Annotated in this window: 100 protein-coding genes, 1 tRNA gene, 1 other RNA gene and 5 pseudogenes (2 of these 107 only partly in view); 40 read left to right on the forward strand and 67 right to left on the reverse strand. The window is 63.0% G+C overall.

Annotated elements, in window-relative coordinates:
- From A6B35_RS02125 to ssrS, 5 genes and pseudogenes are all read right to left on the reverse strand, one after another.
- Positions 1-356 carry the 5' end (the start) of a TIGR00282 family metallophosphoesterase gene (locus tag A6B35_RS02125; protein WP_006200156.1) on the reverse strand. Its footprint begins 469 nt before the window's first position, so only the first 356 of its 825 coding nucleotides appear in the window; the start codon lies at positions 354-356; its stop codon lies beyond the left edge, outside the window.
- 83 nt (positions 357-439) lie between these two features.
- Positions 440-535 (reverse strand): annotated as a pseudogene (locus A6B35_RS36535) (5-formyltetrahydrofolate cyclo-ligase); the annotation flags it as partial.
- A gap of 14 nt (positions 536-549) precedes the next feature.
- Positions 550-999 carry a DUF3592 domain-containing protein gene (locus A6B35_RS02130; RefSeq protein ID WP_081482055.1) on the reverse strand — a complete coding sequence of 150 codons (450 nt, stop codon included), beginning with the start codon at positions 997-999 and terminating at the stop codon, positions 550-552.
- 69 nt (positions 1000-1068) lie between these two features.
- Positions 1069-1653 (reverse strand): 5-formyltetrahydrofolate cyclo-ligase, encoded by a 585-nt coding sequence (locus tag A6B35_RS02135; protein WP_040582003.1) that lies wholly within the window; start codon positions 1651-1653, stop codon positions 1069-1071.
- A gap of 138 nt (positions 1654-1791) precedes the next feature.
- Positions 1792-1947, reverse strand: a non-coding RNA gene (gene ssrS / locus A6B35_RS02140) — 6S RNA.
- Between the two features lie 157 nt (positions 1948-2104).
- Between ssrS and A6B35_RS02145 the strand changes: the two genes are divergently transcribed.
- The 5 genes from A6B35_RS02145 (at position 2105) to msrB (ending at position 6106) form a co-directional block, all read left to right on the forward strand.
- Positions 2105-2947 (forward strand): AAA family ATPase, encoded by an 843-nt coding sequence (locus A6B35_RS02145; protein WP_006200159.1) that lies wholly within the window; start codon positions 2105-2107, stop codon positions 2945-2947.
- A 94-nt stretch (positions 2948-3041) separates the two neighbouring features.
- Positions 3042-3488 (forward strand): GNAT family N-acetyltransferase, encoded by a 447-nt coding sequence (locus A6B35_RS02150; RefSeq protein ID WP_006200160.1) that lies wholly within the window; start codon positions 3042-3044, stop codon positions 3486-3488.
- An 8-nt stretch (positions 3489-3496) separates the two neighbouring features.
- A complete protein-coding gene (locus A6B35_RS02155) occupies positions 3497-4687 on the forward strand; it encodes a vWA domain-containing protein (protein WP_006200161.1) in 1191 nt (396 codons plus the stop codon).
- Between the two features lie 19 nt (positions 4688-4706).
- The gene (locus tag A6B35_RS02160; RefSeq protein ID WP_006200162.1) at positions 4707-5504 is read left to right on the forward strand and encodes an MBL fold metallo-hydrolase; all 798 of its coding nucleotides are present in this window, start codon (positions 4707-4709) and stop codon (positions 5502-5504) included.
- Positions 5505-5701: 197 nt separating this feature from the next.
- On the forward strand, positions 5702-6106 hold the full coding sequence (msrB, locus tag A6B35_RS02165; protein ID WP_006200163.1) for a peptide-methionine (R)-S-oxide reductase MsrB: 405 nt from the start codon (positions 5702-5704) through the stop codon (positions 6104-6106).
- A 134-nt stretch (positions 6107-6240) separates the two neighbouring features.
- Here msrB and A6B35_RS02170 read toward each other — a convergent pair whose 3' ends face one another.
- The gene (locus A6B35_RS02170) at positions 6241-6567 is read right to left on the reverse strand and encodes a hypothetical protein (RefSeq protein ID WP_006200164.1); all 327 of its coding nucleotides are present in this window, start codon (positions 6565-6567) and stop codon (positions 6241-6243) included.
- A gap of 226 nt (positions 6568-6793) precedes the next feature.
- Between A6B35_RS02170 and A6B35_RS02175 the strand changes: the two genes are divergently transcribed.
- Positions 6794-7303 carry an arsenate reductase ArsC gene (locus A6B35_RS02175; RefSeq protein WP_006200165.1) on the forward strand — a complete coding sequence of 170 codons (510 nt, stop codon included), beginning with the start codon at positions 6794-6796 and terminating at the stop codon, positions 7301-7303.
- A gap of 56 nt (positions 7304-7359) precedes the next feature.
- Here the strand turns inward: A6B35_RS02175 and A6B35_RS02180 are convergent, their stop codons facing one another.
- Both A6B35_RS02180 and A6B35_RS02185 read right to left on the reverse strand, forming a co-directional pair.
- Positions 7360-7806 (reverse strand): hypothetical protein, encoded by a 447-nt coding sequence (locus tag A6B35_RS02180; protein WP_006200166.1) that lies wholly within the window; start codon positions 7804-7806, stop codon positions 7360-7362.
- 110 nt (positions 7807-7916) lie between these two features.
- Positions 7917-10088: a TonB-dependent siderophore receptor gene (locus A6B35_RS02185; protein WP_006200167.1), complete on the reverse strand. Its 2172-nt coding sequence runs from the start codon at positions 10086-10088 to the stop codon at positions 7917-7919.
- A gap of 426 nt (positions 10089-10514) precedes the next feature.
- Between A6B35_RS02185 and A6B35_RS02190 the strand changes: the two genes are divergently transcribed.
- Complete coding sequence (locus A6B35_RS02190; protein WP_139032249.1) at positions 10515-10895, forward strand: hypothetical protein; 381 nt, start codon at positions 10515-10517, stop codon at positions 10893-10895.
- A 250-nt stretch (positions 10896-11145) separates the two neighbouring features.
- Here the strand turns inward: A6B35_RS02190 and A6B35_RS02195 are convergent, their stop codons facing one another.
- The 10 genes and pseudogenes from A6B35_RS02195 to A6B35_RS02235 form a co-directional block, all read right to left on the reverse strand.
- Entirely contained in the window at positions 11146-11406 is a 261-nt protein-coding gene (locus tag A6B35_RS02195) for a DUF2312 domain-containing protein (protein WP_006204859.1), read from the reverse strand.
- 294 nt (positions 11407-11700) lie between these two features.
- A complete protein-coding gene (pyc, locus tag A6B35_RS02200; RefSeq protein WP_006204858.1) occupies positions 11701-15159 on the reverse strand; it encodes a pyruvate carboxylase in 3459 nt (1152 codons plus the stop codon).
- A 177-nt stretch (positions 15160-15336) separates the two neighbouring features.
- Positions 15337-16455, reverse strand: a complete 1119-nt coding sequence (locus tag A6B35_RS02205; protein ID WP_006204857.1) for a branched-chain amino acid ABC transporter substrate-binding protein — start codon at positions 16453-16455, stop codon at positions 15337-15339.
- A gap of 137 nt (positions 16456-16592) precedes the next feature.
- On the reverse strand, positions 16593-16940 hold the full coding sequence (locus A6B35_RS02210) for a DUF6867 family protein (protein ID WP_006204856.1): 348 nt from the start codon (positions 16938-16940) through the stop codon (positions 16593-16595).
- 113 nt (positions 16941-17053) lie between these two features.
- The gene (locus A6B35_RS02215) at positions 17054-17782 is read right to left on the reverse strand and encodes an ABC transporter ATP-binding protein (protein WP_006204854.1); all 729 of its coding nucleotides are present in this window, start codon (positions 17780-17782) and stop codon (positions 17054-17056) included.
- A 14-nt stretch (positions 17783-17796) separates the two neighbouring features.
- A pseudogene (locus A6B35_RS02220) lies at positions 17797-18876 on the reverse strand (ABC transporter ATP-binding protein); the annotation flags it as partial.
- Positions 18876-20264, reverse strand: coding sequence for a high-affinity branched-chain amino acid ABC transporter permease LivM (gene livM / locus A6B35_RS02225; protein WP_006204852.1), 1389 nt, complete (start codon positions 20262-20264; stop codon positions 18876-18878). The gene livM and the pseudogene A6B35_RS02220, both read right to left, overlap by 1 nt.
- Positions 20265-20268: 4 nt before the next feature.
- A complete protein-coding gene (locus A6B35_RS02230) occupies positions 20269-21171 on the reverse strand; it encodes a branched-chain amino acid ABC transporter permease (RefSeq protein ID WP_006204851.1) in 903 nt (300 codons plus the stop codon).
- 349 nt (positions 21172-21520) lie between these two features.
- Positions 21521-21613 (reverse strand): annotated as a pseudogene (locus tag A6B35_RS37330) (proline racemase family protein); the annotation flags it as partial.
- A gap of 7 nt (positions 21614-21620) precedes the next feature.
- The gene (locus tag A6B35_RS02235; RefSeq protein ID WP_006204849.1) at positions 21621-22007 is read right to left on the reverse strand and encodes an ectoine synthase; all 387 of its coding nucleotides are present in this window, start codon (positions 22005-22007) and stop codon (positions 21621-21623) included.
- 99 nt (positions 22008-22106) lie between these two features.
- Here A6B35_RS02235 and A6B35_RS02240 point away from each other — a divergent pair, with 99 nt between their 5' ends.
- Positions 22107-23015: a LysR substrate-binding domain-containing protein gene (locus A6B35_RS02240; protein WP_006204847.1), complete on the forward strand. Its 909-nt coding sequence runs from the start codon at positions 22107-22109 to the stop codon at positions 23013-23015.
- On the opposite strand, the gene A6B35_RS02245 is transcribed toward A6B35_RS02240, so the two are convergent.
- The 3 genes from A6B35_RS02245 to A6B35_RS02255 are packed head-to-tail and all read right to left on the reverse strand — an operon-like array spanning position 23008 to position 26277.
- Positions 23008-24009, reverse strand: coding sequence for a 4-hydroxyproline epimerase (locus A6B35_RS02245; protein ID WP_006204845.1), 1002 nt, complete (start codon positions 24007-24009; stop codon positions 23008-23010). The genes A6B35_RS02240 and A6B35_RS02245 overlap by 8 nt on opposite strands.
- Before the next feature lie 15 nt (positions 24010-24024).
- Positions 24025-25344: an NAD(P)/FAD-dependent oxidoreductase gene (locus A6B35_RS02250; RefSeq protein WP_006204844.1), complete on the reverse strand. Its 1320-nt coding sequence runs from the start codon at positions 25342-25344 to the stop codon at positions 24025-24027.
- 39 nt (positions 25345-25383) lie between these two features.
- Positions 25384-26277, reverse strand: a complete 894-nt coding sequence (locus tag A6B35_RS02255; protein WP_006204843.1) for a dihydrodipicolinate synthase family protein — start codon at positions 26275-26277, stop codon at positions 25384-25386.
- A gap of 100 nt (positions 26278-26377) precedes the next feature.
- Here A6B35_RS02255 and A6B35_RS02260 point away from each other — a divergent pair, with 100 nt between their 5' ends.
- Positions 26378-27037, forward strand: a complete 660-nt coding sequence (locus tag A6B35_RS02260) for a GntR family transcriptional regulator (protein WP_006204842.1) — start codon at positions 26378-26380, stop codon at positions 27035-27037.
- 12 nt (positions 27038-27049) lie between these two features.
- On the opposite strand, the gene A6B35_RS02265 is transcribed toward A6B35_RS02260, so the two are convergent.
- Complete coding sequence (locus A6B35_RS02265; protein ID WP_040583578.1) at positions 27050-27373, reverse strand: winged helix-turn-helix transcriptional regulator; 324 nt, start codon at positions 27371-27373, stop codon at positions 27050-27052.
- A 156-nt stretch (positions 27374-27529) separates the two neighbouring features.
- On the opposite strand from A6B35_RS02265, the gene A6B35_RS02270 reads away from it, so the two are divergent.
- Positions 27530-27859, forward strand: a complete 330-nt coding sequence (locus A6B35_RS02270) for a nuclear transport factor 2 family protein (protein ID WP_006204840.1) — start codon at positions 27530-27532, stop codon at positions 27857-27859.
- Positions 27860-27911: 52 nt separating this feature from the next.
- Here the strand turns inward: A6B35_RS02270 and A6B35_RS02275 are convergent, their stop codons facing one another.
- From A6B35_RS02275 to A6B35_RS02285, 3 genes are all read right to left on the reverse strand, one after another.
- Complete coding sequence (locus A6B35_RS02275) at positions 27912-28226, reverse strand: hypothetical protein (protein ID WP_006204839.1); 315 nt, start codon at positions 28224-28226, stop codon at positions 27912-27914.
- Positions 28227-28497: 271 nt separating this feature from the next.
- Positions 28498-28803, reverse strand: a complete 306-nt coding sequence (locus A6B35_RS02280) for a hypothetical protein (protein ID WP_006204838.1) — start codon at positions 28801-28803, stop codon at positions 28498-28500.
- A 343-nt stretch (positions 28804-29146) separates the two neighbouring features.
- Positions 29147-30643 (reverse strand): CoA-acylating methylmalonate-semialdehyde dehydrogenase, encoded by a 1497-nt coding sequence (locus tag A6B35_RS02285; RefSeq protein ID WP_006204837.1) that lies wholly within the window; start codon positions 30641-30643, stop codon positions 29147-29149.
- Between the two features lie 364 nt (positions 30644-31007).
- On the opposite strand from A6B35_RS02285, the gene A6B35_RS02290 reads away from it, so the two are divergent.
- The 3 genes from A6B35_RS02290 to A6B35_RS02300 all read left to right on the forward strand — a co-directional run bounded on the left by A6B35_RS02290 (position 31008) and on the right by A6B35_RS02300 (position 34582).
- The gene (locus tag A6B35_RS02290; RefSeq protein WP_006204836.1) at positions 31008-31889 is read left to right on the forward strand and encodes a LysR family transcriptional regulator; all 882 of its coding nucleotides are present in this window, start codon (positions 31008-31010) and stop codon (positions 31887-31889) included.
- Positions 31890-31982: 93 nt separating this feature from the next.
- Positions 31983-32423, forward strand: a complete 441-nt coding sequence (locus A6B35_RS02295; protein ID WP_006204835.1) for a phospholipase A2 family protein — start codon at positions 31983-31985, stop codon at positions 32421-32423.
- Entirely contained in the window at positions 32420-34582 is a 2163-nt protein-coding gene (locus A6B35_RS02300) for a phospholipase D-like domain-containing protein (RefSeq protein ID WP_040583575.1), read from the forward strand. Before A6B35_RS02295 ends, A6B35_RS02300 begins: the two co-directional genes overlap by 4 nt.
- Before the next feature lie 73 nt (positions 34583-34655).
- On the opposite strand, the gene A6B35_RS02305 is transcribed toward A6B35_RS02300, so the two are convergent.
- The 8 genes from A6B35_RS02305 to rsfS all read right to left on the reverse strand — a co-directional run bounded on the left by A6B35_RS02305 (position 34656) and on the right by rsfS (position 43014).
- The gene (locus A6B35_RS02305; RefSeq protein ID WP_006204833.1) at positions 34656-35912 is read right to left on the reverse strand and encodes a D-amino acid dehydrogenase; all 1257 of its coding nucleotides are present in this window, start codon (positions 35910-35912) and stop codon (positions 34656-34658) included.
- 88 nt (positions 35913-36000) lie between these two features.
- Entirely contained in the window at positions 36001-37149 is a 1149-nt protein-coding gene (alr, locus tag A6B35_RS02310; RefSeq protein ID WP_006204832.1) for an alanine racemase, read from the reverse strand.
- A 75-nt stretch (positions 37150-37224) separates the two neighbouring features.
- The gene (locus A6B35_RS02315; RefSeq protein WP_006204831.1) at positions 37225-37746 is read right to left on the reverse strand and encodes an RNA pyrophosphohydrolase; all 522 of its coding nucleotides are present in this window, start codon (positions 37744-37746) and stop codon (positions 37225-37227) included.
- 68 nt (positions 37747-37814) lie between these two features.
- Positions 37815-39002 (reverse strand): divergent polysaccharide deacetylase family protein, encoded by a 1188-nt coding sequence (locus A6B35_RS02320; RefSeq protein ID WP_006204830.1) that lies wholly within the window; start codon positions 39000-39002, stop codon positions 37815-37817.
- Between the two features lie 204 nt (positions 39003-39206).
- A complete protein-coding gene (locus A6B35_RS02325; RefSeq protein WP_006204829.1) occupies positions 39207-40532 on the reverse strand; it encodes a S41 family peptidase in 1326 nt (441 codons plus the stop codon).
- Position 40533: 1 nt separating this feature from the next.
- Positions 40534-41895 (reverse strand): murein hydrolase activator EnvC family protein, encoded by a 1362-nt coding sequence (locus A6B35_RS02330; RefSeq protein WP_065518140.1) that lies wholly within the window; start codon positions 41893-41895, stop codon positions 40534-40536.
- A 137-nt stretch (positions 41896-42032) separates the two neighbouring features.
- Positions 42033-42515: a 23S rRNA (pseudouridine(1915)-N(3))-methyltransferase RlmH gene (gene rlmH, locus A6B35_RS02335; RefSeq protein ID WP_006206389.1), complete on the reverse strand. Its 483-nt coding sequence runs from the start codon at positions 42513-42515 to the stop codon at positions 42033-42035.
- Positions 42516-42573: 58 nt separating this feature from the next.
- The gene (gene rsfS / locus A6B35_RS02340; RefSeq protein WP_425277683.1) at positions 42574-43014 is read right to left on the reverse strand and encodes a ribosome silencing factor; all 441 of its coding nucleotides are present in this window, start codon (positions 43012-43014) and stop codon (positions 42574-42576) included.
- A 179-nt stretch (positions 43015-43193) separates the two neighbouring features.
- Between rsfS and A6B35_RS37335 the strand changes: the two are divergent.
- Positions 43194-44052 (forward strand): annotated as a pseudogene (locus tag A6B35_RS37335) (mechanosensitive ion channel family protein).
- Positions 44053-44062: 10 nt separating this feature from the next.
- On the opposite strand, the gene A6B35_RS02350 reads toward A6B35_RS37335, so the two are convergent.
- The 3 genes from A6B35_RS02350 to A6B35_RS02360 form a co-directional block, all read right to left on the reverse strand.
- Positions 44063-45352, reverse strand: a complete 1290-nt coding sequence (locus A6B35_RS02350) for an MFS transporter (protein ID WP_006206385.1) — start codon at positions 45350-45352, stop codon at positions 44063-44065.
- A 68-nt stretch (positions 45353-45420) separates the two neighbouring features.
- Positions 45421-46008 (reverse strand): nicotinate-nucleotide adenylyltransferase, encoded by a 588-nt coding sequence (locus A6B35_RS02355; protein WP_040584209.1) that lies wholly within the window; start codon positions 46006-46008, stop codon positions 45421-45423.
- Positions 46009-46055: 47 nt separating this feature from the next.
- On the reverse strand, positions 46056-47336 hold the full coding sequence (locus A6B35_RS02360) for a glutamate-5-semialdehyde dehydrogenase (RefSeq protein WP_006206383.1): 1281 nt from the start codon (positions 47334-47336) through the stop codon (positions 46056-46058).
- A 78-nt stretch (positions 47337-47414) separates the two neighbouring features.
- On the opposite strand from A6B35_RS02360, the gene A6B35_RS02365 reads away from it, so the two are divergent.
- Positions 47415-47708, forward strand: a complete 294-nt coding sequence (locus tag A6B35_RS02365) for a hypothetical protein (protein ID WP_006206382.1) — start codon at positions 47415-47417, stop codon at positions 47706-47708.
- A gap of 213 nt (positions 47709-47921) precedes the next feature.
- Here A6B35_RS02365 and proB read toward each other — a convergent pair whose 3' ends face one another.
- Together proB and obgE are read right to left on the reverse strand one after the other, a co-directional pair.
- Positions 47922-49043, reverse strand: coding sequence for a glutamate 5-kinase (proB, locus tag A6B35_RS02370; RefSeq protein WP_081482317.1), 1122 nt, complete (start codon positions 49041-49043; stop codon positions 47922-47924).
- A gap of 2 nt (positions 49044-49045) precedes the next feature.
- Positions 49046-50074: a GTPase ObgE gene (gene obgE, locus A6B35_RS02375; protein WP_006206379.1), complete on the reverse strand. Its 1029-nt coding sequence runs from the start codon at positions 50072-50074 to the stop codon at positions 49046-49048.
- A gap of 188 nt (positions 50075-50262) precedes the next feature.
- Here obgE and A6B35_RS02380 point away from each other — a divergent pair, with 188 nt between their 5' ends.
- Entirely contained in the window at positions 50263-51126 is an 864-nt protein-coding gene (locus A6B35_RS02380; protein ID WP_006206378.1) for an endonuclease/exonuclease/phosphatase family protein, read from the forward strand.
- Positions 51127-51328: 202 nt separating this feature from the next.
- Here A6B35_RS02380 and A6B35_RS02385 read toward each other — a convergent pair whose 3' ends face one another.
- The 3 genes from A6B35_RS02385 to A6B35_RS02395 form a co-directional block, all read right to left on the reverse strand.
- A complete protein-coding gene (locus A6B35_RS02385) occupies positions 51329-51916 on the reverse strand; it encodes a GNAT family N-acetyltransferase (RefSeq protein ID WP_006206377.1) in 588 nt (195 codons plus the stop codon).
- Between the two features lie 121 nt (positions 51917-52037).
- A complete protein-coding gene (gene rpmA, locus A6B35_RS02390) occupies positions 52038-52307 on the reverse strand; it encodes a 50S ribosomal protein L27 (protein WP_006206376.1) in 270 nt (89 codons plus the stop codon).
- Positions 52308-52406: 99 nt separating this feature from the next.
- Positions 52407-53105 carry a 50S ribosomal protein L21 gene (locus A6B35_RS02395; protein ID WP_040584201.1) on the reverse strand — a complete coding sequence of 233 codons (699 nt, stop codon included), beginning with the start codon at positions 53103-53105 and terminating at the stop codon, positions 52407-52409.
- A gap of 384 nt (positions 53106-53489) precedes the next feature.
- On the opposite strand from A6B35_RS02395, the gene A6B35_RS02400 reads away from it, so the two are divergent.
- The 8 genes from A6B35_RS02400 to A6B35_RS35385 all read left to right on the forward strand — a co-directional run bounded on the left by A6B35_RS02400 (position 53490) and on the right by A6B35_RS35385 (position 65200).
- Positions 53490-53579 (forward strand) — tRNA-Ser (locus A6B35_RS02400).
- An 882-nt stretch (positions 53580-54461) separates the two neighbouring features.
- A complete protein-coding gene (gene hsdR / locus A6B35_RS02405) occupies positions 54462-57878 on the forward strand; it encodes a type I restriction-modification system endonuclease (RefSeq protein ID WP_244426128.1) in 3417 nt (1138 codons plus the stop codon).
- Complete coding sequence (locus tag A6B35_RS02410) at positions 57878-59347, forward strand: HsdM family class I SAM-dependent methyltransferase (RefSeq protein WP_006206371.1); 1470 nt, start codon at positions 57878-57880, stop codon at positions 59345-59347. The genes hsdR and A6B35_RS02410 overlap by 1 nt, the downstream gene beginning before the upstream one ends.
- Positions 59344-60132: a RipA family octameric membrane protein gene (locus A6B35_RS02415; protein ID WP_006206370.1), complete on the forward strand. Its 789-nt coding sequence runs from the start codon at positions 59344-59346 to the stop codon at positions 60130-60132. Before A6B35_RS02410 ends, A6B35_RS02415 begins: the two co-directional genes overlap by 4 nt.
- The gene (locus A6B35_RS02420; RefSeq protein WP_006206369.1) at positions 60129-61052 is read left to right on the forward strand and encodes a GIY-YIG nuclease family protein; all 924 of its coding nucleotides are present in this window, start codon (positions 60129-60131) and stop codon (positions 61050-61052) included. The genes A6B35_RS02415 and A6B35_RS02420 overlap by 4 nt, the downstream gene beginning before the upstream one ends.
- Entirely contained in the window at positions 61049-62728 is a 1680-nt protein-coding gene (locus A6B35_RS36110; protein WP_006206368.1) for a restriction endonuclease subunit S, read from the forward strand. Before A6B35_RS02420 ends, A6B35_RS36110 begins: the two co-directional genes overlap by 4 nt.
- A 4-nt stretch (positions 62729-62732) precedes the next feature.
- Entirely contained in the window at positions 62733-64409 is a 1677-nt protein-coding gene (locus tag A6B35_RS02430; protein WP_006206367.1) for an AAA family ATPase, read from the forward strand.
- On the forward strand, positions 64406-65200 hold the full coding sequence (locus A6B35_RS35385) for an HNH endonuclease family protein (RefSeq protein ID WP_139032270.1): 795 nt from the start codon (positions 64406-64408) through the stop codon (positions 65198-65200). Before A6B35_RS02430 ends, A6B35_RS35385 begins: the two co-directional genes overlap by 4 nt.
- A 175-nt stretch (positions 65201-65375) precedes the next feature.
- On the opposite strand, the pseudogene A6B35_RS36540 reads toward A6B35_RS35385, so the two are convergent.
- Positions 65376-65519, reverse strand: a pseudogene (locus A6B35_RS36540) (AsnC family transcriptional regulator); the annotation flags it as partial.
- Positions 65520-66504: 985 nt separating this feature from the next.
- On the opposite strand from A6B35_RS36540, the gene A6B35_RS34180 reads away from it, so the two are divergent.
- Positions 66505-67212, forward strand: a complete 708-nt coding sequence (locus A6B35_RS34180) for a competence protein CoiA family protein (RefSeq protein ID WP_244426130.1) — start codon at positions 66505-66507, stop codon at positions 67210-67212.
- Positions 67213-68025: 813 nt separating this feature from the next.
- Here the strand turns inward: A6B35_RS34180 and A6B35_RS02440 are convergent.
- The 4 genes from A6B35_RS02440 to A6B35_RS02455 all read right to left on the reverse strand — a co-directional run bounded on the left by A6B35_RS02440 (position 68026) and on the right by A6B35_RS02455 (position 71898).
- Positions 68026-69876 (reverse strand): AAA family ATPase, encoded by a 1851-nt coding sequence (locus A6B35_RS02440; RefSeq protein ID WP_006206364.1) that lies wholly within the window; start codon positions 69874-69876, stop codon positions 68026-68028.
- Positions 69876-70091 carry a helix-turn-helix transcriptional regulator gene (locus A6B35_RS02445; protein WP_006206363.1) on the reverse strand — a complete coding sequence of 72 codons (216 nt, stop codon included), beginning with the start codon at positions 70089-70091 and terminating at the stop codon, positions 69876-69878. The genes A6B35_RS02440 and A6B35_RS02445 overlap by 1 nt, the downstream gene beginning before the upstream one ends.
- 113 nt (positions 70092-70204) lie before the next feature.
- Positions 70205-70528 carry a hypothetical protein gene (locus tag A6B35_RS02450; protein WP_139032269.1) on the reverse strand — a complete coding sequence of 108 codons (324 nt, stop codon included), beginning with the start codon at positions 70526-70528 and terminating at the stop codon, positions 70205-70207.
- Between the two features lie 122 nt (positions 70529-70650).
- On the reverse strand, positions 70651-71898 hold the full coding sequence (locus A6B35_RS02455; RefSeq protein WP_006206361.1) for a tyrosine-type recombinase/integrase: 1248 nt from the start codon (positions 71896-71898) through the stop codon (positions 70651-70653).
- A gap of 593 nt (positions 71899-72491) precedes the next feature.
- Here A6B35_RS02455 and A6B35_RS35390 point away from each other — a divergent pair.
- The gene (locus tag A6B35_RS35390; RefSeq protein ID WP_006206360.1) at positions 72492-72710 is read left to right on the forward strand and encodes a hypothetical protein; all 219 of its coding nucleotides are present in this window, start codon (positions 72492-72494) and stop codon (positions 72708-72710) included.
- Between the two features lie 321 nt (positions 72711-73031).
- Here the strand turns inward: A6B35_RS35390 and A6B35_RS02465 are convergent, their stop codons facing one another.
- Positions 73032-73922 carry an adenylate/guanylate cyclase domain-containing protein gene (locus A6B35_RS02465; protein ID WP_006206359.1) on the reverse strand — a complete coding sequence of 297 codons (891 nt, stop codon included), beginning with the start codon at positions 73920-73922 and terminating at the stop codon, positions 73032-73034.
- 132 nt (positions 73923-74054) lie between these two features.
- Positions 74055-75920 (reverse strand): DNA helicase RecQ, encoded by a 1866-nt coding sequence (gene recQ, locus A6B35_RS02470; RefSeq protein WP_006206358.1) that lies wholly within the window; start codon positions 75918-75920, stop codon positions 74055-74057.
- A 178-nt stretch (positions 75921-76098) separates the two neighbouring features.
- Here recQ and A6B35_RS02475 point away from each other — a divergent pair, with 178 nt between their 5' ends.
- Positions 76099-76722 carry a LysE family translocator gene (locus A6B35_RS02475; RefSeq protein WP_006206357.1) on the forward strand — a complete coding sequence of 208 codons (624 nt, stop codon included), beginning with the start codon at positions 76099-76101 and terminating at the stop codon, positions 76720-76722.
- A gap of 180 nt (positions 76723-76902) precedes the next feature.
- Here the strand turns inward: A6B35_RS02475 and A6B35_RS02480 are convergent, their stop codons facing one another.
- Together A6B35_RS02480 and kduD are read right to left on the reverse strand one after the other, a co-directional pair.
- Positions 76903-77241: a cupin domain-containing protein gene (locus A6B35_RS02480; protein WP_040584203.1), complete on the reverse strand. Its 339-nt coding sequence runs from the start codon at positions 77239-77241 to the stop codon at positions 76903-76905.
- 10 nt (positions 77242-77251) lie between these two features.
- A complete protein-coding gene (gene kduD / locus A6B35_RS02485) occupies positions 77252-78025 on the reverse strand; it encodes a 2-dehydro-3-deoxy-D-gluconate 5-dehydrogenase KduD (RefSeq protein ID WP_006206355.1) in 774 nt (257 codons plus the stop codon).
- A gap of 327 nt (positions 78026-78352) precedes the next feature.
- Here kduD and A6B35_RS02490 point away from each other — a divergent pair, with 327 nt between their 5' ends.
- Positions 78353-79852 (forward strand): mannitol dehydrogenase family protein, encoded by a 1500-nt coding sequence (locus tag A6B35_RS02490; protein ID WP_065518143.1) that lies wholly within the window; start codon positions 78353-78355, stop codon positions 79850-79852.
- A 99-nt stretch (positions 79853-79951) separates the two neighbouring features.
- Here A6B35_RS02490 and A6B35_RS02495 read toward each other — a convergent pair whose 3' ends face one another.
- From A6B35_RS02495 to A6B35_RS02530, 8 genes are all read right to left on the reverse strand, one after another.
- Positions 79952-80359 carry a F0F1 ATP synthase subunit epsilon gene (locus A6B35_RS02495; protein ID WP_006206555.1) on the reverse strand — a complete coding sequence of 136 codons (408 nt, stop codon included), beginning with the start codon at positions 80357-80359 and terminating at the stop codon, positions 79952-79954.
- A 94-nt stretch (positions 80360-80453) separates the two neighbouring features.
- Positions 80454-82040, reverse strand: coding sequence for a F0F1 ATP synthase subunit beta (atpD, locus tag A6B35_RS02500; RefSeq protein ID WP_006206554.1), 1587 nt, complete (start codon positions 82038-82040; stop codon positions 80454-80456).
- A gap of 69 nt (positions 82041-82109) precedes the next feature.
- Complete coding sequence (locus A6B35_RS02505; protein ID WP_006206553.1) at positions 82110-82994, reverse strand: F0F1 ATP synthase subunit gamma; 885 nt, start codon at positions 82992-82994, stop codon at positions 82110-82112.
- Positions 82995-83027: 33 nt separating this feature from the next.
- Entirely contained in the window at positions 83028-84557 is a 1530-nt protein-coding gene (atpA, locus tag A6B35_RS02510) for a F0F1 ATP synthase subunit alpha (RefSeq protein ID WP_006206552.1), read from the reverse strand.
- Entirely contained in the window at positions 84557-85117 is a 561-nt protein-coding gene (locus A6B35_RS02515; protein WP_006206551.1) for a F0F1 ATP synthase subunit delta, read from the reverse strand. The genes atpA and A6B35_RS02515 overlap by 1 nt, the downstream gene beginning before the upstream one ends.
- A gap of 235 nt (positions 85118-85352) precedes the next feature.
- Positions 85353-85748, reverse strand: coding sequence for an AGROH133_08824 family phage infection protein (locus A6B35_RS02520; protein ID WP_006206550.1), 396 nt, complete (start codon positions 85746-85748; stop codon positions 85353-85355).
- A gap of 95 nt (positions 85749-85843) precedes the next feature.
- Positions 85844-86539: an aspartate/glutamate racemase family protein gene (locus tag A6B35_RS02525; RefSeq protein WP_006206549.1), complete on the reverse strand. Its 696-nt coding sequence runs from the start codon at positions 86537-86539 to the stop codon at positions 85844-85846.
- A 30-nt stretch (positions 86540-86569) separates the two neighbouring features.
- A complete protein-coding gene (locus tag A6B35_RS02530; protein WP_006206548.1) occupies positions 86570-88753 on the reverse strand; it encodes a primosomal protein N' in 2184 nt (727 codons plus the stop codon).
- A 91-nt stretch (positions 88754-88844) separates the two neighbouring features.
- On the opposite strand from A6B35_RS02530, the gene fsa reads away from it, so the two are divergent.
- On the forward strand, positions 88845-89501 hold the full coding sequence (gene fsa, locus A6B35_RS02535; RefSeq protein ID WP_006206547.1) for a fructose-6-phosphate aldolase: 657 nt from the start codon (positions 88845-88847) through the stop codon (positions 89499-89501).
- Positions 89502-89582: 81 nt separating this feature from the next.
- On the opposite strand, the gene lptE is transcribed toward fsa, so the two are convergent.
- Positions 89583-90158, reverse strand: a complete 576-nt coding sequence (gene lptE / locus A6B35_RS02540) for an LPS assembly lipoprotein LptE (protein WP_006206546.1) — start codon at positions 90156-90158, stop codon at positions 89583-89585.
- The gene (leuS, locus tag A6B35_RS02545; RefSeq protein ID WP_006206545.1) at positions 90145-92769 is read right to left on the reverse strand and encodes a leucine--tRNA ligase; all 2625 of its coding nucleotides are present in this window, start codon (positions 92767-92769) and stop codon (positions 90145-90147) included. Before leuS ends, lptE begins: the two co-directional genes overlap by 14 nt.
- A gap of 147 nt (positions 92770-92916) precedes the next feature.
- On the opposite strand from leuS, the gene A6B35_RS02550 reads away from it, so the two are divergent.
- Both A6B35_RS02550 and A6B35_RS02555 read left to right on the forward strand, forming a co-directional pair.
- A complete protein-coding gene (locus A6B35_RS02550; protein ID WP_006206544.1) occupies positions 92917-93579 on the forward strand; it encodes a YggS family pyridoxal phosphate-dependent enzyme in 663 nt (220 codons plus the stop codon).
- Positions 93580-93683: 104 nt separating this feature from the next.
- Positions 93684-94733: an aldo/keto reductase gene (locus A6B35_RS02555; protein WP_006206543.1), complete on the forward strand. Its 1050-nt coding sequence runs from the start codon at positions 93684-93686 to the stop codon at positions 94731-94733.
- Positions 94734-94786: 53 nt separating this feature from the next.
- Here A6B35_RS02555 and A6B35_RS02560 read toward each other — a convergent pair whose 3' ends face one another.
- Positions 94787-95692, reverse strand: coding sequence for a LysR family transcriptional regulator (locus A6B35_RS02560; protein ID WP_006206542.1), 906 nt, complete (start codon positions 95690-95692; stop codon positions 94787-94789).
- A gap of 122 nt (positions 95693-95814) precedes the next feature.
- On the opposite strand from A6B35_RS02560, the gene A6B35_RS02565 reads away from it, so the two are divergent.
- Both A6B35_RS02565 and A6B35_RS02570 read left to right on the forward strand, forming a co-directional pair.
- Entirely contained in the window at positions 95815-96996 is a 1182-nt protein-coding gene (locus A6B35_RS02565; RefSeq protein ID WP_006206541.1) for an MFS transporter, read from the forward strand.
- Between the two features lie 44 nt (positions 96997-97040).
- A complete protein-coding gene (locus tag A6B35_RS02570; protein WP_006206540.1) occupies positions 97041-98075 on the forward strand; it encodes an aldo/keto reductase in 1035 nt (344 codons plus the stop codon).
- A 295-nt stretch (positions 98076-98370) separates the two neighbouring features.
- On the opposite strand, the gene A6B35_RS02575 is transcribed toward A6B35_RS02570, so the two are convergent.
- Complete coding sequence (locus A6B35_RS02575) at positions 98371-98643, reverse strand: usg protein (RefSeq protein ID WP_006206539.1); 273 nt, start codon at positions 98641-98643, stop codon at positions 98371-98373.
- Between the two features lie 303 nt (positions 98644-98946).
- Between A6B35_RS02575 and acs the strand changes: the two genes are divergently transcribed.
- Together acs and A6B35_RS02585 are read left to right on the forward strand one after the other, a co-directional pair.
- Complete coding sequence (acs, locus tag A6B35_RS02580) at positions 98947-100902, forward strand: acetate--CoA ligase (RefSeq protein ID WP_065518144.1); 1956 nt, start codon at positions 98947-98949, stop codon at positions 100900-100902.
- Positions 100902-101651: an MOSC domain-containing protein gene (locus tag A6B35_RS02585; protein WP_006206643.1), complete on the forward strand. Its 750-nt coding sequence runs from the start codon at positions 100902-100904 to the stop codon at positions 101649-101651. Before acs ends, A6B35_RS02585 begins: the two co-directional genes overlap by 1 nt.
- 304 nt (positions 101652-101955) lie before the next feature.
- Here the strand turns inward: A6B35_RS02585 and A6B35_RS02590 are convergent, their stop codons facing one another.
- The gene (locus A6B35_RS02590; RefSeq protein ID WP_006206644.1) at positions 101956-103368 is read right to left on the reverse strand and encodes a pilus assembly protein; all 1413 of its coding nucleotides are present in this window, start codon (positions 103366-103368) and stop codon (positions 101956-101958) included.
- 324 nt (positions 103369-103692) lie between these two features.
- Positions 103693-104562 (reverse strand): transglutaminase-like domain-containing protein, encoded by an 870-nt coding sequence (locus A6B35_RS02595; RefSeq protein ID WP_006206645.1) that lies wholly within the window; start codon positions 104560-104562, stop codon positions 103693-103695.
- Positions 104563-104733: 171 nt separating this feature from the next.
- Between A6B35_RS02595 and A6B35_RS02600 the strand changes: the two genes are divergently transcribed.
- Positions 104734-105399 carry an HAD-IA family hydrolase gene (locus A6B35_RS02600; protein WP_006206646.1) on the forward strand — a complete coding sequence of 222 codons (666 nt, stop codon included), beginning with the start codon at positions 104734-104736 and terminating at the stop codon, positions 105397-105399.
- Between the two features lie 207 nt (positions 105400-105606).
- Here the strand turns inward: A6B35_RS02600 and A6B35_RS02605 are convergent, their stop codons facing one another.
- Entirely contained in the window at positions 105607-105828 is a 222-nt protein-coding gene (locus tag A6B35_RS02605; protein WP_006206647.1) for a DUF1674 domain-containing protein, read from the reverse strand.
- Positions 105829-105930: 102 nt separating this feature from the next.
- On the opposite strand from A6B35_RS02605, the gene htpX reads away from it, so the two are divergent.
- The 4 genes from htpX to purH all read left to right on the forward strand — a co-directional run bounded on the left by htpX (position 105931) and on the right by purH (position 112065).
- Entirely contained in the window at positions 105931-106950 is a 1020-nt protein-coding gene (htpX, locus tag A6B35_RS02610) for a zinc metalloprotease HtpX (protein ID WP_006206648.1), read from the forward strand.
- Positions 106941-108329, forward strand: a complete 1389-nt coding sequence (locus A6B35_RS02615) for an RsmB/NOP family class I SAM-dependent RNA methyltransferase (RefSeq protein ID WP_006206649.1) — start codon at positions 106941-106943, stop codon at positions 108327-108329. Before htpX ends, A6B35_RS02615 begins: the two co-directional genes overlap by 10 nt.
- A 193-nt stretch (positions 108330-108522) precedes the next feature.
- Positions 108523-110247: a heparinase II/III family protein gene (locus A6B35_RS02620; protein WP_006206650.1), complete on the forward strand. Its 1725-nt coding sequence runs from the start codon at positions 108523-108525 to the stop codon at positions 110245-110247.
- 201 nt (positions 110248-110448) lie between these two features.
- Positions 110449-112065 (forward strand): bifunctional phosphoribosylaminoimidazolecarboxamide formyltransferase/IMP cyclohydrolase, encoded by a 1617-nt coding sequence (purH, locus tag A6B35_RS02625; protein ID WP_006206651.1) that lies wholly within the window; start codon positions 110449-110451, stop codon positions 112063-112065.
- Positions 112066-112109: 44 nt separating this feature from the next.
- Here the strand turns inward: purH and A6B35_RS02630 are convergent, their stop codons facing one another.
- Both A6B35_RS02630 and A6B35_RS02635 read right to left on the reverse strand, forming a co-directional pair.
- Positions 112110-113486 carry an MFS transporter gene (locus A6B35_RS02630; RefSeq protein ID WP_065518145.1) on the reverse strand — a complete coding sequence of 459 codons (1377 nt, stop codon included), beginning with the start codon at positions 113484-113486 and terminating at the stop codon, positions 112110-112112.
- An 85-nt stretch (positions 113487-113571) separates the two neighbouring features.
- On the reverse strand, positions 113572-114911 hold the end of the coding sequence (locus A6B35_RS02635) for an NAD-glutamate dehydrogenase (protein WP_006201226.1). Its footprint extends 3460 nt past the window's final position; only the last 1340 of its 4800 coding nucleotides appear in the window; the start codon falls outside the window, past its right edge; the stop codon is at positions 113572-113574.

Genomic DNA, 114911 nt, shown 5'->3' on the forward strand with positions numbered 1-114911 from the left:
CGGCCCATGATGTTGGCGACCAGGACCCGCGCGCCGTTCCTGGCGATGTAGACGCCGGAGCCGCGCCCCGGCGTGCCCTTGGGAAAATTGGACGGGCGCAGGAAGCGCTCTTCGCGCGGCGCGAAGACAAGCGCGTCGCGCTGGTCCCAGACATGGTTGCCTGTGGTGACGACGTCGGCACCGGCCGCGATCGTCTCGCGAAAGATCTCTTCGGTGATGCCGAAGCCGCCGGCGGCGTTCTCGCCATTGACGATGACGAAGTCGAGCTTGAAGTCGGCGATCAGGCCGGGCAGTTGTTCCCACACCGCCGTCCGTCCAGTCTTGCCGACCATGTCGCCGAGGAAGAGAAGTCTCATCTATGCGTGATCCCTAACCGAAAGTCAGCGAAGCAAAAGCTGCATGACTTTGCGCAAAAGATCATGCGTCCATTGACGTGTATCTACAATTGCAGCGTGAACCGACGCAACCCGCTCTCGGTGAGTATTTCCGGAATGATCACGTCGTGGTTCTCATCCGGCGTGCCTGCAACGCAATCGGGGCATGCGGCGTCTACGGCGCGTTCCGTCGGCGTAGCCAGAAGAACCAGACGTAGAAGGCGCAGAAACCGCCGGTAGCGGCAAGGAGCAACAGCCCGCCGCGCCAGCCCTTCATTGCGGCGGTATCGAGGTTCGATGGATCGGCCGGGTCGTAGTACAAGTCTACCTTGTCGCCTATGGACGCCGCATAAAGACCGATGACCTTTCCCTTCCCGGACCAGGTCATCGGCGCGTCGTCAACCACATAGGTGACGGCGACATTGATGCCATCTGTGGTGAGGCCGTTTTTCTTCGTTTCAGTGTAGGGATCAACATCCGTCACGGTGGCGACCGTCTGATGCCAGGCGGCTTGGTGATACAGGGTGGTTCCGGTGATGTGCAATCCCATCGCAAACAGCGCTGCCGCGATCAAGGCGAACGGCATCAGGAGGAAACGCATTAAGACCATAGCTATTGCTGCCATCGAATCGGATTGTATTGCCGAAGTACTATCCGATATGTCTTAGAAACGCGTTAAGCAGATCATCATATCTCAAGAGATACCGAACCGGCGCAACCCGCTCTCGGTGAGTATTTCCGGAATAACCACGTCATGGTTCTCGTCCGGCACCTGCGCTACTTCCTGGCAGTCGAAGGCAATGCCGATCAGCCGCGGCGGCTGCCCCTTGTCGACGAGCTTGGCGATGGCGCGGTCGTAGTAGCCGGCGCCGTAGCCGATGCGGTGCCCGCGCGCGTCGAAAGCGGCGAGCGGCACCAGCATGACCGCAGGGTCGAGCACCGCCGCCTCCTCATGCGGGCCGATCGTGCCGAAACCCATCTCCACCAACGGCGTGCCACGCACCAGTTCGCGAAAGACGATGGTGGTCTTGTCGAGGATGGCCGGCAGGCAGAGCCGCGCGCCCTTTTCGCGCAAGGCGAACATCAGCGGCCGGACGTCGACTTCCGACCGCATCGGCCAGAAGCCGGAGACGATCTGGCCGGGTTCGACCGCGATCTGGTCGCGCGCCGTCTCGGCCATTTCGAGCGCGATTTCCACGCGCCAGAATTCGTCGAGGGCATCGCGCCGCCCGAGAGCTTCCTTGCGCAGCTGTTTTTTTAGTTCTTTGGGAGATGTCATGCGCGACACTAGAAAAGGTCAGATTTGGATGGAGTTTTAGGAGCGACGTTTTGGAGGAGCGGAGCGAACTTTTCGTTCGTGAGCACCGCACAAAGCGGCGCGACGACAAAATCCGCCAAATATGATCTTTTCAACGAGTGACGATCCACACAACCGGTGGAGAAGTCGATCCCGGGTGCCTACAAAGTAGGTGGGCGCCGTGTGAGAAAACCCACGGGTCTTCCCAGGGACAGCTCCCTAAGGATCGTTAAGGCCCCGGGGAAAAGTGTCTCCTGCCGGGAAGCGCAGACCGCCAACCCCAATATAGGCCGATGGGCGGCCAAGCGCCAGAGACGCGGCATGGTTGGCGGCTTTATCATTCAGAATTTCCGCCATATGCAGCTCCCGAGCTCGTGCTTGCGCAGGCGAGGCAGCGTCCTTACGGTCGGCTTGATCGAACCAAGGAGCAAAAATGCGTTTCGAAGGCACGGCGGCCTATGTCGCCGACAAGGATCTGATGGTCGCGATCAACGCGGCAATCGCGCTGGAGCGGCCATTGCTGGTCAAGGGCGAGCCCGGCACCGGCAAGACGGAACTTGCCCGCCAGGTGGCGGCAGCGCTCGGCCTCGAGTTGATCGAATGGCACGTCAAGTCGACCACACGGGCACAGCAGGGTCTTTACGAGTATGACGCCGTTTCGCGGCTGCGCGACAGCCAGCTCGGCGACGACCGCTTCAACGACATCAGGAACTACATCAAGCGCGGCAAGCTGTGGGAGGCTTTCGCTGCTGGCAGGAAAGTCGTGCTGTTGATCGACGAGATCGACAAAGCCGACATCGAGTTCCCCAACGACCTGCTGCAGGAACTCGATCGGATGGAGTTCTTCGTCTACGAGACCGGCGAGACGATCCGTGCCGCAGTCAGGCCAATCGTTATCATCACCTCCAACAACGAGAAGGAACTGCCGGACGCCTTCCTGCGCCGCTGCTTCTTCCACTACATCCGCTTCCCCGATGTCGAGACGCTGCACAGGATTGTCGACGTGCACTATCCCGGCATCAAGCAGAGCCTGGTGCGCGCCGCCCTTACGCAGTTCTATGAGATCCGCGAGGTGCCGGGGCTGAAGAAGAAGCCGTCGACCTCCGAGGCGCTCGACTGGATCCGGCTGCTGGTTTCCGACGACATCGCGCCAGAGGACCTGCGCGCCGATCCGAAGAACGCCCTGCCCAAGCTGCACGGCGCGCTGCTGAAGAACGAGCAGGACGTGCATCTGTTCGAGCGCCTGGCCTTCATGGCGCGGCGGCAGCAGGGGTAGCAAAAGACCGGCCAGCGGTTATCCCCTCGCTGGACCGTTGCCGCCAACCGGGCGCCGAGGCAGCTTCAAGCCACAAGCTTCGGAGGAGAACGAAATGACCGAGATCACCATCCGCCCCTTGTCGCAGTCCGACCGTGCCGATTGGCAGCGCCTGTGGACCGCCTACCTGACCTTCTACGAAACCAAGTTGCCGGAAGAAGTCTATGCCGTCACCTGGAAGCGGCTGTTCACGGCAGGTGAGTTCGAGCCGAAAGGTTTCATCGCCACCCTCGACGGCAGGGCGGTTGGCCTCACCCACTATCTCTACCACCGCTCCTGCTGGTCGGAAAAAAACAATTGCTATCTGCAGGACCTGTTCGCCGACCTGGAGGTGCGCGGCAAGGGCGTCGGCGCTGCGCTCATCGAAGCGGTGAAGCAGGAGGCCGGCAAGATCGGCGTCAAGAACGTCTACTGGATGACCCACGAAACCAACGCCACCGCGCGCAAGCTCTATGACCATGTCGCGCGGCGGACGGGATTCATCGAGTATGATCTGCTGTAGATAGCGCCATGTTTATCCCCTTCTTCCTCGAACTGAAGGCTGCACGGGTTCCCGTCTCGCTGCGGGAATATCTGTCGCTGCTGGAGGGGCTGGAAGCCGGGCTGGTCGACTACGACGTCGAGGGTTTTTACTACCTCGCCCGCGCCGCTTTGGTGAAGGACGAACGCCACATCGACCGCTTCGACCAGGTGTTTGCGCATGTCTTCAAGGGCGTCGAGGCGCTAGACGGAAACGCCGCTGTCGATGTCGCAAACATCCCCGAGGAATGGCTGCGCCGGCTGGCCGAAAAGCATCTGACCGACGAGGAGAAAAAACTGGTCGAGGCGCTCGGCGGTTTCGACAAGCTCATGGAAACGCTGAAACAGCGGCTTGAGGAGCAGAAGGACCGGCACCAGGGCGGCTCGAAGTGGATCGGCACCGGCGGCACCTCGCCCTTCGGCGCCTACGGCTACAATCCGGAAGGCATGCGCATCGGCCAGCATGAAAGCCGCCACCGCCGCGCCGTCAAAGTCTGGGACAAGCGCGAGTTCAGGAATTTCGACGACGCCGTCGAGCTCGGCACCCGCAACATCAAGATCGCGCTGAAGCGGCTGCGCCGCTGGGTACGCGAGGGTGCGGAGGAGGAGTTCGACCTGCCCGGCACCATCCATGCCACCGCCGAGCATGGCTATCTCGACGTCAAGACGCGGCCCGAGCGGCGCAACGCGGTGAAGCTCCTGATGTTCTTCGATGTCGGCGGCTCGATGGACGACCATGTTAGAAGCGTCGAGGAGCTGTTTTCGGCCGCCCGCGCCGAATTCCGCCAGCTCGAATATTTCTATTTCCACAACTGCCTCTACGAAAGCGTTTGGCGGGACAATCGGCGCCGTCTCGCCGAGACGATCCCGACCTTCGACCTGCTCCACAAATACGGGCCGGACTACAAGGTGATTATAGTCGGCGACGCCTCGATGAGCCCCTACGAGATCGCACACCCCGGCGGCTCGGTCGAGCACTGGAACCCGGAGGCAGGCGCGGTCTGGCTGGCTCGCCTGCTGCAGCAATGGCCGAATACCGTCTGGCTCAACCCGGAAAGCCAGAAGAACTGGGGCTATACCCATTCGATCACCATGATCCGTGACATCTTCGGCGGCCGCATGTTCCCGCTGACGCTGGCCGGGCTCGAGGCCGCGACGAAGCAGCTTTCGCGTAAGCACTGAGCAATCTCCCGGAGCCACCATGACCTGCTTTCTCTGCCTGCAATGCGGTGTCCAGTTCGCGGCGAGCGATGCGCCGCCGCAACACTGTCCGATCTGCGAGGACGAACGGCAGTTCGTGCGCTGGGAGGGCCAGGCCTGGATCACGCCGGAAGAGCTCGCCGCCACGCATCGGCTTGTGATGAAGGACGACGCCGGCGTTCTCGCCTTCGGCATCGAGCCGCGTTTCGCCATCGGCCAGCGGGCTCTGCTGGCGCAAACGCCGCACGGCAATGTGCTATGGGATTGCATCTCGATGGTGAGCGACGAGGCGATGGCCGAGATCAAGCGGCGTGGCGGCCTTGCTGCCATCGCCATCTCGCACTGCCACTATTATTCGGTGATGGTCGATTGGAGCGAAGCGTTTGGCGGCGTGCCGATCTATCTCCACGCCGACGACCGTCAATGGATCATGCGGCCGCATCCTGCCATTGTCAGTTGGGAAGGCGAGAGGCTTGCCATCAATCGATCGCTGACACTCATCCGCTGCGGCGGCCACTTTGCTGGTGGCCAGGTGATGCATTGGAAGCGCGACGGCGGCAACGCCCTGCTGTCCGGCGACATCCTGCAAGTCACGCCGACCCGCCGTCATGTCAGTTTCATGTACAGCTACCCGAACCAGATTCCGCTGAACGCGACGGCTGTGCGCCGCATCGCCGCGGCGCTGGAGCGTTTCGAGTTCGACCATATCCATGGTGCCTGGTGGGGCCAGAACATCATCGGCGGCGCGAAAGCGGCATTCGCCGCTTCGGTCGCGCGCTATCTCGCGGCTATCGCCTGAGAGCGCAATCGAAAATCCGGGCAAACGCCGTAACAAATGCCTATCTTGGTGCGAATATGAGGTTGCAACTCGCGCATGACCCCGAACCTCCGCTTCGGAAAGGATCATGCGCAAACCAAAGTGCTACAGCGTCCTTTGTGCGTCCGACGGACGCGCGGCACAGTAGTTACAAGTCGCCAAGGCCGAGGAGATTCTTCATGGACACCCGCACCTACCCCGTTACCCGCACCGACGCCGAATGGCGCGCCCGGCTGACGCCGGAGCAATATGCCGTCATGCGCAACCATGGCACCGAACGTCCCGGAAGCTGCGCCCTGCTCTACGAGAAGCGCGCCGGTACCTTTTCCTGCGTCGGCTGCGACCAGCCCCTGTTCGAATCCAAGCTGAAGTTCGAGAGCGGCACCGGCTGGCCGAGCTTCAACGACCCGGTGCCGGGCTCCGTCGAGAACACGATCGACCGCAGCTATGGCATGGTCCGCACCGAATGCCATTGCGCCCGCTGCGGCAGCCATCTCGGCCATGTCTTCGAAGACGGCCCGCCACCGACCGGCCTGCGCTATTGCATCAACGGCGTGGCGCTGAAATTCGAACCGGCCGCCTGAGCAATTCCAGGAAAAGTGCGAACGGTTTCCCGTCCGGAATTGCGTCCAAGCAAGAGATAGGGCGGCAAGTCGATCAAAATGGAAAGGCGGCTTCGGCCGCCTTTTCTTTGCCGGTAAGCAGGCATTCGAGCCTGTCAGACCACGACCACCAGGATCAGCCAAAGCGCGGAGCCCAGCAGCATCAGCGAAGCCTTGGCCCCACCGGATCTTTCCGCGGTGCGCCAGACGGCAAAGGTCAGGAAGATATTGTAGGGCACTGGCAGGAAATGCACCGCCAGGACCACGGCCAGCGACAGCTTCATCCCGAGCAGGATCAGCGCCACCACCGACAAAGCGATGTTGATCGCCGTGCCGACAAGCACCAGGTCGCGCCAGAACAGTCGATCGATCGGCACCAGGCCTTGCCAGCGCGAGCGGAAGAAGCCCGGCGTGCGGACTGCCTCGCCGCCTTCGCCTGCCATGGGCTCCGGAGGACTCATTGCCGCGGCCTTCTTATTAACGGCGGCCGACATGCCGAATGCAGCGAGCCCTTCGACGCGAAGCGATCATCGGGCATGCGCGAGCCTGTTATTTGAACGATTGTCATCAAACCGTCGTGAAACCTTTCTACGTCGCCCCTGTCGGCATCATCGGCACCTGCCGGAACTGCCGGCCAATCATCCAGTCGCCTGCCAGGGAGGTCTTGAGATGAGCGACAATTTCTACAACGTCCTGTTTCTTTGCAACGCCAATTCGGCGCGATCCATCATGGGCGAGGCCATCCTCAACCGGATCGGCGCCGGCAAGTTCAAGGCCTTCTCCGCCGGTTCGCAGCCGAAGGGCACGGTCAACCCCTATGCACTGCAACTGCTGGAAAGCCTCAACTACGATACGAGTTTTGCCCGCTCGAAAGGCTGGGACGAGTTTGCCGCGCCTGACGCACCGGAAATGAACTTTGTCTTCACGGTCTGCGACAACACCGCGAACGAGACGTGCCCTATCTGGCCCGGTCATCCGATGACGGCGCTCTGGGCGATACCGGATCCGGCCAAGGCGGCGGGGACCGACGCCGAGATGCACCTTGCCTTCGCCGATGCCTATCGCATGCTGAACAACCGCATCTCGCTGTTCACCAACCTGCCTGTGGACGCGCTCGACCATCTGACGCTGCAAAACCATCTGGACGAAATCGGCCGCGATACGTCGAAGCCGAACTGACCGGGCCAGATCCCGTTTGTGGCCATCGCGATCCCGTCGGGATGGCGGCACTTGATTCACGAGCCGTCGCTGCCAAGCACCTCGGTCACGGCGCGCTCGAAGCGTGAGCATTCCGTCACTAGCCAGTCGGCCATCGCCGGCCAATTGTCCTCGGCAAAGCAGTTCACGCGCCACAGCGAATTGATGCCGAGCCCCTGACAACTCTGTTCCGGCCTGAGCTTCAGCCTGCCTTCGATCGCCGGCTGGAACGGTCGCAAACGTGCCCAGACGTCGGTGGCGCCAAACTTCTCGTTGCGGCCGAAGAAGACGCCGGCATGGTTCTGCGCCGGCGCGACATACATGGAAAGGACCAGTGCGAAGTCCGGCAGCCCGCGCTGCCAGAACCAGGGTCCGCGCCGAGCCAGCCTGGCCCTTTCTTCCGGATGCCGTTCCGCGAACAGCGCCCAGAAGCCGCGATGCCGGAATTCCGAACCGCGGCGGGCGCCGAAATCGAATTCGCTCATGGTTGGTTCGATGCTCGTTGCAACCTCATGGATAGTCGAGGCTGCCTTACATCACACCATCATGCTGACATGCAACGGTCACGCCCGGCCATCGCCTGGGAGCACGGAACCTACCAGCGGTATTTAAGGGACGCGGTCATGTTGCGGCCCTGGCCGAGATAGCAATAGCCTTCGTTGCACACCGTCGCGCGATCGTCGGCAATGTTGCGGACGGCAAAGGCCGCGGTGACGCCGTCATACTTCTTGTCGATGGCGCCGAAATCGTAGGACGCAGAGGCGTCGAGATAGATGGCCGCGTCATTCTTGCTGGTGTTGGCGGTGTCCGTATAGGTCTCGCTGAGGAACCGCACCCCGGCCCCCACCGACAGGCCCGAAACGGTCGAACTTTGGTCGAATGTGTAGTTCGCCCAGAGGGTCGCCACGTGTTCGGGCGTGACGGCCGGCGCATTGCCGACACTGTTGCCTGCGGTGATTTCGGCATGGTTGTAGGTGTAGGCGGCGACTACGTCCAACCCGTTCATGATGGCGGCGCGCGCCTCCAGCTCCAGACCTTTGCTGGTCACCTCGCCCAGCGAACGGTAAGTCCCCAGATTGGCGTTGACGACGACCGGCTTGTTCTTCTCAACAAGATGATAGGCGACCGCCGAGAGCAGCATATCGGTCCCCGGCGGCTGGTACTTGACGCCCAGTTCGAACTGCTCGCCCTCCTGGGGCTTGAGGATGCCGCCCGACACCGACTGGTTGTTGATCGGCTCGAACGAGGTCGCATAGCTGGCGAAAGGCGCGACGCCGTTGTCGAACAGATAGAGGGCGCCGGCCTGGACGCTAAAAGCATCCTTCTTCACATCCTCGGAGCCGTCGCTCAGAAGCTGAACGCGGGTCTGCTCGACCCAGGTCTGGCGGCCGCCAAGCGTGAAGCGCCATTTGTCCATTTCGATCTGGTCCAGCGCATAGAGGCCGGTCTGGCGCAGATCAGCGTCGGACTGCATGAAAGTGTAATCCGGCGTCGGGCCGGAGACACCATAGGTGGGATTTGCGATGTCGAAGTCGTAGGCCGGGTTGGTGACGAAGTCCAAGCCGTAACCGAAGGACGACGTTACGTTCGTATAGTCGAGGCCGAAGAGCACTGTGTGCGCCAGCGGCCCGGTGTCGAACTTGGCTTCGAGCTGGTTGTCGGCCTGGAAGACGTTCATCTCGTCGCGGATCGAGCTTGCGCCGCGATGGGCGACGGTGCCCGTCCAGTCATAGATGCCGAGATAGCGCGATCTCAGGTCCAGATGCGAATAGCGAAGGTTCTGTCGAAAGGTGATGCCGCCGTCGAACTCATGCTCGAACTTGTAGCCGATCTGTTGCTGCCGCACCTTCTGGTAGTCGTAGTCCGGATCGCTGGAGCGCAGCTGGAGAATCTTTCCCGACGGGTCCTTCACGGCGCCGACGTCGGTGTCGGTCTCGTCGGCCTGCACGAGTCCATAGATCGTAAACGACGTGGCGGCATCCGGAGACCAGGTAAGCGAAGGCTGAAGGAAATAGCGGTCGTCGGCGATATCGAAATTGGTTTCGCCGTTCCGTGCCAGGCCGACGACCCTGTACAGGAAATCGTTGCTGCCCTCCTGAACCGGGCCGCTGAAATCGAATGCCGCCTGCGCCCTGTCCTGCGTTCCGTAGAGCAGTTCAACCTCGCGGATCTTCTCTTCGGTGGGCAGTTTCGACACCTTGTTGATGATGCCGGCCGGCGTGCCGGCACCGTAGAGGACGGACACCGGCCCCTTGATCACCTCGACGCGCTCGAGCGAATAGGGGTCGGTGCGGAAGGTGCCGTAGTTCATGTATGGCTGGCGCAGGCCGTCCTTGTAATCGCCGATCGTCGTCGTGCTGTAGCCGCGGATGTAGATCTGGTCGAAACGCGGATCGAAGCCATAGGCACCGGTCGTCACGCCCGCCGAGTAGCGGACCGCCTCGATGATGTCCTGCGCGCCGCGCTGTTCCATCTCCTTGCGCGTCACCACCGAGACGGAGCGCGGCGTCTCGATCAGCGGCGTGTCGGTCTTGGTTGCGCCGGAGCTGCGCTTGGCCACGACCGTCTTGCTGTCATCCTCGGACGCGCTTTGAGCGGCCTTGTCGCTCACCGTGATCTGCTCCAGCACCGTCGTGCTGTCCGATGCGCCGCTTTCCTGCGCCGCCGCATGACCTGCGCAAAGCAGAGTCGACAGGCAGGCAATGAGCCTTCTCCGGTAAAGGACTTCGCCACGTCCAGCCACGTCGCCACCACGATGAAATGCCATTTCGATATGCCCCACTGCTTTGGCCGCCGCGGACGGCGGTCACCGGCGCACCAATTGTTGACTACTTGAGTCAAGTTCAATGTTGACTAAGATAGTCATGTTTCTTAGTCAACCGGTCATAGGGCATGTGGGAAGGGAAATTGCACCTGATGCGAGGCGACGAAAGATGCCGGAAAGGGCACTGACGAGCCATGTTGCGAACCGACGACGTCGGCCGCCAGCCGAGGTGGGCGCCGAGATCCAACGGCATCGGCTGCCCGCGCGCGATTCCCTCGCACGACGGTTCAGCTTAGCGAGCTAACGCTAAGACAATAGAAATCGCCACTCAGGCCCCGCTGGCCATCTCCCAAGCGTTGCCATCACGACAAGCGGGCTCTGGAGCGTTGAGGCGGGTTCGATCAGTTCGAGTTCGAATTGGAATTCGAGTTGCTGGACGAGCTCGTCGAGGTGCTGGTGCTGGTCGACGTGCTGCCGGTTGTACTTCTGTCGCGGTCGCGATCCCTGTCACTGCTGCAGGAGCCGCCGGAGCAGGTCTTCGACGTCGATTTCGACGAGCTGGACGATTTCGAAATCGATACGGATTTCGTGCCGACAAGGATGATATCGCCCTCGCCTGCGAAGAGATTTGCCGGCGCTTGCGGCAAAACCGGCGCTGCCTGCGCCGTCAATGCCATGAGCGCCAATGCAGCAAGCGCCGCCGATGCGAATTGCCAGAGACCTGCCATCGCGCTGCTCCTTCCAAAGTCCGGGCACCAGCCGTGGCGGCTGGTGAACATGGAATTTGAACACGTGCAGCGGCTGCTTTGAAGTAGGGCATTGGAGCTAAGTCCAGAGATGCTCCCGGCAGAATTCGCCGAGATCTCGGCCTGGCTCGACGCTGTCGCCGGGACAGCGCTTTCCTCCAGGCTCCGGCGCGAGCGCGTCTCGAAGGCTTTGCAAACCTTTTCGCGCGGGCCATGCGCGAAGGCAATCGCCTCGAGCCTGAATGCCGGCAAAAGCGGGACGAAGCCAAAGGCCTCGGCTCTCTACAGAAAGGAGCCGAGGAAGCGGACCGGTCTCAGACCATGCCGAGAGCGGCCTTGTAGAGGTCGAGGATGCTTTCCTCTTCCTGCCGCTCGGCCTGATCCTTTTTCCGAAGCCGGATGATCGACCGCATCGCCTTGGTGTCGAAGCCGGTGCCCTTGGCTTCGGCGAACACTTCCTTGATGTCGTCGGAAATCGTCTTCTTCTCTTCCTCGAGCCGCTCGATGCGCTCGATGAACGCGCGCAACTGGCCGGCGGCAACAGTCTGGCTGGTCTCGGTGATGTCGTCGGCCATTTTTTCTCTCCGCGTCTTTTCGGCGCCGCGATTCTCGCCGCGGCAAATTCGAGCGGGTTCGATGCCCGAGCGGGCGGCGCGGGTCAAGCCGTTATCGATGCGACATGAAGGGTTGGACACACCCTAAGGTGTGTTGAGATTCAGGTCAGGCCGAGTCGGAGTCGAAGACGGACGCGAAGCGCCCAAACAAGATGGTTTCCGCGAACCGGAGCGGAGCGTACTTAAAGTACGCGCGCTCCGGAAGCGCAGGAAGCCGGCGTTTGCAGGCCGGCATCACCTGAATATCGACACGCCTTAGCCGAAGGCGATCAGCAGATCCTTGGCATCGATCTGGTCGCCGGCCTTGACCAGCACCTCGACAACGGTGCCGTCGCGTTCGGCATGCAGCGCCGTTTCCATCTTCATCGCCTCGATGGAGAGCAGCACGTCGCCGGCCTTGACCGCCTGACCGGCGGCAACGGCAAGCGCGGAGACCACGCCCGGCATCGGCGCGCCGACATGCGCCTCGTTGCCCGGCTCGGCCTTGCGCCGTGCCTTGGCCGCCGATGCGCCATGTGCGCGATCCGGAACCTTCACGCGGCGCGGCTGGCCGTTGAGCTCGAAGAACACGGTGACCATGCCCTTCTCGTCGACGTCGCCGATCGCCAGGCAGCGCACCACCAGCGTCTTGCCCTTTTCGATGTCGACGAAGATCTCGTCTTCCGATTTCATCCCGTAGAAATAGGTCGGCGTCGGCAGCACGCTGACCGGGCCGTAGATCTCCTGCGTGGCGGCGAAGTCGGAGAACACTTTCGGATACATCAGCCACGAAGCGAATTCGTATTCGCTGAGCTTGCGTTCGAGCTTCTGCTCGATCTCCTTGCGGCTGGCCTTGAGATCGGCCGGCTTGAGCAACGAACCCGGCCGCGCCGTGATCGGCTTGTCGCCCTTCAGCGCCTTCTTCTGCAGCTTCTCGGGCCAGCCGCCAGGCGACTGGCCGAGATCGCCGCGCAGCATCGACACGACGGAGTCCGGGAAGGCGATGTCCTTGCTGGGGTTCTCGACATCGGCGACGGTCAGATCCTGGCTCACCATCATCAGCGCCATGTCGCCGACGACCTTGGACGACGGCGTTACCTTGACGATGTCGCCGAACATCAGATTGACGTCGTGATAGGTCTGCGCCACCTCGTGCCAGCGCGTTTCGAGCCCCAGCGAGCGCGCCTGCTCCTTGAGGTTGGTAAACTGTCCGCCCGGCATCTCGTGCAGGTAGACTTCCGAAGCCGGTCCCTTGAGGTCGCTCTCGAACGCGGCATACTGGTTGCGCACCGCTTCCCAGTAGAACGAGATGTTGCGGATCCATTGCGGGTCGAGACCGGGGTCGCGCTCGGTGCCCTTCAGCGCCTCGACGATCGAACCGAGGCAAGGCTGCGAGGTGTTGCCCGAGAAAGAATCCATCGCTGCGTCGATGGCGTCGACACCGCTTTCCACCGCCGCCAGCACCGTCGCCGCCGACAGGCCCGAAGTGTCGTGCGTGTGGAAATGGATCGGCAGGTCGGTTTCCTCGCGCAGCGCCTTGAACAGCACGCGCGCCGCACTCGGCTTCAGCAGCCCGGCCATGTCCTTGACCGCGATGATATGCGCGCCGAAGGCCTGCAATTCCTTCGCCAGCCCGACATAGTATTTGAGGTCGTATTTGGCCCGCGCCGGATCGAGTATGTCGCCGGTGTAGCACATCGCGGCTTCGATCAGCTTGCCCTCGGCGCCGACCGCGTCCATGGCGACGCGCATGTTCTCCACCCAGTTCAGGCAGTCGAAGACGCGGAACAGGTCGACGCCGCCGCTAGCCGCTTGGCGGACGAAATGCTGCACGACATTGTCGGGGTAGTTGGTGTAGCCGACGCCGTTGGCACCGCGCAGCAGCATCTGCAGCAAAAGGTTGGGCGCCGCCTCGCGCACCAGCGACAGCCGCTCCCATGGATCCTCGGTGAGGAAGCGCATGGCGACGTCGAAGGTCGCACCGCCCCAGCATTCGAGCGACAGCAATTGCGGCAGCGCCCGCGCATAGGTGCCGGCAATACCGGCGATGTCATGCGTGCGCATGCGGGTGGCGAGCAGAGACTGGTGCCCATCGCGCATCGTCGTGTCGGTGACCAGAACCTCTTTCTGCGCGCGCATCCAGGCCGCAAATTTCTCCGGGCCGAGCGCATCGAGTTTTTGCTTGCTGCCGCCAGGCACCTTGCCGTTGAGATAGGGCACCACCGGTGCCGCCGCATCGGCCTTGGGCATGGGGCGGCCGCGTGTCTCGGGATGTCCGTTGACGCTGACATCGGCCAGATAATTGAGCAGCTTGGTCGCGCGGTCCTGCCGCTTGACCTGCTGGAACAGTTCAGGCGTCGTGTCGATGAATTTGGTCGTGTAGGAATTGTCGGCGAAGCTCGGGTGATTGATGATCGCTTCGAGGAAGGTGAGATTGGTCGCCACGCCGCGAATGCGGAATTCGCGCAGCGCACGGTTCATGCGGGCGATCGTCTCGGCCGGCGTTGGCGCCCACGCCGTCACCTTTTCCAGCAGCGGATCGTAGAAGCGGGTGATGACCGCGCCCGAATAGGCGGTGCCGCCATCGAGGCGGATGCCGAACCCGGTGGCGCCGCGATAGGCGGTGATGCGGCCATAGTCCGGGATGAAATTGTGCTCGGGGTCTTCCGTGGTGATGCGGCACTGCAGCGCATGGCCGTTCAGCCTGATGTCCTTCTGCGCCGGAACGCCCGATTCCGCCGTGCCGATGGCAAAGCCGTCGAGGATGTGTATCTGCGCCTTGACGATGTCGATGCCGGTCACCTGCTCGGTGACCGTATGCTCGACCTGGATGCGTGGATTGACCTCGATGAAGTAGAACTTGCCGGTGTCGGCGTCCTGCAGGAACTCGACCGTTCCGGCGCCGATATAGCTGGTCTCGCGCGCGATCTTCAGCGCATAGCCGCACAGCTCCTGGCGCAGCGCCTCGCTCAGATAGGGCGCCGGCGCGCGCTCGACGACCTTCTGGTTGCGGCGCTGGATCGAACAGTCGCGCTCGAACAGATGCACGGCGTTGCGATGCGTGTCGCCCAGCACCTGCACCTCGACATGGCGGGCGCGCTCGACCAGCTTTTCGAGATAGACCTCGTCCTTGCCGAAGGCGGCCTTGGCCTCGCGCTTGCCTTCCATGACCTCGCGGGCCAGATCGGCCTCGGAGCGGATGGCCCGCATGCCGCGGCCGCCGCCACCCCACGATGCCTTCAGCATCACCGGATAGCCGATGGTCTTGGCGAGCGCCTTGACTGCCTCCATGTCGTCGGGCAGCGGCTCGGTGGCGGGCACGACCGGCACGCCGACCTCTATCGCCAGATTGCGCGCCGCGACCTTGTTGCCGAGCCGGCGCATGGTCTCCGGCTTGGGTCCGATGAAGGTTATGCCGGCCTCGCCGCACGCCTCGGCGAACTCAGGGCTTTCCGACAACAGCCCGTAACCCGGGTGGATGGCGTCGGCGCCCGACAGCCTGGCGACGCGGAGCACCTCTTCGATCGACAGATAGCTTTCGATCGGCCCCATGTCCTTGCTGAGATGCGGCCCGCGCCCGACCTGGTAGCTTTCGTCGGCCTTGAAGCGGTGCAGCGAATATTTGTCCTCCTCGGCCCAGATCGCCACGGTTTTGAGGCCAAGCTCATTGGCCGCGCGGAACACGCGGATGGCGATTTCGGACCGGTTGGCGACAAGGATCTTCGTGATGGCCAAGGACTGCGCTCCAAAGGCGGAGAGGATGGGGGCTGCCGCAATGATTAACGTGAAAATGCTGCAGTGCAAACGGATTCGCGCGACATCTAAACCGATTTAAATGGTTTGTTCGCGCCAGCAACGAAAAATGCCCGGCGCGATGCGCCGGGCATTTTCCAATTTCAGACGTTTGCCGGCTTATTGCTCGAAGTAGGAGTACTTGCCGTCGTCACCCTTCTTCCAGGTGTACATGACGTAGTCCGGGCGGGTGATGTCGCCCTTGGCGTCATAGCCGATGTCGCCGATGGCCGTCGTCCAAGGGCCGCTCGACTTGATCGTCTCGGCGACTTTCTGGGCATCGTCGGCCGAGCCGGTCTTGGTGATGGCCGCCGCGATGATCTGAATCGTGGCGTAGGAGTAGAGCGTGTAAGCCTCCGGCTCGAAACCGGCGGCGCGGAACTTCTCGACAAGCTCCTTGGCGTTCGGGTTCTTGCGCGGATCGGGAGCGAACGTCATCAGCGTGCCTTCGACGGCGTCGCCGGCGATGGAGGCCAGTTCGTTCGAGACGATGCCGTCGCCGGACATGAACTGGGCCTTGAGGCCCTGGTCGGCGAGCTGGCGGATGATCAGGCCGGCCTCGGTGTGCAGGCCGCCGTAATAGACGACGGTGACGCCGGCTTCCTTCATCTTGGCGATGAGCGCCGAGAAGTCCTTGTCGCCGACATTGATGCCTTCATACATGGCTTCGGTGACGCCATTGCCGTTGAGCGCCTTCTTGGTTTCGTCGGCAAGGCCCTGGCCATAAGGCGTCTTGTCATGGATGAGCGCGATCTTGGCGTCCTTGAAGTTCTTGGCGACATAGTCGCCGGCAACCTTGCCCTGCTGGTCGTCGCGTCCGCAGGTGCGGAACGTGTTCCACATGCCGCGTTCGGTGAACTTCGGATTGGTCGCGGCAGGCGTGATCTCGAGGATGCCATTTTCGGCATAGACTTCCGACGCAGGAATTGAGACGCCCGAATTGAAGTGGCCATCGACATACTTGATGCCGTCGGCGACAAACTTGTTGGCGACCGAGATGCCCTGCTTCGGATCCGACACGTCGTCACCGACGCTCAGCTTGAGTTGCTGGCCGAGGACTCCGCCGGCCGCGTTGATGTCAGCGACGGCCTGCTCTGCGCCCTTCTGCAGCTGCGCGCCGAAGGCGGCGTTCGGGCCGGTGATCGGACCGGCGACGCCGATCAGGATGTCAGCCCACGCGCTGCCGCTGAACGCGATGAACGCGGTCAGAGCCACGGCGGACAAGAGTGACTTTTTCATATAAACGCTCCCATTTACGGAGTGGGCGTGGATGACACTTTCATGCGATGCCCACCCTTATCGCAGAAAGCTCAGTTTGCCGATTTTCAGGCACTTGTCACGCCGATTCATCCCCGAAGCGGCGTTAATCGTGAACGTCAACCCTTCGGTTTCCAGCTCAAAAGCGATGCTCTTTCGTAAAGCCAATTATACTGCGTCACCATCTGGTTGGTGCGCGTGTACTGGTAGCCGATGAAGCCCAGTATCATCAGCACGATTGTATCGACGATGTAGTAATGCAGCGAGAACATCGTGCCGTCGAACAGCGCGTGATGGATGAACCTGATGCCGATGCCGAGGCCCAGCATGTAGAGGAACAGCTGGAAGAAGCTGCGCCAGGTCTGGGCGCTCGCCCTCCCCGTCATCCATGCGGCCCAGCCGCCGAGCAGGCAGGTGACGAAGAAGAACTGCCAGATCGAGGGTTCCTCATAGAGAATGCCCTGCATGATTGATGTCTCCCTAGCATGATCCCGAAAAGTTGCAGACTTTTCGGACAAAGATCATGCGACAAACAAACAACTTGGAGCGGAATACCGGATGCACACATTCCGCTCCAAACTCAGTGGTGTCCGCCTTCGAGATAGGCAGCGCGCACTTCCGGATTGGCAAGCAGCTCCTTGCCGGTGCCGCTCATCGTCACATTGCCGTTGACCATGACGTAGCCCCTTGTGGCGAGCTTCAGCGCGCCGAAGGCGTTCTGCTCGACCAGGAATACGGTCAGCCCCTGGGTGCGGTTCAATTCGCGGATGGCGTCGAAGATCTGCTTGACGATCAGCGGCGCCAACCCCAGCGACGGCTCGTCGAGCAGGAGCAGCTTCGGCCGCGCCATCAGCGCGCGTCCGATCGACAGCATCTGCTGCTCGCCGCCCGATAGCGTGCCGCCGCGCTGGGCGATGCGCTCCTTCAGGCGCGGGAACAGTGTAAACACCTTCTCGACGTCCTCGTCATAGTATTTGAGGTTGTCGAGGCTGGCGCCCATCTGCAGGTTTTCCATCACCGTCATGCGTGGGAAGATGCGGCGGCCCTCCGGCGACTGGGCGATGCGCATGCGCGCGATCTCGTGCGTCGGCATCTGCGTGATGTCGGTGCCGGAAAAGGTAATCTTGCCGGCGCGCGCCCGTGGCGCGCCGAAGATGGTCATCATCAGCGTCGATTTGCCGGCGCCATTGGCGCCGATCAGCGCCACGATCTCACCCTCGTTGACGTTGACGTCGACACCGTTCAGCGCCCGGATATTGCCGTAGTAGGTCTCGACGCCTTTGATATCGAGCAGCGTTGTACCGGCCATTACTTACGCCCTCCGCGCGGCTTGGGTGTCGACCCGGTCGGTTTGGCCGTGGCCCGCTCGGCAGGCTTTCTTGGCGCGGCATTGGCCTTTGCATCGACCTGCTCTGCCTTCGAGGCGCCCTTCGACACCGTGACGCGCTCGCCCTCGCTATGGCCGATCGTGTCGGTCACCGGTCCGGCGAGAAACGAGGACGACGTGCCCGGGCCGTGGGCGGCGTCGGGGCCGGTGTCCAGCTGCTCGATGACGTCCTCGTCGCCGACCTCGATCAGCACCGTCTCGACCTCCTCATCGTCGACGCCGAGATAGGCGGCGATGACGCGCGGGTCGGTGCGCACCGATTGCGGACTGCCGTCCGAAATCTTGCGCCCGTATTCGAGCACCACGACATGGTCGGAAATCTGCATGACCACCGACATGTCGTGCTCGATCAAAAGGATCGAGGTGCTGTTCTTGATGTCCATCAGCAGCTCATTGAGCGCCGCCGATTCCTTCGGATTGAGGCCGGCGGCCGGCTCATCGAGGCACAGAAGCTCCGGCCCCGTGCACATGGCACGCGCGATCTCCAGACGCCGTTGCGCGCCGTAGGGCAAATCGCCGGCCGGATCGTCGGCGCGATCGACGAGATTGGCTTTCTCCAGCCAGTGCTTGGCCAGATCGATCGATTCGGCTGATGCCTTGCGGTAGCTCGAGAATCCGAACAGGCCGAGCATCGTATAGCCCGACGCCTTCATCAGCTTGTTGTGCTGGGCGACCAGAAGGTTCTCCAGCAGCGTCATGCCCGAGAACAGGCGGATGTTCTGGAAGGTACGGGCCACCTTGGCGCGTGCCGGGATCTCGTGGTTCGGCAAGCGCTCGAGCAGGTAGCTCGAGCCGTCAATCCGGTTGAGCGTGATCATGCCTTCCGACGGCTTGTAGAAGCCGGTGATGCAGTTGAACACGGTGGTCTTGCCGGCGCCGTTCGGGCCTATCAGCGCGGTGATCTCGCCGCGCCTGGCCTGGAAGGACAGGTCGCCGATGGCGATCAAGCCGCCGAACTTCATCGACAAATGTTCGACCTGCAGGATGAAGTCGTTCGTGGAAGGGCTCGCACTCATCAGCCGTGACCTTCCTTGGTGAAGGAGCCCGATACCGCTCTTCGCTCCTTGAGGAAGGCGGTCGGCTCACGGCTGCCGACAAAGCCGCGCGGCTTCCACAGCATGACGATGACCATGGCCATGCCGAACAACAGCATGCGGTAGAGTTCCGGCGTGAAGTCGGGACCGAACACCACCTTGAGGAAGTCCAGCTCGCGCAGGATTTCGGTGCCGCCAATCATCACCAGCGCCGCAACCGCGATGCCGCCCAGCGACCCCATGCCGCCGAGCACGACGATGGCAAGGATGATCGCCGATTCCAGGAAGACAAAGGATTCCGGGCTGACGAAGCCTTGCCGCGCGGCGAAGAAGGAGCCGGCGAAACCGCCGAACATGGCGCCGGTGGCAAAGGCGGTGAGCTTGGTGGTGGTGGTGTTGATGCCGAGCGAACGGCAGGCGATCTCATCCTCGCGCAGCGCTTCCCAGGCGCGGCCGACCGGAAGACGGCGCAGCCTGATGGTGACGAACGCAGTCAGAAGGCAGAGCAACAGGATGAGATAGTAGAGGAAGATCTTGTAGTAGGCGCCGGACTGGGCAATGCCCAGTACCTTCGAGATGTAGTTCGGGTCCGAGACGTTGAACGACATCAGGCCAAAGAAAGAGACCTTCGGAATGCCGGAAATGCCGGCCGAGCCATTGGTCACTTCGCGCCAATTGATCAGCACCAGCCGGATGATCTCACCGAAGGCCAGAGTCACAATGGCCAGATAGTCGCCGCGCAGCCTGAGCACCGGAAAGCCGAGCATCACGCCCCAGAACGCAGCCATCAGGCCGGCGGCCGGCAGCAGGATCCAGAACGACAGGCCGAAATGCGTGCCGAGCAGCGCGTAGGCATAGGCACCGACGGCGTAGAAAGCGACATAGCCGAGGTCGAGCAGGCCGGCGAGACCGATGACGATGTTCAGGCCCCAGGCCAGCATCACATAGATCAGAATCTGGATACCGAAATTATCGACCCACTTCAGTGAGCCCTGGAAACCGACCAGCATGACGATCACGATCGGATACAGGAACAGCACGGCAATGCCGATCGTGTTGAAGTTGCGGCGCACGAAGCCGGGCGCCGCCGCAGCAGGCGCCTCGGCCTTTTGCGCCTTGGCGCGCTCCAGCGCCGGCTGTCCGAAGGCGACATAAAGGAAGCGCCCCACCGCGGTGAGGATCACCACGATGGCAAGCAGGCCCCAGCGCTGCACCAGGATCAGTTCGTTGGAGATGTTCTGATCGGTTCTCAGGCCGATGAACAGCACGAACAGGCCGAGTGCTATGGCGCCGGCATAGAACGCCTCGCGAAAAGCGCGCTGCACGGGAGTGGCGACGACGTCGCGCTCCGGGGAAACGGTGACTGCCATGAGCTCAGACCTTTTCGACTTCTGGCCGGCCCAGAATGCCGGAAGGCAGGAAGATCAGCACGATCGCCAGGATCGAGAACGCGGCGACGTCCTTGTAGTCGATGGAGAAATAGGCCGACCACATGCTCTCGATGAAGCCGATCAGCAGGCCCCCGAGCACGGCACCGGGCAGCGAGCCGATACCGCCGAGCACGGCCGCGGTGAAGGCCTTCACGCCCGGCACGAAGCCATCGGAGAACACCACAACGCCGTAGTACATCAGGAACAGCGTGCCGGCGACCGCGGCAAGGGCTGCGCCCATGATGAAGGTGATCGAGATGGTACGGTCGACATCGACGCCGAGCAATGCCGCCATCTTGCGATCCTGCTCGCAGGCGCGCTGCGCCCGGCCAAGCGAGGTCTTGTTGACCAGGTACCAGAACAATGCAAGCAGGACCACCGTGACCAGAACGATGATGATCTGCTTCAGCGACACGCTGACGCCCTCGACCGTGTAGACCTTAGACACCAGCGGCGGGATCGGCTTGTTGCGCGGCCCTTGCGTCACCTGGACGAAGTTGGACAGCGCGATCGACATGCCGATCGCGGTGATCAGCGGCGCCAGCCGGAACGAACCGCGCAGCGGCCGGTAAGCCACCTTTTCGATGGTCCAGTTGTAGAGGCTGGTCAGAAGCATCGCCACGATCATCATGATCAGCAGGGCGATGACGACCGGCACTGAATAGAACAGCGCGCCGAGGATGAGGAAGACGATGAGGGCGGTGAATGCGCCGACCATGAAAATGTCGCCATGGGCGAAATTGATCATGCCGATGATGCCGTAGACCATCGTATAGCCGATTGCGATCAGCCCATAGATCGATCCCAGCGTCAGCCCGTTGATAAGCTGCTGGACGAAGTACTGCATACTGCCGTGGCTCCCCTGGAATGTCGCCTTTGTGGACGCATTCCTTTTCGTATTTCCCCTAGTCGTAAAGTTTCGAGCCCGGATTGCAACGTGATTTTTCAATCGTCGAACGTGTTTTGCCGGCACGCCATCCGATTGCCCGTTTTTTCGCTACCCGACCCCTGGACTATCGCGGACCCTATCATTGGCATAACGCAATGTCTTTGACGATTCAGCCGTATCATGCACCCCATTTCGAAGAAATCGCCGTCAAAATTAGGTGATGGGCAGGATCGTTGCGCCGGCAAAGGCCGTCCCGTTTGCGCTCCTGCTGTTCCGCCTGGTCAGGATTCTCCCTGTTCGACGACGAACCATGCGCCAACGGGTCGCGGTCGTCGATGAAAATGGTGTTCAATCCGGTCATGCGCGCCGCCCAGCCGCCGACAGAGGGGATGATCGTGCGGCAAGGGTCAGTAAGCCGAGCCGCCGTCCCGACCGAGAACGTGCCGCTCGGTGCCGTTCAACGGGGGGTTGAACACACTGACTAGGACCATGTCGCTGGCCGCGTCCGCACGCAGATAATGCTCGTCATGCTCGTCGAGCACATAGATCGTGCCCGGCTCGATTCGATGCACGTGGCCGGACATGTCTTCGACCTCACCCGCACCGGCGATGCAGTAGCAGGCCTCGAAATGCCGCCGGTAATGCAGGCGTGATTCGCTGCCTGCACGCACGACGGTATGGCAGACGGTGAAGCCCATGCCGTCCCGCTGCGTCAACAGGCGATGGCTCGTGCCATTGCCCCAATCGACGAAGAAGTCAGATTTTTCTACATCAGTCAGTTGTCTTGTAAACATGATCGTTCTCTCAGAAGCCACACCTACCGCACGAATGCCGCAGCGAAGGCAGGCTTTCAAATGATTGCTTCTCACGCGATATGTTCGTAAATTTTACAGATGGACTACATCCCACTGAATGCCGTTCGCGCTTTCGAGGCGGCTGCCCGCCATCTGAGCTTTTCGGCTGCCGGCGAAGAGCTTCACGTCACCCATCCCGCCATCAGCCACCAGATCAGGCGGCTGGAGGAATGGCTGGGCGTCTCGCTCTTTCACCGGGATGCCCGCAAGGTCCGCCTGACGGAAGCGGGGGTGATCCTGCAGGCCTCGGCGAGCGGCGCGCTTGCCGAACTCGGCGCCACGTGCCGCCGGATTCGGCGCAATGCCGGGCTTGAGACGTTGTCCGTGGGCTGTATTCCATCCATCGCCAGCCGCTGGCTGGTGCCGCGTCTGTCGGACTTCACCGCGCGTCATCCCGGTATCGGCATGAGGGTCGCCTACGCCAAGGCCGACGAGAGGCTCGGCGACGGCCAGAACGACGTGCTGATCACGCTCGGTGCCGATCCATCTCCCGACGTCACCAGCCTAAAGCTGTTTTCACGCTTCAATCGACCGGTATGCAGCCCACACTATCTCGCCGGCAGCAAGCATCTGCGCACGCCGGCCGGCATCGCCGTCGCCGACCTTCTGCACGACGAGACTCGCCAGGGCTGGCGTGAATGGTTTCTGGAGGCCGGACTGCCCGGGGTCGATGTGGGCAACGGACCGGTTTTTGCCGACTTCAACATTCTTGCCACGGCGGTCATCGCCGGTCACGGCGTGGCGCTCTGTCCGGTCGAGGTTTTTCGCGACGAGTTGAGGCGCGGCGACCTGATCGTTCTGTCGGAGGTCGCAACGAACCGCGACAAGGGCTACTTCCTGACGATGTCGGCGCAAGCCTCTCCGGCAGCGCTCAAATTCGCCGACTGGTTTCGCCAGGAGGTCTCAGCCGACAAACAATCCCAGGCCGGCCCAATCGACATCACTTGACGATGAACCCATGCGCGAACGGATCGCGGTCGTCGATGAAGATGGTGTTCAGTCCGGTCATCCGCGCCCAGCCGCCGATCGAGGGGATGATCGCCGGCTTGCCCGCGACAGCAACCTCCTTTTCGACGTTGCCCTTGAACAGCGAGCCGATGATCGACTCATGGACGAAGCTGTCGCCGGCCTTGAGCTTGCCCTTGGCATGGAGCTGCGCCATGCGCGCCGAGGTGCCGGTGCCGCAAGGTGAACGATCGATCGCCTTGTCGCCGTAGAAGACGGCATTGCGTGCATCCGCTTCAGGGTGTGTCGGCTTGCCGGTCCACAGCATGTGCGACAGCCGGTTGATGCCCGGGTTCTCGGGATGCTCGAATGTGTACTTCTCGTTCAGCCGTTGCCGCACCACCGGGCTCCAGGCGATGAGGTCGCCGGCGGAATGATCGGCCATGTCCCGATAATTCTCCTGGGGCTCGACGATGGCGTAGAAATTGCCGCCATAGGCGACGTCGACCTTGATCTCGCCGAGCTGCGGACATTCCACCGTCAGGCCCTCGGCATAGAGGAAGGAAGGCACATTGGTGATGCGCACCTCCTCGACATACTCGCCGACCTGTTTGTACTCGGCGATGACAAGGCCGGCCGGCGTGTCGAGCCTCAGCACCCCCGGTGTCTTCGGCTTGATCAGCCCGTGCTCGATCGCCATCGTCACCGTGCCGATCGTGCCGTGGCCGCACATCGGCAAGCAGCCCGAGGTCTCGATGAACAGGATGGCGATGTCGCAATCCTCGCGCGTCGGCGGATAGAGGATCGAGCCCGACATCACGTCGTGGCCGCGCGGTTCGAACATCAGCCCGGTGCGGATCCAGTCATATTCGGCGAGGAAATGTGCGCGCCGCTCCATCATCGTCGAACCCTGGAGCAGTGGCCCGCCGCCGGCGACCAGCCGCACCGGATTACCGCAGGTATGGCCGTCGATGCAGAAGAAGGATTGCTTGGCCATGACGTCTCCTGGAACTCAAAACCGTTGTGGACTGAAGGAAGCGAGATCGATCGGCGGAGTCTGCCCGAGAACCAGATCGCGGATCAAGCGGCCGGTGGCCGCCGACTGGGTCAGGCCGAGATGGCCGTGGCCGAAGGCATAGATCACAGATGCGCTGTTTCGGGCAGCGCCGATGACCGGCAGCGAATCCGGCAGCGACGGACGGAACCCCATCCATTCGCGACCATCGGCCGGATCGAGCCCCGGCAGGAAGGCTTTCGCCTTTTCCAGCAGCGCCTTCGAGCGGGCATAGTTGGGTGGCCGCTCGATGCCGCCGAGTTCGACGGCGCCGCCGACCCGCAGGCCGGTGTCCAGAGGCGTGATGACGAAGCCATGGCCGGAGAAGATCAGTTGCCGCTTCACGTCGAAAGCGGTCTTCGGCAGCGTCGTGTTGTAGCCGCGCTCGGTCTCCAGCGGGATGCGCTCGCCGAGGTTTTTCGCTAGCAGATGCGACCATGCGCCGGCGGCGATGATGAGCTGCCTTGCCCGTCGCGTGGTGCCATCGGCAAGCGTCAGCGTCGCACCGTCCTGGCCCGCATCGACACGCTCGATCCGGGTCTTTTCGAAGCGGGCGCCCAGACCCTCGGCATAGGCCCAGACCGCCTTGCCGAGTAGTTTGGGATCAGCGACGGTCTTCCATCCCGGCACGAACGTGGCCTTGACGAAACGCGGCGACAGGCCTGGCTGCAGCCCCGCCAGTTCCTCGCCCTCAACATGGCGGAAGCCGATGCCAAAGCGCTCACGCGCTGCCCAACTCGGCAGCGAAGCGCGAAACTCGGCCTCGCTCTCGTAAAACTCCAGCGAGCCGTCCTCGCGCAGCATCGGCCGCGTGCCGGAACGATCGAGCAGGCCCATCCATTCGGCCTCGGCAAGCCGCATCATGCCGACCTGCGCCGCAAGGCTGGCCTCGTAGAGATCAGCCCGCCCGGCGCGCCAGAAGCGGAACAGCCAGGGCAGGAGTTTCGGCAGATAGGCGGGCGGAATGCTGAGCGGCCCCAGTGGATCGGCAAGCCATTTCGGCAATTGCCGGATCATGCCCTTATGCGCGAGCGGCAGCACATCGGAAAAGGCGAAGGCGGCGGCATTGCCGGAACTCGTCTCCTCGCAAATGCCGGTTCGATCGAAGATCGTGACGTTTCTCCCCGCCTCGGTGAGATAGGCGGCGGCACAGATGCCGATGATGCCGCCACCGACGATGGCGATATCTTCCCCTTCTCCCTGTTCACGGGGAGAAGGTGCCCGAAGGGCGGATGAGGGGCTGCGCCCTTCCTCTGCCGATTTGGAATTTCCTTGCACGTGGGCACTACCCCTTGTCAGGCTGCCGCAAGAGATTACTCAAAACTGCGGCAGCTTCGGCCGCACTGCCAATGCGTCCTTGACGATCTTCTCGACCGCCTTGCGGCGCTCGCCTGACAGCGGCTGGCGCGGCATGCGCACGCGGTCGTTGGTGTTGATCGCAAACACTTCCGCCAGCTTGATGTTCTGCACCAGATAGGTCGACACGTCGAGGTCGAGCAGCGGCCGGAACCAGCGATAGATGGAGAGAGCCTCCTCGCGGCGACCCTGCTTCATCAGCTGGTAGATGGCGACCGTCTCGCGCGGGAAGGCGGTGACCAGCCCAGCCACCCAGCCGATGGCGCCGACCGACAGCGCCTCGAAGGCGAGGTTGTCGACGCCGGTGAACAGGTCGTAGCGTGTGCCGAGGCGGTTGATGATCTCAGTCGAGCGACGGATGTCGTCGGAGGATTCCTTGATGGCGACAAAGCGCTTGTCGGCCGCCAGTTCCTCCATCTGGTCGACGGTCACGTCGACGCGGTAGGCGAGCCGGTTGGAGTAGATCATGACCGGCAGGTCGCCGGCCTCGGCGACGGCGCGGAGCGCCGCGACCGTCTCTTCCTCATTGGTGTGATAGATCGGGCTCGGCACGACCATCAGTCCGTTGGCGCCTTCCTTGGCGGCGCGGCGCGCGATGCTGGCCGCCTCGCGGGTGCCGGCCTCGTTGACCGTCAGTAGCACCGGCTTCTTGCCGGCGACCTTCTGCGCCGTCTTCAGCACCTCGATCTTCTCGTCATGCGACAGCATCGGCCCTTCGCCGAGCGAGCCGCAAACGATGATGCCGTCGCAACCGGCCTCCATCTGCAGTGCAAAGCAGCGCTCCATCTCGGCATGGTCGAGGCGGTCGTCCTCGGTGAATTTGGTCGTGACGGCGGGGAAAACTCCGGTCCACATAGCTGCCTCTCCATCTGATATATCAGTGATATATTTGACAGGAAACCCGCTGTCAATGCGGAATCTGTTATGATATATTTAAAATATATCAGAGGGTGCGATGACATTGTGGGATGATATATCTGGCTCCGCGCCGGCGGCCGCAAAGGCCTATCGCATGCTCGAGCACATGATCGTGACGCTCGAACTGGCGCCGGCCAGTTTCGTCACCGAAGGCGCGCTGATCGAGCGCCTCGGCCTTGGCCGCACGCCGGTGCGCGAGGCGATCCAGCGCCTGGCCTGGGAAGGACTGCTCGATGTCCGGCCGCGCGCCGGCATCGCGATTGCTCCGCTCCATCCCGGTGACTGGCTGCGCGTCCTCGACGCGCGTCGCGGCGTCGAGGTGGTGCTCGCCCGCTCGGCCGCACGCTTCGTCACCCGCGAGGCCGCCGACCTGTTTCACGAAGCCGCCCTTGCCATGCAGAAGGCGGTGATCTCGGGCAATGTGCTGGCCTTCATCCAGGCCGACAAGGCACTCGACGAGGCGCTGGCGCTGGCCGCCGACAACCCGTTCGCGGCGCGGCTTGCCGCACCCCTGCAGACCCACAGCCGCCGCTTCTGGTTCCGCTACAAGGCCGATACCGGGCTCGCCGAATCGGCCGAGCACCATGTCGCGCTGATCCGCTCGATCCTCGATGGCGACGAGGAAGGAGCAGCCAAGGACGCCAAGCGGCTGATGGCGCTGCTGCGTGGCCATGCCGAGACGGCGGCGACGCGATAGACGAAACCGGAGTCAGCCTTCGGCCGGCTCTTTCTGCGCCGCCCATTTCAACAAGGCGTCGAGAGCCGGGCATAGCGCCTGGCCCCAGTCGGTCAGGCAGTACTCGACCTTCGGCGGCACCTGGTGATGCACGACGCGGCGCACGATGCCGTCGGCCTCCATTTGCCGCAGCTGCTGGATCAGCATCTTCTGCGAGATCGCCGGGATCGCCCGTTCGAGATCGGAAAAGCGCAGCACCTTGCCGCCGAACAGGTGAAACAGGATCACCAGTTTCCAACGGCCTTCCAGAATGCGCAGCGCATTCTCGACGCCGCTCGCCGCGGACGACGGCGTCAGCCCCTCATCCTCACCTTCGGGCTCGTCCTTACTTTCAGGTAAGTACCTTACTTTTTCGTCGGTTCTTGTCATTTCTTCAGCATATCTCATTTTAGGGACCGGACAAGCGCCGCGGACGTCAGGTCGACGGCGGCAATCGGAACCGGAGACGAACCCATGACCGTAAAACTTCCCCAGCCTCTGGTGGATTATTTTGCCGCCAAGAACAGGCATGACATCGACGGGATGCTCATCCCCTTCTCGCCGCACGCCACGGTCCGGGATGAAGGCAAAACCCATCAGGGGGCAGTCGCCATCCGTGACTGGATGGAAGCAACCACACGCAAATATCGGGTGACGGTCGAGGTTGCCGATGCGACGGCCGATGGCAATGCATGGCGGGTCGCCGGCATCGTGTCGGGCAATTTCCCCGGCAGTCCGGCGACGCTCCATTACAACTTCACGCTGGCCGACGAAGGGATCACGCGCTTGGACATCGGCGCATGACGATCGTTCATCGGCTTTGACGGCGGGCGCGCAAGGGACGGCGCCTGTTCCGTTATGCATCGTGGCCGGACTGGGCCACCACGTTTTCCCAATTGTTGCCGGCCGCAATGATGCAGCTCGTGCCGGTGACATCGGTGACGACGATCGTCCAGGTTCCGCTCTCAGCGACGAAGACTTCCATGATCGCGGTCTGACCGATCAGCCCGAACGCAAACTGCTTTTCCTGGAAATTCTCGCTCAGATGCGCAACGAGAACGCCGTGCTCAACGCAGAACTGGTACTGGGCGCTGGCGGCACTCGTGCCCATCGCCAGTGCACCGGCAAGAACCAGGGTCTTCACCCAAGCTGACAGAGATTTGCGTGCCATAAAGCACCTCCTTTGCCATCGCGTCCCGGCAAGAAGAGGTGGTTGACGGCCTCATTTTGCCGGGGCGACCCAGGCCGGTTCCGACGTCATCATCGCGTCGCTCCTTTCTGTGTTCCGGTCTGCCGTCCAGCGGATGTTCCCGCTATGTTCCATATATGGTGCTGGCCAAGGAAAATAACAAGCGGGCGCCGCGCGGGGACGCCCGCTTGTTCCTTTTTGGATCCGAAAAACAGTCGCGGCCTGGCCATGCCGCAACAGCCTTGGAAAACCTTCAGGTACCCGGCAGGGCAGCCACCATCGTCGCACCGTCCCAACCTTCGCCCGCCATGATGACGCAACTCTGACCTTGCGTGTCGGTGGCAAGGAGCGTCCAGGTGCCCTGCTCGGAAACGAAAACCTCAAGGATGACGCTTGGATTGACCAGACCGCGCGCTGTTTCGCTTTCGTGGAACTTGTCGCCGAGCGCCTTGACCACGTCCGCGCGCGGCGCGCATTGCGCGGCCGCTTTCGCTTGAGCCGCTCCGGCAGACATCGCAACTGCCGCAACGGCCATCGTCGCCCAAAAACCTCGTGTCATCCGACACCTCCTCGCGCCAGACGAGACCCCGGCTGCTACCGGCGCTGTTGATTGGCCTGCATCTCGGCAGGAATACAGCCTAAGGCGGATGATCGTCTGTTGGTTCCATCACACAGCCATGGAACAGTTAGAGCGCGGATGCTCTCTGAACGTGATGCATCACGCGGATCGCTGCGGAGGCATGCCCAAATAGAAAGAAAGCGCGGCTTGCACCGCGCTTTCTCAATGTGTTTGGCTTTCTCGGCTCAGTTCATCGTCGGGATGACGAATTCCGCACCGTCCTTGATGCCTGCCCGCGCGCCCGCAGCCGAAGGCGAGGACGCGCAAGCGAGAAAACGTCCGGTCAGTTCATCGTCGGGATGACGAACTCGGCACCGTCCTTGATGCCGGACGGCCAGCGCGAGGTGACCGTCTTGGTCTTGGTGTAGAAACGGAACGCGTCCGGGCCGTGCTGGTTGAGGTCGCCGAAGGACGACGCCTTCCAGCCGCCAAACGTGTAGTACGCGATCGGAACCGGGATCGGCACGTTGACGCCGACCATGCCGACCTGGACCCGCGAGGCAAAGTCGCGCGCCGCATCGCCGTCACGGGTGAAGATGGCGACGCCATTGCCCATCTCGTGGTCGTTGGCGAGCTTGATGGCGTTTTCGTAGGTTGGCGCACGCACCACCGAGAGCACCGGCCCGAAGATCTCTTCCTTGTAGATGCGCATGTCGGCGGTGACGTTGTCGAACAGGCAGCCGCCCATATAGTAGCCGTTCTCGTAGCCCTGCATGGAGAAGCCGCGACCGTCGACGACCAGGCTGGCGCCTTCCTTGACGCCGGCGTCGACATAGCCCTTGACCCGCTCCAGCGCCTGCGCCGTCACCAGCGGACCGAAATCGGCGGAAGAGTCCGTCGACGGGCCGACCTTCAGGCTTTCGACGCGCGGGATGAGCTTTTCCATCAGCCGGTTGGCGGTGTCGTTGCCGACCGGCACGGCCACCGAGATCGCCATGCAGCGCTCGCCGGCCGAGCCGTAGCCGGCGCCGATCAGCGCGTCGACGGTCTGGTCCATGTCGGCGTCGGGCATGATGATCATGTGGTTCTTGGCGCCGCCGAAGCACTGCACGCGCTTGCCGGCTGCGGTGCCGCGCGAATAAATGTAGTGGGCGATCGGCGTCGAGCCGACGAAGCCGACGGCCTTGATGTCCGGATCGTCGAGGATGGCGTCGACCACTTCCTTGTCGCCATTGACGACGTTGAGGATGCCGGCAGGCAGGCCGGCCTCGAGGAACAGTTCGGCGATGCGGATCGGCACGCCCGGATCACGCTCGGAAGGCTTCAGGATGAAGGCGTTACCGCAGGCGATGGCCGGGGCGATCTTCCACAGCGGGATCATCGCCGGGAAGTTGAACGGGGTGATGCCGGCGACGACGCCGAGCGGCTGGCGCATCGAATAGACGTCGATGCCGGGGCCGGCGCCGTCGGTGAATTCGCCCTTCATCATGTGCGGCGCGCCGACGCAGACTTCGACCACTTCGAGCCCGCGCTGGATGTCGCCCTTGGCGTCGGGGATGGTCTTGCCGTGCTCGCGCGCCAGGATATCGGCCAGTTCGTCATAATCGCGGGCGACCAGTTCGAGAAACTTCATCAGCACGCGCACACGGCGCTGCGGGTTGGTCGCCGCCCATTTCGGCTGCGCCGCCTTGGCGTTCTCGACCGCCGCGCGCAGTTCCGCCTGCGAGGCCAGCGCCACCGTGCCGCGCACGGAGCCGTCCATCGGCTGCATGACGTCCTGCTTGCGGCCGCTGGTGCCGGCGACATGCTTGCCGCCGATGTAATGACCGTATTCGATCATGATCTCTCTCCCTTGTTTTGGATGAGCCATTGTCCGCCTTTGCCGGGGCGATGGCAACGCGAGCCAGAACGCAACCGTTGTGCGGGAAATAGACAACGGAGGTCGAGTGTGCATTAAATGCCGCAAATGACGGATTGCTGAAAAGGCCGAAGCTTGCGTTCCTTCACACCCCCCTCTGTCCTGCCGGACATCTCCCCCGCAAGGGGGGAGATCGGATATCACGCAGGCTTCCGCCAATCACCGGCGTTTAAGGGGAGGCACCATCAAAGAAACTGCCAATCTCCCCCCTTGCGGGGGAGATGGCCGGCAGGCCAGAGGGGGGTGGGCGGGAACGCGGCGCCCGTCACGAATTGGGACCACCCCCATGAACTGGGATGACGTCCGCATCTTCCTCGCCGTGGCGCGCGCCGGGCAGATCCTTGGCGCGGCAAAGCGCCTTGAACTCAACCACGCCACCGTCTCGCGCCGCATCGCAGCGCTCGAGGAAGCACTCAGGACAAAACTGTTTCGCCGGCTCACCACGGGCAGCGAGCTGACGCCGGCGGGCGAACGCTTCCTCGACATTGCCGAGCGCATGGAGAGCGACATGATCGCCGCGCGCTCGACCGTGGCCGGCGAAGGCGACGACATCTCCGGCACGGTGCGCATTGGCGCGCCCGACGGCTTCGGCGTCGCCTTCCTGGCCAAGCACCTCGGCGAGCTGACGACACTCCACCGCGAACTCACCATCCAGCTGGTGCCTGTGCCGCGCTCCTTCTCGCTATCCAGGCGCGAGGCCGACATCGCCATCACCGTCGAGCGGCCGACCGAGGGCCGGCTGGTGGCGGGCAAGCTGGTCGACTACACGCTCGGCCTGTTTGCCTCGCGCACCTACGTCGAGGCGCATGGCCTGCCGCAAACGGCAGCCGCGCTTGGCCAGCACACGCTGATCGGCTATGTGCCCGACCTCATCGTCAGCCCCTCGCTCGACTATGCGGCCGAGTTCAGCGCCGACTGGCGCACCAGCTTCGCCATCTCCTCGGCGCTCGGCCAGGCCGAGGCGGTGCGCTCCGGCGCCGGCATCGGCATCCTGCACACCTTCGTCGCCCGCTCCATGCCGGAGTTGGTGCCTGTCGACATCGTGGCCCCCATCCGCCGCGCCTACTGGCTGGTCTATCACGAATCGGTGAGGCCGCTGCGCCGCGTCCAGGTGGTCGCAAGCTTCATCACCAGGGCGGTGGAGCGGGAGCGCGCGCTGTTCGTCTGAGTGCCTTGCCCTTGCCACAAAATCGGCCAGTGTGGCATCAGCCACCGAGCGGCAAGAGCCGGGTGGACCATTTCGAAAGCTGGCGCGGAAACAATGCGAGCCGTTCTTGCCATCCTGCCGCTGGTTTTCCTGTCGGGCTGCGCCAACCCCTGGACCAAGGTGCCCGAAGCGGAATTGCCGAAGCCGATCCGCTATGCCCTGGCCCGCCCCTCGCCCTTCGTCTTCGGCAATTATTGCGGTCCGGGCACGCGCAGCGGCGACCTGTCGTTGCGGCCGGTCGACCGCCTCGATGCCGCCTGCCAGACCCATGACGCCTGCTACATCGCCCGCCACGATCATTGCGATTGCGACGGCGCGCTTGTCGCCTCGGCAAGGACGATCCGCGACGACAATTCGGCTCCACGGAAAATGCGCAACGAGGCCGAGCTTTTGATCGCCACGTTCGCTGTCCCCGTCTGCAAGGTGTTTCCGCAGGGCTTCATGCCGCCGCGCGATCCCGCCCAGCTCAAGGCGATGAACGGGGCGACGGGGTGAGTAAGCGTAACACTGGATGCCTGGCCCTGCTTTGGCTGGCGGTGGCGGTGCTGGCCGGTTGCGCCGGCCCGCATCGCGGCACATGCGACTTCTTTCCCGGCGAAAACACCTGCACGCGCCCGTCTTTGTCGGCCAAGGCGCCTGGACCGGACATCGCGGCTGCCCAGTATTTCGGCACCTCTGGCGAGAGCGATTACGAGAAGCAGTTCCTGGCGCTTCTCGCCCACAACGAGATCGGTGCCATGGACCGGGCGAACGGCACGGGCCCCTTCGGCCACGACCGCCACGACATCGCCAACAGCGATTTTCAGGCGACATACCGGACGCTGGAACGGCTGGCAAAGTCTGTCGCCGCCACACAGGTGCCGCCGACCGACGGCAAACCTGGTGAAGGCCACTTCACGGCGCGCTGGCGGGTGTCGCGGCAGACGCTTTATGTCGATGCCGCGGCTCGGCCTTCCGAGGCGAAGATTTTCACCTTTTCCGGCCTGCAGGCGCGCTCGGTCGAGATCGTGCTGCGCCAGGCCGGCAGCCAGGCGGTCGACATTGGCGGCACCTGCGACGGGGCGCTGGCGATCCGCGCCGGCGGCCGCTCCCGCACCATGGCCAAGGGTTCGGCCTTCAGCTTCCGCCTGCCGGCAGGCGACACCTCGATCAGCCTGTTTCCGGACGAGACCCTGAACCGCTGCGACTTGAATATCCGCTCCAGCCTGGCGCCGGCCGGCGCGCCGCTCACCATCCTGCGCGAAGAGACCGCCGATCCGGCGCTTGCCGCACTCGACAGCCTCTACGAGCGCTGCCCGGAGCCCGATCCGGCGGGCCTGGAGGGACTTGACCGCGTCTTCTACGCCAGCCGCTGGCTATCGCAGACCTGCGCCATGCCGCTCCGGCAGCCGCGGCTGCTGCGCAAATCGCGCGACGGCTTTAACGCCAAGGTCGAAGCCTTGCTGGGCGCGACGCTGCCTGACAGCGCCTTCGATAAGGGCGACCCGGAATTGCCGCTCGATTTCTCCCACGCGCCAAAACTAAAGCTGATCTATCTGTCGTCGCTGGAGTTCAAGGCGGACTTTTCCGGCCGCATCATCGAGCGGCTGATCCGCCACCATGCCGCTTTGGGCACCAAGGTGCGCATCATGGTGACCGACGTGCTCGAGCGCGAGAAGGACGACGCCATGCTGCACCGGCTGGCGGCGGAGTTCCCCGATGTCGAACTGCAGGAATACCGCTGGCAGGCCGACCGCGGCGCGCCGATCGACGAGCAGCTGTCACAGTTGCATAAGACCCACCACGTCAAGATGCTGGCGACGCTGGCCGAAGACCCCGGCCGCTCGCGCGTCATCATCGGCGGCCGCAACATCCATGACGGCTTCCTGTTCCACAAGCCGGTCGACCTGTCGCGCTACCCCGACCTGCAGCAATACGGCAGGACCGACGGCTTCTCGCTGAACTACTATTCGAATTGGAGCGACTTCGACATCGAGATCGCCGACCCGGCAACAGTCGAAACGCTCGCCGCGCATCTTTCGACCCTGTGGCTGCTCGACGCCGACACAAACATCTCCCGGCCCTTCTCCATCTCGGTCCGCTCAGGCAACCGGCTTCCGTCAGGCGTGGCGCGGCATTTCATCTCCGTGCCCTATGAGGACGGGCATGCGCTGGAGAATTACTTCGTCGAGCTGATCGACACTGCCAAGCACCATATCCAGATCGTCAATCCCTATCTCAACCTGACGCCGAAGCTCGCGCAGGCCTTCGACCGGGCGCTGGGGCGCGGGGTGAAGATCGATATCGTCGGCCGCATCGACCTCAAGGGCGACATCGGCGGCAAGTTCCTCACCGCGCTCAACAAGCTGTTCGTCGAGAAATACGGCGACCGCATCGACATCCGCGAATTCAAGGCGCCGGATGTCGTGCTGCATTCCAAGATCATGATGATCGACGAAAGGCTGGTGACTATCTCGTCGGTCAACCTCAACAACCGCAGCTTCTTCCACGACTCGGAGAACGGCATGATGGTGCTCGATCCCGCCTTCTACCACCGCATGAAGCCGATCTATGACGACTATCTGGCCCATTCGAACCCGGTATCCACCAGGGTGACGATCCCCTGGGCCTACCGGCTGCTGTTCTCAGAGGGTTGGGTGAAACAGGCGTTCTGATGCAATTCCAGGAAAAGTGTGCAGCGGTTTTCCGTCCGGAATTGCGCAAAAACAAACGTTCGATGCTCAAAGGCTACTTCAGATAGCGGTCCGGGCTGAGGTCGCGGGCGTTGATCTCCGGCACCCGGTTGGAGATGATGTCGGCCAGCACCCGGGCTGAGCCGCAGGCCATGGTCCAGCCGAGCGTGCCATGGCCGGTGTTGAGGTAGAGGTTGGACAATTCGCTTTGGCCGACCAGCGGCGGCCCGTCAGGCGTCATCGGCCGCAGGCCGCACCAGAAGCTCGCCGCCTTGAGGTCACCGCCGCCCGGAAACAGATCGCCGACCGAATGCTCCAGCGTGCGCCGGCGCGTTTCGTGCAGCCTGAGATCGAAGCCAGAAATCTCCGCCGTGCCGCCGACGCGGATGCGGTCGCCAAGCCTGGTGATCGCCACCTTGTAGGTCTCGTCCATCACCGTCGAGACGGGTGCGGCGCCGACATCCTTGACCGGCACGGTGATCGAATAGCCCTTGACCGGATAGACCGGGATCGGCCGCTTCAGCTTGCGCATGAATTGCGCCGAATAGCTGCCCATCGCCATCACATAGGCGTCGGCCGATAGTCCGCCCTTGTCGGTGTTGATGTGTTTGATGCGATTGCGGGTCCGCACGATGTACGAGATCGTTGTCCCGTATTCGAAGGTGACGCCGCGCGCCACGCAGAGCTCGGCCATACGGTCGGTGAACATCTTGCAGTCGCCGGTTTCGTCGCCGGGCAGCCTGAGACCGCCGACGAATTTGCCGCGCACGCCGGCCAGGGCCGGCTCGGCTCCGATGCAGCCTTCGCGATCGAGGAGTTCGTAGGGGACGCCGTATTTCTTCAGAACCTCGACGTCGCCGCCGGTGCCGTCGAGCTGCTTTTGCGTGCGAAACAGCTGCAGCGTGCCTTTGGTCCGCTCGTCATAGGCGATGCCGGTCGCCGCGCGCAGCGCCTTCAGCGTATCGCGGCTGTATTCGGCCAAAGGCACCATGCGCGACTTGTTCAGCGCGTAGCGCTCGGCCGTGCAATTGCGCAGCATCTTGAGCAGCCATGTCCACATATGCGGATCGAAGGCGGGCCGCACCACCAGCGGGCCATGCTTCATCAGCAGCCATTTGATCGCCTTCAGCGGAATGCCGGGCCCCGCCCATGGCGAGGCATAGCCCGGCGAGACCTCGCCGGCATTGGCGAAGCTGGTTTCCAGCGCCGGCCCCTTCTGGCGATCGAACACCGTCACCTCATGGCCGGCCTCGGCGAGATAATAGGCGGTGGTGACCCCGATCACGCCGCCGCCCAGCACGAAGATCTTCATCGCATCACTCTCCACGACGACGTCTCGTCAGGCCGGGTCGTCATGCTCTGTCTGCCGGATTTTCGAGCGTCCGCCAAGTACCGCCTTGCTACCCGTTCACGTAGCGCCGGTGAAAGCGCGGCCCGAGGCTGGTCAGGATCTCGTAGCCGATCGTGCCGGCATGGCCGGCCGCCTCGTCGACGCTCTGCGACGGGCCGAGCAGTTCGACAAGGTCACCCTCGCCGAGCGTGCCCACGGGGAGCGCGGAAATGTCGAGGATGATCGAATCCATCGATACGCGTCCGAGAAAGGGCAGCCGGACAGTGTCGAACCAGGCGGCCGAGGCGGCGCGGCGATGCCAGCCGTCGGCATAGCCGAGCGAGATCGTCGCAGCTCTCAACGGGCCGGTTGCGCGAAATGTATGGCCATAGCCGACGCCTGCCCCCTTTTCGAGGCTGCGCGTCTGGACGATTTTCGCCTGCAGCCGCACCACCGGCAGCATCGGGTTCGGTTCGCTCGGCGTCGGATTGATGCCGTAGAGCGCCGCCCCAGGACGGGCGAGGTCGAAATGAAAGGCCGTCCCGAGGAAGATGCCGGACGAATTGGCGAGCGAAGCAGGCGCTTCTGGCATCATCTTGCGCAACCGTTCGAAGGCCAGCCACTGCCGCTCATTGGCCGGATGCTGCAGCTCGTCGGCGCAGGCGAGATGGCTCATCACCAGGACGACGTTGACGCCGTCGAAAGCGCGCGGATCGGCGGCGATTGCCTGCACCTCCGCCGGCGGCATGCCGAGCCGCGACATGCCGCTGTCGACCTGGATCGCGGCCGGCAGCTTGCGGCCGGCCTGCTGGCCGGCTTCACCCCAGGCCTTCAGCTGGCCGGCGCTGTTGATGACGGGAACAAGCTCCGCCGCAACCGCTTCCGGTTCCGAGCCAGGCGGCAGGCCGTTGAGGACATGGATCGCCGGTCCGGGGCCGAGCCCCTTGCGCAGCGCCAGGCCTTCGGCGAGCAGCGCGACGAAGAAAGTGGTGCAGCCCTCGGCCGACAGCGCCCTTGCCACGGGCGCCGCGCCCAGGCCATAACCATCGGCCTTGACGACACCGGCGCACGGCACGCCGCCCAATTGCGCCTTCAGCCGCCGGTAGTTTTCACGGATGGCGCCGAGATCGATGGTCAGGATGGCGCCGGCCACCGCTTCACTGACCGGCTCACCTTGCGTGGCGATGCTTTCGGGGACGTTTTTGGAGGCGTCGTTCATACCGACCCTGTGCGAAGCAGCTCAGCATCCATAAGACCACGAAACCGACGCAGCGACCATGCGCGATCGCGCTGGTTACGCCACCAGATGCCGGAACGCCGCCACCACGTCCTCATAGACCTTGCGCTTGAACGGCACGATCAGGTCGGGCAAGTCCCGCATCGGCCGCCACGCCCATTGGTCGAACTCGGCCGTGTGGCCGCCCGGTGGCGGGTTGATCTGGATCTCGCTCTCGTCGCCGTGAAAACGATAGGCGAACCATTTCTGCGTCTGGCCGCGATAGCGGCCCTTGAAGGCAATGCCGACCAGATGCGCCGGCAGGTCGTAGTTGATCCAGTGCGGCGCCTCGGCCAGCAGCGAGACGCTGCGCATGCCGGTCTCCTCGTAGAGTTCCCGCTCGGCCGCTTGCGCAGGGTCTTCGCCCTTGTCGATGCCACCCTGCGGCATCTGCCAGAGCTGCGTGGTGCCGGCGAATTCGCTGTCCGGCTCGGCGATGCGGTGACCGACCCAGACCAGCCCCTCGCCATTGAGGATCATCAATCCGACACAGGGACGGTAAGGCAGTGTCTCGGGATCGACCGGTTTTGTCTTCGCCATCAGTCAGTCTTTCCAGCTTTCCGCCGCTTCTGAGAACTCGCTCGGGAGAGAACCATCGAGAACGGCTGCTAGCCTTTTTGCGGATCGATGGCCACCGCCGAAATCGGCACGATCTCGATGCCACGCTTCTTGGCTTCCGTCACCCAGGACGACACCGTATCGACCGTCAGATCGAACGCCGAGCCGATGCCGACGGCAAAACCCTTTGCCCGCGCCGTGGCCTCGAGCTCGTCCAGCTTCTTCAGGATGGCGCCGCGGTCCTGCACCGCATCGATCGACGTGTCGCCTGCGACGAACGGCACACCGTCCTTGAGCGCCAGATCGGGTGCCAGGCTGCGCGCCGACGAACCGTCATCGACATAGGCGAGACCGCGCTTGCCGAGCTCGGCCATGAACGGCCCCATTGCCGCGGAATCGGCCGAGAAGCGGGCGCCCATATAGTTCATCACGCCGGTATAGTTGGTGGTCCGCGACAGTGCCCAGTGCAGGCTCTTCAGATTCTCGTCCGGGCTCGCCGCCACCGTCAGCGTGTTGCGGCCGGGATTGACGTTGGGATAGTCGAACGGCTCGAGCGGTACCTGCATGACGATCTCATGCCCGCTCTGCCGCGCCGCCTGCATCCAGCGGCCGATGCTGTTGCCTTGCGGGGCAAAGGCCAGCGTCACCTCGGCCGGCAGCTTGGCGATGGCCGCCTGGGTGCCGGTCTGCGACACGGCGAGCCCGCCGATGACGATCGCCACGCGCGCGCCGCGCGATCCCGACCACGGCCGCGCATAGACGTCGAACGGACGCCTGCCGTCGGCGGCACGCATCGGCAGCGGTCCGGTTTCGCTGGCCTCGATCAGCGCCTTGTCCGGGATATGCGCAATCTTCAGGTTCTGGCCGACCGTCGAAGGATCGCGAATGACGATCCCCGCCTTCGGCGGACCGTCGCCTTCTTCCGTCTGCACATGGATGATCTGCGGCCCGCCTGTCTTGGGAGAGGTTTCCTTGGGCGGCGTTTCCGTCTTGGGCGCCGCCGCCTCGGCAACCGGCGCTGCGGCGGGCGCGGCCGTCACCTTCGGCGTCGAAACGGCAACCTCTTCCGGCTTGCGGAACGGCTTTTCGCGCAGCGCGATCGCGCCGGAGATACCGACCACGGCCAGCACGGCGAGCGTGGCCCCGACCGTGCCGGCGCTGAGCCCGCGCGACGCGGCACGCGGCGGCCGGATCGTCTGTCCGAGCGGGCGTTCGATGTCCTTGCTGATGTCAGCCAACTTGTGTCCCCGGAAGCACGACCCTTAAGTGAAGGCACTTTTTACGAGACATGCTGCGCAAAATTCGCAATCGCCGGCGCGCTAACCCAGACGCGTGGCGCTCCAACCGCGTTCCCCCGAATCAAACTGCCGGAACCTCGCGGCCCCGGCAGCATCGCATTGCTTCGATCGGGCGGCCAGAGCCTTGCCCTGACCACTCGGTCCTTACTGGTTGAGCACGGCCTTGTCCGGATTCGGCGGGAACGCCGGATCGGTCTTCTGGCCACGCAGCAGCTCTTCGGCATAGATGAGCTGGAGATCGTCCTTCGGATCCGGCGGCACATAGGCGGCCGAGCCGGAGCCGGTCGAACCCTCGTCGGCACCCTTGATATGACCCTTGAGGTCCGATTCGCCGCGCGTCAGGTCCCTGCCCTGCAATTCCGCCGGCAGCGGCTGCTCGACCTTGATGTCGGGCGTGATGCCCTTGCCCTGGATCGACTTGCCGGATGGCGTGTAATAGAGCGCTGTCGTCAGGCGCAGCGCGCCATTCTCGCCGAGCGGGATGATGGTCTGCACCGAGCCCTTGCCGAAGGACTGGGTTCCGACCACCGTGGCGCGGCGCAGGTCCTGCAGCGCGCCGGCGACGATTTCCGAGGCGCTCGCCGATCCGCCATTGACCAGTACGATCAGCGGCTTGCCCTTGATGTCGTCGCCCGGACGGGCGTCGAAGCGGGTGACGTCCTTCGGATCGCGGCCGCGCGTCGAGACGATCTCGCCGCGGTCGAGGAAGGCGTCGGACACGCTCACCGCCTGGTCGAGCAGGCCGCCCGGATTGAGGCGCAGATCGAGCACATAGCCCTTGAGCTTGTCGTTCGGCACCTGCTTCTTGATGCTGTCGATGGCGTTCTCGAGGTCGTCATAGGTCTTTTCGGTGAACGACGTGATCTTCATGTAACCGATGTCGTTCTCGACCCGGAACTTGACCGCCTTGACCTTGATGATGTCGCGCACGACGGTCAGTTCGATCGGCTTGTCGGCACCTTGACGCAGGATGGTGAGCTTGATCGGCGTGTTGACCGGCCCGCGCATCTTCTCGACCGCGTCGTTGAGGGTCAGGCCGCGCACTTCGTCGCCATCGATCTTGGCGATGTAGTCGCCGGCAAGCACGCCTGCCTTGGCGGCCGGCGTGTCGTCGATCGGCGTGATCACCTTGACCAAATCGTTTTCCATGGTGACTTCGATGCCGAGGCCGCCGAATTCGCCCTTGGTCTGCACGCGCATGTCCTGCGCCTGCTCGGCATTCATGTAGGAGGAGTGCGGATCAAGCGAGGTCAGCATGCCATTGATGGCGTTTTCGACCAGCGACTTGTCATCCGGCGGCGTCACATACTGCGCCCGGACGCGCTCGAAGATGTCGCCGAAGATCGCCAGTTGCTTGTAGGTCTCGGAGCCCGCAGCGTTCGCCGTCGAGCCGGGTGCGCCGTAGACCAGGCTCATCGCTGATGCGCCCATCAGCGCACCGGCAAACAGAAGCGACAGTTTCCGCATCATCTCACGTCCTTCCAGAAAATCGGTCCGCCCACCATGGGGCCGGATCGACGGGTTTTCCATCCTTGCGGAACTCGACGTAGAGTTCCGGCGTGGCATTTCCATTCTTCGAGGCCGAGGTGCTCGCCACCCGGGCCTCTCCCATCGCGCCGACCGGCTCTCCTGCGAGCACCGGCTGGCCAGTCGCGACACTGATTCTGCTCATCCCCGCCAGGACGACATGATAGCCGTCGCCTGCGTTCAGGATCAAGAGTTGACCATAGGAGCGAAAAGGCCCCGCATAAAGCACATTTCCATCCGCCGGCGCGGTGACGATGGCGCCCGATTGTGTCGCAACCATGTCACCAAGCATCACCGCGCCGTTACCGTCATCGGTGCCGAAACGCTGTTTTATCTTGCCGATGACCGGCAGCGCGATCTGCCCCTGAAGCGCCGAAAACGGCGCTGAAGCGGTCAGCCGATTGCCTTCCGGCACCGGCAGTGCAGCCAGTTCCGTCTGAGCCGGAGCCCCTGCTTGTGCGGGATCCTCTTGCGCCGGAGCCGTGTCGCCGTCGGCCGATTTCTGCTCGCCGGCCTTGGCCTGGTCAGCCGCCTTGCGCGCCTTGTCGGCCTCGAGCGAGGCGATCAGCTCCTTCAGGCTGCCGGCCTTGGCCGCCAGTGTCTCGGAGCGCTGCTTTTCCGCCGCCAGCGCCGTTTGCGTGTCGGCTTCGAGCCTCTGTTTGGCTTCAAGCAGCATGGTGAGCCGCTTCTTTTCCGCCGTCTGCTCGCCGACCGCTTCCGTCAGCCTGGCGCGCTCGGCCTCGATCGAGGCCGTCACCCGCGTCTGTTCCTTGAGGTCGGCCAGCAATATATCGGTCTGCTGGCGCAGTTCCGGCACCACGGCGCCCAGGAGGATGGCGCTGCGCACCGACGACAGCGCGTCTTCCGGCTTGACCAGGATTGCCGGCGGCGGATTGAGCCCCATGCGCTGCAGCGCGCCGAGCACTTCGGCCAGCACGTCGCGCCTTGCGTTGAGCGAGGCGCGGATCTTCTGCTCCTCGCCCTTCAACCCCTCCAGCTTGGCGCCGATGTCCTCGATGTCCTGGCCTAGCTTCTGCTCGGTCATCGCCGACTGGATCAGCGCCGCGGTGATCGAGGCATGATCCTTCTTGACCGCCGCGATGTCGGCCGCGAGCTTGGCCAGCCGCTCGGAAGACAGCGTGATTTCCTTGGAGACCTGCTCGTACTCGGCGCGGCTCTTGTCCGGATCGGGCGCCAGGTCGAGCGTGTTTTCGGCCCTGGCGGCACCGAGCGACAGCACGAACGCCGCCGCCGCAATGCCGCAGCCGCGCAGAATGCTCGCCCTGGTTCGTCCAATTTCAGACATTGAAGCCCGACTCTATGCGTGGCTTCGTTAACGAACAATCAACCATGTTCGATAGGTTTGCCAATGGCGCACAATATGCCGCCGCATTGGGGCGGAAATCCGGGCGGAGGGCGCCGATGCACAGGATTCGGCCTGGTCTAGGAGCGATGATAGGGATGCCCCGAAAGAATGGTGGCGATCCGGTAGAGCTGTTCGCCCAGCATCACCCTCACCAGCTGATGCGGCCAGGTCAGCGCGCCGAACGACACCACCAGATCGGCCTGGTCGCGCAGCGACTGGTCGTGGCCGTCGGCGCCGCCGATGGCGATGACCAGCGCCTTGCGGCCGCCGTCGCGCAGCAGGCCGATGCGGCCGGCGAAGTCCTCGGAGGAAAAGCTTTTGCCGCGTTCGTCGAGCAGGATCAGCGCGGTGCCTTGCTGCAGCTGCGTCTGCAGCTTCTGGCCTTCTTCGCGCCGCCGCTCATTGGCGGTCTGGGCGCGGCCTTCGGCAATCTCGACAACGCCTGAGAATTCGAGCCCGACCGGGGGACCGCTCTTGGCGAAGCGCTCGAAATAACGGTCGGCGAGCAGCTTCTCGGGGCCGGCTTTCATCCGGCCCACGGCATGAACCGTAATCTTCATCCCTGCCTCGAAGAGCCGTCGATGCATGCTGAGCGGCATGCATCAAAACAGATGCGGCTCAGTGGAGCGTCTCTTCCTCGAGGTCCGGCGCCTGCCACATCTTTTCGAGATTGTAGAATTCGCGGACTTCGGGGCGGAAGACATGGACGATGATGTCGCCCGAATCGATCAGGACCCAGTCGGCACCGGCCAGCCCCTCGACGCGCGCCATGCCGAGGCCGGCATCCTTGAGCGCCTTGAGGAGGTGATCGGCGACAGCCGAGACATGACGGTGCGATCGGCCCGATGCGACAACCATATAGTCGCCGAGGCTCGATTTCCCCTGAATGTCGATTGAGACGATGTTTTCGGCCTTGGAGTCTTCCAGACTGGCAAGGACTGTCTTGATGGCGCGGGACACGGCGTCGTTTACGCTGATCCCGGCCGGCGAAGGCACGATGTCGGCCTTCTTCCGCAGTGCTGTTCTCAGTGTATTTCCTTTCGCAGCAAGAACAACCAAATCACCCGCCAAATCAGGTGACACCACTTAGATAGGCAGAGTTCCGTTGCAGTTTCAAGACGTGGGTCGCGGCCGCCGCCAACGCGGTGCTCTGCGTTTGGTTCCAAATGCCGGCAAATATCGGAACTTTGGGCTCATTGGCGGGTTATCGGCTTGCCCCCAGAATCGGATTTCCCAGAATGCCTATCGATCCTCAGAACACGCTCCTCACCGTGCAGGCGGGCCTTGCCCAACTCAGCACCCTGATCGTCTCCTACTCATTCTCCGCCATCGGCGCCGTCATCCTGCTCGTTGTCGGCTATATCGTGGCCGGCCTCGCCGAGCGCTCGATCTCCGGCGGTCTGAAACACATCCATGGCTTCGACGCGACGCTGCGCCATTTCTTCTCGAAGATCGTCCGCTACGCCATCCTGATCCTCGTCGTCATCATGGTGCTCGGCCAGTTCGGCGTGCAGACCGCCTCGATCATCGCCGCCGTCGGCGCCATCGGTCTCGCCATCGGCCTGGCGCTGCAGGGCACGCTGCAGAACATCGCCGCCGGCATCATGCTGCTGGCGCTCAGGCCGTTCCGCATCGGCGAATATGTCGAGGTCGGCGCCATTTCAGGCACCGTCCGAGGAAGTCGGCCTGTTCGCCACCAGGTTGCGCACGGTCGACGGCGTCTACGTGCTGGCGCCCAACTCGACCCTCTGGAACCAGCCTGTCCGCAACTTTACCCGCAACGGCGTCCGCCGTGGCGACATCACGCTGACCATCGGCTCGTGGAACGACATCGATTTCGCGCAAAAGACGATGCTCAGTGTCGCGGCCGCCGAACGGCGCGTCAGGCGGGAACCGGCGCCGATCGCCTTCGTCTCGACCGTCGGCGACACCGGCGTCGCCGTCTCCTTGCGCTACTGGACTTCGGCGGCGGATTTCTTCGCCACCCAGATCGATCTCACCAAGCGCATCAAGCAGGCCTTCGATGCCGAAGGGCTTTCGGTTCCCGCGCCGCCGCCGGACGCGCAGCGGCCGGAACCCTCCAGCACCCGGCAATAGCGAGGCACCTTCAGCTGTCGCGCTGCTCGTCCGGCGCGAAGGCAAGCTCCACCGGCAACGGTGCCTGCGCGCACATCGGCGCGAAGCTGCCGGTCTCGGCCGTCGGCACCGGCTGCGTTGTCAGCACCCGCCACAGCACGAACAGGCAGAAGGCGGCGGCGATGACGATCGCCACGTAGATGAAGGCCTGTGTGCCATAGAGGGCCGAAAGCCCGGTCACGATGCCCGGCACGACAAAGCCCGACAGCGACCAGGCAAACAAAAGCGAACTCGACAGCGCCACCATGTCGTTCTTGCTGGCGCGGTCGGCGGCATGCGCGCTGGCCAGCGAATAGATCGATTCCGAGGCGCCGTCCCACACGATGTAGATCACCACCAGCGCCGCCAGCGCGCCGCCATCAAAGCCGATGGCAAGCATGCCCGCCGCCACCGCCAGCGCGGCGGCGGCGATCAGCACATAGCGCCGGTCGGTGCGGTCGGAGATCCAGCCGAGCGGTATTTGCAGGATCAGCGTGCCGAGCGGCATCGCCGCCAGGAGCAAGGCCACATCGGCCTGGCTGTACCCCTTGGCGGTGGCATGGATCGGCGCGAAGCCCGAGATCGCCATCGAAAGGCCGCCGACGGCCAGCATGCCGGCGATGCCGACCGGCGAGACCCGCCAGGCGCGGCCGAGCGCCACCGACGCTGCCTGTGGCGCTGGCGGCTGGGCAAGCCGCGTCATGCCGACCGGCAGGATCGACAGAGCGGTAAACGCGATGCCGATCAGCGGCGCGGCCGCGGTCTGGATGTCGATCGCCGCCAGCGTGGCATAGCCGACGCCGAGCCCGGCGACATAGGCGACGTAGAACACCGCCATGACGCGTCCGCGTATGGCGTTGGCGACGGCATCGTTCAGCCAGCTCTGGGCGACGATGAACAGGCCGCAGATGGAGAAACCGTAAAGCGCACGCGCCGCGATCCACAGCAGCGGGTAGGTCCCGGCGCCAATGGCGGCATTGGACAGCGCAATCAACGCCGACAGCACCATGAACGCGCGCGCATGCCCGACCCTGCGCACCAGCGGCCCGGTCAGGATGCAGCCGGCAAGGCCGCCTGCGGAAAGGCCGGTGATGATCAGCCCGGCCCAGGTCGGATCGAACCTCTCGACGCCAAGGCGGACCGGGATATAGGCGAACATCAGCCCGTTGCCGACCGCGATCAGCGCCATCGACAGCACGACACTGGTAATGGCGATCAGCGGCGCCGGCGGGTTGCCATCTTCCGCACCGGTTTCGAATTGATTTTTCTTTGAAATCGCCATGTCCGGTCAGGATCGCCTACCAAACGGACAAACGCAGCCGTAAATGCGACATGGCCGGGCGGCCGGGCTCAGTCTTTTGCAGCCTTGCGTATGGCGCTTGACGACAGCGACGAGCGCGGGCCGTGGATGAAGGTCCAGGCCGGCGCCTTCATGCGGGCGAGGCGTGGCGCGTCGCCCTCGTCGACGCGGGCATAGTCGAAGGTCTTGGCGACGACCGAAGACAGGAAGGAGAGCGTGGCCCCTGGCCGGTCGATGACGGCGATCGGGAAGGTCATGACGATCTGGCGCCAGCGCTGCCAGCGGTGGAAGTCGCGCAAGCTATCGGCGCCCATGATCCAGACGAAGTCGACGCCGGGATTGCGCGCCTTGACCAGCGCCAGCGTGTCGGCGGTGAAACGGACATGGTGTGCCGCCTCGAAGGCGGAGACCTTGATCTTCGGGTTCTTGGCGATCTGCTCGGACTGCTGCAGGCGCTCGCTGAGCGGCGCCAGTTCCCGCGTGCTCTTCAGCGGATTGCCTGGCGTCACCATCCACCACAGTTGGTCGAGCGCCAGCCGACGGAGCGCGATCTCCGCGACCAGCGCGTGACCTGCATGCGGCGGGTTGAACGAGCCGCCGAACAGGCCGACGGCCACGCCCCTGCCGGCGTGCGGCATCTTGAGATGCGAATGTCCGACGCCTGGCCAGGACTTGGAAATATCGCTCAAGGCCGTATCTGGCCAGACCCGCGCACGCGGTATTTGAACGAGGTCAGTTGTTCGACGCCGACTGGGCCGCGCGCGTGCATCTTGCCGGTGGCGATGCCGATCTCCGCACCCATGCCGAACTCGCCGCCATCGGCGAACTGGGTCGAGGCGTTGTGCAGGAGGATCGCCGAATCGATCTCGTTGAAGAACTTTTCGACCACCTGCGTATCCTCGGCGACAATCGCCTCGGTGTGATGCGAGGAAAAGGTCTCGATATGCTCGATCGCGCCGGCGACGCCGTCGACCAGTTTTACCGCAAGGATGGCATCGAGATATTCGGTCACCCAGTCGGCTTCGGTCGCCGGTTTGGCGTCGAAGAACAGCTTCAGCACCTCTTGATCGGCGTGGATCTCGCAGCCGGCCGCACGCAGCTCGTCGAGGATCGGCACCAGATGGGTGGAAGCGACGGCACGGTCGACCAGCAGCGTCTCGGCGGCACCGCATACACCAGTGCGCCGCATCTTGGCGTTGACCGCGATCCTGATCGCCATGTCGAGATCCGCCGAGCGGTCGATGTAGAGATGGCAGATGCCTTCGAGATGCGCGAAGACCGGCACCCGCGCCTCGCTCTGCACGCGCCCGACCAGGCTTTTTCCGCCGCGCGGGATGATCACATCGAGATTGCCGGAAAGCCCCTTCAGCATCTCGCCGACGGCGGCGCGATCGGTGGTCGGCACCAGCTGGATGGCATCCTCGGGCAGACCGGCAGCCTTCAGCCCCTCGACCAGGCAGGCATGGATGGCGGCCGAGGAATTCAGCGAATCCGAGCCGCCGCGCAGGATCACCGGATTGCCGGCCTTGAGGCAGAGCGCGCCGGCATCCGCAGTCACATTCGGCCGGCTCTCATAGATGACGCCGACGACGCCGAGCGGCGTCCGCACCCGTTCGATATGCAGGCCGTTCGGCCGGTCCCATTCCGCGATGACGTCGCCAACCGGATCGCCGAGTTTGGCGATTTCACGGATCCCCTCGGCCATGGCACCGATGCGCGCCGGATCGAGCTTCAGCCGGTCCATGAAGGAGCCGGACAAGCCCGACTCGTGGCCATTCGAGACGTCGATGGCGTTGGCGTCGAGTATCTCCTGCTCGCGGGCGATGATCGCCTCGGCCATGGCCAGCAGCGCGGCATTCTTGGCGGCGGTGGTCGCGATAGCCAGCGGTCGGGCGGCAGCGCGCGCGTTGCGGCCTATCCGTGCCATCAAACTGGCTACATCTTCGCCTTGGTGTTTGTTCAGCATTTGACCGCTCCAGTGAAGCTTGGTGGATTTACACGCGGCCGGCCTTCGCGGCAATGGCCGCAAATTTGGGGAAGCAGCATGAAGCGCGCCATAATCCTCGTTGTTCTGGGCACGATGCTGGCGCCGACCGGCCTTCGCGCCGCCGACTACTGCGACGACAAGATCGAACCTGGCGAGAGCCCCGACGGCAAGGCTATGGCCATGATGAGTGGTATGTTGTTCATCGGACTTGCCGAGCGCTATTGCGGCGCACCACTGGTGCCGCTTTCCCAGATCTTCGTCGTTGTCGAGGAGGCCCATGGGTGCGGCCCGCGCGCGCGGCTCGAGGCGAAATACAAAAAACGATGGAGGAGGGAGGCGAGTCGAAGGTAACGACGAGCGACGAACTCGTCCGCGATATGCTTTCCGAAGACGGGAACGATCTACCCCAGGCCGAAGTGGATCGACGTGCCAAGGGTGCCATTGAAGCAGAGATGGGAGGTTGCAGCGAGCTTCTTAAAGTATACCAGGACTTTCAGGAGAGGTATCGCAACCCACCCAAATGGCCGCCTCAAGCCGACCAATAGCGCCCTCAATCGCGGGACCTCAGTCGGCGCCGCCGCTCACCACAAGGTCGTCGCGGTGGATCATCGCCGAGCGCGCCTCATAACCGAGCACGGTTTCGATTTCGGCGGTCTTCAGGCCTGCGATCCTTACGGCATCGGCGGCATCATAGGCAACCAGTCCGCGCGCGATCTCGCGGCCCTCTGGCGACAGGATAGCCACCGTGTCGCCGCGCGAGAAATTGCCGCTGACCAATTTGACGCCGGCCGGCAGCAGCGACTTGCCCGACAAGAGCGCACCGATGGCGCCGGCATCGACGGTCAGCCGGCCCGCCGGTTCGAGCTGGCCGGCGATCCAGGTCTTGTAGCCCTTGACCGGATTGGCGCTCGGCCGGAAGAAGGTGGCCCGCTCGCCGCGCTCGATCGCCATCAGCGGCGACAGCCGCGTGCCTGATGTGATGACCATGGCGGTGCCGGCGGCGGTGGCGATCTTGCCGGCGTCGAGTTTTGTCCGCATGCCGCCGCGCGACAGCTCGGACGCGGCAGCACCCGCCATCGCCTCGATATCGGGCGTGATGCGATCGACCACCGGAATGAACTTTGCACCGGGTTCCCTGGCCGGTGGCGCGGTGTACAGCCCATCAATGTCGGAGAGCAGGACCAAAAGGTCCGCACCCATCATCGTCGCCACCCGCGCGGCCAGCCGGTCATTGTCGCCATAGCGGATTTCGGAGGTGGCCACCGTGTCGTTCTCGTTGATGACCGGCACCGCCTTCATCTTGAGCAGCGTCGAGATCGTCGCCCGCGCGTTGAGGTAGCGGCGGCGCTCCTCGGTGTCGCCGAGCGTCAAGAGGATCTGGCCTGATTTCAGGCCGCCCTTGCCAAGCGCATCCGACCAGGCGCCGGCCAGCGCGATCTGGCCGACGGCGGCGGCGGCCTGGCTCTCCTCGAGCTTCAGCGCCCTTTTTCCCAGGCCTAGAATGGTGCGGCCGAGCGCGATGGCGCCGGACGACACGACCATCACCTCTGCCCCGCCAGTGGCCAGCACGGCGATGTCGTCGGCCAGCGAATCCAGCCAGTCGCGCTTCAGCCCCGTCGTCCTGTCGACGAGCAGCGCCGAGCCGATCTTGACGGTGATGCGCCGGTATTTCTTCAGCGACTGCATGGTCATTGCCAGCGCGTGCCAACCGGAACGACGACCTTGTCGCGCGCCTCGGCGACAACGGCCATCAGCGCCCGTTGCACCGCCTCGACACCTTCGCCGGTGACGGCCGAAAGCAGCATCGGCGCGCGGCCGGCGGCGCGTTTCAGCGAAGCCGCCTTCTTCTTGCGCTCATCGGCATCGAGAATGTCAACTTGGGACAGCGCCAGGATCTCGACCTTCTCGATCAGCCCGTTGCCATAGGCATCAAGCTCGGCGCGTACCGTCTTGTAGGCCTTGCCCGGATTTTCCTCTTGCGCCGAAACCAGGTGCAGCAGCACCCGCGTGCGCTCGACATGGCCCAAAAAGCGGTCGCCGATGCCGACGCCCTCATGCGCGCCTTCGATCAGGCCGGGAATGTCGGCGATGACGAATTCGCGGCCGTCGATGCGGGCGACACCGAGGCCGGGATGCAGCGTGGTGAAGGGATAGTCGGCGATCTTCGGCTTGGCCGCGGTGACCGCCGCAAGGAAGGTCGACTTGCCGGCATTGGGCAGGCCGACCAGGCCGGCGTCGGCGATCAGCTTCAGCCGCAGCCAGATGTTCATCTCCTCGCCCGGCAGGCCGGGATTGGCGCGGCGCGGCGCCTGGTTGGTCGAGGTCTTGAAATGTTGGTTGCCGAAGCCGCCATTGCCGCCCTTGGCCAGCAGGAAGCGCTGGCCGACCACGGTGAGGTCGCAGATCAGCGTCTCATTGTCCTCTTCGAAAACCTGGGTTCCGGCCGGAACCTTCAGCGTCACGTCGGCGCCCTTGGCGCCGGTCATGTTGCGGCCCATGCCGTGCGTGCCGGTCTTGGCCTTGAAATGCTGCTGGTAGCGATAGTCGATCAGCGTGTTCAGCCCGTCGACCGCCTCCAGCCAGACATCGCCGCCACGGCCGCCGTCGCCGCCATCCGGCCCGCCGAACTCAATGAACTTTTCGCGCCGGAACGACACCGAACCGGCGCCGCCGTCGCCAGAGCGGATGTAAACCTTGGCCTGATCGAGAAATTTCATCGGATTTTCGGGTTTCTGCTAGTGGGCTTGCGCGATTGCTCTAAACCAAGGCGAGGCGAAGGGCGAGGCCGTTTTGCGAAGGATTGCGCCGACGCCGGCTTTTGCAGAGGCGCGGGACGCGCTAGCACTGTGAGCGAAGATCGATTTCGGCTTTCGGGGGCAGGACGCCGGGCTGGGGAAATGCTGGCATGAAGCTTGTGACCTACAACATCCAGTACGGCATCGGGCTCGACGGCCGCTACGATGTCGGCCGCATTGCGGATGCCGTGCGCGGCGCCGACGTGATCGCGCTGCAGGAGGTTACCCGCAACAACCCCAGGAACGGCAACCACGACATGGTGGCCGAACTCGGCGACGCGCTGCCCGATTACTTTGCCGCCTATGGCAGCAATTTCGAGGTCAATGTCGGCTCTCACCTGGAAGCCGGCCGCGCAATCACCACGACGTTCCAGCTCGGCAACATGGTGCTGTCGAAAACGCCCATCCATCTGTCGCGCAATCTCCTGTTGCCGCGCAGCCGCAGTCTGGAGGCGATGAATTTCCAGCGCGGCGCACTGGAAGCGCTGATCGAAACGCCGCTCGGCTTCATCCGCTTCTATTCCACCCATCTCGACCATCGCAGCCCGGTCGAACGCCAGGGCCAGATCCGTTTCCTGCGCCAGCGCTTGCTGAACTATGCGCTGGAAGGCGGCGGCCTGTCCGGTATTCCCGAGATCGGCCTGCCCGACCTGCCCTATCCGGAAGCCTTCATCGTCATGGGCGACTTCAACATGCTGCCCGGATCGCCCGAATATGTCGAACTGGTCGGCCGCCCGGATCATGAGTTCGGCATGCCGCTGACCGCCGACCTCGCCGTCGACGCCGCCCAGCGCCTCGACACGCCCGATCTCGTCACCTGGGTCGATCCCAAACGGCCCGACGATGTCAGCCGCCACAAACGCATCGACTATGTCTTCACCTCAGCCTCGCTCGCCGGAGCGCTGAAGCGCCTTTGGGTCGACCGGCAGGCGGTCGGTTCGGACCACTTGCCTGTATGGCTCGAGACAGCTTGACCCCAAGTCCGCAACTGACTTTGCCTATGCTTTCCAAACCCTTGGTTTCGGGCCAGCCGCCGAGGTGTGTTGAGATTCAGGTCAGGCCGCGCCGAGAATGGTGGTCTCCGAGAACCGGAGCGCAGCGTACTCAAAGTACGCGAGCACCGGAAGCGCAGGAAACCGCCATTCGCAGGCCGGCATCACCTGAATATCGACATACCTAGAAGTGCACCCAGTTCCTGAGGCTCGTCCAGGTCTTCCTGTCGAGCCGGTAGCGCTCGACCGGCACCTGGCCGGCGACGATCGAGTTCAGCATGCCCTGGCCGGCATACTGGAACCCGCACTTGTGGATGACCCGGCGCGAGGCCGGGTTGATGACCCGCGTCGACGCTTGCAGCACCTGGGTCGAGGTCCTTTGGAAGGCAAGGTCGACGAGCGCATGCGCGGCCTCGGTCGCATAGCCGCGCTTCCAGTAGGGTTCGCCGATCCAGTAGCCGAGCTCCAGCCCGCGATCGGTGGTGTTCAAGCCGGCGCAGCCGACAAAAGTGTCGGTTCCCGCCAGCGTCAGCGCATAGACGACGCCGGCGCGGCGCGCTGCCGTCATGGCAAGGAAGGCACGCGCCTCGGCCTCGCCATAGGGGTGCGGCATGCGGGCCAGCATTTCGGCGATATGGCGGTTGTCGGCGAGCGCCACCAATTGCCCGATATCGCTTTCGCGCGGGCGCCGCATGACCAGCCGCTCGGTGGCCAGCACCGGGCAATCTATCGCGTAACTTTCGTCGTCCGTGTCGTCCGCTTCGGCAACCATGTCAAAGTCCTCCAGGCGCAAGAAAAAAGGGGAGATGGAAACCCATCTCCCCTGATCCTTTTCCTGGCCTGGCCAGACACCGGTTCCCGAGATGGGCGCCGGTGTTGTGGTGCGGAACCGGCTACTCCGCTGCTTTGGAAATCGGGTTCACCGATACGTAGGTTCGGCCGTTGGCTTTCTTGTTGAAGGTGACTGCGCCAGCTTCCAGCGCAAAAAGGGTGTGGTCCGTGCCCATGCCGACATTGACGCCGGGATGCCACGAGGTGCCGCGTTGACGAATGATGATGTTGCCCGGAATCACGGCTTCGCCGCCGAACTTCTTCACGCCGAGACGCTTGGAATGCGAGTCGCGACCATTGCGCGACGAACCGCCAGCTTTCTTGTGTGCCATCTAACTAACTCCGATGCGCCCTGGGGCGCTTGAATGGTCTTATGAACGCGTTCGCGTTCCGTTTCAAGTCCGATCCGGCGATGGTTTCGCCGGTTCGCCTTACTTCTTCGCCAGCTCTTTGGCCTGCTCGCGCCAGTCCTTGATCTGGTCGGCGCTGAACGGCATGTGCTCGTCGATCTTGGCGACATCCTTGTCGGTCAGCTTGGCGAGCTGCGCGAAGGTGATGATGCCCTGCTCGGCGAGGTCCTTGGCGGCGACCGGGCCGATGCCCTTGATCACGGTCAGGTCGTCCGGCTCGCCCTTAGGCGCCTTGAACAGCGGCGCGGCGGCAGCGGTCTCGACCTTGGCTTCTTCCTTCGGCGCAGCCTCAGCCTTGGCTTCCTTCTTGGCCTTGGCCTCCTTCGGCGCGGCCTCGGCCTTCGCCTCGACGGCGGCCTCCGCCTTGGCTTCCGGCTTCGCCGCGGCCTTCTTCGCCGGCTTGCCGCCGCCCAGCAGGATCTCGGCGATCCTGACGGTGGTCAGAAGCTGACGGTGGCCGATCTTGCGGCGCGAATTCTGCCGGCGGCGCTTCTTGAAAGCGATGACGGTGCGGTTCTTGCCCTGCTCGACGACTTCGGCGGTGACGGTGGCGCCATCGACGAACGGCGCGCCGAAGGTGACGTTCTCGCCCTCGCCATGCGCCAGCACATTGCCGATTTCGACGATATCGCCGACCTGGGCTTCGAGTTTCTCGATCTTCAGGAGATCGTTGGCGGCAACGCGATATTGCTTGCCGCCCGTTTTGATGACTGCGAACATTTTTTGCCTTTCGCTGTTCGGTCGGCCTTGATGAACCGCTTCAGGCGGTTCGGCCGTCTTTTTGTCAGTCTGCGGGTTCAAAAAACAAGCGGCGCGGAAGACCCCTCCACGCCGATTGCGCGCTGTCCCTAACCGAAGGTTGGGCCGAAGTCAAGGCAAGTGGCCGTATCTCCTTGGCCCCAAGCGCGCCATCACCGGTCGCCACGCTGGTTGCTTCCGGCAGAGCGACGAGGACACCCGTGAAACACCCTGCCCGGAAGGGCTCGCGCCATCGCGACAGCGCGGTGGTTCGCGGAACCCGGAAATCAGGCAGATAGGGCCTTGTAACCTGCCCGCCCAGCCGTTATCTAGTGCGCCGCGCCGGCAACGGCGGACCATGACCGCGGAGAGGTGGCAGAGTGGTCGAATGCACCGCACTCGAAATGCGGCATGCTCGCAAGGGCATCGGGGGTTCGAATCCCTCCCTCTCCGCCATACCACATTGAAGTTATTCAGATATTTCCCGGATTTTAAACATAACCCCCGAACTGACCCCGCCGATTTCAGCTCTATCTTTTCGTCACCCTGGCAAGAATTTCCAGAGTTCCCTTGCTTCGCCGGAAAAGGCGCTGTCGGCCTCCGACAGATGACCATAATGCCCTTCGCACATGGCCGGCTCTACACCCAGTCTCAACATGCTTCACACCGCCGGCATCCGTCTAGCTGGTCCGCTCTACTCAATCGAGGGCGGTCCTGATTTGGGGGCTGGGAGGGGTGCCCATTCCAATCTACCTTGCTTCGAAATCGCAGCAGATTTTTTCTCACTTCTTGCTGATTGGGCGTGCACATACATTTTTCACTCACCACCAAGGCTAGGCGAAAGCCGGATACAATTAGCCCTATTTGACGTGCATTGGTTGAATAATTAGCTTTCCTCCAACGGCCGGCGATTGCGCCCCAGGGCAGGTGCGATCAGCTAGCAATGGCTGTCATCGCCCCGACAGACGGCCTGACAACGGCGTTTGATATGTGGTCGGTGCCTTGCAAGCCGCTATGCCCCCTTTCACGCTCTCCAGCGGTCTTTCTTGAGCGCGTAAAGCCTGTCCGCTTTTTGGCCGGGAGCGGTCTGCCCGCTTTTGTCGTCGTACTCCTCAATTCCCAACGGCGCGTCCTCAGTTGCGGCAGTGAACCCGATCCAGAGACGGTGCGCCGCGTCCTTGAGCACCTTTGGAAAAACGCTTTGCAGGCTCGAATGTCAAACTCGGGACCGTGAGGAGTTGATAAGCTATGCCCAGTATGAAGCCATGCACGCTACGTTTTCCGCATTCATAACCCGTTGTCGGGTCGAACGCTGGCGGATGCACAGGGCGAATAGCTATGGTGAAAATGCCTGACCAGCTATATCCAGTGATCATGGTCGGGGGTGATTCAAATTTTGCATTCCTTCAGAAGCTCGAGCCACAGGTTTTTCGCCTGGGGGTGCTTGCAGAGCGCTACTTCGTAGAAGACCCGAACACTTGCCAAATTAAGCTGCGCCAGCTTTCAGAACTCACTGCACAACTAACTGCGTCACGTTTTGGCCTCGCAATCGAGCCGTCTGACAATTTCGCCGACATCCTTCGCCGTTTGAAGTTTGAATGTAGCCTTCCGCGTGAAGTTGGTGAGCTGTTTCACTCATTGCGCATCGCTGGAAATCAGGCCGCACATGCCGGTGCAGATGACCATGCCAGCGCGCTAACTGGGCTCAAACTGGCTCGCCAGCTAGCCATTTGGTACTCCCGCACGTTCCACAACCCAGCTGACAAATTTGGACCGTTCGTACCGCCCGCTCGGCCAGCCGATGCCAATGCTGCGGTTGTTGAAGAATTAAATCGCCTCAAGTTGGAGCTTGCTGCGACCCAGTCGGAAGCTGAACGCCTCAAATCTGAGGCATTGGCCGCTGAAGTAGAGAGGCGAACGGCAGCGGATCAAGTAGCTGCAGAACGCCAGGAACGAGCAATTTGGGGTTCACTGGCCGAGGAAGCTGAGAAGGGCCGTCTTGCACTTGCTGAGCAGCTCAAAGCTGCTCTCGAAGCCTCCCACAGCATTAATGCGCCTGCGCCCGAGATCGTGGCCGAGTTGGCTAGGGATGCTGCTGACCAGATCAACCTTGATGAGGCTGACACACGGGCGCTGATTGATCAGCAGCTTCGTGAAGCCGGTTGGGAGGCTGATACTCAAGTCCTTCGCTACTCCAAGGGGAGCCGTCCCGTTAAAGGACGCAATCGTGCGATTGCCGAATGGCCCACAATGACTGGACCAGGCGACTACGCCCTTTTCTGCGGCATGACGCTTGTGGGAACAATCGAAGCGAAACGGCGCAACCGCAACGTGATGGCAGTGCTGAGACAAGCAGAGCGCTATGCTTCGGACATCCATATGCAGGAGGCCGAATTTGCAGAAGACGGCCCTTGGTACGAGTTCAAAGCACCGTTTGCGTTTTCGACGAATGGTCGCCCCTATTTAAAGCAGGTTGAGGCCCTGTCCGGAATTTGGCGTCGAGATTTGCGTGATTCTAACAATCCTGCCGAGGTCCTTGCTGGCTGGCCCTCGCCACGAGGTATCTTGGAGAGACTGTCGGTCAATAGAGAGCAGGCGCAGAAGGAACTTGTCGCCCAACCGTTCGACTTTGGCTTTCCTCTTCGTCATTATCAACGGGAAGCCATTGAGGCTGTCGAAGGCGGTTTGGCGGAAAATCGACGCGCAATGCTGGTGGCGATGGCCACGGGGACCGGCAAAACCAAGCTGGCCATTGCGATGCTCTACCGCCTCCTTTCCGCCAAACGATTCCGGCGCGTTTGCTTCGTAGTCGATAGGAGCGCGCTCGGACGACAGACCAAGGACGAATTCACTACAACCAAGGTGGTGAACGGCAAGGCTTTCGCTGACATTTTTGGACTGAAGGGCCTGGCCGATGTAACACCCGATGAGGATACGAGGGTTCACATCTGCACAATTCAGGGCCTAGTCCGGCGCGTCCTCTATTCAGAGAGCGCGGAGGATGCGCCGCCGGTCGATCAGTACGATCTCATGGTCGTCGATGAATGTCACCGGGGATATCTGCTGGACCGCGAAATGTCGGATGGGGATCTCAGCTTTCGCGATCAATCCGACTACGTCTCCAAATATCGCCGTGTTTTGGAGCATTTTGATGCGGTCAAGATAGGCCTGACGGCAACCCCTGCGCTTCATACAACCGATATTTTCGGCAAGCCCGTCTTCACCTACTCGTACCGCGAAGCCGTCATCGACGGCTTCCTCAATGATCACGAGCCGCCAATCCGGATTGCCACCAAGTTGTCCGAAGGCGGAATTCACTTCGTCCGGGAGGAAGCCGTCGATTTCATCCACCCTCCGACCGGCCAAGTTGAAACAGTCACGCTTGCCGATGAAGTTGACTTCGAGGTCGAGCAATTCAACAGGGGGGTGGTGACGGTTCCCTTCAACCGTGCGGTCGCTCAAGAATTGGCTAAATACATCGATCCTGGTGATCCCGATAAAACGCTGATTTTCGCAGCCTCAAAGGCGCACGCAGATATCCTCGTCAAAGAACTGCGCGACGCGTTCCGCAATGCCTATGGTCCGATGAACGATAAAACCGTCCAGCGGCTGACGGGCGATGTCGACAAAGTCGAGAGTTTGATCCTTTCATTTCGCAACGATCCACTGCCGAAGGTGGCCGTCACGGTCGATCTGCTTACAACCGGTGTTGATATCCCGAAGATCACCAACATCGTTTTTATGCGTCGGGTGAACAGCCGCATTCTCTATGAGCAGATGCTGGGCCGCGCGACACGCCTATGTCCAGAGATCGACAAAGAGGCATTTCGCATTTTCGATGCCGTAGATCTCTACGCTCATCTCCAAGATATGACCGATATGAAGCCCGTGGCGGCGGATCCAAAGTTCACCCTGACCAAGCTCTTCGAAGAGCTGGCTGGTCGCAGTGATGCGGAACACAAAAACCGCATCCGCGAACAGATCATTGTCCGGCTTCGCCGTCGCCTAAAAAAACTGTCGCCCGAAATGCGCGCAAGATTTGAAAGGGAAGCAGGCGAAACGCCCGAAGCCACCCTGAACCGTTTCGTGCAGGGCGATCCCGTCGATCTCTCTAAATGGGCGTTCGAGCGACCAAACCTTGGTCCGATCCTCGATTGGACAGACGAGGATGGTACCCCGCGCTACATGCCAATTTCCGAACATGATGACGAGGTGACCAGCGTTACGCGCGGCTATGGCACCGCCGACAAGCCAGAAGATTTCCTCGACAAGTTTACACAGTTTGTCCGCGAAAACGTCAACCGGATCGCCGCACTGCGAATTGTCGTCCAGCGTCCGCAAGAACTGACACGCGAAGAGCTGCGGCAACTCCGGCTCGAACTCGACGCGGAAGGCTTCACGGACAGCAAGATCAAACGGGCTTGGGCTGATGCCAAGAATCAGGACATTGCCGCTTCGATCATCGGATACATACGCCAGGCCGCGATTGGTGACCCCCTTATTCCCTATGTGGATCGTGTTCGGCACGCTGTCGAAGCCATTCTGCGCAAGCGCGACTGGACCAATGTCCAGCGTAAATGGATCGAGCGCATTGGCCGCCAGCTCGAACTTGAAATTGTCGTTGATCGCGCAGCGTTCGATGCGGAACCTTTTGCGTCGCTTGGCGGCTGGCCAAGGATCGACCGGGTCTTTAATGGCGAGCTGGAACAGGTTGTTCGCGACATTAACGAGAGCATTTGGAAAGAGGTGGGATAATGAACGGACCAAGGGCGCGTGAGACCGTTCAAAAGTTGTGGAACGCCAGCAAGAGCCTGCAGGGCGGCGGCGTCAGCTATTATGAATATGTCACAGAACTGACCTACCTCCTGCTGCTCAAGATGCTCGAAGAAGTATCGCGCGACGGCAAGAAGCTCGAAGAGCGACTGCCCGCCGATTGTCGCTGGGACGCGCTCAAGAAGCTGGAAGGCGAAGCTCGACTGGTCCGGTATCGCGCCTTGCTGCTCGAACTTGGCACGCGGGCTGACATCAATATCCCGCTGGTCAAACAGGTGTTCACCGATGCCAAGACATCGTTGACCAAGGCCACTGCGCTCACTTCGCTCATCACGACCATCGATAATGTCGATTGGTATGCGGCAGAAGAGGATGGCCTCGGCGACCTCTATGAAGGCCTGCTCGAACGCACAACGTCTGAACGCAAGTCGAAGGCCGGACAGTATTTCACACCGCGCCCCTTGATCGACACCATCATCGGGCTGGTCCAGCCCAAGGCTGGCGAGACTATCCAAGACCCGGCAGCGGGAACCGGTGGCTTCCTGATTTCGGCGCACCGCGCGATCTTGCGAGATACGGATGAGTTGACGAAGATCAGCCCGGCCATGGGGCATTTCCAGCGCAACAACGCATACCAAGGCGCTGAGTTGATCACCGGCACGCACCGCCTCAATACGATGAATCTGCTGCTGCACGGCATCGATCAGCCCATCGACTGTATCGACGCGCTGACTTCAGATGCTGAAAAATTCGACAGGGCAGACCTGATCCTTACCAATCCGCCGTTCAACAAGTTTGCGGAACGCGTGACCCGCAGCGACTTCGTCATCACGGCCGGAGCCGCCAAAGGCCCGCTCCCGTTTGTTGAACATGTCGTGCGCGGCCTGAAGGTCGGTGGTCGCGCCGCCATCGTCATCCCGGACAATGTGCTGTTCGAAGACAATATGGGTCGCGACCTGCGAAACTGGCTGATGGACCTTTGCGACCTGCACACCATTCTCCGGCTACCAACGGGCATTTTCTATGCCCAGGGCGTGAAGACCAACGTCATGTTCCTCACCAAGAAATCCGAGGAGCGCATCGGCGCTACCAAACAGGTCTGGTTCTATGACCTGCGGGCGCAGATGCCCAACTTTGGAAAGACCAGGACGCTGACGGCGGATGATTTTGCACCCTTCGTCAAGGCTTATGGCTCTGACCCTCTGGGCACCGCAAAGCGCACGGACGAAGGCGAAGCTGGCCGATTCCGCGTGTTCACGCGCGAGGACATCGCCAAGCGCAATGACAACCTCGACATATCCTGGCTTCGCGCGGACGAAGAAGTTGTCGAGGAAGGCCTGACCGAACCCGATGATATTGCCGCTGCCATCCTTGGTCACCTGCGCGCCGCGCTGGAGGAGATTGAGGCCGTTGCCGATGAGCTAGCCGAAACGGAGGAAGTTGAGGCGTGAGCAAGAATCGTTTGGCCTATTTTAAAGCGCTCGGTCTTCCCGCTCCTTCAACCAAGGCAAGAACGTCAGGCACGGCTACCGCCGAGACAAGTGCAACGGCTATCGATCACCAAAGGCAGGCCCGACTGGCCGCCCTCAATCGCTCGCATGAAATCCGGCAATTCGAGATCGAGTTATACTGGAAGCGCGCCACCTATTTTTGGCTACTTCAGGCCGCCGTGTTCACCGCACTTGGCTTGATCTGGAAAGATGGCGGTAAGGGTATCCCGCACATCATACCTGTTGCATTGGCCTCGCTTGGCTTGCTCACGTGTGCCGCAGGTTGGCTTTCGGCCCAAGGGTCAAAGTTTTGGCAGGAGAATTGGGAACGCCACATCGACATGCTGGAAGATGAATTCGAGGGAAAATTGCACAAGACAGTGTGGGTCGGGCGGATGGGCGTCCGCTGGTCGGTGTCCAATATCAATGACCGGTTGACCTTGTTCTTCGGCGTCTTCTGGTCTTTGGTTTTCACGGTCGTTTGCTTTAGCGTAGTTTCCCGGTGGACCTTGCGCCTTGCGACATCTTTGGGTGAGGCCGATTTCACGCAGCCAGCCGTGATCGGGGTTGCAGTTGCGACGGCAGGTGGATTGTTCTGGCTTTATAAGCAGAAGACCAATCTGCGAGGGTCAATCCCGGATTGGGAAGCGAAGCCACAATTGCCTAAGATTCAGTCCGATCGTCCCAGGCTCCTGAGGGAACTTCATAGTGCTCCATTGATCGTAAAGCGGGGGCAGGCAGAATGACCCCCGAAACCTTGGGCCGTACCATCCAGCTTTTCTTGGTCGATGGCACGCCCACCGGGCTCCGCAAGGCAACGATCCATGGCTGGACCGGCCTGACCTTCGTCGCTACTGGCACCACCTTCGCCGCGCTTACGGCCCGGCAAGAGCTGGACCGGACTGGCATCTACATTCTCTCCGGCCCGGATGCCGAGGCGGTGGGGGGCACCCGCACCTATATCGGGTCGGCCAACAGCGTGCGCGAACGGATCAAGCAGAGCGCCGCTCAGCGTGAGTTCTGGGAGACGGCAATTGCCGTCACCACCAGCGATGATGATCTGTCCAAGGGGCATGTCGAATATCTGGAAGCGCGGCTCATCCAGATGGCGACACAGGCCAACCGCGTCACGCTGGATAACGGCACCAGCCCCGCCGGGCAGCGCCGCCGCTTGCCAGAAGCAGATCAGGCGAACATGGAACAGTTCCTCGCCAATCTGAAAATCATTCTGCCCGTAGTCGGGCTTGATTTGCTCAAGCCCCAACCGCGCGCGGTGACGCAGACCGCCACCCCGGTGGCGCAGCGCACAAGCGGCGAGATCACTTTTGAAATCCGCCACAAGTCCGGCGTGCAGGCGCAGGCCGTGGAAGAAGATGGCGAATTTATCGTGCTGGAAGGATCGCAGTCGCTGAAGGACACCGGCTACGTCCAGCAGAGTTATGGCGCGTTGAAAGAGAACTTGGTCAAACAAGGCGTGCTGCAACCCGGCGTCGATGGCCGGTACACCTTCGTCAAACCCTACAGCTTCTCCAGCCCCTCCGCCGCCGCCGCCGTGGTGCTGGACCGCAACAGCAATGGCCTATCCGAATGGAAGGTGAAGGGCGAGAAGCGGACCTATAATGACGTAAAGCAGGCGCGGATTGCTGCCGATGGGGTGGGCGCATGAGCGAAGTGCCAGGCAGTTGGATTGAGCCTCCAATCAACGAGGTTGCAGAGGTGAACCCGCGCAAGGATGTCGATCTATCAACATCTGACCTGGTATCGTTCGTGCCAATGGCAGCGGTTGACGAAGTGTCCGGAACGATCTTGTCGCCTGTAGATCGGCCTTATGGCGAGGTTTCAAAGGGTTTCACCCATTTCCGCGATAACGATGTGATTTTCGCCAAGATCACGCCATCAATGGAAAACGGAAAATCGGCGGTCGCTCGTGGGCTCACCAACGGGACGGGCATGGGTTCTACCGAATTCCATGTGTTCCGCAGCAATGGGGCAATCGAGCCGGAATATCTCTGGCGCTTTGTCCGCCAAAAGTCATTCCGAGAAAACGCTCAGGCGGTCATGTCTGGAGCGGTTGGTCAGCAACGTGTTCCTGCTGACTACCTCAAGGAACATCTTATCCCCCTGCCACCGCTCCCCGAACAACAGCGGATTGTGGCGAAGGTGGATGGGGTGACCGCGCGCACTGATCGGGCACGCAAAGAGCTGGGCCGAATCCCCACCCTCATCGCCCGCTACAAACAACGCCTCCTCGCGCTAGCCTTTTCGGGGAAACTGACAGCGGGTTGGAGGGGCCAAAACGAGAATGCACAGCCTGTTGTCGGTAGGTCAGCTCAGGAAATTCGATCTAAATTCTCGGTGGGCGAAGACGACGATTTTGACCCGCCCTTCACCATACCATCAAACTGGCGGTGGCTTAGACTCCCAGAGATTGGTGATCTTGATCGCGGCAAATCGCGTCATCGGCCCCGGAATGATCCCAAGCTCTTTGGCGGGCCATATCCTTTCGTGCAGACCGGCGACGTTCGAGCTGCTAATCGGATACTCACTGAGTTTGAAACCACCTATAGTGAATTCGGACTTAAACAAAGCCGCCTTTGGCCAATTGGGACGGTGTGCATAACAATCGCCGCGAACATCGCTGAAACCGCAATTCTCGGAATTGAGGCTTGCTTCCCAGACAGTGTTGTAGGCTTCCTGCCGGACACGGACAAAGTCTCCGGCGCATTTGTCGAGTTCTTCATTCGGACAATGCGATCTGAACTGGAAGCATTTGCGCCTGCAACGGCACAGAAAAACATCAACCTCAACGTGTTAAGCAGCGTGCGAGTGCCTGTGCCACCCGTCGAAGAACAAGCCGAAATCGTCAGTCGCATCGAGTCCGCCTTTGGCTGGCTCGACCGCATGGGCACCGATCACGCCGCTGCCGCCAGCCTGCTGCCAAAACTCGACGCGGCCATCCTCGCCAAAGCCTTTCGCGGCGAACTCGTCTCCCAAGACCCCAACGACGAACCCGCCATCGCGCTGCTGGAGCGGATCAAGGCGGAACGCGCCGCTACGCCGAAGGCGAAGCGCGGCAGACAAGCACCCAAGGCAAGGTTCCCAAAGGATTTGCAGATCATGGCCAAGAATCTCGAACAAGTCCTCGCCCAGGCCGGAGATTGGATATCTGCTCAGGATGCTTTCCAACAATGTGGAATCGGCGGTGCTGCCACTACGGAGGAGATCGAGAATATCTATGCGGAGCTTCGCAAGCTCGACAAGGCTGGCAGGATTGAGACCGAACCCGTCAATGACGATCAAGGTCGAAAGCTGCACGACCGGCTACGCCTGAAGGTCGCGTAAAGCCATGCGCCTGGACAAGATCACGATCGGCAGCGCGAAGGACAGCCCGACCCATTGCTTCAAGAACCTGAAAGACGTCACTGTAGACTTCGATCAGAAGCACTGGATTACGGTTGTTATCGGCTGGAATGGCACCGGGAAATCCAACGTCCTTGAAGCCTTGGCTGTCTTGTTCCGTGATTTGATCCAGGGCGAACGCAGGCCTGCATACGCCTACAATCTGACCTACCGTATGGGCAGTGGCGATGAGACATTGCACATAAACATCGATGCGGACCCAGACAGGGACAGAGAAGCGCTGATAATCCACGTCGCGTCCGAAACTGAAGCGAGAGGCGCGGGAACGCTGACGCCGTTTATTGAAGGCGAACCGGAAACATCTCCTCTGCGGGGGAAAAAGGTGTCCCTCAAGGCGTTCTTCGACGGAGGGAAGCGACACCTGCCACAATTTGTTTTCGCTTACTACTCGGGCGAAAGTGACCGCCTCTATGAGGTGTTCAAGCCCTATCTGGAGACCTTTGACAGGCAGCTTCGTCAGGGCAAAAACCCGGGCTTGAAGCGGCTTTTCTATGCATTGCCAGTCCATAGCCAATTTGTCTTGTTGGCGTTCCTGATCCAGCAGTCAGACGAGGTTCGAGAATTCCTAGCCGACCATCTCGGTATTGATCCAGACGAAGGTATAGAATCAGTCCTGTTCGTCCTTCGTCAGCCACCTTGGACTTCCAAAGATGGCGACCCGCGATTTTGGTATGCAAAAGGCGTTGTCGCGAATTTCTTGAGCCGACTTCAGGACATTGCCCTTGCTCCGATAGAAACGAGCCGCCGCGTCGATGTGTCGATGTGGAGCAAGGAAACGCTTCAGTTCAAGTATCTCTACATCAAGGATATTGCGTCCCTGCGCGAGCTCGTCGGCGCACAGCGTCCGGCTGAGTTCTTCCGGGACATGGAAAGCACCCACGTCTCGCAGCTGATCGAAGAAGTGCGCATCCGCGTGCGCCTTACGAAAAACGACGGCACTGTAACATTTCGGGAGCTGAGCGAAGGCGAGCAGCAGCTCTTGACCGTACTTGGCTTGCTGAGATTCACGGCTGAAAGTGAAAGCCTCTTCCTTCTTGACGAGCCTGACACCCACCTCAACCCGCGCTGGGCGGTTGATTATCTCAGCTATCTCCGCAAGTTCGCCGGACAAAATGACGGTGATCGTGAAAACAGCCACATTCTGATCACGACGCATAATCCTTTGGCAATCGCCGAGCTCGCCAAAGAGCAGGTACAGATCCTATATCGGACGGCGGAATCAAGGATCGTTTCGGAAAATCCGGCGCTCGATCCCAAGGGAATGGGCTTTGCGAATATTGTCACAAGCGACATGTTTGGCTTGGGCACAAGTCTCGATCAGCAGACCAATGATGACCTGGTCGAATTGCATCACTTGTCTACCAAGACTGATTTGACGGATGAGGAGCGGACCCGCATCGCGGAATTGCGGAAAGGGCTCGAAGGCTTGGACTTCAATTTTGCGATGCGCGACAGGTTTGAGCAGGAATTTCTCAGAGCTCGGTTTGACTTGGCAAATGACGGAGAAATGGATGGCGCAATCGTAACTCCGGAGAACAAGGGAAGAGCGCTGCAGGCCCTGATCACCAGCCTGCTTTCAGATTTGCAGCAGGAACGCCCGTGAGGCTCATTGCAGTCGCGCTCCCCCCAAATTTGCCAAAAAAGTGGTCCAAAGTTTATGCTGGCCGGACTGCCGCACTTGCGGCCAAAGCTACCCATAAGCTACGCACTGAATATTTGGAGAAAAATGCGAGCTGGGGCCGCTTGAAATCGTGGCTATCGAATTTGAGCCATGAGAAGTGCTGGTATTGCGAAGGTAAGAGTCGTCGGTCGCCTTTCGACGTAGATCATTTCCGACCGAAACTTGGGGTCACCGTCGACGGCCAACCACTTCCCGGCGGTTTCGGCTACTATTGGCTTGCCTATGAGTGGTGGAACTTCCGCCTATCATGTCAGCGATGCAATCGGCCCGAGAAAATAGATCGAACTACCCGCCGAGGTAAGTGGAACGAATTCCCGATTGAATCTGAGCACACGCGTTGCGCTCCTACCTCAATCACGGTGGATCAAGAAGCGCCCCGCTTCCTTGACCCCTGTGTGCAATCGGATTGCGATCTATTGGCGCATGGCATCGACGGTGAAGTGAAGCCTGCAAGCCCGCCCGGCACATGGGAGCATGAGCGTGCGCGATACACGATTGAGCAACTGGGTTTCAACGATTGGAATGTGCCGGAAGATCGAAAGAGGGATTGGCAAGGTTTGTCTTTGCTCGTCAAGTTGGCAGGTGATGCGCCTCCCGCAGACGTAGTGACCCATGTCAGCCGGTACCTAGATCAGGACCAGGAGTATTCGCGCTTTTTTCGTTCGGCAATTGGCACTCACCGCGACAAGCAATGGATTGAAGCGCTTCTGTAATTTTGTCGTCCCATCCTACGTACACGTCAGAGCTTGAATCAATTTCAAACGCCCGCTTGCCTAGACAAGCTTTTAGAAAGTCGCATGCGCGGCGAAGACAGCACGGACTCGGCCTTGAGCATTGACCTCTCCGAGATATTCGCTGCCCGTCATGCCAGCGATGAGCCAGGTACGGCAGTACAGCATCGAGATCTGTCAACGAGGCGGCGCCAAGCTCGACCACTTGATCGCAGTAACCGTTGGTGAATTCGACGGGTGAGACTTCAGAGATGCCGCGCAGCGCCTGAACCAAACAGTCGGCTGCATGACCCTCCATCTCAAATCAGCATCATACCGCGCGGATGCGCTAATCGTCTGCGTCGGCGCTCAGCCCGAACGCGAGCTGACGACTGGTTTTCCTGGGATGTGGCGTATGGAATTTCCTTTCCAAGGATAAAGAACCCTCCATTTAAAGGTGAAGTACCCTTCAATGGTAGAGATTGCCCGATACTACACCACGAGCCGAAGCCGGCATTGGATGATGCTCTTTTCGTGCGTTTAGAAGAACAGGGAGTGACTATGGGGGGCTTTGGCGTGCTTTTTGCGTCGTCTTGAGCCGACAAATGCCCGGACAGCGGTGCTTCACGCCTGACAGGTGCGCCCATACCGGCAGCGCTAGCCAGCTACGCGACAGGGTGACGTTGGCTCACAGAGTCCAGACTGATGAAGGCGAAACGCGTTGGGAGGGGCCGGTCCCAATTTGCGGCATGGGAGGGGTCCCCTTCTGGAGTGAGCTTGCTTCGAAATCGCGCAAGATTTCTTCTGACTTCTTCATAGCGTGCGGTCCGCGGGAGATTTGACCGCTGAGTGGCACAACCGCTTGTGGGCATTCCCGACGGCAGGATCGCTCATTGGCCATTGTCAGGCTTTCTCGGCAACGACAGGGGCGTTCTACAATCTTGCCACCTCTTACGCGGCGGTTGCGCGCCTTCCCGACAGACTTGACTGAACCGGCCGATTGGATGATTTTTAGTGCGTGCTTTGAGAAGAAGCGGCGCCGGGCATTTTCTGAGCCGTATGATAACCGACGACGGTCTGACCTCACGTCGAAGATAAAAAGAAACAGCACCAGCTCAGGCTGGCCGCGCTGCCGACATAGCTTCCCAAACAAGAATCTGGCCGCCGCCTGCGATGGCGTGCGGCCCTGAACGCTTATGGAGAAGAGCATGCGGTTTGCATTGGTGAACGATATTCGGTGCGAGGCATCGCCTGGAATGATCGCTTTCTGCCCGGGCTGTTCGCGGCCAATGACTGCAAGGTGCGGAATGCAAAGGGTCTGGCATTGGGCGCATCGCGGCAACAGGAACTGCGATCCGTGGTGGGAGCCGGAAACCCCGTGGCATCGCGGCTGGAAGGACAAATTTCCAGCGGGATGGCAGGAGGTGATCCAGCGTGACGAGGCAGGTGAAAAACATATTGCAGATGTGAAAACCGAGTATGGCTTGGTCATCGAGTTCCAGCATTCGCACTTGCCGGCACAGGAGATGGCAGCACGCGAGGTGTTCCATCGAAATATGGTCTGGGTCGTGGATGGAATGAGGCTGAAGAGAGATCGATCCCGGTTTCTTCAAGGTCGAAGGCTTTTCAGGCTGATACCCCGAACAAGCATTTTCATTACACCTAGCCCAGAAGCGTGCTTCCCTATCGCGTGGGCTAAATGCACTGCGCCTGTGTTCTTCGACTTTGAAGGTGTCGCGGCAACAAGTGAGCCGTCAGGACCAAATCCCAGCATGCTCTGGTGTTTGTTGCCGGAACGCGTCGAAGGGCATGCCATCGTTGCGGCGCTGCCGGCAAGTGCATTCATAAATGCGGCGCGGAAGCGTGCGGAGATCTTTCCAGGTCAAGCGATATTGGGAATAGTCGCCACCAGATTCAGGTATGAGCGGGCGCTTGAGGCCAGCGGTTGGGCTTATGCACCTCCTCCGCGCCGCCGGAGACCGTTCCGCCGTAGTCGCAGGATGAGGGACACTTAAGGAACCAGAGGAGCGCCATGACGATAGAAGCTGGCAAAGTCAGACCGGTATCTGTGAGCGCAGCATCGGCCGCCTGCCGAACCGAGAGACAGGATCGGACAGCAGCCCTACGTAATGTCGAACGCGTCGAGAAATGCTGCCTCATCGCGGCTAAATTGCTCCGGCGATGATTGCCAGTCACGACCGGGCGCCAATTTGTCGAGACGTTTAGCCAAGGCGACGCGTTGGGATTGGCGCACTAGTGCTTGGCCGCTTCCAATTGCTCGACTCGCTTTAGGCTACCTGACACGGGACGCCAAGTTCCTTTCATTTCCGAATTTTACCGAAAACGAATCTATCTGGGTTGATGGCGCTTGAGACCAAGGGCAGACAATTGGACAATCTTGACACGGCCTGCAAGCGGGATTGGTCCGGTGGAATGCACCCGGTTTCTGACAAGGGAGTGGGAAAGCTGCCGAACTACCTCAGGGAACCGTCCCCCGAGAGACCGGCAGTTCCCAGTCGTCTGCTCGCTATGTGGGTGTCAGCGTAGCATTCGTTTCTTCACGCTGTGGCCGCACGAAGCCGGGGGTCATGGCGGGGAGTGACGACGTTGCTGGCTTCGAACCCTTGATCTGCAGGGGATAGCGGCGGTGGTTGTCACCGCCTAACCTGCTTTTCCGCCAGGCGGGATTCTCCACGTGAAGAAAAATAATGGTTTAACCGGGTTAGGGACTAAACCCCCTAAACTTTCATTTCCTACGTATCTATCAAAGCGCCAGGGCGGGCGCCCTCCAGGGTTTAGCGCCCTAACGCCCTAGGGTGGCTAAAGATCTAAAGTCTATTCCTTTCACGGACCCTGTCGCTGCGGCTGCGGCGCGAAATGGCTCGTTCGTCACCGCGCTCCCGAATTTCTTTGACAATTTGCGACACGCGGCCGGGGGAGACGTTCATCTCCCGCGCGATGTCCTTCTGTTTCATTCCCCCTTTCAGCATTTCACGCACCTTTTCCGCCTGCACGTCGCGCATCGGTTCAGCGAGCCATTTCGCTCGGTCGCCCTCAGTAGAGAACCGTAGGCGCATCGACTCGGCAGCCTTGCCGTAGAAGTCCCGACTCTTCTCAAAAGTCAGATCGAAGACGCTCTCGGTTTCGGTGCACGCCTCGGGCTGCTTCTTCAGCTTGATAATGGTATCCATCACATCCTCGCGCTTGGACGTCCCGCGCTGCTGGCCCGACTTTCCCGAATGGTGCAGCACGATGATTGTGCGGCCGTGCCATCGGTGGTCAAGAAGCCATGCTTGTATCGGCGCCCAAGACTCGGCGTCGTTCTCAATTCCAGAGCGCACCATGGTCGAGAGGGTGTCAATTATCACTAGGTCCGGACGGCACTGTTCGATGATGCGGTCCATTTCCTGACGCCCCTTGTCATCCCCGAGATTGGGCATGGTTTGGCGGCGCAGCAGACAGGTGTCTCGGCTAAGAATATGAAGCATGCCAGGCGGGCTGGGTCGGAACTTCTTTAGTCGACCTTGCACCGACCTCCCCGATAGCTCGCCCTCAACGTAGAGTACACGGGCGGCACCGCCCGGACATTTCCAGCCGAGGAGACCGCGCCCACCTGCAACAGCCTTGGCGATGGCACCCGCGAGCCAGGTCTTGCCCTCGCCCCTGGGTGCGTAGATCATCGCGAGCCCCGGTAGAGGCAGCCATGGATCCAAGAGCAGGTCTCTCGTCGGGAATTCGAGTTCCATGAACTTGGATTCTTCAAGCGCTAATATTGACCCGGAGGATTTCCAGCCGTTGTGGATGTCGAGCGCCGCTTGCCAGCAGCCTTCAGGATCATTGCCCTGGAGTACGTCGTTCCAGTCAAGACCTTGCGACGCCGGCAGAGCAATGCGTACTCGGCTGCCTTTGACCCGAACCTGCTTCGCGAATATGGCGGCCGCCTTTTGGCCTGGCTCGTCGTTGTCAGCTGCGACTATGTACTCGCGCGCTCGTGGCAAGCGCAGCTTCTCCATGCTGCCAGCCGACAATGCTGCCCCACCAGGAAAGCCACTGATCTGCATTGCGCTGAGAACCGTCTCAATTCCCTCGCCGACGATGAACGGCTTTTCTGGATCAGACTCTTGGAGGACAACAAGGCCGCCTGCAACTTTGCCGTACATGCGCCGCACATTGCCGTTCTTGCCAACGGCGTTTTTCTTGGCGTCGGCCGTCAGATAGGTCACGTGTGCTGCAACGACCTGGCCGTCCTTATTGGTGATGGGTGCTATCATGGCAGGAAGCTTCGTGCCGGTGATCGCGGACATTATGCCCCTGTCGACCAACTTCAGCGTCGGGGGTGAGCGCCTTATTCCACGCCCCTGTAAATAGTCGTTCGGACGTCCAGTTGATTTCTCAGCGGCATTCAGCAATTTCCTGGCGGTCCGCTCTGTCTGGTTCGTATCTGTGTTCGCTGGGGGGCGAAGCCGGACTCTATCGCTTGTTTTCGACCAGAGGCCGTGCTGCCGCAGTGCAGCGATCACGTTCTCTTGTGAGCAACCGGCATGGCAGCGGACGACAACGCCCTTGCGGCCGTTGCCGACGTGCAGTGATGGGTTCTGGTCGTGGTGAGCCGGACACCGACACATTCCTGTCCGCTCGTTGCCGCCGAGCTTGGTGATGATTTCGTTCGCTGTGGTCATCAGAGCGCGCCCTTTGTGCTTCGGGCAGAAATCCGCGCCTGCTGCCAGCTTGCGACCTCATGGGCCAACCACACCTTCCGGCGATCAGAAATCCGCACGGGCGCCGGGTACAGGCCCCGCCGGATCAATTCGGCCCTCTGAGTTTTCCTAAGCCCATCCAGGGCAGACAGTTCCGCCTCTCGCAGAACGCGCTGCGGTTCGGGGATTTCGGTCATGATGCAGGTCTCCTTACCAAACGTCAGCGGGTTGCTTGGCGCACCGCTGAGGCCCGTTATGGAGCGACACGGATGGCGGGAAAACTGTTCTGAGAGCGCGAACTATACCTTGACTATTTTTCGCGCTGTTTTTGTTTGGGCACGATTGCGTTCAGCTCTTCGGCGACTCTCTGTAGGACATGGAGGTCGCGTCGCGCTGGGTAGAACTTCCGCTTCAAGGTTGTTGCAAATTTCTCAGGGTCGGGCCGGTCTGGATCGTCACCGTGAAGCATTTCGTATGCGTCGTTAAGCGCGCGCTTGAGCGGCGCACTGTTGCCCAAGCGCTTGTGCTCGGCCCTTTGCTCCTCGATCCAATCGGCCAAATGCATTCCTTCGTAGTAGGGAAGATCGCCACGGGATGGCCTCCCCGGACCTATGGGGACGATCTCACCTGCCATGTGGGAGACTTCGTGTAGACCATACTTGCGAACGAGCCGTCTCAGACATTTGAGATCAGTCTCCGACCATTCCGGCTCGTCGGTTTTCGCCTGAAACTCAGGCTCGGCTTGCCTATCGCGCCTCATCCCGCAGCCCTCATCGGCACCACCTTGCCAACTGGCGCAGGGCTCTGGCAGAACCGCGCCCAGTCGGCCATCAACCGCACGCGCTTCTCGAATAGGTCGCCACGGCGATAGGCTCGCTCGACCGCATTGCCGATTGTGTGTGCCAGCGCTTGCTCCACAACGTGGTTGGGATAGCCAGTCAACTCCGCAGCCCAGTCGCGGAACGTCGAGCGGAAGCCGTGAACGGTTACGTCCTTGCGCCCCATGCGCTTCAGCACCGCCGCCATAGCCATATTCGACATGCCATTCGTCCGAGCGCCAATGAATACAAACGAATTGCCTTTCTCACGGGGAAGCCACTTAAGGATTTGGCATGTGCGATCTGATAGAGGAACACGGTGTTCCTTGCCCGCCTTCATCCGTCCGGCGGGGATCGTCCAGACCATTCCATCAAGGTCAATTTCGTCCCACGTTGCGCCCAGGACCTCGCCCGTCCGCGCTGCTGTCAGGATCGTGAATTCCAAGGCTTGGGCCGCAACCCCATCCCGTTCCGCCAACGCTGCAATGAAAGGCGGAAGCTCCACATATGCCATCGCGGCATGGTGCTGGACCCGCTGTATCTGACCACGGGCAGTTAGCACGTTTTCCAGATGCCCACGCCAGCGGGCAGGATTATCGCCTTCGCGATAGCCGCGCGTCGTGGCCCAATCCAGCACGTTCTCGATTCGACCGCGAACGCGATTGGCGGTTTCTGGAACGGCCCTCCAAATGCTCTTACCGTGGCGCTGGGGATGCTCCCGTTCCAAAGCCTTCAGAACAAGGCCGGTATCCACGTGAGCGACTGACACGTTCCCGAAGACCGGGAACACGTAGTCCCGCATCGTAGAGAGGAACTGTGCGGCCGCCTTGCTATTCTTCCAGCGCGGTTCGTTCTGTTCGGAATATTGCCGCGCGGCTTTCTCGAAAGTGATGGCTTTGGCGGCTTCAACAGCAAGAGCTGCCCGCGCAGCCCGCCGCGCATCGATTGGATCTATACCGTCAGCAAGTTTCTGTCTGGCCGCCCGAGCTCGTTCCCGAGCTTCCTTCAAGCTGAAGTCGCCAAGCGATCCCAGGCCGTGGAACCGCTCTCGCCCATTTAGCTCATATCGGAGCAGCCAACTCTTCGTGCCGGCGCGACCGACCTGTAAGTAGAGGCCGCGTGTCTCCGGGTCACGGTAGCGACCGGGTGCATTCAGTTTCGCAATCCGCTTAGAAGTCAGTGCCATGGGTCCATATGCCCCTTGTGTCGCCCCCGCTTCAACCCCCGACTTGGCCAGCGGAAATAAGCGGGTGCTATCGACGCTTAGCGACGAAGACATAGTGGAAACAATCGGTGTTACAACGGCTTAGGAAGCGTTTGCCGGCAGACTCCGGCAGCCACCGAGCTAAGCTGAGGCGGCCTCCCTCTCCGCCATCGCACTGAGCTAACTATTTGTTCTGATTACCCTTTCCGTCTCGGTGAGGCCGACGACTGCATCTCTGACTGCACGATCTGTCGTCGAGGGCGAGAAGTTCCAGCACTTTCCGAACCAGGCAACCCGGCCACTAAGGCGGGCGCGCGCGCAGGCTTGCGCAGCACGCTGGGGGACGTCTCTGCCGCTGGCGAAAGGCCGAGCTGATGAGGCGGTTCAAGCAGAGGATCCGACCACCAGCAGCACTTCAATAACGGGTCTCGGACGACGCGATCTGGATGCGATGACATTGACGGGATCACAGATCAGGCGCAGGTTGAGCGCGCCGACCGAGAGCTGGCAGGCCCGGCCGGGACCGCGTGTGCGATGAAAACCTCGAGCAGCATGGAGACTGACGGGAGGAAGAAATGAGCAGGGTCAAGGACGTCTGCGATCGAGCACGATCGCTATGGCTGCGGGTGGTGCGATCGACCCACCCTGTCGACGATGTCGAGAACAACGGGCTGTATCGGCTGATCGACGGCAAAAACAAGGTCAACACCGGCACCAATTTCGAGGCGTCCCGCTTCGACATCGAGACCCGTCTATCGCGGTGGGAGAGCTACAAGCCGCCGAACGTTAACTGAAAACTATTCCGGTTCGGAGTACTCGCGACCCTATCTCGCCAGGGCTGCCATGTCCCGCTTCCTTCTGGGGAGCGCGAAACCTTCGCAACGGGTTCGCGGCTACCTGGCAAATGTCGCCCCCGTAGACGGAAAGAATTATCTGGTTCCGGTCGATGCCGAATTGACGGCCCCGGCACATCTCAAGACCCGCACCTTCCGGCCAAAGTCGTGATAGCTCAGCAAAGTCGTCCGGATAGGACGCCCTGGCCTTCGCGATATAGAAGAGCTCGTCACCCTGTGCAGGCCGCTTGAAGCCAGTCGCGGCCAACGAGTCCGGCCTGGTCAGTCCGAGACAATTTCGTAGTGAAGAACCTGGGCGTCGTCGAGGGACAACCTCAGTCCAGGCGAGATGACGCCGGAGCCGAAGAGGAGAATATCTTCGCGGCGCACGAATACTTCATGGCCGGGTCCCATCGACACAAATGTGCCCGACGAGCTTCGCTCGATAAGCCGGGCCTTGCCATTCGAAATGGAGAAGGTCGCGTGGTGCCTTGAGACCCAGGGCCGCTCGACGACGATATTGCATTCAGGAGATCGGCCGATCGTCACGAGTTCGTTGTTTCGGCAGGATAGCAATTGATCTCCATAGCGGATGACCAGATTGATCTGCCGCGGTGGGGCGAAGCGCCTGTCGATAATGGTGCCCCGGCTGGCGATCTGCGTACCGAGGGCCCCATCGTCGCTCCTCAGGGTATAGACATCGAAGAGTTCTTGCTTCCCCTTGAAGGCCATTTTGTCGAGGAGCCGCAAGGCACTGCGGCTGCCCGCGGAAAGGGCTTCGAAGAAGCTCTGGCTGATCAGCACCTCGCCGGGGTTTGCGGTGGTGGACAACCTTGCGGTGACATTGACAACGTCGCCGAATACCGCGCTCCGCGCGCGAATGACCGCCCCGAAATGCAATCCGATCCGGGCGTTCAGCGGCCCGTTCGTCAGTTGGCGGCTGATTTGGCAGACGGCCCTAAGCGCCCCCTCTGGCCTCTCGAACAGGCTGAGCACATCGTCGCCCTTCGAGTAAATGAAATCACCGCCGTGCCGGGCGACAATCTCGCGTATCGCGTCAAGGCAATCCGAGACCTGCTGCAGGGCGGCATCGTCGCCGATGCGCTCATAGAGGGGCGTGCTGCCCACGACATCAGCTAAGAGGACTGCGGCTAGAAGTCTTTCCTGATCCATCGATCTCGTATCCGCCCCGAGAACGCAGCGTTATAACACACCAAAGTTGCCTTTAACTTATCTAATTGCGCGCCTGGGACCGGGGCGGTGCTTTGGCGTGATCGTCTCGGACGGACAGGGGTCTGCCTTCACTCATCTCGCCAAATCACCCGCTTCTCCCACCTGATTTCCTTCGTGCGCGGCGATTGCGCCCAGAAATATCTCCCCAAACTCCTTGAGCTTCGCCGCCCCGACACCGTTCACTTCGGCGAAGGCGTCGAGGTCGCTTGGGCAGCGCGCGGCCATGTCGATCAGCGTGCGATCGGAGAAGATCACATAGGCCGGCACCTGGCGCTCCTTGGCGAGCCGCAGCCGCAATGTCTTGAGCGCCGCCAGCAACGAGGCATCCAGGCCTTCCGTGTCCATGGCGGCACCCTGGGCGGAACGCATTTTGCCGCGGCGCAGCCGCGTCTCGACGCGGTAGAGGAACGGGATCTCGCCACGGCCAAGCGCCTGGCCCTTCTCGGCGATGGCGAGGCCGCCATGGCCGCCCGGATCCGGCATCAGAAACCCGCCTGCTGCGAGCTGTCGTATGAGCGACAGCCAGAAATCCTTCTTGTGCGCCACGCCGCTGCCGAAGCTGGCGAGCCTGTGATGGCTCCTGGCCAGGATCTTCTCGGTTTCATGGCGTAGCAGGACATCGATGACATGGGCGGCGCCGAAGCGTTCGCCGGTTTCGGCGATGGCCGCCAGGATGAACCGCGCCTCGGCGGCGCCATCGGCGCGCGGCACCTGATCCAGGCAGTTGTCGCAGTTGCCACAGGACGAGGCTTCCTCCCCGAAATAACCGAGCAGCACCTGGCGCCGGCACTCGGCTGTCTCGCAATAGCCGATCAAGGTGTCGAGCCGGCCATGCGAGCGCCTCTTGTGCTCCGCCGGCGTTGCTTCGTCCTCGATGAAAAGCCGACGCATGCGGATGTCGCCGAGGCCGAAAAGCATGCGCGCCTCCGCCGGCCGCCCGTCGCGACCGGCGCGGCCGATCTCCTGGTAGTAGGCCTCCAGGCTGCCCGGCAGATCGGTGTGAAACACATAGGCGACATCGGGCTTGTCGATACCCATGCCGAAGGCGATGGTCGCCACCATCACGACGCCGGGCGAGGTCATGAAGGCGTTTTGATTCGCTTCACGCGCGTCCTTGCTCATGCCGGCATGATAGGCGAGCGCGGTGACGCCGTTCTTCTCGAGGAACGCCGCCACATCCTCCGTCTTCTTGCGCGACAGGCAGTAGACGATGCCGCTGCGGCCGGCATGGCGCCGCACGAAATCCAGCAGCTGGCGCTTGCTGTCCTGCTTGGGCTCGATGCCGAGCTTGATGTTCGGCCGGTCGAAACCCAGCACCAGCGTTTCGACGCGCCCGGCAAACAGCCGCGCCTCTATATCGGTGCGCGTGGCCTCGTCCGCGGTCGCCGTCAGCGCTATGATCGGCACTTTCGGAAAAATGTCGCGCAGCCGCGACAGCTCCTCATATTCGCGCCGGAACGCCGGCCCCCATTGCGAGATGCAATGCGCCTCGTCGATGGCGATCAGGCTGATGTCCAGCCTGGCAAGCGCCTCGAGCATGCGATCGGTCATCAGCCGTTCCGGCGCGAGATAGAGCAGCCGCGTCTGGCCCGCAGCGACGCGCCGCCATGCCGCGACATTGGCCTCGCGGTCGAAAGAGGAATTGATCGTGTCGGCGGCAACGCCGGCAAGGCGCAGCGCCGCGACCTGATCCTGCATCAGCGCCACCAGCGGCGAAACGACGATGGTGAGCCCGCCCAGGACCAGTGCCGGCACCTGGTAGCAGAGCGACTTGCCCGCACCCGTCGGCATGACGGCCAGCACGTGACGCCCGGCCAGCAACGCCTCCGTCACGGCAGCCTGGCCGGGGCGGAAATCGTCGAAGCCGAACACATCCTTCAGGACGCGCCGCTTGGGATCCCGCCCCTCAAGCGGGATACCCGCCGTCGATATGTGCATTGAGAGTGATTCCCGGTTTGGCTGAGGCACTTTCTTAAGGCGAAGATCACCGGAAGGCCATCCGGGCTGGCATCGCCAAAATCGCGGCGAGCCGGCCCGGCGCCATTTTTGCTGCTTCATTGCCTTTCCGTGCAAAGGGTGGCTTCCTGTCTCGATCGCGAGCGGAGGACTCCCGGCAATGATCGATCTGGCTACATTGGCTACCTATGTCGCGGTCGTACTCGGCTTCGTTTTCATTCCGGGCCCGGCGACCCTGCTCACCGTGGCGCGGGCGACGAGTTCGGGAACCAAGGTCGGGATCGCCACCGGCGCCGGCATCGCGGCGGGCGACGTGGTTCACACCTTCATGGCGATCATCGGCATCTCGGCCGTCATCGCCACCTCGGCGATGTTGTTCAGCATCATCAAATATATTGGCGCGGCCTATCTCGTTTACCTGGGCATCCGCGCCATTCTCGAAAAGGCCCCGGCCAATCCGGCAGGCAGCCTGCCGATATCGGCAGGCAAGGCGTTCCGGCAGGCCATCGTGACCGAGGTGCTGAACCCGAAGACCGCGCTGTTCTTCCTGGCGTTTCTGCCCCAGTTCGTGCATCCGGATAACGGATGGGTGGTCCTGCAGCTGATGGTCCTGGGTGCGGTCTTCGTCCTGCTCGGCCTCTTCAGCACCGTGGTCTTCGCTGTCTCCGCCGGAGGCCTGGGCCGTTTCCTGCGCCGCAACCCCGCCGTGCTGAGATGGCAGGGCAAGGTGGTCGGCGGCATCTACTGCGCCCTGGGCCTACGCCTGGCGCTGCAGCAGCGTTGAGCCGGCGTCCCATCACCGACCGCAGCACCGCCTCTCGTTAAGCTTATCTTCACCCTGTTGCGGCACGGTTGCGGTCCTGCGGCGATGTTTTGAGTACCGCGGCGCCACAAGCGCCCAGGCAACACACCCGCGCCTCTCCGGAGGCGCGGGTTTTCCATTTCTGGAACGGCCCGAAAACGGTCAGCCGAGGAAATCGGCGCGCTGCGGCGTGAAACTGTCGACCAGGCGTCCGGCCTCGAGTGCCTTGACGCCATGCACCAGATTGGACGGGACGATGAAGCTGCTGCCCGCATCCAGAATTTCACTCCTGCCGTCGATGGTAACCTCGAAGCGGCCTTCGGCGACATAGCTCGCCTGCACATGCGGATGCGAATGCAGCACGCCGATGCCGCCCTTGTCGAAGGCGAACTCGACCATCATCAGCTCGTCAGTCGTGAGCAGGACGCGCCTGCGGTTGCCGTCGGGCGTCGGCGTCCATGCGCCATCGCCGGCATGCCGGAAGAGTTTCGTCGCGGTCATTTGCTCGTCCTCATCGCGCCAGCCAGCCGCCATCCACCGGCACCACGGCGCCATGCATATAGTTGGACGCCGGCGCCAGCAGGAAGACGGCTGCATCGCCGATATCCTCCGGTTCGCCCCAGCGTCCCGCTGGAATGCGTGCCAGGATGGCGGCGCTGCGGTCGGGATCGGCGCGCAGCGCCTCGGTATTGTTGGTCTCGATATAGCCCGGCGCGATGGCGTTGACGTTGATGCCTTTTGCCGCCCACTCGCAGGCGAGCAGCCTGGTGATGCCGAGCACGCCATGCTTGGAGGCAGTGTAGGAGGCGACCCGGATGCCACCCTGGAAGCTGAGCACCGAGGCGATGTTGACGATCTTGCCGCGCCGGCCCGGATCGGCAAGCACGCGCCTGGCAAAGCCCTGGCTGAGCATGAAAACCGTCTTCAGGTTGACTTCGAGGACATCGTCCCAGTCGGTCTCGCTCAGGTCGACGGCGTCGGCGCGCCGGATGATGCCGGCATTGTTGACCAGCCCGTCGAGCGGCCCGCTTTCATCCCAGACCCGGTCGAGCATCGCCTGGGCAGCCACCGGGTCGCCAAGGTCGCAGTGCACCGCCTCGAAACTTCCGCCTACCGCCGCAACCTTCCCCGCCGTTTCAGCCATCGCCGAGCGGCCGACGCCGACCACAAAGCCGCCGACGCGCGCTATCGAGACGGCGATGCCCTGGCCGATGCCGGTGTTGGCACCGGTGACCAGGATACGCTTGCCGGTAAGGCTGAAGGCTGAGAGGTCGGTCTTGCTCATTGTATCCAGCGCCCGCCCGTCATTGGATGTCTCGCAAACAGCCCGTCAGAGTCGATAGGCCTTCTTGGCAAGTGTGTAGGCCAATTCCCCGGCCCGCTCATGCGCCTCGCCCTCACGCAGCCTGTGCTCGACGACGAGACGCGCCAGATATGCGCAAAAGCGGCTCCTTCGGGGTCGGGTATCGGTATGGTCGGTAGCGGATGATGTCAACGTTGCCGACGGCACTCGGGCTGTCCTTGCGGCAGCGGGAAACAGGTGTTAGGCCGCGTGTGGCTCACCGCACAGGGACATCGACATGCCGCTCCGTTTGAAGCTTCTTTTGGTGTCATGACCAGCGGCCGTTTGTCCGACACGACACTGCGGTCATTGCCGGAGCAGGTCGCAATCCCTTCCTATGATCGCGACAGCGTCGCGCCGGGCATCGTCCATCTCGGTGTCGGCGCGTTCCATCGCGCCCATCAGGCCGTCTATGTCGACGACTGCCTGGCGGCGGGCGAGACGGATTGGGGCATTGTCGGCGTCTCCCTGCGCAGCGCCGACACACGCGACGCGCTGGCACCCCAGGACGGTTTCTACACGCTGGCGATCAGGAGCAGCGGCGGCGAACAACTGCGCGTCGTCGGCTCGATCCTGTCGATGCTGGTGGCGCCGGAGGATCCGGGCGCGGTGCTGGCCGTGCTGACCAACCCGCGCACCCGCATCGTCACGCTGACGATCACCGAAAAGGCCTATCTGCGGGCAGCGGGCGGCGGGCTGGACGCCGCCCATCCCGACATCGTTCATGACCTCGCGAACCCGCATGCGCCGAAGACCGCGCATGGCTTCCTGAGCGAGGCACTGGCGCGCCGCCGCGCCGCCGGCGCGCCACCCTTCACCGTGCTTTGCTGCGACAATCTCCCCGCCAACGGCGCCACGCTGCACCGGCTGCTGGTCGAGTTCGCCGCGCTGCGCGATGCCGCTTCAGGCCATGGCGACCTCGCCCGTCACATCGCCGACGAGGTCGCCTTCCCGTCGAGCATGGTCGACCGCATCGTGCCGGCGACCACCGATGCCGACCGGGCGAGGATCACCGGGGAGTTGGGCATCGAGGACGCCTGGCCCGTCATGACCGAGCCGTTCTGCCAATGGGTGATCGAGGACGACTTCCCTACAGGACGACCCGCTTGGGAAAAGTTCGGCGCCACCATGGTCGGCGACGTCGAGCCCTTCGAGGACATGAAGCTCAGGCTGCTCAACGGCTCGCATTCGGCGATCGCCTATCTCGGCCTGCTCAGCGGCCACGCGACGGTCGACCGCGCCTTCGCCGATCCGGCGATCCGGCAGTTCGTCGACAGGCTATGGGCCGAAGCCATCCCGACGCTGCCCGAGGACGCCGGGCTCGACACGTCAGCCTATACGGCAGAGCTCGCCGAGCGTTTTTCCAATACGGCACTCGCCCACCGCACGGCGCAGATCGCCAATGACGGCAGCCAGAAACTGCCGCAGCGCATCGTTGCCTCCGCTGTCGAGCGGCTGGAGTCCGGTGCCTTGCCCGCGCATCTGATGCTGGTTGTCGCCGCCTGGATCGCGGCATGCGAAGCGCGCGGCAGGTCTTTGCCGGAAAGCCATTTCACCGATCCGCTCGATGCACCGTTGGCAGCGCTTTTTGGCCGGAACCTGCCGACGGAAGAGACAGTGGCGGCGGTGTTCGATCTCGCCGGCTTCGCCAAGGACCATGACGAGCGCCGGACGCTGATCGAATTCGTGGCCACGCATCTCGTCCATCTGCGGCAAGGCGGGCCGGCCCTTGCGTTGGCTGCGCTCGGCATACAGAGCGATACGCCGTAGGGCGACTTCGCGCCGACTCGAATCGGACTGCGAAGGTCCCGGGATCAGAGCCGTGACGTCAGGGTTTGCGCTCCGCTTCGCCTGGGACGAGCACCTGCCTCAAGCCGGCAGAATGGCGCCTTCCAGCGTGGTGAGCTGGCTAAGGAATTGCTCGGCCTTGCTGCGGGCCTCGTCGTCCTTGGCATCGGCCGCGTCTTCCCTGGCTTCCTGGATACGGCGTGCCAGGTCGGTGCGGTCGATGTCGCCGACGGCGACCGCCGACTCGGCGAGCAGCGTGCAGCCGGCCGGAACGATGTCGGCGAAGCCGCCGAACACCACGTAGCGTTCTTCCTTGCCGGCGGCGGTCTTCACCGTGACGACGCCCGGCTTGATCGTGGTCATGACCGGTGCATGATGCGCCATGACGGTCATCTCGCCTTCGGCGCCTGGAATGACGACGGATTCGACCTGCTCGGACACCAGCAGGCGTTCCGGCGAGACCAGTTCGAATTGGAAAGCTTCAGCCATGATCAAATTAGCGAGTAGGGAATAGTGAGTAGCGAGTAGGGAAAGAAGACCCGCTCGACCCAGAAATCCCTATTCGCTACTCCCTATTCGCTTCTTATGCCGCTTCAGCCGCCAGGCGCTGTGCCTTTTCGACCGCTTCGTCGATGCCGCCGACCATGTAGAAGGCCGCCTCCGGCAGGTGATCGTAGTCGCCGGCGCAGAGGCCCTTGAAGCCCTTGATGGTGTCGGCGAGGTCGACCAGCTTGCCCGGCGAACCCGTGAACACTTCGGCGACGAAGAACGGCTGCGACAGGAAGCGCTCGATCTTGCGGGCGCGGGCAACGGTCTGCTTGTCCTCTTCGGACAGCTCGTCCATGCCCAGGATGGCGATGATGTCCTGCAGCGACTTGTAGCGCTGGAGGATCGACTGCACCAGGCGGGCGACCTGATAGTGCTCTTCGCCGACGACCATCGGGTCGAGCATGCGCGAGGTCGAGTCAAGCGGATCAACGGCCGGGTAGATGCCCTTTTCCGAGATCGCGCGGTTGAGCACGGTCGTCGCGTCGAGGTGGGCGAACGAGGTCGCCGGCGCCGGGTCGGTCAGGTCGTCGGCCGGCACGTAGATCGCCTGCACCGAGGTGATCGAGCCCTTGGTCGTCGTGGTGATGCGCTCCTGCAGCGCGCCCATGTCGGTGGCCAGAGTCGGCTGATAGCCCACGGCCGAAGGAATGCGGCCGAGCAGCGCCGACACTTCCGAACCCGCCTGCGTGAAGCGGAAGATGTTGTCGACGAAGAACAGCACGTCCTGGCCCTGGTCGCGGAAATATTCGGCAACGGTCAGACCGGTCAGGCCGACGCGGGCACGCGCGCCCGGCGGCTCGTTCATCTGGCCATAGACGAGTGCCGCCTTGGAACCGGCGCCGCCGCCCTTCTTATTGACGCCTGACTCGATGAACTCGTGATAGAGATCGTTGCCTTCACGGGTACGCTCGCCGACGCCGGCGAACACCGAGAAGCCGCCATGCGCCTTGGCGACGTTGTTGATCAGTTCCTGGATCAGCACGGTCTTGCCGACGCCGGCGCCGCCGAACAGGCCGATCTTGCCGCCGCGGGCGTAGGGCGCGAGCAGGTCGAGAACCTTGATGCCGGTGACCAGGATCTGCGCTTCCGTCGACTGCTCGACATAGGTCGGCGCCGGCTGGTGGATGGCGCGCATTTCGATGCCGTCGACCGGGCCCTCTTCGTCGACCGGCTCGCCGATGACGTTGATGATGCGGCCGAGCATGCCCGGGCCGACCGGCACGGTGATCGGCGCGCCGGTGTCATAGACGTCCTGGCCGCGGACCAGACCTTCGGTCGAGTCCATGGCGATGCAACGCACGGTGTTCTCGCCGAGATGCTGGGCAACCTCAAGCACGAGGCGGTTGCCGACATTGACCGTCTCCAGCGCGTTCAGGATCGCCGGCAGATGCTCGCCGAACTGCACGTCGACGACGGCGCCGATGACCTGGCGAACCTTGCCGACCGCACCCGTCTTCTTGATGGTAACGGTTGGTGCCTTGGCCGCGGCGGCCTTGGCCGGTGCTGCCGCCTTCTTGGCCGGAGCCGCCTTCGCTGCTGCTGCCGGAGCCTTTGCCGGCGCTGCCGCCTTGGGGGCCGCCGTCTTCGAGGCTACCTTCTGGGGGGTCGCTGCTTTCGCCATCGTCTTTGCCCTTTTTCGTCTCTTTGTTTTTCGCACGCCGGAAGGTCGATGACCTTCTTGCGAGCGTGCCTAGAGCGCCTCGGCGCCCGAAATGATTTCGATCAATTCCTTGGTGATCTGCGCCTGCCGCTGGCGGTTGTAGGTGATCGACAATTTGTTGATCATGTCGCCGGCGTTGCGCGTCGCATTGTCCATGGCGCTCATCTTGGCACCCATCTCTCCGGCTGCGTTTTCGAGCAGCGCGCGGAAGACCTGCACCGAGATGTTGCGCGGAATGAGGTCGGAGAGGATCTCGCCCGGCTCCGGCTCATATTCGTAGACGGCATTGCCGCCGTCCGCCGCTGCGGCCGGAGCGGAGGCCACGCCGGCCGGAATGATCTGTTGCGCGGTCGGGATCTGGCTGATCACCGACTTGAACTGCGAATAGAACAGCGTGCAGACGTCGAAGCTGCCCTCGCCGAAGAGGTGAATGACCTTGCGGGCAATCGCGTCGGCGTTGACGAAGCCAAGCGTCTTGACCTCGCGCAGATCGACACGGTCGATGATCATTGACGCGTAGTCACGGCGCAATATGTCAAAACCCTTCTTGCCGACGCAGATGATCTTGACCTGCTTGCCGTCCGCCAGCAGCCGGCGGATGTGATCCCGGGCGAAACGCGCGATCTGCGAGTTGAAGCCGCCGCACAGGCCACGCTCGGCGGTGCAGACGACGAGCAGATGCACGTCGTCCTTGCCGGTGCCGGTCATCAGCGCCGGGGCATCGCCACCGCCGCCGACCGCCTGGGTGATGTTGGCCAGAACCGCGCCCATCCGCTCGGAATAGGGACGCGCCGCTTCCGCAGCCTCCTGCGCGCGGCGCAGCTTCGCCGCGGCGACCATCTGCATCGCCTTGGTGATCTTCTGCGTCGCCTTGACCGAGGCGATACGGTTACGAAGGTCTTTTAATGAAGGCATGCTTCAAACCTGATCCCGTGCGTCCGGCTTCGTTCAAGCAAAGGTCTTGGCGAAGGCGTCGATTTCCGCCTTCAGCTTGGCGCGCAGATCGTCCGACAGCGCCTTCTCCTTGCGGATGCCATCAAGCACGTCCTTGCCGGCCGAGCGCATGTGGCTGAGCAGCCCATGTTCGAACTTGCCGACCTGGTTGATCGCCAGCTTGTCGAGGTAACCGTTGACGCCGGCGAAGATCACCGCGACCTGTTCCTCGACCTTGAGCGGCGAGAACTGCGGCTGCTTCAAGAGCTCGGTCAGGCGCGAGCCGCGGTTGAGCAGGCGCTGCGTGGCGGCGTCGAGATCGGAGCCGAACTGCGCGAAGGCCGCCATTTCGCGATACTGCGCGAGCTCGCCCTTGATCGAGCCGGCGACCTGCTTCATCGCCTTGATCTGCGCCGACGAACCGACGCGCGACACCGACAGGCCGACATTGACCGCCGGACGGATGCCCTGGAAGAAAAGGTTGGTTTCCAGGAAGATCTGGCCGTCGGTGATCGAAATCACGTTGGTCGGGATGTAGGCCGACACGTCGTTGGCCTGCGTCTCGATGATCGGCAGCGCGGTCAGCGACCCGTTGCCATTGTCGTCATTGAGCTTGGCGGCGCGCTCGAGCAGGCGCGAGTGCAGGTAGAACACGTCGCCCGGATAGGCTTCGCGGCCCGGCGGGCGGCGCAGCAGCAGCGACATCTGGCGATAGGCGACGGCCTGCTTCGACAGATCGTCATAGCTGATCAGCGCATGCATGCCGTTGTCGCGGAAATATTCGCCCATGGTGCAGCCGGCGAACGGCGCCAGGAACTGCATCGGCGCCGGATCGGACGCGGTGGCGGCGATGATGATCGAGTAGTCGAGCGCGCCGCGCTCTTCCAGCACCTTGACGAACTGCGCGACGGTCGAGCGCTTCTGGCCGACGGCGACGTAGACGCAGTAGAGCTTCTCCTTCTCGGGGCCGTTGTCGTGCACCGACTTCTGGTTCAGCATCGTGTCGAGGATGATGGCGGTCTTGCCGGTCTGGCGATCGCCGATGACCAGCTCGCGCTGGCCGCGGCCGACCGGGATCAGCGCGTCGATGGCCTTGAGGCCGGTCGACATCGGCTCATGCACCGACTTGCGCGGGATGATGCCGGGCGCCTTGACGTCGACGCGCTTGCGCTCGACCGCCTTGATCGGGCCCTTGCCGTCGATCGGGTTGCCGAGCGCGTCGACGACGCGACCGAGAAGGCCCGGACCGACCGGAACGTCGACGATGGCGCCCGTGCGCTTGACGGTGTCGCCTTCCTTGATGTCGCGGTCGGCGCCGAAGATGACGACGCCGACATTGTCGGCTTCGAGGTTGAGCGCCATGCCGCGGATGCCGCCGGGGAACTCGACCATCTCGCCGGCCTGGACATTGTCGAGGCCGTAGACGCGGGCGATACCGTCACCGACGGACAGCACCTGGCCGACTTCGGAGACCTCGGCCTCCTTGCCGAAATTCTTGATCTGGTCTTTCAGAATTGCGGAAATTTCCGCGGCGCGGATGTCCATCAGCCGACCTCTTTCAGTGCAAGCTTGAGCGAATTGAGTTTGGTTTTTAATGACGTATCGATCTGGCGCGAGCCCATCTTGACCACCAGCCCGCCAAGCAGCGACGGATCGACGGTAACGGTGATGGCCACGTCCTTGCCGGCAACGCTCTTCAGTGCCGCCTTCAGTTCGGTCTGCTGGGCTGCGGTCAGCTCATGCGCCGACGTCACCTCGGCAGCGGCCTCGCCACGATGCTCGGCGGCGATCTGGCGGAACGCCTTGATCATGCCCGGCACGGCGAACAGCCGGCGGTTCTTGGCGACGACGCGCAGGAAATTTCCGGTCAGCCCAGTGATCTTTGCCTTGTCGGCGATCGCCGCGATCGCCTTGGCCTGGTCCTCGCTGGAGAACACCGGGCTCTTGATCAGGCGCATCAGGTCGGCGCTGCCTTCCAGCATCGCCTCGAAACTGTTGAGGTCGGCTTCGACCTTGGCGACGGAATTTGCCTGCTGGGCGAGTTCGAACAGCGAACCCGCGTAGCGTTCTGCGACACCTGAGATTGGCGATGACGATTGGGCCACGGACCGTCTTTTCTCTTGTCTGACAGGCCGCAGATTGTTGGCGCGAGTGAGAACTCTGGCTAAATCTTTGACCTTACTGCATTTTTCCAAGCACGGAGGCGCGGCTTCCGCTATCCCCGGCCGAAAGTCGATTGCCGTCTAGCACAGGCCTTTTAAGACCGCAATGCGTCGTTCCGCATGGTTTTCAGGCACTTTTGTCGCATCCAGCTGCGGAGTTCGCCCGAAGCCGTTGGATTCAGGGCAAAAAGCCGAAGACAAAGGCAAGTGGCAGCGCCGCCAGCACCAGTTCCACAATGATCGACGCCCAGTTGAAAGGCGTGTTGGCGCCGTCCGACATCATCGACAGCAAGCGGCCGAAGGCAGTGAACAGCCAGGAGAAGCCGAGCGCCATGTAGAGCCATGGCTGCGCCAGCAAAATGCAGCACAGGCTGACGCCGAGATAGAAGCCCGACATGCGGCCGCGCCCTTCGGCAATCGCCGCCGCTTTCTCGGGCTTGACCTGCAGCCTGAGTATCCGGAAGGCGAGGTTCGGCGCCAGGAACAGCACAAGCCCGAGAGCCAAGGTCACGACGGCGCTCGACCACGCCAGCCACTCGCCCTGGCTTGTCGGCCATGGAAACACAAAATCCATCTTGTCCCCTCGTAAATGCCTGTTTGAAATTGCGGGTATTCTAGCGAACGAGAACCCTTGCGCCAGATGGCGGCCGGCAATTTAGGAAGGTCGCATCAGGAGAGCGCGAATTCGACCGCCGCCTCGGCGTGCAGGCGCGTGGTGTCGAACACCGGGATGTCGAAATCCGGCTGGCCGATCAGCATGGTGATCTTGGTGCAGCCCATGATGACGCCGTCGATCCTTTCATCGCGCCGCAGGCGATCGACCTCGTCGATATAGGCCGCCTTCGATGGCCCGCTGACGATGCCCTGGCAGAGCTCGTCATAGATCACGCGATGCACCATGTCGCGTCCAGCCTGGTCCGGCACCACCGGCTGCAGGCCGTACTTGCCGGCAAGCCGGCCCTTGTAGAAATCCTGCTCCATGGTGAACCGCGTCGCCAGCAGCGCCGGGCGCTTGACGCCGGCATCCTTGACGGCGACCGCCGTGGCATCGGCAATGTGGATCAGCGGAATGGACACCGCCGCCTGCACCTCATCCGCCAGCTTGTGCATGGTGTTGGTGCAGACCAGCAGCCCCTGCGCGCCGGCCGCTTCCAGGCCGCGTGCGGCCTCCGCCAAGAGCACGCCGGCTCCCTGCCAGTCGCCTTCATGCTGCCGTTCGGCGATCTCGGCGAAATCGAACGACCAGAGCAGCAGCTTCGCCGAATGCAGCCCGCCCAGCCGCTTGCGCACGATCTCGTTCAGCAGCCGGTAGTAGATCGCGGTCGATTCCCAGCTCATGCCGCCGAGCAGGCCAAGGGTTTTCATCCGCTCGCACTCCAATTTGCATGATCAATTTCACAAAAAGCTCTGCGGATCGATATCGACCTGCACCCGGACCGAGCCGCGCAGCTTCGGCCCCTCGGCCAGCATGGCGCGGATAAAGCCTTGCATGTCGGCGCGCCGTTCACCCTGGATCAGCAGGCGGAAGCGATGGCGGCCGCCGAGCAACGACAACGGCGCCTCGGCCGGACCGAGCACGAACAGATCGCTGGCCTGAGGTGCGGCGCGGCGCAGGCCGCGCGCATGGCCCTCCGCTTCCGCCCGCGTCACGGCGCTGACGATGACGCCGGCGAGCCGGCCGAAGGGCGGCAGTGCCGCCCGCTCGCGCTCGGCGATCTCGCGTTCGTAAAACGCCTCGGCATCGCCGGAGACGATCGCCCGCATAACCGGATGCTCGGGCTGGAAGGTTTGCAGCAGGCCGAGGCTCTTCTTGCCGGTGCGGCCGGCACGTCCCGTAACCTGGCTGAGCAGCTGGAAGGTGCGCTCGGCGGCGCGCGGATCGCCATTGGCAAGGCCGAGGTCGGCGTCGACCACCCCGACCATCGTCATGTTCGGAAAATTGTGGCCTTTGGCAACCAGCTGCGTGCCGATGACGATGTCGGCCTCGCCATTGGCGATGGCCTCCAGCTCGAGCCGCAGCCGCCGCACCCCGCCCATCAGGTCGGACGACAGGACGATGGTGCGGGCGTCGGGGAAATGCGCGACCACCTCTTCGGCGATGCGCTCGACACCCGGCCCGCAGGCGACGAGATGGTCGAGCGTGCCGCACTCCGGGCAAGCTTCCGGCCGCTTCTCATTGTGCCCGCAATGGTGGCAGACGAGCTGGCCGCGAAAGCGGTGCTCGACCAGCCAGGCCGAACAGACCGGGCAGCCGAAGCGATGGCCGCAGACCCGGCACAGCGTCAGCGGCGCGTAGCCGCGCCGGTTGAGGAACAGCAGCGACTGTTCCTGCCGCTCCAGTGTCCGCTTCATATGGTCGAGCATCAGCGGCGACAGGAAGCCGCCACGTGCCGGCGGCGCACGCCGCATGTCGATGGTCTTCAGGTCGGGAAGCGCGGCTTCAGCAAAGCGCCCCGAAAGCACCGCCCTGCCATAGCGGCCCTGGCTCGCATTGACCCGGCTTTCGACCGACGGCGTCGCCGAGGCGAGCACCACCGGAAAGCCGCCAATATGGCCGCGCACCACGGCCATGTCGCGCGCATTGTAGAAGACGCGGTCCTCCTGCTTGTAGGCGGGGTCGTGCTCCTCGTCGACGACGATCAGCCCAAGATCGCGGAACGGCAGGAACAGCGCCGAGCGCGCGCCGGCGACGACGCGCACGCCGCCTTCAGCCACTTGCCGCCAGACCCGTTCGCGCATCCGCGGCGGCAGGTCGGAATGCCACTCCGCCGGCTTGGCGCCGAAACGGTCCTGGAAGCGTTCCAGGAAGGCGTGCGTCAGCGCGATTTCCGGCAGCAGGATAAGCACCTGCCTGCCCTTGTCGAGCGCGGCCGCCACCGCCTCGAAATAGACTTCGGTCTTGCCGGAGCCGGTGACGCCGTCGAGCAAGGTGACGCCAAACGCGTCCGCCGACACACCGGCGCGCAGCATCACGGCCGCCTCCTCCTGGTCGGGCATCAGGGCAGGCTGCGCATAGTCGGGATCGGGCGCTGCAACCACCGGTCGCGGCGGGATCGTCACGGTCTCAAAAACGCCCTGCGCCCGCAGGCCGTCGATGACGGTCGAGGATACGCCGGCGGCATGCGCCAGCCCCGAGCGCGTCCAGGCAAGCCCGCCTTCGGCCGTCTCCAGCACGCGCGTCCTCGCCTCCGTCATTCGGTCGGGCCGCAGCATGGTGCGCTGCAGCCCTTCGATCCACGGTTCCGGGTCAAAGGCCTCCGGCGCCCGCAGCAGCATGCGCGCCACCATGCCGGGCGGCGACAGCGTGTATTGCGCGATCCAGTCGACGAAACGGCGCATGGCGCGGTCGATCGTCGGGCAGTCGAAGACCTGCTCGATCGGCCGCAATTTCTTCGCGTCGACCTTTTCGACAACGCCGTCCCAGACGATGCCGGCCACCTGGCGCGGGCCGAGCGGCACGCGCACGATCGAGCCCGGCACCACGCGCATGCCCATTGGCACCGCATAGGTGTAGGGCCGCTCGGCGGGCATCGGCACCAGCACGGGCGCGGCTGCGACAAAGGGCGAATCTTCTTCCATGAGGCGTGACCTTGCCCCGACTTTGGTCTAGAGCAAAGGCCGACCCCGAATGTGCATGCCATGCACATGAAAATCTTCAGGAGACCCCGTCATGAAATTTTTTGTCGACACCGCTGATGTCAAGGAAATCCGTGAGCTGAACGATCTTGGCCTGCTCGACGGCGTCACCACCAACCCCTCGCTGATCCTGAAATCCGGCGGCAAGATTTCCGAGGTCACCAAGCAGATCTGCGATATCGTCGACGGCCCGGTCTCGGCCGAAGTGGTCGCCACCGAATTCAAGGACATGATGGCGGAGGCCGAGGTGCTGGCCAAGATCGCGCCCAATGTCTGCATCAAGGTGCCGCTGACGCTGGATGGACTGAAGGCCTGCAAGACGATCCGCACAGAGATGAACCGGATGGTCAACGTGACGCTGTGCTTCTCCGCCAACCAGGCGCTGCTGGCCGCCAAGGCCGGCGCCTCCTTCATCTCGCCTTTCGTCGGCCGCATCGACGACACCGGCTCGGACGGCATGGAGCTGATCCAGGAGATCCGGCAGATCTATGACAATTACGATTTCCAGACCGAGATCCTGACGGCGTCGGTGCGCACCGTGAACCACGTCAAGCAGGCGGCGCTGATCGGCGCCGACGTCATCACCGCGCCGCCGGCGACGCTGAAGGCGCTGGTCAAGCACCCGCTGACCGACAAGGGCCTCGAGCAGTTCCTCGCCGACTGGGCGAAGACCGGCCAGAAGATCGGCTGATACCGAGCCACCGGGATCCATGAAAAAAGGCCGAGCAATCGGCCTTTTTTCATGCGTATTCCAGGGCAAAATGGGAAGCGATCAGGCCTTCTTGCCGTGCTTGACCAGGTCCTGGGCGACCGAAAGCCGCAGCAGTTCGGCCAGTTCGCGCGCGGCGCGGTTCTCGGCGTCGAGCTGTGCCCGGTAGGAAGCATATTCCTGGGTTGGCCTGTCGAACGATGACGGCACCGAGCGCTTGCCGGTTGCGATGACCGTACCGGTCTTGGCGTCGGTCAGCACATAGTTCGCGGTCAGCGTCACCGTGCCGGCCGTCGGTTCGTCCTCGTCGGTCTGAATCTGCACAAGGGCGGCCGATTCGACCAGTTCGCTGACGCCGAGATCAAGCGTGTAGACCGGCGAAGCCGGCTCGCCCGCGCCCTGGCCGAGCCCGAAGATCAGATTGTTGCGCACCTGCTGGGCGTAGCGGGTCTTGACTGGCTTGATCGAGATCGACGCCAGTTCGGCGGCGGCGCCGACGGTCGAGCCGGCGGTGAGCGGCGCGTTCGAATAGAGCGGACGCACGGTGCAGGCCGAAACCAGCGCGGCCGAGGCGACCAAGCCGTACAATGCTGCACGGCGCAGAAAACGCGTCGTCTTTCCAAGCTCAGGCAACGACATTGACGATCCTCTGCGGCACGATGATCACCTTGCGGGGCGCCTTACCTTCGAGCGCTTTCTGCACGAAGTCGAGGGCCAGCACCGCTTTTTCGACGGCACCTTGGTCCGCGTCGCGGGCAATTGTCAAATCGCCGCGCTTCTTGCCGTTGACCTGAACTGGCAACACGATCTCGTTGTCGACGACCAGCGCCGGATCGTAGACCGGCCACGGCCGTTCGGCGACCATATCGCTGCCGCCGAGCGTCTCCCAGCACTCCTCGGCCAGATGCGGCATGACCGGCGCGACCAGGTGCACCAGGATCTCCACCGCCTCTCGGCAGGCGCCTTTCAGTGCCGGATCGGCCCTGCCTTCGGCGACCTCGTTGAGCGGCGCGGTCAAGGCATTGGCGAGCTCGTAGACGCGGGCGATGGCGCGGTTGAAGGCGAGCTTCTCGATGTCTTCGCCGACCGCTTTCAGGATCTTGTGCGCGGCCTTGGAAACAGCACCCGCCTCACCGTCCTGCGCTGCCGCCGGCTGGATGACGGCGAGCGACTCGGCTGCCGTCGACACCAGGCGCCAGACACGCTGGACGAAGCGATGCGCGCCGGCCGCGCCATCGTCGGTCCATTCGACGTCGCGCTCGGGTGGCGAATCCGACAGCATGAACCAGCGCGCGGTGTCGGCGCCGTAGCCGTCGGTGATCTCTTCCGGGCTCACCGTATTCTTCTTCGACTTCGACATCTTCTCCAGCGGGCCGATCACGGCCTCATCGCCGGTGGCGATCTCGATGGCGCGGCGCTTGCCGTCGACGTCCTCCAGCCTGACCTCGCCGGGCGACAGCCAGCGGCCGTTGGACGCGCTGCCGACCCGGTAGGTCTCGTGCACCACCATGCCTTGCGTGAACAGGCCCTTGAACGGCTCGGCCAGGTCGAGGTGCCCGGTCTCGCGCATGGCGCGGGTGAAGAAGCGCGAATAGAGCAGATGCAGGATCGCATGCTCGATGCCGCCAATATACTGGTCGACCGCCAGCCATTCATTGGCCGCCCGGGGATCGGTCGGATCGTTGGCCCAGGGCGCGGTGAAGCGGGCAAAATACCAGGACGAATCGACGAACGTGTCCATCGTGTCGGTTTCGCGCCGTGCCGCCTTGCCGCATTGCGGGCAGTTGACGTGCCGCCAGGTCGGGTGCCGGTCGAGGGGGTTGCCTGGCCGGTCGAACTCGATGTCGTCGGGCAGCTTGACTGGCAAGTCAGCCTTCGGCACCGGCACCACGCCGCAATCCTCGCAATGGATCATCGGGATCGGGCAGCCCCAGTAACGCTGGCGCGAAATGCCCCAGTCGCGCAGGCGGAAGTTCACCTTGCGCTCGGCCATCGGCCGATTGCCGATGGTTTTTTGCTCGAGCAACTTGGCCACCTCGTCGAACGCCTTCGTCGGCGTCATACCGTCGAGGAAGCGCGAATTGATCATCACGCCGTCGTCGCCATAGGCTTCTTCGATGATCTGGAAGGTGGCCGGGTTTTCACCCTCCGGCATCACCACCGGCACCACCGGCAGGCCGTATTTGTTGGCGAAGTCGAGGTCGCGCTGGTCGCCGGACGGGCAGCCGAAAATGGCGCCGGTGCCGTATTCCATCAGCACGAAATTGGCGACATAGACCGGCAGCGTCCAATTGTCGTCGAACGGATGGACGACGCGGATACCGGTGTCGAAACCCTTCTTCTCGGCCGTCTCCAGCGCCGCCACCGAGGTACCCATGTGGCGGACCTCCTCGATGAACTTGGCCAAAGCCGGATTGTCTTCGGCAGCCTTCTTCGCCAGCGGATGGTCGGCGGCGACCGCCATGAAGGAGGCGCCGAAAATGGTGTCGGGCCGCGTCGTATAGACTTCCAGCTCATGCTCGCCGGCAATCGGTGCGGCCAGCGGCCAGCGGATCAGCAGCCCTTCCGAGCGGCCTATCCAGTTGTGCTGCATCAGCTTGACCTTCTCCGGCCACTCGTCGAGGCCTTCGAGCGAATCCAGGAGGTCCTGCGCATAGTCGGTGATCTTGAAGAACCACTGCGTCAGCTCGCGCTGTTCGACCAGCGCGCCCGAGCGCCAGCCGCGCCCGTCGATCACCTGCTCGTTGGCGAGCACGGTCATGTCCTCCGGGTCCCAGTTGACCTTGGAGGATTTGCGCGTCACCAGCCCCTTCTCGACAAAGTCGAGGAACAGCATCTGCTGGCGGTGGTAGTAGTCGACGTCGCAAGTGGCGAATTCGCGCGCCCAGTCGAGCGACAGGCCCATGACCTTGAGCTGCTCGCGCATGGCGGCGATGTTCTCATAGGTCCAGTCCTTGGGATGGACCTTGTTCTGTATCGCCGCGTTCTCGGCCGGCATGCCGAAGGCGTCCCAGCCCATCGGGTGCAGCACGCTGAACCCCTTGGCCCGCTTGTAGCGCGCCACCACGTCGCCCATCGTGTAGTTGCGGGTGTGGCCGATATGGATCTTCCCCGACGGATAGGGGAACATCTCCAGCACATAGTATTTCGGACGCGGGTCGTCGTTTTGAGCTTCGAACAGCTTCTTGGCGTCCCAGGCCTTCTGCCATTTGGGCTCTGACGCGCGCGGATTGTATCGTTCGGTTGCCATCGGATGTTTTTCACTTAAAAGCAGGCACGAGCCACCGGACAATGGCCGGCGGCCAGGGAAAATATCGTCGCGGTGTTCACCATGGATTGCCGGACCCGTCAACTGCGGCGATCCGGCCGAGAGCGATAAGACAGGCAGGATTTAAGCATGGCGAGCGCCGTCGAACAGCTTTTTGCCGTCAAGGCGCGGATCGCCGCCGCCGAGCGCGAGGCCGGGCGAGATGCCGGTGCGGTGACGCTGGTCGCGGTGTCGAAAACCTTCGAAGCCGCCGATATCCGCCCAGTCATCGAGGCCGGCCAGGGCGTCTTCGGCGAGAACCGCGTGCAGGAAGCGCAAGCCAAATGGCCGGCGCTGAAGGCAGCATTCCCGGATATCGAACTGCATCTGATCGGCCCGCTGCAGTCGAACAAGGCGAAGGAAGCGGTCGCCCTGTTCGACGTCATCGAGACGATCGATCGCGAGAAAATCGCGGCCGAGCTTGCCAAGGAGATCGCACGGCAGGGGCGCTCGCCAAAACTCTACGTGCAGGTCAACACCGGCTCCGAGCCGCAGAAGGCAGGCATCGAGCCGCGCGAGGCCGTCGCCTTCGTCGTCCGCTGCCGCGAGGTTCACGGCCTCGCCATCGAAGGCCTGATGTGCATCCCGCCGGCCGACGAGAATCCCGGCCCGCATTTCGCCCTGCTGGAGAAGCTGAGCAAGGAAGCCGGCGTCGCAAAACTGTCGATGGGCATGTCCGGCGACTACGAGACGGCCATCGCATTCGGCGCCACCAGCGTCAGGGTCGGCTCGGCCATCTTCGGCAGCCGCTAGCAGAAACTTGAGCCAATCCCAACAGTGCAATTGCACCAGCGCTTGAAACGGAACGTACCGTTCCTATTTTCCGAACGTCATCACCAACCTCCCGGAGCCGCACCATGCGCTACAACCAACTCGGAAACACGGGGATGTTCGTCTCCGAACTTTGCCTCGGCACCATGACCTTCGGCGCCGCCGGCGAAAACGCCCAATGGGGTCTGATCGCGAGCCTGAACCAGAAGGGCGTCGACGAGATCGTCGGCCAGTCCATTGCCGCAGGCGTCAATTTCTTCGACACAGCCGACGTCTATTCGTTCGGTGAGTCCGAAAAACTGCTCGGCCAGTCGCTGAAAAATCTCGGCGTCAACAGGTCGGACGTGGTTATCGCCACCAAGGTCCACGGCGCCATGGGCGGCGGCCCGAACCAGCGCGGCTCCTCGCGCGGCCATATCATGGACTCGGTCGATGCCAGCCTCGAGCGGCTGCAGCTCGACCATATCGACCTCTACCAGCTGCACGGCACCGATGCGGTGACGCCGATCGACGAGACGCTCAGGGCGCTCGACGATCTCGTGTCCAGCGGCAAGGTGCGTTACGTCGGCGTCTCGAACTGGCAGGCCTGGCGCATCGCCAAGGCGCTGGGCATCGCCGAGCACAAGGGCTTTGCCCGCTTCGAGACCGTGCAATCCTATTACTCCATCGCCGGCCGCGATCTCGAACGCGAGATCGTGCCTTTGATCAACGAGGAAAAACTCGGCCTGATGGTCTGGTCGCCGATGGCGGGCGGCCTGCTCTCCGGCAAGTATGGTCCGGGCGCGCCCGGCAATGGCGAGGGCCGCCGCGCCTCCTTCAATTTCCCGCCGGTCAACGAGGACCGCGCCTGGGCCGCGGTTGCCGTCATGCGCGACATCGCCAGCAAGCATGATGTCAGCGTCGCCACTGTGGCGCTCGGCTATGTGCTGGCAAAACCCTTCGTGATGAGCGTCATCATCGGCGCCAGCCGCATGGAGCAGCTCGAGCAGAACCTTGCCGCGACAGAGCTGAAGCTCGACGCCGACGATCTGGCCAAACTGGACGAGGTCAGCGCGCTGCCAGCCGAATATCCCGGCTGGATGTTGGAGCGGCAGGCGGCAGGTCGGCGGCCGGCGCCGTTCGCAGCGAAGGCGTAAGCAACAGCCATCTCGGGCTGACAGTTCGGGAGCCACCGGCTCCCGAACGTCCTTCAGAGCCGCACGGTCTCGACCAGAAAATCGAGAAAGGCCCGCACCCGCGCCGGCAGATGCTTGCCTTGGCCGACATAGACGGCGTGCGTCAGTTCCTCGTCGCCGGGGTTGAAATCTTCTAACAGCGGGATGAGCCGACCGGCGGCGATGTTGGCCGCGACATGCCAGCGCGCCAGCCGGGCTATGCCCGCGCCTGAAAGCGCCATCAGCCGCATCGCCTCGCCATCGCTGACCAGCGCGTTTCCGGTGGTCGGGGACACGATGGAGCGGCCGGCTCTGTCGACAAACGGCCAGCCGTCGATATGGCGCGCGAAGCGGAAGCCCATCCGGTTGTGACGGTCGAGATCGACCGGCGTCCGCGGCATGCCATGCCGTTCGAGATAGGAGGGTGCGGCGACCACGACTGTCCGGCTTTGCCCGAGCTTGCGCGCCACCAGCCGCGATTCGCCGAGCGGCCCGGCGCGGATGGCGACGTCGGCGCGCTCCTCCATCAGGTCGATGACATGGTCGGTCAGCACAAGGTCGATCGAGATTTCGGGATAGCGTTCGAGAAAGCGCGGCAGCAGCGGGATCAGCCGGTGCTGGCCGAAGGGCACATAGCTGTTGACCCTGAGCAGGCCGCGCGGCGCTGCACCCGCCGCTGCCTCACGCTCGGCCGCCGCCATGTCGGCCAGGATGCGCACGCCGCTGTCATGGAAGGCAATGCCCTCCGGTGTGAGTTGCAGCCGCCGCGTCGAGCGGCTGATGAGGCGTGCGCCAAGCCGGGCCTCCAGCCGCGCGATCAGCTTACTCACCGCCGACGGCGTCATGCGCAGTGCCCGCGCCGCAGCCGAAAAGCTGCCCGCCTCGACGACGCGGACGAACACTTCGATCTCGCCCGAGCGGTTTATCTCTGGTCTCGCCATTCGTGAATCTATTTCACAGAAAGTATGCCCGAAGCAAGGCTGGTTCACAGTTGGTTGCGACACGATCTTCCGGGTCGGGACGCGGCGACAGGCGTCCTTCCGCGACCAACAGGACGACCGCCATGCCTCTTGCTCTCTATGCCCTTGCCGCCGGCGCCTTCGGCATCGGCGTTACCGAATTCGTCATCATGGGCCTGCTCATCGACGTCAGCACCGATCTCGGTGTCTCGATCTCGGCCGCCGGCCAGCTCATTTCCGGCTATGCGCTTGGTGTCGTCATCGGCGCGCCGCTCCTGACCATCGCCACCGGCCGCTGGCCGCGCAAGACCGTGCTTCTGGTGCTGATGGCGATCTTCACCATCGGCAATCTCGCCTGCGCTTTGGCCCCCGATTACTGGACGCTGATGGGCGCCCGCGTGCTCACCGCCTTTGCCCACGGCACCTTCTTCGGCGTCGGCTCGGTCGTGGCGACCGGGCTGGTCGCGCCCAACAAGAAGGCGTCGGCCATCGCCCTGATGTTCACCGGGCTCACCATCGCCAACATCCTCGGCGTTCCCTTCGGCACCTGGCTCGGCCAGGCCCTCGGCTGGCGCGCGACCTTCTGGGCGGTGACCTTGGTCGGGCTCGCTGCCTTCGCCATCATCCTCCTTCTGGTACCGCGCGGCCAGGCGGAGCCACAGACGAGCAAGCTCAGCGCCGATCTCGCCGTCCTTGCCCGCGCACCGGTATTGCTCGGCTTCGCCACCACCGTGCTTGGCTATGCCGGCGTGTTCGCCGTCTTCACCTACATCGCTCCCTTGCTTACCGAGATCACCGGTTTTGGCGAAGCGGCGGTGTCGCCGATCCTGCTCGTCTTCGGCGGCGGCCTCATCGCCGGCAATCTCATTGGTGGCAAGACAGCCGACCGCTGGCTGGTGCCGTCCGTGCTCGGCAGCCTGGTCGTGCTGGCACTGGTGCTCGCCACCATGACCTTTGCCTTGCACAGCCAGCTTATGGCCGTCCTCTATGTCGGCCTGCTCGGCGCCGCCGCTTTTGCCACCGTGGCGCCGCTGCAGATGTGGGTGCTGGAAAAGGCTGAAGGCGCCGGACAAAGCCTCGCCTCGTCCTTCAACATCGCCGCCTTCAATCTCGGCAACGCCGCCGGCGCCTGGCTGGGCGGCGTGGTCATTGCCCACGGCCCTGGCCTCGGCGCCGTCACCTGGGTCGCGGCCTTGCTGCCGCTTTCGGCGCTCGGCGTGGCCGCACTGGCGCTGCGCCTCGATCGCAACCCGGCACTCGGCGAACCGGCATCCGTCCGCTCGTGACAATCCTCGAAGCAACAACTCTCTCGACCTCACAGGAGCAAAAAATGGACTATCGACGTCTTGGCGCATCGGGCCTGAAGGTTCCCGTACTTTCATTCGGCGCCGGCACCTTCGGCGGCTCGGGACCGCTGTTCGGGGCCTGGGGTAACAGCGACGCCGAGGAAGCGCGGCGGCTGGTCGACATCTGCCTCGAGGCAGGCGTCAATCTGTTTGACACCGCCGACGTCTATTCGAACGGCGCGTCGGAAGAGGTGCTCGGGCAGGCCATTAAAGGTCGCCGCGACGCCGTGCTGATCTCGACCAAGACCTCTTTGCCGATGGGCGATGGACCAACCGACTACGGCTCCTCGCGATCGCGGTTGATCAGGACGGTGGAAGATGCGCTGAGGCGTCTCGGCACCGACTACATCGACCTTCTGCAGCTGCATGCCTTCGATGCTCGCACGCCGATCGAGGAGGTGCTGTCGACGCTGGATGACCTCGTGCGCGCCGGCAAATTGCGCTATGTCGGCGTCTCCAATTTCTCCGGCTGGCAGGTGATGAAATCGCTCGGCCTGGCCGACAGACATGGCTACCCGCGCTACGTCGCCCATCAGGTCTACTATTCGTTGGTCGGGCGCGACTATGAGTGGGAGCTGATGCCGCTCGGCCTCGACCAGGGCGTTGGCGCGCTGGTGTGGAGCCCGCTCGGCTGGGGCCGCCTGACCGGTAAGATCCGCCGCGGCCAGCCCTTGCCGGAAAGGAGCCGGCTGCACGACACCGCGAGCTTCGGGCCGCCGGTCGAGGACGAGCATCTTTACCGGGTTGTCGAGGCGCTCGACGCTGTGGCTGCCGAAACCGGCAAGACCGTGCCGCAGATCGCCATCAACTGGCTGCTGCAGCGCCCGACGGTTTCATCCGTGATCGTCGGCGCCCGCAACGAGGAGCAACTGCGCCAGAACCTCGGCGCCGTCGGCTGGACGCTGACGCCGGAACAGGTGAAAAAACTCGACGCGGCAAGCGAAGTCACCGCGCCCTACCCCTATTTCCCCTATCGTCGACAGGAAGGTTTCGCCAGGCTCAACCCGCCGGCGGTCTGATTAAGTCGCGGTCCTTCGTTCTGGATCATCATAGACAGTTGGGGAGTAGTCGAAGCCCCTCAACTTCGTCATCCACGGGCGGAGCAGCCGCGAAGCGGCGTCGCGAAGACCCGAGGATCCATGCCGTAACCTTGGCCGAAGATAGCGGCGGAGCAGAATTCTGGACCGCGGCAACGCTTTGATGTCGCGGCATGGATCCTCGGGTCTGCGCCGCGTCGCTCCGCTCCTTGCTCCGCCCGTGGATGACGAAGCGACGGGTGGTTCCACCAATCACTTGCGGTCTGTGCTACTGCCCCTAATGCAGCACGAACTCGCCGTCGACCTTGCGCCACTCATTCGGCGCGATCAGCTTCTGGTGCGTGTAGACGACCGAATGCAGCGGACCGTCGAGCTTGGTCTTCCAGAATTCGATAAAGCGGATCAGCACCGGGAACTTCGGCGCGATGTCGTAATCCTGCCAGATGTAGCTCTGCAGCAGATGCGGATGGTCGGGAAAGTGATAAAGAATCTTGGCCGTGGTCAAGCCATAGCCTTTGAGCATCAGGTCCATTTCGGAATGGTCATGCATTGCAGCCCCCTGGGTCGATTCTCCTTTCCTCCCGACATTGGATTGTGCGCCTTGTTATTTAACTGTCTATTGATTTTTCCTGATCGTATCCGGGTTTTCCTCGCCAGAACATGCAGTTAGCAGCGACCGTGGTCGAGTGCTGACAGCATCGGATCTTGCGCCTGCGGCATCCCGCCGCGCGAATCCAACGTCTAATATTGCCGTCATCGCGGAACTGTTAATAATGCGCGCGAATTCGCGGCCGCTTTGCCGCGATGGCGCCGGCGCCCAAGCCGGCGCGTTGGTTTCGGGAGGGAAGTAAAAATGTCCGAGGTTCATGTCCATCGCATACAGCCGGCGTGGAAGAAGAACGCGCTGATCGACAATGACACCTACCTCAAATGGTATGCCGACAGCGTCAAGAACCCCGACAAGTTCTGGGGCAAGCACGGCAAGCGCATCGACTGGTTCAAGCCTTTCAGCAAGGTCAAGAACACCTCCTTCGACGGCAAGGTCTCGATCAAATGGTTCGAGGACGGCGAGACCAACGTTTCATACAACTGCATCGACCGGCACCTGAAGAAGCGCGGCGACCAGACCGCCATCATCTGGGAAGGCGACAACCCTTATGACGACAGGAAGGTCACCTACAACGAGCTCTACGCGCATGTCTGCCGCTTCGCCAATGTGCTGAAGAAGCACGGCGTCAAGAAGGGCGACCGCGTCACCATCTACATGCCGATGATCCCGGAAGCGGCCTATGCGATGCTGGCCTGCACTCGGCTGGGCGCCATCCATTCGGTGGTCTTCGGCGGCTTCTCGCCGGATGCGCTGGCCGGCCGCATCGACGACTGCAAATCGACCTTCGTCATCACCGCCGACGAGGGCCTGCGCGGCGGCAAGCATGTCCCCCTGAAGGAAAATACCGACAAGGCGATCGAGATCGCCGCCAAGGCCGGCACCAAGGTCGAGAAGGTGCTGATCGTGCGCCGCACCGGCGGCAAGATCAACTGGGTGGCGGGCCGCGACCTCTGGCACCATGACGAGATCGCGACGGTCAAGGCCGAGTGCAAGCCGGAGAAGATGAAGGCCGAGGATCCGCTGTTCATCCTCTACACATCGGGCTCGACCGGCAAGCCGAAGGGCGTGCTGCACACCACCGCCGGCTATCTCGTCTATGTCTCGATGACCCACCAATATGTCTTCGACTACCATGACGGCGACATCTACTGGTGCACCGCCGATGTCGGCTGGGTCACCGGTCACAGCTACATCGTCTACGGTCCTTTAGCCAACGGCGCGACGACGCTGATGTTCGAGGGCGTACCGAACTATCCGTCGCAGTCGCGCTTCTGGGAAGTCATCGACAAGCACAAGGTCAACATCTTCTACACCGCGCCGACGGCGTTGCGCGCGCTGATGGGCGCCGGCGACGCGCATGTGACGAAGACCTCGCGCAAGTCGCTGCGCGTGCTGGGTTCGGTCGGCGAGCCGATCAACCCGGAAGCCTGGGAGTGGTATTTCAACGTCGTCGGCAACGGCAAGGTGCCGATCGTCGACACCTGGTGGCAGACCGAGACCGGCGGTATCCTGATCACGCCGCTGCCCGGCGCCACCAACCTCAAGGCGGGTTCGGCGACGCGGCCCTTCTTCGGCGTCAAGCCGCAGCTGGTCGACAACGATGGCAAGGTGCTCGAGGGTGCGGCCGACGGCAATCTCTGCATCACCGATTCCTGGCCGGGCCAGATGCGCACCGTCTATGGCGATCACGAACGCTTCGTGCAGACCTATTTCTCCACCTACAAGGGCAAGTACTTCACCGGTGACGGCTGCCGCCGCGACGAGGACGGCTACTACTGGATCACCGGCCGCGTCGACGACGTCATCAACGTCTCCGGCCACCGCATGGGCACGGCGGAAGTCGAATCGGCTCTGGTCAGCCACGACAAGGTTTCCGAGGCGGCGGTCGTCGGCTATCCGCACGACATCAAGGGCCAGGGCATTTACTGCTATGTCACGCTGATGGCCGGCGAGGTGTCGAGCGAGACGCTGCGCAAGGAACTGGTCGACCATGTCCGCAAGGAGATCGGCGCCATCGCCACGCCCGACAAGATCCAGTTCGCGCCCGGCCTGCCCAAGACCCGTTCCGGCAAGATCATGCGCCGCATCCTGCGCAAGATCGCCGAGGACGATTACGGCGCGCTCGGCGACACCTCGACGCTGGCCGATCCGGCCGTCGTCGACGACCTTGTCGCCAACCGCCAGAACAAGAAGGCATGATGCAGGACAAGGCAGCACTGGGTGCGGTTACCCAACTCTGGCGCTATCCGGCGAGCTCGCTCGCCGGCGAGCGCCTGGACGCGATCTCGGTCGGCCCCGAAAGCATCGACGGAGACCGGATGTTCGGCCTCGTCGATCGATCGGACAATGAGATCGCACGGCCCGACCGCGACGTGAAATGGCACAAGGTGCCGTTGATCCGCATCCGGCTGACCAACAACCGCGAACTGGAGATCGCCGTCCCCGACGGCGACTGGCTGGCCGCACCGGGCACCGAGAGCGACCGCGCCATCTCCGCCTTTCTCGGCTTTGAAGCTTCGATCCGACCGTTCCACCGCGAAAACGCCGCGCCCGACTATGCCGGCCCGCTGACCGCGGAGCGCTACGTCAAGAACCCCATCCATCTGTTGACCACCGCCTCACTGGCGCGGCTGAAGGCACTGCATCCGGAAGGTGCCGCCGACCCGCGCCGCTTCCGCCCCAACATCGTCGTCGACATGGAGCCGGTCGAAGGCTCGTTCCCCGAAACGGAATGGATCGGCCGCAAGTTCGCGATCGGCGACCTGCTGCTGACGATCTCCGAACCGTGTCGCCGCTGCGGCTTCACCATCATCGCCCAGGACGGTTTCGACAACGATCCCGGAATCCTGCGCAACCTGGTGCGCCACAACGCCCATAATCTCGGCGTCTACTGCACGGTCGACCGGCCGGGGCGGGTCGAGGTTGGCGCGCCGATGCGGTTCGTCTGACAAGGCGCCTCTGGCTTTTTCAAACCTGCGTCTTGTCTTTTGCTGCAACGCACCCCATCATGAGGGTGTGTTCAACAGATCGAAAGGAGGTGATCCGATGTCGAGTGATTTCGTTTTCCAGAACGTGGCCTCAGCGGATTGCACTTTCGGGAAGCAGTCTTCCCGTTAAGGCGCGAGATGCGCGGCAGGTGACGTGAATGCGTCGCCGCCAGAGACCGCGCCATGGACGGAAACACGGAAGGCCGCCGGCTTCGAAAGAAGCGGCGGCCTTTTCCGTTCCCACGGCCTGCCCGAAGTCGGCGGATCAGCGCTTGATCGTCAGCGTCTCGATGTTGCGGGTGATCTCGTCGAACGCATTCGCCAGATCAGTGCCCGTGGCGGCCTCGTAATAATGCTTCAGCGAGGACGTGTCAGTGGTCGAGCAATTCTTCAGCACCGACTTTGCTTGATCGCGCTCGGTCGCCGTCATTGACGGGTCGTTCAGATCGAAGCCGATGGTGAATATCTCGATGCCGTCGCGCTTCATGTTGCTGCAGATGCTTTCGGCATTGCTGCGCGACATCTGGCCAGCGTCCTGCGATCTGGATGTGCCACGCCCACGGGCGAAAGCCGTGTTGAACTGACCATCCGTCATCAGGATGGCAATCTTGGCCACTTTCTTCTTGTCGAAATTGGCCGGCCCGGCGCCCAGGCCGGCATCGGCAATTGCCGGACGCCAAGCCGGAGAAAGCATGTAGTAGCCCCATTGCGCGGCGATGCCGCCTGCCGTCACGCCCGCGGCGCTGAAATCGTCGATGGCGGTGAGCAGCTTGTCCTCATTGGACGTCAGCGGAACGAGAGCCGCCGACGGGCACACCCTCATGCGATAGTCACGATTCACCTTGGCCTGATAGCGCTTGCCCTTATTGTCCAGGCGAAGCGTATCGGGCCCGTCGGACGAATAATCGGCATAGCCATCCTTGTCCTTGCGCTCGGTGGCGCATTTGTCCGGTGCTGAAGTTGCCGACACGGCGACGGCCGCGTCGACCGGCGGCGGTACCTTCGGTCCGTTCTCCGTCTCGACGAATACGGTGCCGGCCAGGCCACCGGTATTGACGGCCTCCGCGTAGGGAACAATCGCCACCCGCACGCGCGGATTGCTGGGGTCGCGATTCTGGTCGAGCAGGTCCTTGACCGCATCCGAAGCAGCGGCCTGCAGATCACCGATCTTGTCGGTCTTGCCGGATCTCTTCATCGATCCGGTCACATCCAGCATCATCGCCACTTCGACCGTCTTGTCCGAATAGAGCGCGGTTGTGGATGCCGGCACGCGCTGCATGTCGCCCATGCTGAACAGCGGGAAATAGAAGGCGACATCGACATGGACGTCCGCCCGGACGGTCTTGGCCGTCTTGTCGACCGTCAGCTTGTCGAGAATGATCTGGTCGGCCCGCAGGATGCCGGCCGCTCCGTTGGCATCGAGAAAGGCCTGCACCGACTTGTTCGCATCGGCTTCCTCGATGTCGCCGGTGGTGAGATCCCGCGCCGTCGAGGTCACAGCGGCGTCGACGATGCCCTGCAGGCTCGATTTGGCGTTGTAGAGTTGGGAGACATTGACTGCGAAGCCGACGCCCAGCGCCAGCACCGACGCCGCAAAGCCGAAGACGACGGCGAAGTTTCCGTCACGATCCCTGGCAAAGCCGCCCGCCGCCTGAACAAAACCCCTGAACTGCCGCATCTTTCCGCCTCCACTTGCCGCGGCCTCGAAACCGCATGAGGGGAGTTGCAGGAATCCGGCCGGATGGCGCTGCCGCAGCAGCGAAAGTGGTCACCTCTTATTAACTCATTGTTTTTGCTGTATTTCGAAGTGGAGCGAGGTGAACATCCGGTAAATAGAAAACCCCCGCCGCAACTTCCTTTACGAAGTGCTTACCATGATCCGCCTTGTGCTAACGGCGTGGTGACTTTCGGTCCCGATCCGGCACAGCCGAGGTTGTACCGAAGCGGACCACCCATCGATCTCGGGCGCCGGTCGCTGATGGCGTGGTCAGGCCAGCAGTCGTCAGGCTAGCATCTGCGCGCTGACGGTCCTGTCGACGCCATGATGGGGCGGATTGAACAGATTGCGCTCCTGCTCATAGGTCCAGACCTTGAACAGCGAGAGCCGGTGCGGGCCGAAACTGTGCAGCAGCGGCACGTCCGTGGCGTCGCGGCCGCGCGCGATGACGACACGACCGATTCGAGGGCGATTGTGGCGCGGATCGAACGTGTACCACTTGCCGTCGAGGAAGACTTCCATCCATGCCGAGAAATCCATCGGCGCCGGATCGACCGGCACGCCGATATCGCCGAGATAACCGTTCACGTAACGGGCCGGAATGTTCATGCAGCGGCAGAGCGTGATCGCCAGATGGGCAAAGTCGCGGCAGACACCGACGCGCTCCTCATGCGCCTGCGCCGCCGTGCGGGTCGAGCGCGCATAGCCGTAGCCGAACGACAGGCGGTTGTGGACATAGTCGACGATCGCCTGCACCCGCGCCCAGCCGGGCGGAAGCTGGCCGAAGCGCTGCCAGGCGAGGCTGCCGAGATGGTCGGTCTCGCAATAGCGGCTGCCAAGCAGATAGACGAGCACCTCATCGGGCAACTGCGCCACCGGCGTTTCCCCGGCCAGCGTGTTGACGTCGTCGGTCTCGCCGCTGTCCTCGATGACCGCGTCGTAGAGGATGCGGAACCCGCCGGCGGGTGCGGTGAAACGGCGGCAGCTGTTGCCGTGGCGGTCGTGATAGACCCGGGTCGGGACCGAAGGCGAGGTCAGCACGCGGGTCTGCCGCTTGATGTCGGCCTGGCGCTCCCGGTGGATGTCGAGCAGCGAAATGATCGGCGTTGCTGCATCACTCTCAATAGCGATTTCGTAGCCGAGCCTGATCAGCATCGCGGTTCCCCCTTTTTATCATTCTGGAAATCAGCTTTTTCAACGCGGCGGCGGCACCATAGTTCCCTCCGGCGGTCGAAAAGATGGCTCCGCGCCTTCCTAAGAAGAGACCATCGCGCTAGGGTTGAGGGAGATGCTTCGACCCTCCCGAAACGACCCCCAGGATCTTTGATGTTTGCAGGCAGAAAATTCGCGGCCTTTCTGTTCGACATGGACGGCACGGTGATCAACTCCATCGCCGCCGCCGAAAGGGTGTGGACGCAGTGGGCGCAGCGCCAGGGCCTCGACGTCGGGAAATTCCTGCCGACGATCCACGGGGTGCGGGCGATCGAGACCATCGGCCGGCTCAATCTTCCCGGTGTCGACCCCGTGCGTGAGGCCGATGCGCTGTTGCAGGCCGAAGCGGCCGACCTCGATGGCATCCTGCCGATCGCCGGCGCGGTCGCCTTTCTGAAGTCGCTGCAGCCCGAACGCTGGGCCATCGCCACGTCGGCGCCGCGCGAGCTGGCGCTGCTGCGCATGAAGGCAGCCGGCATACCGGTTCCCGCCGTCATAGTCGCCGCCGAGGATGTCACGCGCGGCAAGCCGGCGCCCGACTGTTTCCGGCTGGCGGCCGAACGGCTCGGCGTCGACGCGCGCGATTGCCTGGTCTTCGAGGACGCCCCGGCCGGCATTGCCGCGGCCGAGGCGGCCGAAGCCACGGTCATGGTGATCAGCGCCACGCACGGCCACCCTCTGCAGACGCCACACATGGCGATCGCCTCTTACGACGGGCTCGGCATCGCCATCGACGATCGCGGCTGGATCGCTCCCTCACCGGAACTGGCCGCCGCTTAAGGCCCCTAGCTTCGTCATCCCAGGGCGAAGCAGGAGCGAAGCGACGTCGCGGAGACCCTGGTATCCATGCCGTGACGCCTGCCTAGGAATGCGGCGGATCAGGATGGGAGGGGCGTTTCCGCAAATCTCCGAAGTGCGTGATCGGCAACACAAGCACCGGAAGCGCAGGAAGCCGCCATTTGCAGGCCGGCTGAATATCCGCCCAGCCTAAAAATCGCTGGTCAGGCCTTTCACTTCCCAGTCGCCATAGCGGCCGGGCTCCTTGCCGCCGCGGCCGCCGATTTCCTTCGGCAGCGCGGCTTCCTTTTCGCGATATTCTTCACGGCGCGCCTTGGCCTCTGCCAGCGCACGGCTGGCCGCCGGCGTCAGTGGCTTTTGCGACAGGTCGCGATCCGGGCCGGTGTCGGCTTTGCTGGTCTGGTCGGTCATGCGATAGTCCCGGCGGATTGAAACAGGGGCAGGCGTTTCCCATCATATAGCGATGAGCCCGCTTGGATCGACCCCTTTTCGCCCCCACGGACGGAGCAGCCGATGAACACCCTTCGCACCGCCATGCTTCTCGCCGCGATGACGGCGCTGTTCATGGGCGTCGGCTTTCTGATCGGCGGAACAGGTGGCATGATGATCGCCTTGCTGATCGCCGCCGGTACCAACCTGTTCAGCTACTGGAACGCCGACAAGATGGTGCTGTCGATGAACCACGCCGTCGAGGTCGACGAGAAGAACGCGCCCGAATACTACGCCATCGTCCAGGCGCTCGCCCAGCGGGCCGGGCTGCCGATGCCGAAAACCTATCTGATCGACAACCCGCAGCCCAATGCCTTCGCCACCGGCCGCAACCCCGAGAATGCCGCGGTGGCCGCTTCGACCGGGCTGTTGCAGAGGCTGTCGCATGAGGAGGTCGCGGCGGTTATGGCGCACGAGCTTGCCCATGTGCAGCACCGCGACACGCTGACCATGACCGTCGTCGCCACGCTTGCCGGCGCCATCTCGATGCTCGGCAATTTCGCCTTCTTCTTCGGCGGCAGCCGCGACAACAACAACCCGTTCGGCTTCGTCGGCGTGCTGGTGGCCATGCTGGTGGCGCCCTTCGCCGCCATGATCGTGCAGATGGCGGTGAGCCGCACCCGCGAATACGAGGCCGACCGGCGCGGTGCCGAGATCGTCGGAAACCCGCTTTGGCTGGCTTCGGCCCTTGACAAGATCGCCCGCAGCGCCGAACGCATCCCCAACCTGGATGCCGAGCGCAACCCGGCCATGGCCCATCTCTTCATCATCAACCCGCTTTCCGGCGCGCGCATGGACAATCTGTTCTCCACCCATCCAAACACCGACAACCGCATCGCCGCCCTGCAGGCGATGGCGCGGGAGATAGGTGGTGCGTCGCAGGCAGCGCCGCGCCAGGCACCGACGCCACGCCAGGCGGACGAGCAGCCATCGCCGGGACCGTGGGGCAAGGCAGACGAGCCGCAGCCGACGGTTGAGCCCACGCGGCCGAAGTCCAACCCGTGGGGCCGCAACCCGACCGGTCCCAAAGGTCCGTGGTCGTGAGCGGCGCCAAACGCCGGCAGCGGACATCAGGCGATCGTGAAGACAGCGCAGGCAGCGAGACGGTAGCCGGCCTTGCCGCGCGCAAGGCGGCGGCGCGCCTGCTCGCCGCCGTCATCGATGCGCGCACGCCGCTCGACGGACTGACCGATCACGAGAACGGCCACCCGCAATACAAGGCGCTCGACCTGCGCGACCGCGCGCTGGTGCGCGCCATACTGGTCACCGCGCTGCGCTATCGCATGACGATTGCGGGCCTGCTGGCGCGGCGCCTGGAAAAGCCGCTGCCGGCCAATGCCACCGTGCTGTCGCACATACTGCATGTGGCAGCGGCGCAAATCCTGTTCCTCGACGTTCCCGACAGCGCCGCCGTCGACCTTGCCGTCACCCACGCCAAGTCCGACCCGCGCACCCTGCGCTTTTCCGGCCTGGTCAACGGCGTGCTGCGCACGCTCGCGCGCTCGAAAGAGGCCGAATTGGCCGCCGCCCTTGCCGCCACCGACGAAGCGCCAAAATGGTTTTCCGACCGGTTGAAGGCGGCCTATGGCGCCGACAGGACTGGGCAGATCCTGGCCGCCCATCGCCATGAGGCACCGGTCGATTTCACCGTCAAGTCCGATCCGGCACTTTGGGCCGAACGGTTCGGCGGCATCGTGCTGCCGACCGGCACGGTGCGCGTGGAAAAGCTCAGTGCCTCCGTCCCCGACCTGCCCGGCTTCGCCGACGGCGCCTGGTGGGTGCAGGACGCTGCCGCCAGCCTGCCGGCCCGGCTGTTCGGCGATGTCGGACGGCTTCGTGTCGCCGATCTCTGCGCCGCCCCCGGCGGCAAGACCGCGCAGCTCATTCTTGCCGGCGCCAAGGTCACCGCGGTCGACACATCGAAGAACCGGCTGGCGCGGCTGACGCAGAATCTCGAACGGCTCGGTCTCTCCGCCGAGATCGTCCAGGCCGACCTGCTCGACTATCAACCGCAGGAATTGTTCGACGCAATTCTCCTCGACGCGCCCTGCTCCTCGACCGGCACGGTGCGGCGGCATCCCGACGTGCCATGGACCAAGACCATGGCCGATGTCGAAAAGCTCGCCGGGCTGCAGGCAAGGCTGCTCGCCCGCGCCGTCAGCCTGGTCAAACCGGGCGGGCGGATCGTCTTTTCCAACTGTTCGCTCGACCCGATCGAAGGCGAGGACCTTTACCGCGCCTTCCTTGCTGGCACAGCTGATGTCGTCGACGATCCCGTTCGGCCTGGCGAGTTTGCCGGCATCGATGCGTTCCTGACGCCGCAAGGGACGCTGCGCACCACGCCCGCCGATCTGATGCTTGAAACGCCTGGGATTTCCGGTCTCGACGGCTTCTTCGCCGCCCGCATGCGCCGAGCCGGCTAGAGCGCCGCGCGGGCGCGCAAAGGACGCTCTACCTCCTGGAGACCAAGAATCGTTTTTCACTAAAATTTGCTGACTTTTCTAAGGAGAATCAGGCCGCAGCAGCGTGAACTCCTTCACGATGGCGAAATCCACCTTCGCATAAGTTCTTGAATCATATAAGCTTGTCCTTGGGTATGGACGACCAGGAGGGGATTTGGCACTTGCTGCCGGCAGCACGACGCGTCTTTGGACGCTTGTCGCGAGGGAGTTCTGGCGCAAGACGCGCCGGCGCCTGCGTGCCGGGCCGATCTATCGCTGGCGCTATTCCGGCCGCACGCCCGAACGCGTCCTGATCGCGCCACCGGACCTGCGGCTCGCCGATCCGCAGATCGCGCTCGAGATCTATTACGGCCGCTATCCGCTGTCGGGCCATATGGTCGAGACCGGCGGCAAGTCGCCGTTCCAGATCGCCGTGCCCAATCGCGGCTGGCAAAAGACGCTGCACGGTTTTCGCTGGCTGCGCCACATGCGCGCCGCCGGCACCGAGCTTGCCGCCGCCAACGCCCGCGCCCTGGTTTCCGACTGGATCGCCATACACGGCAACCAGATTTCGGGCATCGCCTGGGAACCCGGCACGACGGCCAAGCGGGTCATTGCCTGGCTGCAGCATTCGTCAGTGGTGCTGCAAGGTGCGGAATTTCCCTTCTATCGCGCCTTCCTGAAATCACTTGCCATGCAGATACGCTACCTCCGGTCGATGGCGCGCGAAATGCCTGATGGCAAGGACAGGCTGCGCGCCCGTATCGCGCTCGCCTTCGCCGCTTTATCCCTGCCGGCGCCGGCATCGGCGCTGCGCAGCGCCACCCGCAACCTGGCGGAGGAGCTCGAGCGCCAGATCCTCCCGGATGGCGGCCATATTTCTCGCAACCCGATGACGGTGCTCGAACTTCTCGCCGACCTCCTTCCGCTGCGCCAGACCTACGCCAACCAGGCCGAGACGCCGCCGGCGGCGCTGATGGGCGCCATCGATCGCATGCTGCCGGCGCTGCGTTTCTTTCGCCACCAGGACGGCAGCCTCGCCCGCTTCAACGGCATGGGCGCCACCATCCACGACCGTATCGCCACCATCCTGCGCCACGACGACACTGTCGGCGCGCCGCTGCTGCATGCGCCGCATTCGGGTTATGAGCGCCTGTCGATGGGCGGCGTGACCGTCATCGCCGACACCGGCCTGCCGCCGCCCATCGATGTTTCCAACGCCGCGCATGCCGGCTGCCTCGCCTTCGAACTCTCCTCCGGCCGCCAGCACTATGTCGTCAATGCCGGCATCGACACCTACGGCGCCGCCGAATTCCGGCCACTGGCCCGCGCCACGGCCGCGCACTCGACCGCCACCATCAACGACACCTCGTCGGCGCGTTTCAGCCATTCGCTGCGTGTCAACGATCTCCTGGGCTCGCCGCTGATCGGCGGTCCGCAGCATGCGCCCTGCAAACGCACCGACCAGAAAGGCAGCCAGGGCTTCATCGCCCGCCACGACGGCTATGCCGCGCGCTTCGGCTTCCTGCACGAGCGCGAGCTGACGCTGGTGAACACCGGCAATGTACTGACCGGCAGGGACCGCTTCCTGCGCCCCGGCGGCGCTGCGATCCGCAACAACGGCCGCGACTTTGTCACGGTGCGCTTCCACATCCATCCCGATGTGGATCTGCTGCAGGACGAGCATGACCGGCTGGTGCTGACCGGCGATCAGACCGACACCTGGGTCTTCACCTGCAAGGAGGTCGTGCCGGAGGTCGAGGAATCGATCTATTTCGCCGGCCTCGGCGGCCCACGCCGCAGCCGCCAGATCGTGCTGGCCTTCAAGGCCTCCGAGATATCGGAGGTTCACTGGCAGCTGACACGGACCAGCATCGCCGGCTATCCCGAAAACAACTAATGCGTGTCGCGCAAAAAGTGCGCAGCGGTTTTGCGATAACGACATGCAAAGAAACAAGGGCTTAACGCGCGGCGTATGACTCCGTTTGGATGCGACGCGCTTTAAGCGCCTGCCGTGACGAAGCGCCCGGCTTGATTTCCGGGCCTCATATGCTACGGCCCGGTCACGCTTCCCAATCCAGCCGTGAAAGGCCGCCAGCCCATGGCCGTCGCCAGCAAAAACATTCCAGCTCCCGACCTCGTCCCGATCCGCCGCGCGCTGCTGTCCGTCTTCGACAAGACCGGCCTCGTCGATTTCGCCAAGGCGCTCGCCGCGGCCGGAGTCGAGCTGGTCTCCACCGGCGGCACCGCGAAGGCGATCGCCGAAGCCGGCATGGCCGTGCGCGACGTCTCCGAGCTGACCGGCTTTCCCGAGATCATGGACGGCCGCGTCAAGACGCTGCACCCGTCTGTGCATGGCGCCCTGCTCGGCATACGCGACGACGCCGAGCATGCCAGCGCGATGCGGACCCACGGCATCGAGCCGATCGACCTCGTCGTCTCCAACCTCTATCCGTTCGAGGAGGTCCGCCGCTCCGGCGCCGGCTATGCTTCGATCGTCGAGAACATCGACATTGGCGGCCCGGCGATGATCCGCGCCTCGGCCAAGAACCACGCCTATGTCGCCATCGTCACCGACCCCGGCGACTATGCCTCGGTGCTCAACGCGCTGGAGATGAATATCGGCTCGCTGTCGCTGGATTTCCGCAAGAAGCTGGCGGCCAAGGCCTTCGCCCGTACCGCCAGCTACGATGCGGCGATTTCCGGCTGGTTCGCCGAGGCGCTGGAGATCGAACATCCGACATGGCGCGCCTTCGGCGGCCGGCTGGTCGAGGTGATGCGCTATGGCGAGAACCCGCACCAGGGCGCCGGCTTCTACGTCAACGGCGACAAGCGGCCGGGCGTCGCCACCGCCCGCCAGTTGCAGGGCAAGCAGCTCTCCTACAACAACATCAACGACACCGACGCCGCCTACGAACTGGCCGGCGAGTTCGATCCGGCCCGCTCGGCCGCGATCGCCATCATCAAGCACGCCAACCCGTGCGGCGTCGCCGAGGGGACTTCGCTGAAGGCGGCCTATGCCAAGGCGCTGGCCTGCGACCCGGTCTCTGCCTATGGCGGCATCGTCGCCATGAACCGCATACTCGACGCCGAAGCGGCCGAAGAGATCGTGAAGACTTTCACCGAGGTGATCATCGCGCCCGACGCCTCCGAGGAAGCGGTTCGCATCGTCGCCGCCAAGAAGAATTTGCGCCTGCTGGTCGCGGGCGGCCTGCCCGATCCTCGCGCCGCCGGCACGACGGTCAAATCCGTCGCCGGCGGACTGCTCGTCCAGGGCCGCGACAATGCGGTGATCGACGACCTTGAGCTGAAGGTGGTGACTAGGCGCGCGCCGACGCCGGCCGAGATGGCCGATCTCAAATTCGCCTTCCGCGTCGCCAAGCATGTCAAGTCGAACGCCATCGTCTACGCCAGGGACGGCGCCACCGTCGGCATCGGCGCCGGCCAGATGAGTCGCGTCGATTCCTCGCGCATTGCCGCCCGCAAGGCGCTCGACGCCGCCGAGGCGGCCGGGCTGGCGGAACCGCTGACCAAGGGCTCGGTCGTCGCCTCCGATGCCTTCTTCCCCTTCGCCGACGGGCTGTTATCGGCGATCGAAGCCGGCGCCACCGCCGTCATCCAGCCGGGCGGCTCGATGCGCGACGACGACGTCATCGCCGCCGCCGACGAACATGGCATCGCCATGGTGTTTACGGGGGTTAGGCACTTCCGGCATTGAGGCGCGCTCTTCCCTCCTCCCCTTGCGGGAGAAGGGAAGAGGGCTCACTGCACTGGCTGGTCGGCCGGATATGGGGTCCTGATCAGTATCGCCATGCCAGCGCCCAGGAACAGCACGATGGCCGCCATGCCGAGCCGCGATGAGCCGCTGGCCAAGGTGATGGTTGCCACCATGAAGGGTGCGGCGAAACTGGTCGCTCGACCAGCCAGCGCATAGATGCCGAAATAGCGGCCCGATTCGGCGGCAGTGACGCTACGCGCCATATAGGAGCGCGATGAGGCCTGCACCGGACCGAAGGCAAGCCCGATCAGCAGGCCGTAGAAGATATAGGCCTTTTCAGCCGGCGTGCCGAACAATCCGCCGCTATCGGTTTCGGGCATCATCCAGGCGCCGAACAGCGTATAGCCCGGGCCGGTCGAGACGATGCCGATGGTGGCGATGCTGAGCAGGACGAGCGAGATGAGCACGATGGTCTTGGAGCCAAGCGCCGTATCGAGACGGGCGGCAACCAGGCAACCGACGATGGCGACGACATTGAGGATGATGCCGAACATGCCGATCTCGGTGATCGACCAATGGAACATTGCCGCCGCAAACGTGCCGCCCAGTGCCAGCAGCGCGTTGACGCCGTCCTGATAGATCATGCGGGCAATGAGGAACCGGAAGATGCCGCTGCGCTGGCGCACTTCGGCGAGCGTCGACTTCAGTTCCGACAGCCCCTCGCGCACTGCCGGCCCGATCGCAATGCCCCTGATGGCGTCCCGCGTGAAGAAGAACATCGGCAGGATGAACAGAAAGTACCAGCCGGCCGAGAGCGGCCCCGTGGCCCTTGCATCCTCGCCGAGCTTCGGATCGAGCCCGAAGAGCGGGTCGATGCCGATGATCGTCTTACCGGTCTCCGGCGAGCCCGCCAGACAGGTGACGACGAAGATCAGCGCGATCATGCCGCCGAGATAGCCAAGGCCCCAGGCCATGTTCGAGATGCGGCCGATCTCGCTCTTCGGCACCAGGCGCGGCATCATGGAATCGTTGAACACCGTCGAGAACTCAGCCGCGACGGAGGCGATCGAGAACAGCGCCACGATCAGGAAAAGGTTCGAACCGGGCGCGGCGAACCAAAGCAGGGTCAGACTGGTGATCTTGATCGCAGCGAAGAACGCGATCCACGGCTTGCGCGGTCCGGTCTGGTCGGCGATCGAGCCGAGGATCGGCGACAGCACGGCGATAGCCAGGCCCGCCGCTGCTATGCCGTAACCCCAGGCCGCCTGGCCCGTCTCCGGATCGCTGGCCATGCGCGAGACGAAGTAGGGCCCGAAGATGAAGGTGGTGACAACCGTGAAGAACGGCTGCGCCGCCCAGTCGAACAGCATCCATCCCCAGATGCCGCGTCCCGATGCCCGCTGCACTGCCACCTCAGTCATGTCCCCTCCCGCAGAACGGCGCCCGAAGCAGGGCGCCGTGTAGCTCTATAGCGTAGTTCCTGCCGGCAATCTCGCCCGATCTGGCTCACATCCCCGTCAGATCGCTCATCAGCCCTGACGCCACTGACAGCCGCGACACGGTGATGTCGCCGCCCTCGGTCAGCGCCTGCAGCCGCTCGCGGATGCGCCCGACCCGCTCGCCACCGGCCTCCAGCCAGGCCGCCACCGGGTCGGCCGCCTTGGCATGGCCGGTGAGCGCCGCCACCGCTATGCCGCGCCTGGCCGCGCCGATCGTGTCGGTCGCGCGCGACAGAGCGAGCTGGTCGTAGTAGTCGGAGGGCGTGATCGAGCGCGCCGCATCCTCGACGCGCGGAATGCGGAAGGCGTCGCTGACCGCGAAGAAGGCCTTGGCGGCGGCGACGATATCGGCATTGGCCGTGCGCGCCGTCAGCGCGATGTCGGGGATCAGTTCCGCCACATCGGTCAGCGCCAGCTGCGCGGCGAGCTTCTCCGGCGCGCCGGCCTTGAACAACCCATGCCGCCGCTCCTCGATCCGCTCGCGCGAGAAGGCGGGCAGCAGCGAGGCGAGTTTCGGCTCAAGTGCCTTGCGCGCCTCCTGCAGCTCGGCAATCCGCTGGCCGAGCGCCGCCGTGCCGGCATCGTTCTTCAGATACCAGCCGCTTGTCATGAAGATAAGCCGGCTAATCGCTTGATAGAGGTCGAGCTGCACCTGGCCGTCGATCTGGTTGTCGAGCGCGTCGATCTCGCGATAGAGCGCCGGCAAGGCAAAGCCGTCCCGCACCACGGCGAAGGTGCGCACCACGTCGGCGGCGGTTCGGCCGGTGGCTTCCTGCAGCCGGTTGACGAAGGAAGGCCCGCCGCGATTGACCAGGTCGTTGGCCAGGACGCGGGTGATGATCTCGCGGCGCAACCGGTGGCCGCGGATCTCGGCGGCGTATTTCTTCGCCATCCGGTCCGGGAAATAGCCCATCAGGTCGCGGTCGAAATGCGCATCGTCCGGCACGTCGCTGGCGACGATGTCGGAGAACAGCACGATCTTGGCATAGGCGAGCAGCACGCCGAGCTCGGCTCGGGTCAGCGGCTCGCCGCGCGCCTCGCGCTCGGCAAGCGCCGCCGGCGACGGCAGCGTCTCGACGGCGCGATCGAGCAGGCCGCGTGCTTCGAGTGCCGACATGAACCGGCTCTGATGCGCGATATCGGCGAGCCCGCGCTTGCGCGCCATCGAAAGCGCCAGCGTCTGCTGGTAGTTGTTGGACAGCACCAGTGAGCCCACCTCATCGGTCATCTCGGCCAGCAATTTGTTGCGCGCCGGCCGGGTCAGCGATCCCTTGCGCATGGCCGAAGCCAGCGCGATCTTGATGTTGACTTCGACGTCGGAGCAGTTGACGCCCGCCGAATTGTCGA

The sequence above is a fragment of the Mesorhizobium amorphae CCNWGS0123 genome (assembly GCF_001686985.1).
Taxonomy (GTDB): Bacteria; Pseudomonadota; Alphaproteobacteria; order Rhizobiales; family Rhizobiaceae; genus Mesorhizobium; species Mesorhizobium amorphae.

Bases quoted from the DNA above. Each gene is read 5' to 3' on its own strand.
- A6B35_RS02130 (WP_081482055.1), bottom strand. From the start codon at position 999: ATGGCAGCAATAGCTATGGTCTTAATGCGTTTCCTCCTGATGCCGTTC.
- A6B35_RS02135 (WP_040582003.1), bottom strand. From the start codon at position 1,653: ATGACATCTCCCAAAGAACTAAAAAAACAGCTGCGCAAGGAAGCTCTC.
- A6B35_RS02145 (WP_006200159.1), top strand. From the start codon at position 2,105: ATGCGTTTCGAAGGCACGGCGGCCTATGTCGCCGACAAGGATCTGATG.
- A6B35_RS02150 (WP_006200160.1), top strand. From the start codon at position 3,042: ATGACCGAGATCACCATCCGCCCCTTGTCGCAGTCCGACCGTGCCGAT.
- A6B35_RS02155 (WP_006200161.1), top strand. From the start codon at position 3,497: ATGTTTATCCCCTTCTTCCTCGAACTGAAGGCTGCACGGGTTCCCGTC.
- A6B35_RS02160 (WP_006200162.1), top strand. From the start codon at position 4,707: ATGACCTGCTTTCTCTGCCTGCAATGCGGTGTCCAGTTCGCGGCGAGC.
- msrB (WP_006200163.1), top strand. From the start codon at position 5,702: ATGGACACCCGCACCTACCCCGTTACCCGCACCGACGCCGAATGGCGC.
- A6B35_RS02170 (WP_006200164.1), bottom strand. From the start codon at position 6,567: ATGGCAGGCGAAGGCGGCGAGGCAGTCCGCACGCCGGGCTTCTTCCGC.
- A6B35_RS02175 (WP_006200165.1), top strand. From the start codon at position 6,794: ATGAGCGACAATTTCTACAACGTCCTGTTTCTTTGCAACGCCAATTCG.
- A6B35_RS02180 (WP_006200166.1), bottom strand. From the start codon at position 7,806: ATGAGCGAATTCGATTTCGGCGCCCGCCGCGGTTCGGAATTCCGGCAT.
- A6B35_RS02185 (WP_006200167.1), bottom strand. From the start codon at position 10,088: ATGGCATTTCATCGTGGTGGCGACGTGGCTGGACGTGGCGAAGTCCTT.
- A6B35_RS02195 (WP_006204859.1), bottom strand. From the start codon at position 11,406: ATGGCCGACGACATCACCGAGACCAGCCAGACTGTTGCCGCCGGCCAG.
- A6B35_RS02205 (WP_006204857.1), bottom strand. From the start codon at position 16,455: ATGAAAAAGTCACTCTTGTCCGCCGTGGCTCTGACCGCGTTCATCGCG.
- A6B35_RS02210 (WP_006204856.1), bottom strand. From the start codon at position 16,940: ATGCAGGGCATTCTCTATGAGGAACCCTCGATCTGGCAGTTCTTCTTC.
- A6B35_RS02215 (WP_006204854.1), bottom strand. From the start codon at position 17,782: ATGGCCGGTACAACGCTGCTCGATATCAAAGGCGTCGAGACCTACTAC.
- livM (WP_006204852.1), bottom strand. From the start codon at position 20,264: ATGGCAGTCACCGTTTCCCCGGAGCGCGACGTCGTCGCCACTCCCGTG.
- A6B35_RS02230 (WP_006204851.1), bottom strand. From the start codon at position 21,171: ATGCAGTACTTCGTCCAGCAGCTTATCAACGGGCTGACGCTGGGATCG.
- A6B35_RS02235 (WP_006204849.1), bottom strand. From the start codon at position 22,007: ATGTTTACAAGACAACTGACTGATGTAGAAAAATCTGACTTCTTCGTC.
- A6B35_RS02240 (WP_006204847.1), top strand. From the start codon at position 22,107: ATGGACTACATCCCACTGAATGCCGTTCGCGCTTTCGAGGCGGCTGCC.
- A6B35_RS02245 (WP_006204845.1), bottom strand. From the start codon at position 24,009: ATGGCCAAGCAATCCTTCTTCTGCATCGACGGCCATACCTGCGGTAAT.
- A6B35_RS02255 (WP_006204843.1), bottom strand. From the start codon at position 26,277: ATGTGGACCGGAGTTTTCCCCGCCGTCACGACCAAATTCACCGAGGAC.
- A6B35_RS02260 (WP_006204842.1), top strand. From the start codon at position 26,378: ATGACATTGTGGGATGATATATCTGGCTCCGCGCCGGCGGCCGCAAAG.
- A6B35_RS02270 (WP_006204840.1), top strand. From the start codon at position 27,530: ATGACCGTAAAACTTCCCCAGCCTCTGGTGGATTATTTTGCCGCCAAG.
- A6B35_RS02275 (WP_006204839.1), bottom strand. From the start codon at position 28,226: ATGGCACGCAAATCTCTGTCAGCTTGGGTGAAGACCCTGGTTCTTGCC.
- A6B35_RS02280 (WP_006204838.1), bottom strand. From the start codon at position 28,803: ATGACACGAGGTTTTTGGGCGACGATGGCCGTTGCGGCAGTTGCGATG.
- A6B35_RS02285 (WP_006204837.1), bottom strand. From the start codon at position 30,643: ATGATCGAATACGGTCATTACATCGGCGGCAAGCATGTCGCCGGCACC.
- A6B35_RS02290 (WP_006204836.1), top strand. From the start codon at position 31,008: ATGAACTGGGATGACGTCCGCATCTTCCTCGCCGTGGCGCGCGCCGGG.
- A6B35_RS02295 (WP_006204835.1), top strand. From the start codon at position 31,983: ATGCGAGCCGTTCTTGCCATCCTGCCGCTGGTTTTCCTGTCGGGCTGC.
- A6B35_RS02305 (WP_006204833.1), bottom strand. From the start codon at position 35,912: ATGAAGATCTTCGTGCTGGGCGGCGGCGTGATCGGGGTCACCACCGCC.
- alr (WP_006204832.1), bottom strand. From the start codon at position 37,149: ATGAACGACGCCTCCAAAAACGTCCCCGAAAGCATCGCCACGCAAGGT.
- A6B35_RS02315 (WP_006204831.1), bottom strand. From the start codon at position 37,746: ATGGCGAAGACAAAACCGGTCGATCCCGAGACACTGCCTTACCGTCCC.
- A6B35_RS02325 (WP_006204829.1), bottom strand. From the start codon at position 40,532: ATGATGCGGAAACTGTCGCTTCTGTTTGCCGGTGCGCTGATGGGCGCA.
- A6B35_RS02330 (WP_065518140.1), bottom strand. From the start codon at position 41,895: ATGTCTGAAATTGGACGAACCAGGGCGAGCATTCTGCGCGGCTGCGGC.
- rlmH (WP_006206389.1), bottom strand. From the start codon at position 42,515: ATGAAGATTACGGTTCATGCCGTGGGCCGGATGAAAGCCGGCCCCGAG.
- A6B35_RS02350 (WP_006206385.1), bottom strand. From the start codon at position 45,352: ATGGCGATTTCAAAGAAAAATCAATTCGAAACCGGTGCGGAAGATGGC.
- A6B35_RS02355 (WP_040584209.1), bottom strand. From the start codon at position 46,008: ATGCCGCACGCCGGCAGGGGCGTGGCCGTCGGCCTGTTCGGCGGCTCG.
- A6B35_RS02360 (WP_006206383.1), bottom strand. From the start codon at position 47,336: ATGCTGAACAAACACCAAGGCGAAGATGTAGCCAGTTTGATGGCACGG.
- A6B35_RS02365 (WP_006206382.1), top strand. From the start codon at position 47,415: ATGAAGCGCGCCATAATCCTCGTTGTTCTGGGCACGATGCTGGCGCCG.
- proB (WP_081482317.1), bottom strand. From the start codon at position 49,043: ATGCAGTCGCTGAAGAAATACCGGCGCATCACCGTCAAGATCGGCTCG.
- obgE (WP_006206379.1), bottom strand. From the start codon at position 50,074: ATGAAATTTCTCGATCAGGCCAAGGTTTACATCCGCTCTGGCGACGGC.
- A6B35_RS02380 (WP_006206378.1), top strand. From the start codon at position 50,263: ATGAAGCTTGTGACCTACAACATCCAGTACGGCATCGGGCTCGACGGC.
- A6B35_RS02385 (WP_006206377.1), bottom strand. From the start codon at position 51,916: ATGGTTGCCGAAGCGGACGACACGGACGACGAAAGTTACGCGATAGAT.
- rpmA (WP_006206376.1), bottom strand. From the start codon at position 52,307: ATGGCACACAAGAAAGCTGGCGGTTCGTCGCGCAATGGTCGCGACTCG.
- A6B35_RS02395 (WP_040584201.1), bottom strand. From the start codon at position 53,105: ATGTTCGCAGTCATCAAAACGGGCGGCAAGCAATATCGCGTTGCCGCC.
- hsdR (WP_244426128.1), top strand. From the start codon at position 54,462: ATGGTGAAAATGCCTGACCAGCTATATCCAGTGATCATGGTCGGGGGT.
- A6B35_RS02410 (WP_006206371.1), top strand. From the start codon at position 57,878: ATGAACGGACCAAGGGCGCGTGAGACCGTTCAAAAGTTGTGGAACGCC.
- A6B35_RS02420 (WP_006206369.1), top strand. From the start codon at position 60,129: ATGACCCCCGAAACCTTGGGCCGTACCATCCAGCTTTTCTTGGTCGAT.
- A6B35_RS36110 (WP_006206368.1), top strand. From the start codon at position 61,049: ATGAGCGAAGTGCCAGGCAGTTGGATTGAGCCTCCAATCAACGAGGTT.
- A6B35_RS02430 (WP_006206367.1), top strand. From the start codon at position 62,733: ATGCGCCTGGACAAGATCACGATCGGCAGCGCGAAGGACAGCCCGACC.
- A6B35_RS34180 (WP_244426130.1), top strand. From the start codon at position 66,505: ATGCAAAGGGTCTGGCATTGGGCGCATCGCGGCAACAGGAACTGCGAT.
- A6B35_RS02440 (WP_006206364.1), bottom strand. From the start codon at position 69,876: ATGACCACAGCGAACGAAATCATCACCAAGCTCGGCGGCAACGAGCGG.
- A6B35_RS02445 (WP_006206363.1), bottom strand. From the start codon at position 70,091: ATGACCGAAATCCCCGAACCGCAGCGCGTTCTGCGAGAGGCGGAACTG.
- A6B35_RS02450 (WP_139032269.1), bottom strand. From the start codon at position 70,528: ATGGCAGGTGAGATCGTCCCCATAGGTCCGGGGAGGCCATCCCGTGGC.
- A6B35_RS02455 (WP_006206361.1), bottom strand. From the start codon at position 71,898: ATGGCACTGACTTCTAAGCGGATTGCGAAACTGAATGCACCCGGTCGC.
- A6B35_RS35390 (WP_006206360.1), top strand. From the start codon at position 72,492: ATGAGCAGGGTCAAGGACGTCTGCGATCGAGCACGATCGCTATGGCTG.
- A6B35_RS02465 (WP_006206359.1), bottom strand. From the start codon at position 73,922: ATGGATCAGGAAAGACTTCTAGCCGCAGTCCTCTTAGCTGATGTCGTG.
- recQ (WP_006206358.1), bottom strand. From the start codon at position 75,920: ATGCACATATCGACGGCGGGTATCCCGCTTGAGGGGCGGGATCCCAAG.
- A6B35_RS02475 (WP_006206357.1), top strand. From the start codon at position 76,099: ATGATCGATCTGGCTACATTGGCTACCTATGTCGCGGTCGTACTCGGC.
- A6B35_RS02480 (WP_040584203.1), bottom strand. From the start codon at position 77,241: ATGACCGCGACGAAACTCTTCCGGCATGCCGGCGATGGCGCATGGACG.
- kduD (WP_006206355.1), bottom strand. From the start codon at position 78,025: ATGAGCAAGACCGACCTCTCAGCCTTCAGCCTTACCGGCAAGCGTATC.
- A6B35_RS02490 (WP_065518143.1), top strand. From the start codon at position 78,353: ATGACCAGCGGCCGTTTGTCCGACACGACACTGCGGTCATTGCCGGAG.
- A6B35_RS02495 (WP_006206555.1), bottom strand. From the start codon at position 80,359: ATGGCTGAAGCTTTCCAATTCGAACTGGTCTCGCCGGAACGCCTGCTG.
- atpD (WP_006206554.1), bottom strand. From the start codon at position 82,040: ATGGCGAAAGCAGCGACCCCCCAGAAGGTAGCCTCGAAGACGGCGGCC.
- A6B35_RS02505 (WP_006206553.1), bottom strand. From the start codon at position 82,994: ATGCCTTCATTAAAAGACCTTCGTAACCGTATCGCCTCGGTCAAGGCG.
- atpA (WP_006206552.1), bottom strand. From the start codon at position 84,557: ATGGACATCCGCGCCGCGGAAATTTCCGCAATTCTGAAAGACCAGATC.
- A6B35_RS02520 (WP_006206550.1), bottom strand. From the start codon at position 85,748: ATGGATTTTGTGTTTCCATGGCCGACAAGCCAGGGCGAGTGGCTGGCG.
- A6B35_RS02525 (WP_006206549.1), bottom strand. From the start codon at position 86,539: ATGAAAACCCTTGGCCTGCTCGGCGGCATGAGCTGGGAATCGACCGCG.
- A6B35_RS02530 (WP_006206548.1), bottom strand. From the start codon at position 88,753: ATGGAAGAAGATTCGCCCTTTGTCGCAGCCGCGCCCGTGCTGGTGCCG.
- fsa (WP_006206547.1), top strand. From the start codon at position 88,845: ATGAAATTTTTTGTCGACACCGCTGATGTCAAGGAAATCCGTGAGCTG.
- lptE (WP_006206546.1), bottom strand. From the start codon at position 90,158: ATGTCGTTGCCTGAGCTTGGAAAGACGACGCGTTTTCTGCGCCGTGCA.
- leuS (WP_006206545.1), bottom strand. From the start codon at position 92,769: ATGGCAACCGAACGATACAATCCGCGCGCGTCAGAGCCCAAATGGCAG.
- A6B35_RS02550 (WP_006206544.1), top strand. From the start codon at position 92,917: ATGGCGAGCGCCGTCGAACAGCTTTTTGCCGTCAAGGCGCGGATCGCC.
- A6B35_RS02555 (WP_006206543.1), top strand. From the start codon at position 93,684: ATGCGCTACAACCAACTCGGAAACACGGGGATGTTCGTCTCCGAACTT.
- A6B35_RS02560 (WP_006206542.1), bottom strand. From the start codon at position 95,692: ATGGCGAGACCAGAGATAAACCGCTCGGGCGAGATCGAAGTGTTCGTC.
- A6B35_RS02565 (WP_006206541.1), top strand. From the start codon at position 95,815: ATGCCTCTTGCTCTCTATGCCCTTGCCGCCGGCGCCTTCGGCATCGGC.
- A6B35_RS02570 (WP_006206540.1), top strand. From the start codon at position 97,041: ATGGACTATCGACGTCTTGGCGCATCGGGCCTGAAGGTTCCCGTACTT.
- A6B35_RS02575 (WP_006206539.1), bottom strand. From the start codon at position 98,643: ATGCATGACCATTCCGAAATGGACCTGATGCTCAAAGGCTATGGCTTG.
- acs (WP_065518144.1), top strand. From the start codon at position 98,947: ATGTCCGAGGTTCATGTCCATCGCATACAGCCGGCGTGGAAGAAGAAC.
- A6B35_RS02585 (WP_006206643.1), top strand. From the start codon at position 100,902: ATGCAGGACAAGGCAGCACTGGGTGCGGTTACCCAACTCTGGCGCTAT.
- A6B35_RS02590 (WP_006206644.1), bottom strand. From the start codon at position 103,368: ATGCGGCAGTTCAGGGGTTTTGTTCAGGCGGCGGGCGGCTTTGCCAGG.
- A6B35_RS02595 (WP_006206645.1), bottom strand. From the start codon at position 104,562: ATGCTGATCAGGCTCGGCTACGAAATCGCTATTGAGAGTGATGCAGCA.
- A6B35_RS02600 (WP_006206646.1), top strand. From the start codon at position 104,734: ATGTTTGCAGGCAGAAAATTCGCGGCCTTTCTGTTCGACATGGACGGC.
- A6B35_RS02605 (WP_006206647.1), bottom strand. From the start codon at position 105,828: ATGACCGACCAGACCAGCAAAGCCGACACCGGCCCGGATCGCGACCTG.
- htpX (WP_006206648.1), top strand. From the start codon at position 105,931: ATGAACACCCTTCGCACCGCCATGCTTCTCGCCGCGATGACGGCGCTG.
- purH (WP_006206651.1), top strand. From the start codon at position 110,449: ATGGCCGTCGCCAGCAAAAACATTCCAGCTCCCGACCTCGTCCCGATC.
- A6B35_RS02630 (WP_065518145.1), bottom strand. From the start codon at position 113,486: ATGACTGAGGTGGCAGTGCAGCGGGCATCGGGACGCGGCATCTGGGGA.